General features: G+C 65.7%; 112 protein-coding genes (1 of these 112 running past the window's edge). 66 read left to right on the forward strand and 46 right to left on the reverse strand.

The genetic code is table 11. The features are described from left to right. Nucleotides 1–112: 112 nt before the first annotated feature. The 4 genes from NX773_RS00005 to NX773_RS00020 form a co-directional block, all read right to left on the reverse strand. Nucleotides 113–541, reverse strand: coding sequence for a DUF1841 family protein (locus tag NX773_RS00005; RefSeq protein ID WP_258854359.1), 429 nt, complete (start codon nt 539–541; stop codon nt 113–115). Between the two features lie 60 nt (nt 542–601). Next, complete coding sequence (locus NX773_RS00010; protein WP_258854360.1) at nt 602–829, reverse strand: hypothetical protein; 228 nt, start codon at nt 827–829, stop codon at nt 602–604. A gap of 8 nt (nt 830–837) precedes the next feature. Beyond that, entirely contained in the window at nt 838–2,358 is a 1,521-nt protein-coding gene (locus NX773_RS00015) for a retroviral-like aspartic protease family protein (RefSeq protein ID WP_258854361.1), read from the reverse strand. A 99-nt stretch (nt 2,359–2,457) separates the two neighbouring features. Further along, the gene (locus tag NX773_RS00020; RefSeq protein WP_258854362.1) at nt 2,458–3,066 is read right to left on the reverse strand and encodes an RNA pyrophosphohydrolase; all 609 of its coding nucleotides are present in this window, start codon (nt 3,064–3,066) and stop codon (nt 2,458–2,460) included. A gap of 200 nt (nt 3,067–3,266) precedes the next feature. Here NX773_RS00020 and NX773_RS00025 point away from each other — a divergent pair, with 200 nt between their 5' ends. Continuing rightward, nucleotides 3,267–5,000 (forward strand): proline--tRNA ligase, encoded by a 1,734-nt coding sequence (locus NX773_RS00025; RefSeq protein ID WP_258854363.1) that lies wholly within the window; start codon nt 3,267–3,269, stop codon nt 4,998–5,000. A 50-nt stretch (nt 5,001–5,050) separates the two neighbouring features. Next, entirely contained in the window at nt 5,051–5,638 is a 588-nt protein-coding gene (locus NX773_RS00030; RefSeq protein ID WP_258855810.1) for a lytic transglycosylase domain-containing protein, read from the forward strand. 213 nt (nt 5,639–5,851) lie between these two features. Here the strand turns inward: NX773_RS00030 and NX773_RS00035 are convergent, their stop codons facing one another. Continuing rightward, complete coding sequence (locus NX773_RS00035) at nt 5,852–6,253, reverse strand: SWIB/MDM2 domain-containing protein (protein ID WP_258823580.1); 402 nt, start codon at nt 6,251–6,253, stop codon at nt 5,852–5,854. Nucleotides 6,254–6,597: 344 nt separating this feature from the next. After that, complete coding sequence (gene ffh / locus NX773_RS00040) at nt 6,598–7,965, reverse strand: signal recognition particle protein (RefSeq protein ID WP_258823581.1); 1,368 nt, start codon at nt 7,963–7,965, stop codon at nt 6,598–6,600. 279 nt (nt 7,966–8,244) lie between these two features. On the opposite strand from ffh, the gene NX773_RS00045 reads away from it, so the two are divergent. From NX773_RS00045 to NX773_RS00055, 3 genes are read left to right on the forward strand one after another with little or no spacing between them, the layout of a single operon-like run. Next, the gene (locus NX773_RS00045; protein WP_258854364.1) at nt 8,245–9,219 is read left to right on the forward strand and encodes an ABC transporter substrate-binding protein; all 975 of its coding nucleotides are present in this window, start codon (nt 8,245–8,247) and stop codon (nt 9,217–9,219) included. A 13-nt stretch (nt 9,220–9,232) separates the two neighbouring features. Continuing rightward, on the forward strand, nt 9,233–10,069 hold the full coding sequence (locus NX773_RS00050; protein ID WP_258854365.1) for an ABC transporter permease: 837 nt from the start codon (nt 9,233–9,235) through the stop codon (nt 10,067–10,069). A gap of 1 nt (nt 10,070) precedes the next feature. Continuing rightward, a complete protein-coding gene (locus NX773_RS00055) occupies nt 10,071–10,868 on the forward strand; it encodes an ABC transporter ATP-binding protein (protein WP_258854366.1) in 798 nt (265 codons plus the stop codon). Nucleotides 10,869–10,974: 106 nt separating this feature from the next. On the opposite strand, the gene NX773_RS00060 is transcribed toward NX773_RS00055, so the two are convergent. Continuing rightward, nucleotides 10,975–11,637 carry a glutathione S-transferase family protein gene (locus NX773_RS00060; protein ID WP_258854367.1) on the reverse strand — a complete coding sequence of 221 codons (663 nt, stop codon included), beginning with the start codon at nt 11,635–11,637 and terminating at the stop codon, nt 10,975–10,977. Next, a complete protein-coding gene (locus NX773_RS00065) occupies nt 11,634–12,026 on the reverse strand; it encodes a DoxX family protein (RefSeq protein ID WP_258854368.1) in 393 nt (130 codons plus the stop codon). The genes NX773_RS00060 and NX773_RS00065 overlap by 4 nt, the downstream gene beginning before the upstream one ends. Nucleotides 12,027–12,113: 87 nt before the next feature. Here NX773_RS00065 and NX773_RS00070 point away from each other — a divergent pair, with 87 nt between their 5' ends. From NX773_RS00070 to NX773_RS00115, 10 genes are all read left to right on the forward strand, one after another. Further along, entirely contained in the window at nt 12,114–12,560 is a 447-nt protein-coding gene (locus NX773_RS00070) for a MarR family winged helix-turn-helix transcriptional regulator (protein ID WP_258854369.1), read from the forward strand. A 58-nt stretch (nt 12,561–12,618) separates the two neighbouring features. Continuing rightward, on the forward strand, nt 12,619–13,422 hold the full coding sequence (locus NX773_RS00075; RefSeq protein WP_258854370.1) for a cytochrome C assembly family protein: 804 nt from the start codon (nt 12,619–12,621) through the stop codon (nt 13,420–13,422). Further along, complete coding sequence (locus NX773_RS00080; protein ID WP_258854371.1) at nt 13,419–13,667, forward strand: PP0621 family protein; 249 nt, start codon at nt 13,419–13,421, stop codon at nt 13,665–13,667. The genes NX773_RS00075 and NX773_RS00080 overlap by 4 nt, the downstream gene beginning before the upstream one ends. A gap of 6 nt (nt 13,668–13,673) precedes the next feature. Next, nucleotides 13,674–15,377 carry a sensor histidine kinase gene (locus tag NX773_RS00085; RefSeq protein ID WP_258854372.1) on the forward strand — a complete coding sequence of 568 codons (1,704 nt, stop codon included), beginning with the start codon at nt 13,674–13,676 and terminating at the stop codon, nt 15,375–15,377. Then, nucleotides 15,374–16,774: a sigma-54-dependent transcriptional regulator gene (locus NX773_RS00090; protein ID WP_258854373.1), complete on the forward strand. Its 1,401-nt coding sequence runs from the start codon at nt 15,374–15,376 to the stop codon at nt 16,772–16,774. The genes NX773_RS00085 and NX773_RS00090 overlap by 4 nt, the downstream gene beginning before the upstream one ends. Before the next feature lie 528 nt (nt 16,775–17,302). After that, a complete protein-coding gene (locus NX773_RS00095; RefSeq protein WP_258854374.1) occupies nt 17,303–20,200 on the forward strand; it encodes a ribonucleoside-diphosphate reductase subunit alpha in 2,898 nt (965 codons plus the stop codon). A 132-nt stretch (nt 20,201–20,332) separates the two neighbouring features. Then, nucleotides 20,333–21,436, forward strand: coding sequence for a ribonucleotide-diphosphate reductase subunit beta (locus NX773_RS00100; RefSeq protein WP_258854375.1), 1,104 nt, complete (start codon nt 20,333–20,335; stop codon nt 21,434–21,436). Between the two features lie 165 nt (nt 21,437–21,601). Continuing rightward, nucleotides 21,602–22,165, forward strand: a complete 564-nt coding sequence (locus NX773_RS00105) for a PAAR domain-containing protein (protein ID WP_258854377.1) — start codon at nt 21,602–21,604, stop codon at nt 22,163–22,165. Between the two features lie 39 nt (nt 22,166–22,204). Beyond that, nucleotides 22,205–23,278: a DUF2515 family protein gene (locus NX773_RS00110; RefSeq protein WP_258854378.1), complete on the forward strand. Its 1,074-nt coding sequence runs from the start codon at nt 22,205–22,207 to the stop codon at nt 23,276–23,278. Between the two features lie 26 nt (nt 23,279–23,304). Beyond that, on the forward strand, nt 23,305–23,946 hold the full coding sequence (locus NX773_RS00115; RefSeq protein WP_258854379.1) for a hypothetical protein: 642 nt from the start codon (nt 23,305–23,307) through the stop codon (nt 23,944–23,946). A 6-nt stretch (nt 23,947–23,952) separates the two neighbouring features. Here the strand turns inward: NX773_RS00115 and NX773_RS00120 are convergent, their stop codons facing one another. The 4 genes from NX773_RS00120 to NX773_RS00135 all read right to left on the reverse strand — a co-directional run bounded on the left by NX773_RS00120 (nt 23,953) and on the right by NX773_RS00135 (nt 30,157). Next, nucleotides 23,953–25,302: an MFS transporter gene (locus tag NX773_RS00120; RefSeq protein ID WP_258854380.1), complete on the reverse strand. Its 1,350-nt coding sequence runs from the start codon at nt 25,300–25,302 to the stop codon at nt 23,953–23,955. Then, nucleotides 25,289–26,332: a glucokinase gene (locus NX773_RS00125; RefSeq protein ID WP_258854381.1), complete on the reverse strand. Its 1,044-nt coding sequence runs from the start codon at nt 26,330–26,332 to the stop codon at nt 25,289–25,291. Before NX773_RS00125 ends, NX773_RS00120 begins: the two co-directional genes overlap by 14 nt. A gap of 14 nt (nt 26,333–26,346) precedes the next feature. After that, nucleotides 26,347–27,684: a GH1 family beta-glucosidase gene (locus NX773_RS00130; protein ID WP_258854382.1), complete on the reverse strand. Its 1,338-nt coding sequence runs from the start codon at nt 27,682–27,684 to the stop codon at nt 26,347–26,349. Between the two features lie 70 nt (nt 27,685–27,754). Beyond that, on the reverse strand, nt 27,755–30,157 hold the full coding sequence (locus tag NX773_RS00135) for a TonB-dependent receptor (RefSeq protein ID WP_258854383.1): 2,403 nt from the start codon (nt 30,155–30,157) through the stop codon (nt 27,755–27,757). 363 nt (nt 30,158–30,520) lie between these two features. Here NX773_RS00135 and NX773_RS00140 point away from each other — a divergent pair, with 363 nt between their 5' ends. Further along, nucleotides 30,521–31,513 (forward strand): LacI family DNA-binding transcriptional regulator, encoded by a 993-nt coding sequence (locus tag NX773_RS00140; protein ID WP_258854384.1) that lies wholly within the window; start codon nt 30,521–30,523, stop codon nt 31,511–31,513. Nucleotides 31,514–32,269: 756 nt separating this feature from the next. Here the strand turns inward: NX773_RS00140 and NX773_RS00145 are convergent. After that, nucleotides 32,270–33,214, reverse strand: coding sequence for a hypothetical protein (locus NX773_RS00145; RefSeq protein ID WP_258854385.1), 945 nt, complete (start codon nt 33,212–33,214; stop codon nt 32,270–32,272). Nucleotides 33,215–33,495: 281 nt separating this feature from the next. On the opposite strand from NX773_RS00145, the gene NX773_RS00150 reads away from it, so the two are divergent. Beyond that, nucleotides 33,496–34,020, forward strand: coding sequence for a YggT family protein (locus tag NX773_RS00150; RefSeq protein WP_258854386.1), 525 nt, complete (start codon nt 33,496–33,498; stop codon nt 34,018–34,020). Next, a complete protein-coding gene (locus NX773_RS00155; protein ID WP_307728413.1) occupies nt 34,017–34,322 on the forward strand; it encodes a DUF167 domain-containing protein in 306 nt (101 codons plus the stop codon). The genes NX773_RS00150 and NX773_RS00155 overlap by 4 nt, the downstream gene beginning before the upstream one ends. 207 nt (nt 34,323–34,529) lie before the next feature. Here NX773_RS00155 and NX773_RS00160 read toward each other — a convergent pair whose 3' ends face one another. From NX773_RS00160 to NX773_RS00195, 8 genes are all read right to left on the reverse strand, one after another. After that, nucleotides 34,530–35,468 carry a carbohydrate kinase family protein gene (locus NX773_RS00160; RefSeq protein ID WP_258854387.1) on the reverse strand — a complete coding sequence of 313 codons (939 nt, stop codon included), beginning with the start codon at nt 35,466–35,468 and terminating at the stop codon, nt 34,530–34,532. A gap of 8 nt (nt 35,469–35,476) precedes the next feature. Beyond that, entirely contained in the window at nt 35,477–36,832 is a 1,356-nt protein-coding gene (locus NX773_RS00165) for a zinc-ribbon and DUF3426 domain-containing protein (protein WP_258854388.1), read from the reverse strand. A gap of 6 nt (nt 36,833–36,838) precedes the next feature. Beyond that, entirely contained in the window at nt 36,839–37,786 is a 948-nt protein-coding gene (gene prmA / locus NX773_RS00170; RefSeq protein WP_258854389.1) for a 50S ribosomal protein L11 methyltransferase, read from the reverse strand. Beyond that, nucleotides 37,783–39,183, reverse strand: coding sequence for an acetyl-CoA carboxylase biotin carboxylase subunit (gene accC, locus NX773_RS00175; RefSeq protein WP_258854390.1), 1,401 nt, complete (start codon nt 39,181–39,183; stop codon nt 37,783–37,785). Before accC ends, prmA begins: the two co-directional genes overlap by 4 nt. Nucleotides 39,184–39,273: 90 nt before the next feature. After that, nucleotides 39,274–39,744: an acetyl-CoA carboxylase biotin carboxyl carrier protein gene (gene accB, locus NX773_RS00180; protein WP_258823612.1), complete on the reverse strand. Its 471-nt coding sequence runs from the start codon at nt 39,742–39,744 to the stop codon at nt 39,274–39,276. A 92-nt stretch (nt 39,745–39,836) separates the two neighbouring features. Then, nucleotides 39,837–40,268, reverse strand: coding sequence for a type II 3-dehydroquinate dehydratase (aroQ, locus tag NX773_RS00185; protein ID WP_258854391.1), 432 nt, complete (start codon nt 40,266–40,268; stop codon nt 39,837–39,839). A gap of 233 nt (nt 40,269–40,501) precedes the next feature. Next, entirely contained in the window at nt 40,502–41,059 is a 558-nt protein-coding gene (locus tag NX773_RS00190) for a TlpA family protein disulfide reductase (RefSeq protein ID WP_258854392.1), read from the reverse strand. Continuing rightward, entirely contained in the window at nt 41,056–41,688 is a 633-nt protein-coding gene (locus NX773_RS00195; RefSeq protein ID WP_258854393.1) for a hypothetical protein, read from the reverse strand. The genes NX773_RS00190 and NX773_RS00195 overlap by 4 nt, the downstream gene beginning before the upstream one ends. Before the next feature lie 79 nt (nt 41,689–41,767). Here NX773_RS00195 and mpl point away from each other — a divergent pair, with 79 nt between their 5' ends. From mpl to corA, 9 genes are all read left to right on the forward strand, one after another. Beyond that, nucleotides 41,768–43,153 carry a UDP-N-acetylmuramate:L-alanyl-gamma-D-glutamyl-meso-diaminopimelate ligase gene (mpl, locus tag NX773_RS00200; protein WP_258854394.1) on the forward strand — a complete coding sequence of 462 codons (1,386 nt, stop codon included), beginning with the start codon at nt 41,768–41,770 and terminating at the stop codon, nt 43,151–43,153. After that, nucleotides 43,150–43,728, forward strand: a complete 579-nt coding sequence (locus NX773_RS00205) for a YqiA/YcfP family alpha/beta fold hydrolase (RefSeq protein WP_258854395.1) — start codon at nt 43,150–43,152, stop codon at nt 43,726–43,728. Before mpl ends, NX773_RS00205 begins: the two co-directional genes overlap by 4 nt. Next, nucleotides 43,725–44,309 carry a chorismate--pyruvate lyase family protein gene (locus tag NX773_RS00210; protein WP_258854396.1) on the forward strand — a complete coding sequence of 195 codons (585 nt, stop codon included), beginning with the start codon at nt 43,725–43,727 and terminating at the stop codon, nt 44,307–44,309. Before NX773_RS00205 ends, NX773_RS00210 begins: the two co-directional genes overlap by 4 nt. 2 nt (nt 44,310–44,311) lie before the next feature. Beyond that, nucleotides 44,312–46,372: an RNB domain-containing ribonuclease gene (locus NX773_RS00215; RefSeq protein ID WP_258854397.1), complete on the forward strand. Its 2,061-nt coding sequence runs from the start codon at nt 44,312–44,314 to the stop codon at nt 46,370–46,372. A 174-nt stretch (nt 46,373–46,546) separates the two neighbouring features. Then, nucleotides 46,547–47,407 (forward strand): TonB family protein, encoded by an 861-nt coding sequence (locus NX773_RS00220; RefSeq protein WP_258854398.1) that lies wholly within the window; start codon nt 46,547–46,549, stop codon nt 47,405–47,407. Next, nucleotides 47,404–48,225 carry a shikimate dehydrogenase gene (gene aroE / locus NX773_RS00225; protein ID WP_258854399.1) on the forward strand — a complete coding sequence of 274 codons (822 nt, stop codon included), beginning with the start codon at nt 47,404–47,406 and terminating at the stop codon, nt 48,223–48,225. Before NX773_RS00220 ends, aroE begins: the two co-directional genes overlap by 4 nt. After that, nucleotides 48,222–48,932, forward strand: coding sequence for a monofunctional biosynthetic peptidoglycan transglycosylase (gene mtgA / locus NX773_RS00230; protein ID WP_258854400.1), 711 nt, complete (start codon nt 48,222–48,224; stop codon nt 48,930–48,932). The genes aroE and mtgA overlap by 4 nt, the downstream gene beginning before the upstream one ends. A 20-nt stretch (nt 48,933–48,952) precedes the next feature. Next, nucleotides 48,953–49,345 (forward strand): DUF4124 domain-containing protein, encoded by a 393-nt coding sequence (locus NX773_RS00235; protein ID WP_258854401.1) that lies wholly within the window; start codon nt 48,953–48,955, stop codon nt 49,343–49,345. Between the two features lie 85 nt (nt 49,346–49,430). Then, on the forward strand, nt 49,431–50,396 hold the full coding sequence (corA, locus tag NX773_RS00240) for a magnesium/cobalt transporter CorA (RefSeq protein WP_258854402.1): 966 nt from the start codon (nt 49,431–49,433) through the stop codon (nt 50,394–50,396). Nucleotides 50,397–50,560: 164 nt separating this feature from the next. Here the strand turns inward: corA and NX773_RS00245 are convergent, their stop codons facing one another. The 8 genes from NX773_RS00245 to thiD all read right to left on the reverse strand — a co-directional run bounded on the left by NX773_RS00245 (nt 50,561) and on the right by thiD (nt 58,041). Next, a complete protein-coding gene (locus tag NX773_RS00245) occupies nt 50,561–51,010 on the reverse strand; it encodes a cbb3-type cytochrome c oxidase subunit I (protein WP_258854403.1) in 450 nt (149 codons plus the stop codon). A 118-nt stretch (nt 51,011–51,128) separates the two neighbouring features. Further along, nucleotides 51,129–52,451 carry a GAF domain-containing protein gene (locus tag NX773_RS00250; RefSeq protein WP_258854404.1) on the reverse strand — a complete coding sequence of 441 codons (1,323 nt, stop codon included), beginning with the start codon at nt 52,449–52,451 and terminating at the stop codon, nt 51,129–51,131. Next, entirely contained in the window at nt 52,448–52,948 is a 501-nt protein-coding gene (locus NX773_RS00255) for a pyridoxamine 5'-phosphate oxidase family protein (RefSeq protein ID WP_258854405.1), read from the reverse strand. The genes NX773_RS00250 and NX773_RS00255 overlap by 4 nt, the downstream gene beginning before the upstream one ends. Nucleotides 52,949–53,052: 104 nt before the next feature. After that, complete coding sequence (locus tag NX773_RS00260) at nt 53,053–54,327, reverse strand: NRAMP family divalent metal transporter (protein WP_258854406.1); 1,275 nt, start codon at nt 54,325–54,327, stop codon at nt 53,053–53,055. Between the two features lie 146 nt (nt 54,328–54,473). After that, the gene (locus NX773_RS00265; protein WP_258854407.1) at nt 54,474–54,947 is read right to left on the reverse strand and encodes a hypothetical protein; all 474 of its coding nucleotides are present in this window, start codon (nt 54,945–54,947) and stop codon (nt 54,474–54,476) included. A 4-nt stretch (nt 54,948–54,951) separates the two neighbouring features. Further along, nucleotides 54,952–55,668 carry a glycoside hydrolase family 19 protein gene (locus NX773_RS00270; RefSeq protein WP_258854408.1) on the reverse strand — a complete coding sequence of 239 codons (717 nt, stop codon included), beginning with the start codon at nt 55,666–55,668 and terminating at the stop codon, nt 54,952–54,954. Between the two features lie 227 nt (nt 55,669–55,895). Then, a complete protein-coding gene (hemL, locus tag NX773_RS00275) occupies nt 55,896–57,194 on the reverse strand; it encodes a glutamate-1-semialdehyde 2,1-aminomutase (RefSeq protein ID WP_258854409.1) in 1,299 nt (432 codons plus the stop codon). Next, nucleotides 57,184–58,041, reverse strand: a complete 858-nt coding sequence (gene thiD / locus NX773_RS00280) for a bifunctional hydroxymethylpyrimidine kinase/phosphomethylpyrimidine kinase (protein WP_258854410.1) — start codon at nt 58,039–58,041, stop codon at nt 57,184–57,186. Before thiD ends, hemL begins: the two co-directional genes overlap by 11 nt. Nucleotides 58,042–58,141: 100 nt before the next feature. Between thiD and NX773_RS00285 the strand changes: the two genes are divergently transcribed. After that, entirely contained in the window at nt 58,142–58,294 is a 153-nt protein-coding gene (locus NX773_RS00285) for a rubredoxin (RefSeq protein WP_258855812.1), read from the forward strand. 13 nt (nt 58,295–58,307) lie between these two features. Here NX773_RS00285 and NX773_RS00290 read toward each other — a convergent pair whose 3' ends face one another. Together NX773_RS00290 and NX773_RS00295 are read right to left on the reverse strand one after the other, a co-directional pair. Continuing rightward, complete coding sequence (locus NX773_RS00290) at nt 58,308–58,784, reverse strand: phosphate-starvation-inducible PsiE family protein (RefSeq protein ID WP_258855813.1); 477 nt, start codon at nt 58,782–58,784, stop codon at nt 58,308–58,310. A gap of 175 nt (nt 58,785–58,959) precedes the next feature. Further along, nucleotides 58,960–60,414, reverse strand: coding sequence for a cryptochrome/photolyase family protein (locus tag NX773_RS00295; RefSeq protein ID WP_258855814.1), 1,455 nt, complete (start codon nt 60,412–60,414; stop codon nt 58,960–58,962). A 178-nt stretch (nt 60,415–60,592) separates the two neighbouring features. Between NX773_RS00295 and NX773_RS00300 the strand changes: the two genes are divergently transcribed. From NX773_RS00300 to NX773_RS00325, 6 genes are all read left to right on the forward strand, one after another. Next, a complete protein-coding gene (locus NX773_RS00300; protein WP_258854411.1) occupies nt 60,593–61,255 on the forward strand; it encodes a YqgE/AlgH family protein in 663 nt (220 codons plus the stop codon). 2 nt (nt 61,256–61,257) lie between these two features. After that, entirely contained in the window at nt 61,258–61,650 is a 393-nt protein-coding gene (ruvX, locus tag NX773_RS00305) for a Holliday junction resolvase RuvX (protein WP_258854412.1), read from the forward strand. Next, nucleotides 61,637–62,155, forward strand: a complete 519-nt coding sequence (pyrR, locus tag NX773_RS00310) for a bifunctional pyr operon transcriptional regulator/uracil phosphoribosyltransferase PyrR (RefSeq protein ID WP_258854413.1) — start codon at nt 61,637–61,639, stop codon at nt 62,153–62,155. Before ruvX ends, pyrR begins: the two co-directional genes overlap by 14 nt. Continuing rightward, nucleotides 62,148–63,113, forward strand: coding sequence for an aspartate carbamoyltransferase catalytic subunit (locus NX773_RS00315; RefSeq protein WP_258854414.1), 966 nt, complete (start codon nt 62,148–62,150; stop codon nt 63,111–63,113). The genes pyrR and NX773_RS00315 overlap by 8 nt, the downstream gene beginning before the upstream one ends. After that, nucleotides 63,110–64,396: a dihydroorotase gene (locus tag NX773_RS00320; protein WP_258854415.1), complete on the forward strand. Its 1,287-nt coding sequence runs from the start codon at nt 63,110–63,112 to the stop codon at nt 64,394–64,396. The genes NX773_RS00315 and NX773_RS00320 overlap by 4 nt, the downstream gene beginning before the upstream one ends. A gap of 141 nt (nt 64,397–64,537) precedes the next feature. Further along, nucleotides 64,538–65,311, forward strand: a complete 774-nt coding sequence (locus NX773_RS00325) for a lysophospholipid acyltransferase family protein (protein ID WP_258854416.1) — start codon at nt 64,538–64,540, stop codon at nt 65,309–65,311. A 16-nt stretch (nt 65,312–65,327) separates the two neighbouring features. Here the strand turns inward: NX773_RS00325 and NX773_RS00330 are convergent, their stop codons facing one another. Then, nucleotides 65,328–66,185 carry a symmetrical bis(5'-nucleosyl)-tetraphosphatase gene (locus NX773_RS00330; RefSeq protein ID WP_258854417.1) on the reverse strand — a complete coding sequence of 286 codons (858 nt, stop codon included), beginning with the start codon at nt 66,183–66,185 and terminating at the stop codon, nt 65,328–65,330. Between the two features lie 102 nt (nt 66,186–66,287). On the opposite strand from NX773_RS00330, the gene rfbB reads away from it, so the two are divergent. From rfbB to NX773_RS00380, 10 genes are all read left to right on the forward strand, one after another. After that, entirely contained in the window at nt 66,288–67,355 is a 1,068-nt protein-coding gene (gene rfbB, locus NX773_RS00335; RefSeq protein ID WP_258854418.1) for a dTDP-glucose 4,6-dehydratase, read from the forward strand. Continuing rightward, the gene (rfbA, locus tag NX773_RS00340) at nt 67,352–68,242 is read left to right on the forward strand and encodes a glucose-1-phosphate thymidylyltransferase RfbA (RefSeq protein ID WP_258854419.1); all 891 of its coding nucleotides are present in this window, start codon (nt 67,352–67,354) and stop codon (nt 68,240–68,242) included. Before rfbB ends, rfbA begins: the two co-directional genes overlap by 4 nt. Next, nucleotides 68,242–68,790, forward strand: coding sequence for a dTDP-4-dehydrorhamnose 3,5-epimerase (gene rfbC / locus NX773_RS00345; protein WP_258854420.1), 549 nt, complete (start codon nt 68,242–68,244; stop codon nt 68,788–68,790). Before rfbA ends, rfbC begins: the two co-directional genes overlap by 1 nt. Then, nucleotides 68,787–69,662, forward strand: a complete 876-nt coding sequence (gene rfbD / locus NX773_RS00350; RefSeq protein WP_258854421.1) for a dTDP-4-dehydrorhamnose reductase — start codon at nt 68,787–68,789, stop codon at nt 69,660–69,662. Before rfbC ends, rfbD begins: the two co-directional genes overlap by 4 nt. Before the next feature lie 217 nt (nt 69,663–69,879). Then, on the forward strand, nt 69,880–70,980 hold the full coding sequence (locus NX773_RS00355) for an MraY family glycosyltransferase (protein WP_258854422.1): 1,101 nt from the start codon (nt 69,880–69,882) through the stop codon (nt 70,978–70,980). Nucleotides 70,981–71,057: 77 nt separating this feature from the next. Next, nucleotides 71,058–71,363: an H-NS histone family protein gene (locus NX773_RS00360; protein ID WP_258855815.1), complete on the forward strand. Its 306-nt coding sequence runs from the start codon at nt 71,058–71,060 to the stop codon at nt 71,361–71,363. A gap of 191 nt (nt 71,364–71,554) precedes the next feature. Then, nucleotides 71,555–72,937, forward strand: a complete 1,383-nt coding sequence (locus tag NX773_RS00365) for a phosphomannomutase/phosphoglucomutase (protein WP_258854423.1) — start codon at nt 71,555–71,557, stop codon at nt 72,935–72,937. Nucleotides 72,938–72,944: 7 nt separating this feature from the next. Next, nucleotides 72,945–73,928, forward strand: coding sequence for a lipopolysaccharide heptosyltransferase I (gene waaC / locus NX773_RS00370; protein ID WP_258854424.1), 984 nt, complete (start codon nt 72,945–72,947; stop codon nt 73,926–73,928). Beyond that, nucleotides 73,925–75,196, forward strand: coding sequence for a lipid IV(A) 3-deoxy-D-manno-octulosonic acid transferase (gene waaA, locus NX773_RS00375; RefSeq protein ID WP_258854425.1), 1,272 nt, complete (start codon nt 73,925–73,927; stop codon nt 75,194–75,196). Before waaC ends, waaA begins: the two co-directional genes overlap by 4 nt. A 47-nt stretch (nt 75,197–75,243) precedes the next feature. Continuing rightward, nucleotides 75,244–75,789, forward strand: coding sequence for a YcxB family protein (locus NX773_RS00380; protein ID WP_258854426.1), 546 nt, complete (start codon nt 75,244–75,246; stop codon nt 75,787–75,789). A gap of 161 nt (nt 75,790–75,950) precedes the next feature. Here the strand turns inward: NX773_RS00380 and NX773_RS00385 are convergent, their stop codons facing one another. The 7 genes from NX773_RS00385 to NX773_RS00415 all read right to left on the reverse strand — a co-directional run bounded on the left by NX773_RS00385 (nt 75,951) and on the right by NX773_RS00415 (nt 83,795). Beyond that, nucleotides 75,951–76,853 (reverse strand): M48 family metallopeptidase, encoded by a 903-nt coding sequence (locus tag NX773_RS00385; protein WP_258854427.1) that lies wholly within the window; start codon nt 76,851–76,853, stop codon nt 75,951–75,953. A gap of 44 nt (nt 76,854–76,897) precedes the next feature. Next, a complete protein-coding gene (locus NX773_RS00390; RefSeq protein WP_258823651.1) occupies nt 76,898–77,638 on the reverse strand; it encodes a lysophospholipid acyltransferase family protein in 741 nt (246 codons plus the stop codon). Nucleotides 77,639–77,663: 25 nt separating this feature from the next. Then, nucleotides 77,664–78,212: a D-glycero-beta-D-manno-heptose 1,7-bisphosphate 7-phosphatase gene (gene gmhB, locus NX773_RS00395; RefSeq protein WP_258823652.1), complete on the reverse strand. Its 549-nt coding sequence runs from the start codon at nt 78,210–78,212 to the stop codon at nt 77,664–77,666. Nucleotides 78,213–78,221: 9 nt separating this feature from the next. Next, nucleotides 78,222–80,309 carry a glycine--tRNA ligase subunit beta gene (glyS, locus tag NX773_RS00400; RefSeq protein ID WP_258854428.1) on the reverse strand — a complete coding sequence of 696 codons (2,088 nt, stop codon included), beginning with the start codon at nt 80,307–80,309 and terminating at the stop codon, nt 78,222–78,224. A 20-nt stretch (nt 80,310–80,329) separates the two neighbouring features. Further along, nucleotides 80,330–81,244, reverse strand: a complete 915-nt coding sequence (gene glyQ / locus NX773_RS00405; RefSeq protein WP_258854429.1) for a glycine--tRNA ligase subunit alpha — start codon at nt 81,242–81,244, stop codon at nt 80,330–80,332. A gap of 101 nt (nt 81,245–81,345) precedes the next feature. Beyond that, nucleotides 81,346–82,914, reverse strand: coding sequence for an apolipoprotein N-acyltransferase (gene lnt, locus NX773_RS00410; RefSeq protein ID WP_258854430.1), 1,569 nt, complete (start codon nt 82,912–82,914; stop codon nt 81,346–81,348). Further along, the gene (locus tag NX773_RS00415) at nt 82,914–83,795 is read right to left on the reverse strand and encodes a CorC family transporter (RefSeq protein ID WP_258855816.1); all 882 of its coding nucleotides are present in this window, start codon (nt 83,793–83,795) and stop codon (nt 82,914–82,916) included. The genes lnt and NX773_RS00415 overlap by 1 nt, the downstream gene beginning before the upstream one ends. Nucleotides 83,796–83,963: 168 nt before the next feature. Here NX773_RS00415 and NX773_RS00420 point away from each other — a divergent pair, with 168 nt between their 5' ends. Continuing rightward, entirely contained in the window at nt 83,964–84,419 is a 456-nt protein-coding gene (locus NX773_RS00420; RefSeq protein WP_258854431.1) for a (2Fe-2S)-binding protein, read from the forward strand. A gap of 11 nt (nt 84,420–84,430) precedes the next feature. Next, complete coding sequence (locus tag NX773_RS00425) at nt 84,431–86,665, forward strand: xanthine dehydrogenase family protein molybdopterin-binding subunit (RefSeq protein ID WP_258854432.1); 2,235 nt, start codon at nt 84,431–84,433, stop codon at nt 86,663–86,665. A gap of 129 nt (nt 86,666–86,794) precedes the next feature. Here NX773_RS00425 and ybeY read toward each other — a convergent pair whose 3' ends face one another. From ybeY to miaB, 3 genes are read right to left on the reverse strand one after another with little or no spacing between them, the layout of a single operon-like run. Further along, nucleotides 86,795–87,268: an rRNA maturation RNase YbeY gene (gene ybeY / locus NX773_RS00430; RefSeq protein ID WP_258854433.1), complete on the reverse strand. Its 474-nt coding sequence runs from the start codon at nt 87,266–87,268 to the stop codon at nt 86,795–86,797. Further along, complete coding sequence (locus NX773_RS00435) at nt 87,249–88,313, reverse strand: PhoH family protein (protein WP_258854435.1); 1,065 nt, start codon at nt 88,311–88,313, stop codon at nt 87,249–87,251. Before NX773_RS00435 ends, ybeY begins: the two co-directional genes overlap by 20 nt. Next, nucleotides 88,310–89,671: a tRNA (N6-isopentenyl adenosine(37)-C2)-methylthiotransferase MiaB gene (gene miaB, locus NX773_RS00440; protein ID WP_258854436.1), complete on the reverse strand. Its 1,362-nt coding sequence runs from the start codon at nt 89,669–89,671 to the stop codon at nt 88,310–88,312. The genes NX773_RS00435 and miaB overlap by 4 nt, the downstream gene beginning before the upstream one ends. A gap of 617 nt (nt 89,672–90,288) precedes the next feature. Here miaB and NX773_RS00445 point away from each other — a divergent pair. Continuing rightward, nucleotides 90,289–90,699, forward strand: a complete 411-nt coding sequence (locus NX773_RS00445; RefSeq protein WP_258854437.1) for a hypothetical protein — start codon at nt 90,289–90,291, stop codon at nt 90,697–90,699. Between the two features lie 115 nt (nt 90,700–90,814). On the opposite strand, the gene NX773_RS00450 is transcribed toward NX773_RS00445, so the two are convergent. Beyond that, on the reverse strand, nt 90,815–91,654 hold the full coding sequence (locus NX773_RS00450; protein ID WP_258854438.1) for an HDOD domain-containing protein: 840 nt from the start codon (nt 91,652–91,654) through the stop codon (nt 90,815–90,817). Beyond that, a complete protein-coding gene (locus NX773_RS00455; RefSeq protein WP_258854439.1) occupies nt 91,651–91,974 on the reverse strand; it encodes a hypothetical protein in 324 nt (107 codons plus the stop codon). The genes NX773_RS00450 and NX773_RS00455 overlap by 4 nt, the downstream gene beginning before the upstream one ends. 207 nt (nt 91,975–92,181) lie before the next feature. Between NX773_RS00455 and gstA the strand changes: the two genes are divergently transcribed. The 3 genes from gstA to NX773_RS00470 all read left to right on the forward strand — a co-directional run bounded on the left by gstA (nt 92,182) and on the right by NX773_RS00470 (nt 93,667). After that, a complete protein-coding gene (gene gstA, locus NX773_RS00460; RefSeq protein WP_258854440.1) occupies nt 92,182–92,790 on the forward strand; it encodes a glutathione transferase GstA in 609 nt (202 codons plus the stop codon). Between the two features lie 44 nt (nt 92,791–92,834). Continuing rightward, on the forward strand, nt 92,835–93,392 hold the full coding sequence (locus tag NX773_RS00465) for a DUF1697 domain-containing protein (protein ID WP_258854441.1): 558 nt from the start codon (nt 92,835–92,837) through the stop codon (nt 93,390–93,392). 89 nt (nt 93,393–93,481) lie between these two features. After that, a complete protein-coding gene (locus NX773_RS00470) occupies nt 93,482–93,667 on the forward strand; it encodes a hypothetical protein (RefSeq protein WP_258854442.1) in 186 nt (61 codons plus the stop codon). Nucleotides 93,668–93,680: 13 nt separating this feature from the next. On the opposite strand, the gene NX773_RS00475 is transcribed toward NX773_RS00470, so the two are convergent. Continuing rightward, nucleotides 93,681–93,959 (reverse strand): PEP-CTERM sorting domain-containing protein, encoded by a 279-nt coding sequence (locus tag NX773_RS00475; protein WP_258854443.1) that lies wholly within the window; start codon nt 93,957–93,959, stop codon nt 93,681–93,683. A gap of 501 nt (nt 93,960–94,460) precedes the next feature. Between NX773_RS00475 and NX773_RS00480 the strand changes: the two genes are divergently transcribed. The 5 genes from NX773_RS00480 (at nt 94,461) to NX773_RS00500 (ending at nt 101,487) form a co-directional block, all read left to right on the forward strand. Beyond that, complete coding sequence (locus NX773_RS00480; protein ID WP_258854444.1) at nt 94,461–96,428, forward strand: AAA family ATPase; 1,968 nt, start codon at nt 94,461–94,463, stop codon at nt 96,426–96,428. 273 nt (nt 96,429–96,701) lie between these two features. Continuing rightward, nucleotides 96,702–97,886: a lipid-transfer protein gene (locus NX773_RS00485; protein ID WP_258854445.1), complete on the forward strand. Its 1,185-nt coding sequence runs from the start codon at nt 96,702–96,704 to the stop codon at nt 97,884–97,886. Further along, entirely contained in the window at nt 97,883–99,031 is a 1,149-nt protein-coding gene (locus tag NX773_RS00490) for an acyl-CoA dehydrogenase family protein (RefSeq protein WP_258854446.1), read from the forward strand. The genes NX773_RS00485 and NX773_RS00490 overlap by 4 nt, the downstream gene beginning before the upstream one ends. Before the next feature lie 8 nt (nt 99,032–99,039). Then, a complete protein-coding gene (locus NX773_RS00495) occupies nt 99,040–100,182 on the forward strand; it encodes a CaiB/BaiF CoA transferase family protein (protein WP_258854447.1) in 1,143 nt (380 codons plus the stop codon). A 36-nt stretch (nt 100,183–100,218) separates the two neighbouring features. Continuing rightward, nucleotides 100,219–101,487 (forward strand): DUF445 domain-containing protein, encoded by a 1,269-nt coding sequence (locus NX773_RS00500; RefSeq protein ID WP_258854448.1) that lies wholly within the window; start codon nt 100,219–100,221, stop codon nt 101,485–101,487. On the opposite strand, the gene NX773_RS00505 is transcribed toward NX773_RS00500, so the two are convergent. After that, a complete protein-coding gene (locus NX773_RS00505) occupies nt 101,484–102,425 on the reverse strand; it encodes a beta-propeller fold lactonase family protein (RefSeq protein WP_258854449.1) in 942 nt (313 codons plus the stop codon). The genes NX773_RS00500 and NX773_RS00505 overlap by 4 nt on opposite strands. 163 nt (nt 102,426–102,588) lie before the next feature. Between NX773_RS00505 and NX773_RS00510 the strand changes: the two genes are divergently transcribed. From NX773_RS00510 to NX773_RS00560, 11 genes are all read left to right on the forward strand, one after another. Then, the gene (locus NX773_RS00510) at nt 102,589–104,370 is read left to right on the forward strand and encodes a methanol/ethanol family PQQ-dependent dehydrogenase (protein ID WP_258854450.1); all 1,782 of its coding nucleotides are present in this window, start codon (nt 102,589–102,591) and stop codon (nt 104,368–104,370) included. Continuing rightward, entirely contained in the window at nt 104,351–105,187 is an 837-nt protein-coding gene (locus NX773_RS00515; RefSeq protein WP_258854451.1) for a substrate-binding domain-containing protein, read from the forward strand. The genes NX773_RS00510 and NX773_RS00515 overlap by 20 nt, the downstream gene beginning before the upstream one ends. After that, nucleotides 105,184–105,720: a c-type cytochrome gene (locus tag NX773_RS00520; RefSeq protein WP_258854452.1), complete on the forward strand. Its 537-nt coding sequence runs from the start codon at nt 105,184–105,186 to the stop codon at nt 105,718–105,720. The genes NX773_RS00515 and NX773_RS00520 overlap by 4 nt, the downstream gene beginning before the upstream one ends. A 1-nt stretch (nt 105,721) precedes the next feature. Further along, nucleotides 105,722–106,753 carry a cytochrome c oxidase subunit II gene (gene coxB, locus NX773_RS00525; RefSeq protein ID WP_258854453.1) on the forward strand — a complete coding sequence of 344 codons (1,032 nt, stop codon included), beginning with the start codon at nt 105,722–105,724 and terminating at the stop codon, nt 106,751–106,753. Continuing rightward, nucleotides 106,750–108,669 carry a cytochrome c oxidase subunit I gene (gene ctaD / locus NX773_RS00530; protein WP_258854454.1) on the forward strand — a complete coding sequence of 640 codons (1,920 nt, stop codon included), beginning with the start codon at nt 106,750–106,752 and terminating at the stop codon, nt 108,667–108,669. Before coxB ends, ctaD begins: the two co-directional genes overlap by 4 nt. After that, complete coding sequence (locus tag NX773_RS00535) at nt 108,666–109,292, forward strand: cytochrome c oxidase subunit 3 (protein WP_258854455.1); 627 nt, start codon at nt 108,666–108,668, stop codon at nt 109,290–109,292. The genes ctaD and NX773_RS00535 overlap by 4 nt, the downstream gene beginning before the upstream one ends. A 14-nt stretch (nt 109,293–109,306) precedes the next feature. Beyond that, complete coding sequence (locus tag NX773_RS00540; protein WP_258854456.1) at nt 109,307–109,648, forward strand: hypothetical protein; 342 nt, start codon at nt 109,307–109,309, stop codon at nt 109,646–109,648. Then, entirely contained in the window at nt 109,618–110,544 is a 927-nt protein-coding gene (locus NX773_RS00545; RefSeq protein WP_258854457.1) for a cytochrome c oxidase assembly protein, read from the forward strand. The genes NX773_RS00540 and NX773_RS00545 overlap by 31 nt, the downstream gene beginning before the upstream one ends. Next, entirely contained in the window at nt 110,541–110,900 is a 360-nt protein-coding gene (locus tag NX773_RS00550; protein WP_258854458.1) for a c-type cytochrome, read from the forward strand. Before NX773_RS00545 ends, NX773_RS00550 begins: the two co-directional genes overlap by 4 nt. A 64-nt stretch (nt 110,901–110,964) precedes the next feature. After that, nucleotides 110,965–111,387, forward strand: coding sequence for a GNAT family N-acetyltransferase (locus tag NX773_RS00555; protein ID WP_258854459.1), 423 nt, complete (start codon nt 110,965–110,967; stop codon nt 111,385–111,387). A 100-nt stretch (nt 111,388–111,487) separates the two neighbouring features. Continuing rightward, a protein-coding gene (locus NX773_RS00560; RefSeq protein WP_258854460.1) for a sensor domain-containing phosphodiesterase crosses the window boundary here: on the forward strand, nt 111,488–111,863 show its beginning. 860 nt of this gene lie beyond the right edge of the window; 376 of the gene's 1,236 nt are visible here — the first part of the coding sequence; it begins with the start codon at nt 111,488–111,490; its stop codon lies beyond the right edge, outside the window.

Consider the following 111,863-nt stretch of genomic DNA (forward strand, 5'->3'; position numbering starts at 1 on the left):
GTTGACTCCAAAACCGTCGTTCCCGCGGAGGCGGGAACCCATGCTGAGCCTGCGGTCACGCGGTCTATGGGTTCCCGCCTGCGCGGGAACGACGGGTTGAGGGATCGGGGCCTTATCTGCTCGCGCGCCGGCGCACGCAATCGATGTACGCCTCCTGGTCCGGCGGCAGCCCCGAGCGCTGCGAAGTCCAGATCATCTCGCCCAGGCATTCCATGATCTCGTGGTGCGCCTCGTGCTCGCCCACGCGCGCGGCGAGCAGGTCGTGCGCTGCCTTGATGCCGCGCGGCTGGTCGATCGACACCTGCTCGCTGATCGACAAATGCATCGACAGGTGCAGGAACGGGTTCGGCTGCCCGCCCTCGACCGAATAGTCGCGCGCGACCGCCGCCTCGGCGTCCGACAGCACCTCGTGGTATTCCGGATGCTGGGCGATCCAGTCGGCGGCAATGGCGTCCATCGGCGTGAGCACCTCGCCGGCGCGGTGCTTGCGGTAGGCTTCGCAGAAGAAGCGGCGAACGTCGTGGGAAGAGGGCGTGAACATGATGCGCAAGCGGGAAAGTGGAGCGAGGCGCCATTGTAGCGCGCCCCCTCGCGCCGTGGCTTACGCGTGTTCCAGCGTGAGTTCCAGGCTGCCGTGGAACGGCACCTGCTGCCAGCGCTCGTTCAGATCGAGCACGCGCTCGTACAGCGCGCGCCGCACGTCCACGCCCGACAGGTCCGGCACGGCGCGGCCACGCGCGGCGCAGGCGCCGTGCCGGACCTCGGCGAACATGGCCTCGTCAAAGTCGTATTTGTCGGCCTTGCCGTGCTTGGTGACGACGAGCTTCATGCTGGCGGCTACGTTTTTGCCGGCGCCGCGCAGTGCGCGCGCAGGGATTGGCGCATCGATTCGGCCTGTGCGTTGTCGCCCTGCGCGGAATACAGCTCGGCCATGAAGCTGGTGGCGCTGCAGGTGCGCGCCTTGGACGAGCGGCGTTCCTTTCCTGCGGCGTCCAGCAGCGCGGCGGCGTCGATCCGGCCGAGGTAAAAGTCGGCAACCGGAACGGGCCAGTCGTCGCGATCGCCACGGGCGAAAGCGGCTTCGAGTTCGCGTTTGGCCAGGTCCGGCTGGCCCGACTGAAGACGTGCCAAATACAGCCACAGCGCACCGGTGCGCTCGGCGGGCATGGCGTCGAGCGCGCTGCGCAGCCTGCTGGCGGCTTCGCCAAAACGGCGTGCCGCCAGCAGGCGATAGCCCGCTTGCAGGTAAGCCTGCGGATGCCCGAGCGCGACAGCCTTGTCCAGCCATGCGTCGGCCTCTTTGGCGTCCTTCGGCACGCCGCTGCCGCTGCGGTAGATCGACGACAGCACCAGCTGCGCATCGGCGTTACCGCCTTCGGCTTCCTGCACCAGCCATGGCTCCACGGCCCTGGTTTGTTTGAACGGCTCGCCGCCAAGGTAGCTGATGTACAGCTTCTTCTGGCTCATCGCGAACAGCACGCGGTGCGCGCGCAAGAAGTCGTCGCCCAGGATGATGTCGACCTCCGGCGGGCCGTCCGCTTCCAGCACCGCCATCTCGGCGTTGGAGACCTTTTCCGCGCCGATGCGCAGGCTGTCGATCGTGGTGCGCCAGCGCGCCACCCGGTCCGTGCCAATGCCGACCACACTGCCCAGGCGGCCCGATTCCTGCTTGTCGATCTTCAGGCCGGCACGTTTGGCAGCGGCGGAGAACATCGACGAGGTGACAGCGCCGCTGTCGATCATCGCCTCCATCTGCTGGCCGTTCACTTCAACGTAGAAGTGCGGATTGGGGCTGCTGCCATAGTGCGACTCGAACGGGATCTCGAAGACGTTGTCGCCCCAGTAGCCAAGGAAAGTGTTCTTGCAGTTGCTCGGACGGAAGAACCTGAGCTTCTTCTCCGCCAGCGCGAACTCCAGGTCGGTTTGCAGCAGGAAGGGCGCGCCGACGATCGCGTCCTCGGCCGGGGCCGAGCCCATGTCGCCGATCACCGGCATGCGTCCCTTGCCGCTGCGCGACGGCCCGACCTTGAATTCGTTCACCCGCGCGGCGTACACGCGCGAGAAGCCGCCGATGCCGATGGCGTATTCGCCGGTGGGGCCGAGCGACAGGTCGAGCCGGTCGGTGGCGGTGCGGGTCAGCATCGAGCGGTAGGCGCCGGTATCGACCAGCATCACCGCCTTGGTGTCGTTGATCGAGCCCTCGGTCGTGACTTGCAGGCCAAGGCCCGTGTAGTTCAGTGGCAGTTCGGCCACCATTACGTACTGGCACTTGGGGGGATTGTCGTCCGCATCGGCGGGGCTGGCGCACAGCAGGACGCCCAGCAAGGCCAGGCCGCGCGAGAAAGGAGAGGTCGTCATAAGGACGATTCTACTGCGCAACCTTGCAATGATGGCAAGCCAAAAAACGAAAGGAGGCGAGGGTATGCACCCTGCCTCCTTTTTGTTGTGCTGGCGCTACTACTTCTTGTTCAGCAGTGCCAGTTCGGGGCCGGGAGCGGCGGTTTCCGCCACCACCGCCGGCTTGGCGGAAGCGGCGTTTGCGCCCGGCGCGCGCGGCTGGCGCAGGTAGCGCGCGTTGTGCCGCCTTTCGTGCTGCGGCGACAAAAAGCGCGACAGCTCCTGCAGCGCGCGCTGGTACACGTCGCGCTTGAATTCGATTACCGTGTCCAGCGGCACCCAGTAGTCATGCCAGCGCCAGGCGTCGAACTCGGGGTGGTCGGTCAGGCGCAGGTTCACTTCGTTGTCGCGCGCGACCATGCGCAGCAGGAACCAGATCTGCTTCTGGCCGCGGTAGTGGCCGCGGATCTCACGCTTGATGAAGTGGTCGGGCACCTCATAGCGCAGCCAGTCGCGCGTACGGCCGACGATCTTGACGTGTTCCGCGCGCAGGCCGATCTCTTCTTCCAGCTCGCGGTACATTGCCTGTTCCGGCGTTTCGCCGTATTTGATCCCCCCTTGCGGGAACTGCCACGAGTGCTCGCGCACGCGCTTGCCCCACCACACCTCGTTGTTGGCGTTGAGCAGGATGATGCCGACGTTGGGGCGGAACCCTTCACGATCGAGCATAGTGCACCTCGAAACTTTCTGCGGCTGAAGCTTCTTGTTTTTTACCTATAAATCCACGTCTGCCCTGGTTTTCCCCTGGGCGAGAACGGCGCGCAGCGCTTGAATCGGACCCATTTGTGCAAAGATTGGACGCATCAGCCAGCTAATCCTTTAAAATTAGGTCGATTATAACCCTCTCTTTTTAAAAAGAATTCATCGTTATGCGTGCCTCACGTTTTTTTATTTCCACGCTCAAGGAAGCGCCCTCAGATGCCGAGATCGTCAGCCACAAGCTGATGATGCGAGCCGGTATGATCAAGCGCCTCGGCTCGGGCATCTATACCTACATGCCCATGGGCCTGAAGGTGATCCGCAAGGTCGAGGCGATCGTCCGTGAAGAAATGAACCGGGCCGGCGCCATCGAACTGTCGATGCCGATCGTGCAGCCGGCCGAGCTGTGGCAGGAAACCGGCCGCTGGGACAAGATGGGGCCGGAAATGATGCGCGTCAAGGACCGCCACGGGCGCGACTACGCGATCCAGCCGACCTCGGAAGAAGTGGTCACCGACGTGGTGCGCAGCGAGCTCAAGAGCTACCGCCAGCTGCCGGTCAACTTCTACCAGGTCCAGACCAAGTTCCGCGATGAGCGCCGCCCCCGTTTCGGGCTGATGCGCGGCCGCGAGTTCGTCATGAAAGACGCCTACTCGTTTGACAAGGACGTGGAAGGCATGCAGAAGTCGTACGCCTCCATGTTCGACGCCTACACCCGCATCTTCACCCGCTTTGGCCTGAAGTTCCGCGCGGTCGCGGCCGACACCGGCGCCATCGGCGGCAACTACTCGCACGAATTCCACGTGATCGCCCAGACCGGCGAGGACGCGCTGGTGTACTGCCCGAGCTCCGACTACGCCGCCAACATGGAAGCCGCCGAAGCGCTGGCCCTGTCCAGCGAGCGCCTGGCCGCGTCGCAGCAACTGGTCAAGGCGTCCACTCCGGACACCACCAAGTGCGAGCAGGTTGCCCAGATGCTCGGCCTGCAGCTGTCGCAGACCGTCAAGAGCCTTGCGCTGACGGTGGAGAAAGAAGAGAACGGCCGCCAGGTCAAGGAAAACTGGCTGCTGCTGCTGCGCGGCGACCACGAGCTCAACGAGGTCAAGGTCAACAAGGTGCCGGGCTTATCAAGCTTCCGCTTTGCCAGCGAAGCCGAGATCCTCGATGCCTACGGCACCGTGCCGGGCTACCTGGGCCCGATCAATACCAAGCAGCCGGTCAAGGTCGTGGCTGACCGCACCGTGGCCAACATGGCTGACTTCGTGTGCGGCGCGAACGAAGCGGGCTACCACTTCACCGGCGCCAACTGGGGCCGCGACTGCCCCGAGCCGATCGTGGCCGACCTGCGCAACGTGGTCGAGGGCGACGCTTCGCCGGACGGCAAGGGCGTGCTCGCGATCGAGCGCGGCATCGAAGTGGGCCACGTGTTCCAGCTCGGCACCGCATACTCGGCCAAGATGGAAGCGGTGTACCTGGACGAAGCCGGCAAGCCGGCGCCGCTGCAGATGGGCTGCTACGGCATCGGCGTGACCCGCATCCTGGGCGCGGCCATCGAGCAGAACTTCGACGACAAGGGCATCATCTGGCCGGACGCGATCGCGCCGTTCGAGGTGGTGCTGGCGCCGATGGGCTACGACCGCAGCGAGATGGTCAAGCTTGAAGCGGACCGCCTGTTGGCCGAGCTGCTGGCAGCCGGCGTGGACGTCATCCTCGACGACCGCGGCCTGCGCCCTGGAGCGATGTTCGCGGACTGGGAGCTGATCGGCGTGCCGCACCGCGTGGTGATCGGCGAGCGCGGCCTGAAAGAGGGCAACCTCGAATACCAGGGCCGCCGCGACGAGGCAGCCACCGCCGTGCCGGCAGCCGAGATGGTCGGCTTCATCAAGGCCAAACTGGGCAAGTGAGGCCAGGCTGGGCACAAGGCCGGGCGGTAGCGGCCTGGCTTGGACGCCTGCTGCTGGTCGCGGGCCTTGGCATCGGCTCGGCTGCGCATGCGGGCAACCAGAAGGAAGAGGCGCTGGCCGACTCGGTGCGCGTGGCCCTCGCGCGCGCGATCCACGACAACCGGCCGCCCAAGCCGGTGTTTCGCGACGAGGCCGCGCGCGTGCGCTACCAGGCGTGGTACGCGGAGATGTCGGACCGGCTCAAGCGCCGCTTGCCGGACGAACTGACGCGGCGCGAGTTCCTCGAATCGGCCTGGTACGAGGCGACCCGCGCCGGCCTTGATCCGGGGCTGGTGCTGGGACTGATCCAGGTCGAGTCGGCGTACCGCAAGTACGCCATTTCGCTGGCCGGCGCGCGCGGCTACATGCAGGTGATGCCGTTCTGGACGCGCATCATCGGCGACAACAACCGGCGCGCGCTGTTCGACATGCAGACCAATCTGCGCTACGGGTGCTCGATCCTGCGCATGTACATCGACATGGAAGGCGGCAACCTGTTCCTCGCGCTGGGCCGCTACAACGGCAGCCGCGGGCGGCCGGAGTATCCGAACGCGGTGCTGTCGGCGTGGAAGAAGTGGCAGTTCAGCGCGCTGCGCTGAACGTAGGCTGGGCAGGTTTCCTGCCCACGCGTCCAGCCAGCGGCCGCATAAACGATCCGGCATTTCAAGCTCAGTTTGAACGCGTGGGCAGGAGACCTGCCCACCCTACACGGCGTCGTTCCGGGATGACGTTCAAAGGGTAACAAAACAAAAAGCCCTGGCACGCGGCCAGGGCTTTTCTGTTTCGTTGGCTTAGGACAGCCGGGCGATTGCTTATTTCAGGTGATCCGAAATGAGCTTGGTCATTTCGAACATCGACACCTGGCTCTTGCCGCCGAAGACCGGCTTGAGCTTGTCGTCGGCATTGATCATGCGGCGGTTCGCTGCGTCCTGGAGGTTCTGCTTCTTGATGTAGTCCCAGACTTTTTTGGTCACTTCAGTGCGCGGCAGCGGCGACGAGCCAACCACGGCGGACAGCTGGGCCGACGGCGTCATCGCTTTCATGAAAGCGGCGTTCGGCTTGCGGGCTGCTGCGGGTTTCTTGGCTGCTGCGGCTTTCGGTGCTGCCTTGGCGGGAGCTGCTTTTTTTGCTGCCGGCTTGGCGGCCGGTTTTGCCGCAGGCTTGGCTGCTGCTTTCTTGGCTGGCGCTGCGGCGGATTTTTTGGCTGTTGCCATCTTCGAGCCTCCTAAACGAACACATTAGAAAAATGCGCAATTGACGCACCGGCCTATATTGGTGTCGTTTTAGTGTTCGTGCAAGTCTTTTTCGAAATTTTTTCGATTAAACAAGCTTGGAGTATGGGGTTCGTCGCAAAAAGCGGGTTTTCAGAGTGAGAATGCGTGAAAAAAAGCCGTGAAGGCTGCCCGTCCACGGCTTTCTTGTAATCGCTACCTTTCGATCAGTCGTCCCCGCGCAGGCGGGGACCCATAGACCGCGTGAATGCACACTCAGCATGGATTCCCGTCTGCGCGGGAATGACGTGCTGGGGGCGCCGGCGAGGTTGCAATGGGGCCGCGGCTTAGCGCAAGCCCGGCATCATGCCTTTCATCCCGCGCATCATCTTCATCAGTCCACCGCCCTTGAGCTTCTTCATCATCGCGTTCATCTGCTCGTACTGGGACAGCATGCGGTTCACATCTTGCACCTGCACGCCGGCGCCGGCTGCAATGCGGCGCTTGCGGTTGGCTTTGATGAGCTCCGGCTTGGCGCGCTCGGCCGGGGTCATCGAGTCGATGATGCCGACCATGCGGCGCACCTGCTTTTCGGCCTGGTCCATGTTGGCGTTGCCTGCCGCCTGCTGGAACTGCGCCGGCAGCTTGTCGATCAGGCCCGCCATGCCGCCCATTTTCTTCATCTGCGCCAGCTGCGCCTTGAAGTCGTTCATGTCGAAGCGGGCGCCGGACTTGATCTTGGTGGCCAGGTCCGCCGCCGCCTTCATGTCCACGCCCTTGCGCGCTTCCTCGACCAGGGCCAGGATGTCGCCCATGCCCAGGATGCGGTTGGCCATGCGCGCCGGATCGAACGGCTCCAGCCCGTCGAGTTTTTCGGACACGCCGGCAAACTTGATCGGCTTGCCGGTCACGTGGCGCACCGACAGCGCCGCGCCGCCGCGCGAGTCGCCATCGAGCTTGGTCAGCACCACGCCGGTCAGCGGCAGCGCGTCGTTGAAGGCCTTGGCGGTGTTGATCGCGTCCTGGCCGAGCATCGCATCGACGACGAACAGGGTCTCGATCGGCTTGACCGCCGCGTGCACCTCGGCGATCTCTTTCATCATCGCTTCGTCGATACCCAGGCGGCCGGCGGTGTCGATGATCAGCACGTCGTGGTAGTGCTTGCGCGCCCAGTCCAGCGCGTTACGGGCGATGTCCACCGGCTTGTCGGTGGTGGTGGTCGGGAAGAAGTCGGCGCCGACCTGCTTGGTCACGGCTTCGAGCTGGGCGATTGCGGCAGGGCGGTACACGTCGGCCGATACCGTCAGCACCTTTTTCTTCTTCTCTTCCTTGAGGTACTTGGCCAGCTTGCCGGTGGTGGTGGTTTTACCCGCGCCCTGCAGGCCGGCCATCAGGATGATCGCGGGCGGCTGCTGCGCAAACGACAGCTGCGAGGCCTCCGGCCCGAGGTCGGCGCCCATCAGCGCGGCCAGCTCGCGCTGCACCACGCCAACCAGCGCCTGGCCCGGCGACAGCGAACCGATCACTTCCTCGCCCAGCGCTTTTTCCTTGACCTTGCCGATGAATTCGCGAACGGCCGGCAGCGCCACGTCGGCCTCGAGCAGCGCCAGGCGCACTTCGCGCAGCATCTCGGCGGTGTTCGATTCAGTCAGGCGCGCCTCGCCGCGCATGGTCTTGACGACCTTGGCAAGGCGTTGGGTAAGGTTATCCAGCATGGCTATCTACTATTTATATGGTTGAGTCGGACGTTGCCGCCAGGGCAGTCCGGACGAAACCGTCATTTTACCCGATAAGACGGGCGTTCTTACCGACGAGCGCGGCGCCGGCAGGGGCATCCCGCCGCACCCTTGCACACTGTTGTGTTGAATAGTTTGACAACATCTTGCCCACCGGTATACCTTTCCAGCGGGTATTAACAAGACGGCGCACGCCAAGCCGCCCGGCCATACCGCAGCTGACCGATTGACCTTACGACCTAACGGAGAAGAGAAGTCATGAAAGCAAAAGTGTTCGGCAAGACCCTCCTCGTTGCATCGCTGCTGGCGGCGACAGGCGCGCAAGCCCAAGAGGTGGTGCGACTCGGCAATCTCAAGTTCGCGCATTACGGCGCAGTCTCGTATATCAAGGAAATCGCGCCCAAGTGCGGCATCAAAGTGGAGGAGAAGGTCTTTGCGAAAGGGCTGGACGCCATGCAGGCCGTGATCGCGGGCGAGCTGGACGTGGCCACCACCGCCTCCGAGGCCGCCATCTCCGGCCGCGCCGCCGGCGCCCCGATTTATGTGGTGGCCGGCTTTGCCAAGGGCGGCGCGCGGCTGGTGGCGCGCCAGGGCGTGGCCGTCAAGAGCGTGGCTGACCTGAAGGGCAAGAAGGTGGGCGTCACGCGCGGCGGCATCCAGGAAGTGCTGCTGATGGCCGAGCTGCACAAGGCCGGCCTGTCGGCCGACACGGTGCCGGGCAAGGACGTGCAGCTGGTGTACCTGGCCTATGCCGACCTGAACCAGGCGCTCCTGGGCAAGAACATCGACGCCATGATGCAGTCCGAGCCGCAGTCGTCGCAGGCGATCAACAAGGGCTTCGGCGTGGAAGTGCTCAAGCCGTACGACACCCCGATCGGCGAACCGGTGCGTACCATGGTCATGACCGAGAAGTTCTATAACACCAAGCGCCCGCTGGCCGAGAAGTTCATGAAGTGCTTCGTGCAGTCGACCAAGACCTTCCTCGACAACCCGGCGCTGGCCGAGAAGTATGTGCGCGAGGTGGTGTTCAAGGGCCAGATCAGTGCCGACGACTACAAGGACGCGCTGGGCAACTCGATGTTCTCGTATGACGTGACGCCCGAGCACATCCAGGCCACCACCGACATGATGCTCAAGACCGGCGTGGGCAAGATGGCCAAGCCGCCGGTGGCCAAAGAATGGGTCAAGACCGACCTGCTGGACGACGCCAAGAAAAGCCTGAACATCAAATAAGGCGGGGGCGCCGATGGGCAAGCGAAACTGGGGTGAGATCGGCCTGGGGCTGGTGGTCCCGCTGGTGGCGATCGCGATCTGGCAGTGGGTGGTCATGCGCGGCTGGGTGGACGAGAAGATCCTGCCGGCGCCGCTCGAGGTGGCGGAAAAGTGGCTGGCCTACCTGCTGCCGCTCAAGTCCTTCGCCGACTTCCAGCAGGAGAACCCGGGCGCCAGCTGGTGGGCCTGGGCGTTCTCGGGCGAGCTGTTGATGGACTCGTTCAGCAGCATGTACCGGGTGGTGGTCGGCTTTCTGGTCGGTGCCGGGCTGGCGCTGCCGCTCGGCCTGGCCATGGGCGCAAGCCGCGCGGCCTATGCCTGGTTCAACCCGCTGGTGCAGGTGCTGCGCCCGATCCCGCCGATTGCCTACATCCCGTTGTCGATCCTGTGGTTCGGGCTGGGCAACCCGCCGGCCGTGTTCCTGATCGCGGTGGGCGCGTTCTTCCCGGTGCTGATGAACACCATCGCCGGTGTGCGCCAGGTCGATTCGATCTACCTGCGCGCGGCCCGCAACCTGGGCGCGAGCGGCGCCACGCTGTTCCTGCGCGTGATCCTGCCGGCCGCCGTGCCCTTCATCCTGACCGGGGTGCGGGTCGGCATCGGCACGGCCTTCATCGTGGTGATCGTGGCCGAGATGATCGCGGTGAACAACGGGCTGGGCTACCGCATCCTCGAAGGGCGCGAGTACTTCTGGTCGGCCAAGATCATCGCCGGCATGATCACCATTGGCCTGCTGGGCCTGGCGATCGACGTGGGCATGACGCGCCTGAACAACTATCTGCTGCGCTGGCACCGCGGCCTGGAGCACTGAGATGAGCGGATCGCACATCGTTATCGAGCACGTGGGGAAGGTGTTCACCGCCGGCGGGCGCGACGTGGTGGCGCTCAAGGACATCGACCTGGACATCCCGCGCGGCCAGTTCACCTGCCTGCTCGGGCCTTCCGGCTGCGGCAAATCGACCCTGCTCAACGCGGTGGCCGGCTTCGCGCCGCCGACCTCGGGCAGCATCACCGCCGAGGGCCAGCCGGTCACCGGGCCGGGGCCGGACCGCGGCATGGTGTTCCAGGAGTACGCGCTGTTCCCGTGGATGACCGTGGAGCAGAACATCGGCTTCGGGCTCGAGATCAAGGGCGTTCCGCGCGACGAGATCAAGCACCGCGTCAGCGAGCTGCTCAAACTCCTGTCGTTGTCGGACTTTCGCCAGCGCTTTCCCAAGGACCTGTCGGGTGGCATGCGCCAGCGCGTGGCGATCGCGCGCGTGCTGGCGCTGGACTCGCCGATCATGCTGATGGACGAGCCGTTCGGCGCGCTCGACGCGCTCACCCGGCGCAACCTGCAGGACGAGCTGCTGCGCATCTGGGCCGAACTGAAGAAGACGATCCTGTTCGTCACCCACTCGATCGAGGAAGCGATCTACCTGGCCGACCGCATCGTGGTGATGACCTACCGGCCGGGCACGATCAAGCGCGACATCCTGGTGGACCTGGCACGCCCGCGCGACCCGGCGGCGCCGGAGTTCAATGCGCTCAAGCGCGAGCTGGGCTTGCTGGTGATGGAAGAGCAGCAGCGCCACCACAGCGACGAGCTGCGCATGGCGGCGGTGGACTAGCCGCGATCCGTAGGGTGGGCGGCTGGGCCGCCCACGCATTCAACGCACCTTCGCATTGCCACTATGCGGACCGCAATTGAACGCGTGGGCGGGAAACCCGCCCACCCTACGCGATCAGCGCCGCCAGGTGCGAGCCACGCCGGCGCAAGAACTCGAGCAGCAGTTCCTGATATTCAGGCGTCACAGCCCCCGCCACCGACGGCCGCCGCGCCAGCTCGGCGCGCCACGCCTGCACCTTCGGCTTGCCGTCGAAGATGCCGAACTGGCCGATCCGGTCAAACACGTCGAAATAGCGAAACACGGGCCCGAACGCCGCGTCCACCAGCGAAAACTGCGCGCCCCCAAACCACGGTCCGTCGCCCAGCACCTGCTCGATGGTCGCGAACTTCCCTTCCAGTGCGCCCGTCGCACGGTCGAACGCCTCCGCATCCGGCGCGTTGTAGAACGTGCCGATGGCTGCCAGCACGCTCGAGCCGAACTCCACCCATGCCCGGTGCCTGGCGCGCTGCAGCGAATCTGCCGGATGCAGCCTTGGCCCGATCGTCTCGTCGAGGTAGTCGCAGATCACCGCCGACTCGAACAGCACCTCGCCACCCACCTTCAGGAGCGGCACCTTGCCCAGCGGGGAGATCGCCGTGAACCACGCCGGCCGGTTGGACAGGTCGACCCAGCTGCGCTCGAACGGCGCGCCCTTTTCGGCCAGCGTGATCGCCGCGCGCTGCACGTAGGGGCACAGCTTGTGGCTCACCAGTTCCAGTCGCGCGCTCATGGCTGCGCTCCCGCCGGCCGCAGCGCCAGCGCGCCGTCACCGCCCAGCGCGTGCGCGACCGACGCGATCATCAGGAATGCCGGGTATTCCCAGCCGCCGCCGCTGGCGGTGAATACCCAGCCGTTGGGCAGGTGCACGCTGGCCGCGCCGGCCAGCACCGGCAGCAGCGCCAGCGAGGCTGCGCGGCCATGAAAGCCAAGCAGGATCATCAGCCCGCCGACCAGTTCGGCTGCTACCACCAGATAAGCGGAGTGGGCCGGGAACCCGTGCGCCACGAAGAACTGGTCGGCGCCGGGCAGGGTGAACACCACGATCTTGAGCAGCGCGTGGGCCAGCCACATGACCCCGAGGGCGACACGCAGCAGTGTAAAAGCGTATGCGGTTTGCATCATCTCGTCCTTTCGCAAAAGTCGTTGCACCTGCAACTAAATCTGAGTGTAGTTGCTTGTCGTTGCAATTGCAACTAAAATCGTCACATGACCAAGAAAGAAGACAATCCCTCGGCCTGGCCGCTGCTGCTCACCGGGCACGCGGTCCTGACCGGCATGATCGAACGCCGCCTGGCCGATGCCGGGCTGCCGCCGCTGGCCTGGTACGACGTGCTGTGGGCGCTCGAGCGCGCGCCGCAGCACCGCCAGCGCATGCATGAATTGGCCGACTACGTGGTCCTCACGCGCAGCAACCTGACGCGCCTGGTGGACCGGCTGGAAACGGCGGGCCTGCTGCGGCGCGAGAGCGACCCCGAGGACAAGCGCGGCGCCTACGCCGTGCTGGAGCCCGCTGGCCTGGCCATGCGCAAGAAGATGTGGGCAACCTATTCGGCGGCGATCCACGAGCTGTTCGACGCCCACCTGTCCGCGGTCGAGCAAAAGGCCATCGGCAGTGCGCTGCGCAAGGTGATCTCCGCGGCGCGCGCAAGGTGAGGCAGGCCCTGCCGCCGGCTGGACTGCACGGGCCCATGTTGGTGTAGACTTGGCGTCTATGCAGACCTCTCTATTCTTTGCCGCGGCCCTGCTGTACGCGCTGTGCACCGTGCTGCCGTCGCGGCGCGGCGCGCTCGTCTCAGGCGCGACCGCGCTTGCCTGGCTCGTCCACGGCGCCGCAATGTGGCTGGACATGGCCACGCCCAGCGGCCTGCGCGTCGGCTTTGCCATCATGTTATCGGCGGCGATGTGGATCTCGGTGGCCGCCTACTGGCTCGAAAACCGCAATTTCTCGCTCGACGGCCTGCGCCGCATGGTGATGCCGTCCGCGTTTGCCGCGGCGCTGCTGCCGGTGCTGTTCCCCGGCAGTGTCATGCCGGTCCAGCACCAGTCCGCCGCCTTCGGCTGGCACATCGCGGTGGCGGTGCTGGCGTACAGCACCATGACGATCGCCGCGTTCCACGCCGTGCTGATGGCGCTGCAGGAATCGCGCCTGCACACGAGAAGCAGCAGTTCCGGCTGGCTGGGCGGCGCGCTCGACCAGCTGCCGGCGCTGCTGACGATGGAAAAGCTGCTGTTCCGGATGATCTGGATCGGCTTCATCCTGCTCAGTCTCACGGTGCTGTCGGGGATCGTGTTCTCCGAAGAGCTGTTCGGCCGCGCGCTGCGGTTCGACCACAAGAGCGTGTTCGCGATCCTGTCCTGGCTCCTGTTCGCATCGCTGCTGGCGGGCCGCCGCTGGCGCGGCTGGCGCGGCAAGACCGCGCTGCGCTTTACCCTTGCCGGTTTCGCCACGCTGGCGCTGGCTTACGTCGGCAGCCGTTTCGTGCTCGAGGTGGTGCTGCACAGGAGCCTGGCATGACGCGCTTGTTGTTCTGGCTCGCGCTTGCCATCCTGGTGGTGATGGCCATCCGTACCAAGCTGCGCCAGGCCGCACCGCCGCCGCAGGCGCCGCGTTCGCCCGAGCCGGCGCGGCCCGTGCCCGGACAGTCCGAGAGCATGGTGAACTGCGCGCATTGCGGGGTGTACTTCCCGGCGTCCGAAGCGGTGCGCGCGGGCGGCCGCGAGTACTGCTGCCCGGCCCACGCCCGCCACAGCTCCACCTGATTGCCGATGGGCCGCTGGCAGGCGCTGTCCCCGGAATCGCGCGCCACCTTCTGGCGCTCGCTGCAGACCCTGGGCGTGACCCGCGTGGTGATCGCGGTGGTGCTGCTGGCCTACCTTGGCCTGGCGCCGTCCGGCGCCATCAACGCCAACGGCGCCCTCTACGCCCAGACCTGCATTGCCTACCTTGCGGCGGCGCTGGCGTTCACCGCCGTCGGCAGCTACTGGAAGCAGCGCTTCCTGGCCCAGCTGTCGGTCCAGATCGCGGCCGACCTGGCCGCCATTTCGGTACTCTATCTTGCCGCCGGCGGCGCCAGGAGCGGCCTGGGCATCCTGTATCTGTTCCCGCTGGCCGGCGCCGCGATCCTCGCGCCGCTGGTGCTGGCGCTGTTCTCGGCATCGGTGGCGACCCTGTTCATGCTGGGCGAGTCGATCTGGCAGGTCATCACCCAGGACGGCGAATCGTGGGTGCGCCAGGCAGGCATGTACGGCGCCGGATTTTTCGCCGTCGTGTTGCTGGTGAGCCGGCTGGCGGCGCGCCTGATCCGGCAAGAGGAACTGGCGGCCCAGCGCGGCGCGGACCTGAAGATCCAGCAAGCGATCAACCAGATCGTGATTGCCGACGTCGGCGACGGCATCCTGGTGGTGGGGCGCGACGGCCGGGTCTTCGCCGGCAACCCGGCGGCGCGGCGCATGCTGGGGCTGGACGAGGCCGCGCTCGATTTCCGGCTTGGCGACGTGGCCGCGCTCGAGCCGCTGGCGCAGGCGTTCTCGGCATGGCTGAACGCGCCGGCGGGGGCAGCGCAGGACGCCGTGTTCGTCAACGTCAAGCCGTGGAACGAGGAGGGCGCCCCGGCCCCGCGCGGCCGCCTGGGCCGGGCCTCGCACCTGAAGCTGCGCTTTGCCCGCGTTGATACGGACGAGCAGGCGGCGGGGCGCAGCGTCGTGTTCCTGCAGGACGTCTCTGCGATCGAAAACCAGGCGCAGCAGCTCAAGCTGGCCTCGATGGGGCGCCTGACCGCCAGCATCGCGCACGAGGTGCGCAACCCGCTGTCGGCGATCGGCCACGCGACCGCGCTGCTGGCCGAGGACCTGTCGGGCCCGGCCGAGGTGCGCCTCTTGAAGATCATCGGCGACAACGTCACGCGCGTGAACCGCATGGTCGAGGACATCCTGCAGCTGTCGCGCAAGGCGCAGCCGAGCGGCGAGCCGGTGCCGCTGGCCGCGTTCCTGGCCGAGCTCAAGGCCGAATTCTCCGAAACGCACGGGCTCGCCAATGATATAGTGTCGATCGGCCAGAGCGGCGACGCAGCCGTGCGTTTCGACCCGCTGCACCTGCGCGAAGTGCTGCTCAACCTGCTGAACAACGCGGTGCGCTACGCCAGCGGCAAGCCGGGCTCGATCCGGCTGTCCACCGCGCTCGATCCGATCGGGCGGCGCGAGCTGCACGTGCAGGACGACGGCCCCGGCATCACGCCCGAGGTGCGCGACCACCTGTTCGAGCCGTTCTACACTACCTCGAGCAAGGGCACCGGACTGGGCCTGTACCTGGCGCGCGAGCTGTGCCTGAACAACGAGGCCATGCTCGACTACGAATACCGGTTCGAAAACAGCGCGCTCGGTCCGCGCCGCGCCACTGGCCGTTTTGTCATCACCTTCGCGCTGCCGGCAGCCCGGCGCGCAAACGCAGCCAACGGAGAGGCAGTTCAATGAGTTCACCCCGCATTCTGGTGGTTGACGACGAAGCGGACCTGCGCGAGCTGCTCGAGATCACGCTGCTCAAGATGGGGCTGGACGTGGACAGTGCGGCCACGCTGGGCGAAGCGCGCGCGCTGCTGGCCCTGCATGCCTACGCGCTGGTGCTGACCGACATGCGCCTGCCCGACGGGCTGGGGCTGGAGCTGGTGCGCGAGGTGACCGCCGCCTATAAGTGCACGCCGATCGCCGTGGTCACCGCCTACGGCAGCGCCGAGAATGCGGTGGTCGCGCTCAAGGCCGGCGCGTTCGACTACGTGACCAAGCCGGTGGTGCTGGAGGACCTGCGCATCATGGTGCGTTCCGCGCTGCGCCTGTCCGAACCCGCGCAAGAGCCGGCCGCGCAGCAGGCCTCCCAAGGCTCGCGCCTGATCGGCGAGTCGCCGGCGATGCAGTCGCTGCGCGCGCAGATCGCCCGTCTTGCGCGTTCCAACGCGCCGATTTCGATCACCGGCGAATCCGGCAGCGGCAAGGAGCTGGCCGCGCGCGAGATCCACGCGCAAAGCACGCGCGCGGCCAAACCATTTGTGGCTGTGAACTGCGGCGCGATCCCCGAGACGCTGATGGAGGCCGAGTTCTTCGGCTACCGCAAGGGCGCGTTCACCGGCGCCGCCGAAGAGCGCGAGGGCTTCTTCCAGGCTGCCAACGGCGGCACCCTGATGCTCGACGAGGTGGCCGACCTGCCGCTGCCGATGCAGGTCAAGCTGCTGCGCGCGATCCAGGAGCGCCGGGTGCGCAAGATCGGCGCCACCAGCGAAGAGGCGGTGGACGTGCGCATCATCAGCGCCACGCACCAGGATCTGGCGCGCTGCGTCGAAACGGGCACCTTCAGGCAGGACCTGTTCTACCGCCTGAACGTGATCGAACTGCGCCTGCCGCCGCTGCGCGAGCGGATCGGAGACCTGCCGCTCCTGTGCAAAGCCATCCTCGCGCGGCTCTCGGCGCCCGGCCTGAAAGTGAGCCTGGGCCCTGGCGTGCTGGAGGCGCTGGGGGAGTACGCGTTCCCGGGCAACGTGCGCGAACTGGAGAATGTGCTCGAGCGCGCGCTCGCGTTTTCGGACGACGGCGTGATTGAAGTGGGTGACCTGTCGCTCAAGGCCGCGCGCCCGGCCGCGGCGCCGCAGCCCGGGCAGGGAACGGTAGCGCCGGCGCCGCCACCCTCGCCGGCGCCCGACGACGCTCCGCTGCCGAGCAACCTGCCCGACTACCTGACCCAGGTCGAGCGCGACATCATCGTGCGCGCGCTGACCCAGACCCAGTTCAACCGCGCCCAGACGGCGGCGCTCCTGGGGATCAGCGTGCGCCAGCTGCGCTACCAGATCCAGAAGCTGGGCATCCAGGCGCCGGAAGGCTGACCCGGCCCGCGCTCCCGCTGCCCTTTTTGCGCGCCGAATGCATGCCTGAAAATGTTGTCTTTTCGCCAGCGCAGCGAACCGGCCACGGTCCGTTTGGGGAGCCATGCATACGTAGGCCCGTGCGGAATGTTAGTGCTCACTTACCGCCGATTCGGCATCATGCCCGGCTTAATAAATGTCAAGCCCGGGCACGAAAAAAAAGAGTTGAACTTACGGAATTTATTCTCTTGCGGGGCCACCGGGCAGGCACTACAATTAGTCTCAACATCAATCTCCTCACTAGATATAGTAGAACGAGCAGCAACAAGGACTAGACGCCGGAAACGTTTCTGACAGCGGGATGGGCGGCCTGGACTTGAGGCGAGCTTGCCGGAAAAATCCACAGTAGTGTCATTTTGCCAACCAGGCTTTTTGCGGTTGGCCGGGTATTTTTTTGCTTTTTTATTTGTGACGAACCGCGGCTAGCAGGGCGGTTCACCTGAACAACAAATGGCGGCAGGCCACCTGCTTGCCCTTGCTGGAGGCTCAATGCAAACACAAGACATTTCGACCAATTCCCAGAACGTCCAGGGCACCAGCGCCGCGGCGCTCGTGGCCGCAAGCGACTACCGCATCATCCGCCGTAATGGCGCCGTGGTGGCGTTCGAGCCGTCCAAGATTTCGGTCGCGATGACCAAGGCCTTCCTGGCCGTGGGTCCGGAGCAGGGCCAGGTGTCGGCGCGCGTGCGCGACCTGGTCGAGCAGCTCACCCACAACGTGGTCGCCGCCCTGGTGCGCCGCCAGCCGAACGGCGGCACCTTCCACATCGAAGACGTGCAGGACCAGGTCGAACTGTCGCTGATGCGCTCGGGCGAGCATGAAGTCGCGCGCGAGTACGTGCTGTACCGCGCCAAGCGCATCGAAGAGCGCCGCCTGGCCAAGGAAGCGGCCGGCACCGCCGCGCCCGCGGCCCCGCAAATCCACGTGATCGACGGCGGCGTGAAGAAGCCGCTGGACATGAACGCGGTCACCGGCCTGATCGGCGCGGCCTGCGCCGGCCTGGAAAAGCACGTGGACGCCGAGGCGATCCTGACCGAGACCCTGAAGAACCTGTACGACGGCGTGCCGGTCGAAGAGCTGCACAAGTCGGCCGTGCTGGCCGCGCGCGCGCTGATGGAAAAGGACCCGGCCTACAGCCAGGTCACCGCGCGCATCCTGCTGCACTCGATCCGCAAGGAGATCTTCGGCAAGGAAGTCGCGCAGGCCGAGGCTGCCGCCGAATACGTGAGCTACTTCCCGAAGTACATCGCCAAGGGCATCGACGCCGAGCTGCTGGACGAAGAGCTGGGCAAGTTCGACCTGGAGCGCCTGGCCAAGGCGCTGGTGGCCGACCGTGACCTGCAGTTTGGTTACATCGGCCTGCAGACCCTGTACGACCGCTACTTCCTGCACATTCGCGATGTGCGCATCGAGATGCCGCAGGCGTTCTACATGCGCGTGGCAATGGGCCTGGCCCTGCGCGAGGACGACCGCGAAGCGCGCGCGATCGAGTTCTACAACCTGCTGTCGACCTTCGACTTCATGAGCTCGACCCCGACCCTGTTCAACTCGGGCACCCGCCGCTCGCAGCTGTCGTCGTGCTACCTGACCACCGTGTCGGACGACCTGGAAGGCATCTACGACGCGATCAAGGAAAACGCGCTGCTGTCGAAATTTGCCGGTGGCCTGGGCAACGACTGGACCCCGGTGCGCGCGCTCGGCTCGCGCATCAAGGGCACCAACGGCAAGTCGCAAGGCGTGGTGCCGTTCCTGAAAGTGGTCAACGACACCGCCGTGGCGGTCAACCAGGGCGGCAAGCGCAAGGGCGCGGTTTGCGCCTACCTGGAGACCTGGCACATGGACATCGAGGAATTCCTCGACCTGCGCAAGAACACCGGCGACGACCGCCGCCGCACCCACGACATGAACACCGCGAACTGGATTCCGGACCTGTTCATGAAGCGCGTGATGGAAAAGGGCGAGTGGACCCTGTTCACGCCGTCGGAGTGCCCGGACCTGCACGACAAGGTCGGCAAGGCGTTCGAAGAGGCGTACACCGCCTACGAAGCCAAGGCCGCGCGCGGCGAAATCCGCGTGTTCAAGAAGATCCAGGCGATGGACCTGTGGCGCAAGATGCTCTCGATGCTGTTCGAGACCGGCCACCCGTGGATCACCTTCAAAGACCCGTGCAACATCCGCTCGCCGCAGCAGCACGTGGGCGTGGTGCACTCGTCGAACCTGTGCACCGAGATCACGCTGAACACCAGCGCCGACGAAATCGCCGTCTGCAACCTGGGCTCGGTCAACCTGCCGGCCCACATGAAGGGCGACGGGCTGGACCTGCTCAAGCTGCAAAAGACCGTGCGCACCGCCATGCGCATGCTGGACAACGTCATCGACATCAACTACTACGCCGTCGATAAGGCGCGCAATTCGAACCTGCGCCACCGCCCGGTCGGCCTGGGTATCATGGGCCACCAGGACTGCCTGCACATGATGCGCGTGCCGTTCGCATCAAGCAAGGCAGTGGAGTTCGCCGACCGTTCGATGGAAGCCGTCTGCTACTACGCCTACCTCGCCTCGACCGAGCTGGCCGAAGAGCGTGGCCGCTACCAGTCGTACGAAGGTTCGCTGTGGGACCGCGGCATCCTGCCGCAGGACTCGATCAAGCTGCTGGCCGAAGAACGCGGCGGTTACCTGGAGCAGGACACCAGCGAGACCATGAACTGGAACCTGGTGCGCGAGCGCGTGAAGAAGTACGGCATGCGCAACTCGAACTGCGTGGCGATCGCCCCGACCGCGACGATCTCGAACATCATCGGCGTGTCGGCCTGCATCGAGCCGACCTTCCAGAACCTGTATGTGAAGTCGAACTTGTCGGGCGAGTTCACCGAGATCAACGCCCACCTGGTGCGCGACCTGAAGGCGCGCGGCCTGTGGGACGAGGTGATGATCGCCGACCTGAAATACTTCGACGGCACCCTGTCCAAGATCGACCGCGTACCGGAAGACCTGCGCGACCTGTACGCCACCGCGTTCGAGATCGAACCGAAGTGGCTGGTGGAAGCCGCATCGCGCCGCCAGAAGTGGATCGACCAGGCCCAGTCGCTGAACATCTACATGGCCGGCGTGTCGGGCAAGAAGCTGGACGAGACCTACAAGCTGGCCTGGCTGCGCGGCCTGAAGACCACCTACTACCTGCGCACCATCGCGGCCACGCACATGGAGAAGTCCACCGTGCGCACCGGCGCGCTGAACGCGGTCCCGGTTTCGGGCGGCCTGCCGGCAGCGGCGCCTGCTGCTGCCGCGCCTGCGGCTCCGGCAGCGGAGCCGGCGGTGGTGGAAGGCGCGGCCTGCTACCTGCGTCCGGGCGACCCGGGCTTTGACGAGTGCGAAGCCTGCCAGTAATCGAATCACGTATCAGATGGCACGTCGTCCCCGCGAAGGCGGGGACCCATGCTGAGCCAGAACGCACGCGGCCCATGGGTTCCCGCCTTCGCGGGAACGACGTTCATAAGCTAACAAGAAAGGAACAGAATTATGTCGTTGTCCTGGGACGATGAACCGAGCACCGCACAACAACCGCAGGCTTCCGGCGACGTGGTCGTCAGCGCGGCCGATATCGCCAAGCGCGTGAACGCCGACGACAAGCGCATCATCAACGGCAAGACCGACGTCAACCAGCTGGTGCCGTTCAAGTACAAGTGGGCGTGGGACAAATACCTGGCCGGCTGCGCCAACCACTGGATGCCGCAGGAAGTGAACATGCAGCGCGACATCGAGCTGTGGAAGAACCCGAACGGCCTGACCGAAGACGAGCGCCGCATCGTCAAGCGCAACCTCGGCTTCTTCGTCACCGCCGACTCGCTGGCCGCCAACAACATCGTGCTGGGCACCTACCGCCACATCACGGCGCCCGAGTGCCGCCAGTACCTGCTGCGCCAGGCGTTCGAAGAGGCGATCCACACCCACGCCTACCAGTACATCGTCGAGTCGCTGGGCCTGGACGAGCGCGAGATCTTCAACGCCTACAACGAGATCCCGGCGATCCGCGACAAGGACCAGTTCCTGATCCCGTTCATCGAGACCCTGACCGACCCCGAGTTCAAGACCGGCACCATTGAGAACGACCAGAAGCTGCTCAAGTCGGTGATCGTGTTCGCCTGCCTGATGGAAGGCTTGTTCTTCTACGTCGGCTTCACCCAGATCCTGGCGCTGGGCCGCCAGAACAAGATGACCGGCGCGGCCGAGCAGTACCAGTACATCCTGCGCGACGAGTCGATGCACTGCAACTTCGGCATCGACCTGATCAACTCGATCAAGATGGAAAATCCGCAGCTGTGGACCGCCGAGTTCCGCGAAGAGCTCAAGCAGCTGTTCCTGAAGGCCGTGGATCTGGAGTACGCCTACGCCGAGGACACCATGCCGCGCGGCGTGCTGGGCCTGAACGCGCCGATGTTCAAGAGCTACCTGCGCTTCATCGCCAACCGCCGCGCCGTGCAGATCGGCCTGGACCCGCTGTTCCCGAACGAAGAGAACCCGTTCCCGTGGATGAGTGAGATGATCGACCTGAAGAAGGAGCGCAACTTCTTCGAGACGCGCGTGACCGAGTACCAGACCGGCGGCGCGCTGAACTGGGATTAAGTCCAAGTCCACCGGATACAAGGAGCCTCTTCGGAGGCTCTTTTGCATTGAGGGGCTTGCGGTGTTCAAGCGGCTTGCGACCGCACAAAGCCACCAGCCTCATCCCTGGTTAGATTGGTTTGATAAGTCATGGGTGACTTACCAACCGAGAACAAGGGGATACGGATGGAGCGCTATCACATCACGCTCGGCGCGAGCACCACGGCTGGCGGCAAGGTCACTTCTGCCGCATCAGACCGGACGCTCAACGGCGCCAGGGTCGCCTACGCGGGCGATTCCGTCTCCTGCCCGAAGTGCAATGCCGAGGGCGTTATCGAACCGGATGGCCCGCGCATCAGCGAGACGTTGAATGGCAGGCAGGTTGCGCTGAGTGACGACATCTGCCGCTGCAAGTGCAACCCACCGCCCCGCTTGATCGCCAACCAGACCATGTTGAAACAGATTATCGACGGGGAATGGGCCGCCGCCAAAGCGGGTGCGGCGGCTGAGACAGTGGCGAAGCTCAACACGGGCGGAACCAGCGCGGCCACCAAGTCCGATGGCGTCCCGCTCGTACTGCTCGATCCTAAGACAGAGGAACCCTACCGAAACCGGCGCTACAAGCTAAGCCTCAAGGACAAGGTCATCGAGGGTACGACTGACCAGAACGGCGTGACGAAGCCACTCACGCTTGCGCAACGTGCCGCAATCGTTCGGTGGCACGTCGAGGACGAGATCACAGGTGCGTGATGACTAGCGCCGCCAGTCTGCGTCTTTGAGGAACACCGCATGCCAACCGAATTCGTTCCTGGCAAACCTGATGCTTATTTTCCCAAGCACAAGTTCTACGGTGTCCCAATGTACGGCAGCTACCACCGCATCGAGGAATGCAGGTTGCATCACTACGTTGGGCCTGCCGCCACGATTGAGAAGGCCGTCGCCGCCTACGTCCTGACTCCTGAGCATCTCTGGGCGACTTTCCAGACCGAGGCGGAGGACCTGATCAGGGTGAACGGCGCGATGGACGGGAATTGGCAGGAGCGGAACAGGCGGATCAACGCAGCCTATGCAAAGTTATGGCTGGCCGACAATCGCTTCCAATGGGCCGGGCTGGCCGCGTTCGCGTCCAAACAGGTGGGGTGCACCATCCTGCACGCAAAGCAGACGGTCGCCAGGAGCCGCCGCGAGCGGGAGAATCTTGAGCTATCGTTTGCCGCCGCGTTTCCCGGGGCAGAGGCCGCCGCAGGTGTGCAGGCAGGGACCGAGGCGGGGGCGGCTTACGCGCATGACAGGCTCGGCTTCGGGAACGAACATCTGTTCCTCGACATCTACCCGCTGCATCGCTTTTTCATGGAGCGGGGCTGGAAAGAATTCAGCGATTACCTGCCCAAGCGACAGAACAAGAAGTACCCGGTGTACTGGAACGTGGACAGGAACGTCCTGCCGTTCGGTACGCCGTTCCAGGAAATCCGTGATGGCTTCGGGCGCATTGAAGGGGGCAATGTCGCTGACAGTGTTAACTTGTTGGCCCGGCATGAACAGGTGAACATTCTCCAGGCGATTATGTATAACGATCGCGTCATGCAGCAGCTGCTTGACGCCAACCAGTATGCCGTAGTGACCGGCATCCCGACTGGCGACGCCGAGAAAGTGGAGCTGACCCTGTCGGCTCAGTGCAAAGCCAAGGAAGGGTTCACCTTGCCCTTCTCGAAGGACAAGCACGCCAAGTTATGGGTAGCAGAGCAACGCATGCGGTTCGTACGACGGGCTGCTGATGCGTTCAACAAACTCTTGAATGGCCCCCAACGTTCCCGTGTGGAGGAATCCATTCGAACGATAGCAGCTGGCGGGGGCGTAGCGTGAGGGGACATTACCTCCGAATTGTAGTGATGGCTGGAATTGCGGTGGTCGCGGCCTATTGGCATTACCGCACTCCGGAGCCGACAATCCTTTCTTTCCGCCTTGGGCAGAGCTTCGAGGAAGTGGCGAGGAACTCAACCTATCCGGTGATGGAACGATCCAATCTGCCTGCCGACGATCCCGGCGGCGGGCAATTTGGCGAGACTTGGGTAACAGAACCGGCCGTCATCATCCGGTTCACTGACCCTGAACATGGATTCACGCTGCCGCCAACCAACTTTGCCGCACTCGGTTTCGACCACAATGTCGCCGCCACGCTCTCCACTTCACCCATGCTGGGCAAGTTGCCCTTCGATGAAGCCATCGCTGTGCTGGAAGACCTGCAGAACCAGTTCAAGGCGGGCGGCTGGGAACCGTACAAAGGCGACGACAGTGATTGGTTCGACCTGACTCCTGAAGGGAAGAAGCGATTGTATGCGCGGATGTTTGAGCCCGGATACGCGCAAGAGGCGAGCTTGCGCATTCCAAAGCGGTACGGGATGACCTTCAGGCTCAAATGCGCCGAGGGTTGCTGGACGCGCGAGCCGCCTTACAAGTTCCTCATCGACGTCGGGGTCGGCGTGGACACCCAAGGGTGGGATCCAGAGCACGAGCCTTTCCCTGAACCCTGACACTGGCTAGACCTGCTGCACTGCCTGCTCCGTGCCGGCGCTCGCCTCAAGCTGTTCGCCCTCGCCATGCGGGAACGGCGCAAACCAGCACGCCAGGAACGACGGAATGGTCGCCACCATCACCAGGGCGAAGTAGCTCACGTACCCCAGCGCCTCCTGCAGGTGGCCGCTGACCATGCCGGTGACCATGCCGCACAGCCCCATCAGCCCGGTGCCGAACGCGTAATGCGTGGTGGCGTACTTGCCCGGCGCGAGCTGCTGCATCAGGTAGATCATGAAGCCGACCGAGCCGAAGCCGAAGAAGAACTTTTCGATGATGACGCCGGCGCCGATCGCAAACAGATTCGACGGCAGGTAGATGCTCATGACGAGGAAGGTGACGTTCGGGATGTTCACCGCGCAGCACAGCAAAAAGAGCGTGCGCTTCAGCCCGCGCCGTGCCACGAACAGCCCGCCCAGCACCGAGCCAAGCAGCACCGCCGCCAGGCCATAGGTGCCGTAGATGATCCCGAGCCGTTCGTTGGACAGGCCAAGCCCGCCCTTGGCCAGCGCATCGACCATGAAGAACGGCCCGATCTTCTCCAGCAGTCCAATACTGAGCCGGAACAGGAAGGCGAATGCCACCATCCGCCACACGCCGCGCTTGCGGAAAAAGGTGATGAAGGCGTCGCTCAGGATCGCCCACGCGCCGCCCACGCTGGTGGGGGTGTTTTCCGCGCGCGCGCCTTCCGGCATGAAGCGCAGGTGCCAGAAGGCCATCAGCAGCGTGATGCCGGCCACGATGAAGAACACGACCTGCCATGCCTGCATCCAGTCCGGCCCGAAGGTCGCCGCATCGTGGCCGAATACCGCAGTGTGCAGCTTGCCGCTCAGGTAAACAAGGAAGCCCGAGGCGACGATCGGCCCGATATTCCACGACAGGCTCTGCACCCCGCAGTAAAGCGACTGCGTGCGGGTGTCGAGCGAGGTGACGTAGACGCCGTCGCTGGCGATGTCCTGGGTCGCGCCGATGAAGGACATCAGCCAGAACATGGGCATGAGCACCACCATGAAGTCCGGCAGCGACATGGCCAGCGCGGCGCCGGCAAAGCCCAGTCCCATCAGCACCTGGGTGCACAGCACGAAGAACTTCTTGGTGCGGTACATCTCGACCAGCGGCGCGAACAGCGGCTTGATCGTGTACGCCAGGATCAGCATGCTCGAATACGCGGCAGCCCGGCCGTTGTCCATGCCCATGTTCTTGAACATGATGGCCGTGACGCTGCACAGCATGGTGTACCCCAACGCCATCGTGAAGTACCCGGTGGGCACCCAGAGCAGGGGAGAGCGCGTGCTGGCGGTGCTAGATGGCGGCATGGCGCAGCTCCGTTTTGTGTTGGGCGTGGTGCGAACGTGCCGGGACACGGGAACGGGCCAGGTGCCGGTCCAGCATGGAGGCTGCGCCCGCCAGGGCCGGGTAGGGGGCGGTGATCACAAGGGTGGGAATCCTGGCGGTAAAGGCGCTGAACCGTCCCTTGCTCTCGAAGCGAGCGCGAAAGGGCGAGCGGGCGAACCAGTCGCCAAGCCGCGGAACGATGCCGCCGCCAATGTAGATGCCGCCGCGCGCGCACAGCGTCACCGCGAGGTTCGCTGCCGCAGTACCCAGCATGCCGCAGAAGCATTCGAGCACCTCCGCGCACAAGGGATCGGTGCCCGCGAGGCCACGCTCGACGATGTCGGCCGGCGCCAGCGCTGCCGGCACGGGCAGCCTGCGCCATGCGGCCAGCGCCTCGAGAATCAGCGACAGGCCGGGGCCGGACATCAGGCGTTCGGCGGACACATGGTCGAAGCGCGACCAGCAGAAATCGAGGATCGCCTGTTCGCGCTCGTCCGACGGCGAAAACGCGACGTGCCCGCCCTCGCTCTGCAGCACGGTCCAGCCGTCGGCCGAGGGAATCAGGCCCGCCATGCCAAGCCCGGTGCCGGCGCCGAGCAGGCCGATGACGCCATCGCCACACACCTGGCCCGGGCCCACGGCCATGAGGTCGGCAGCGCCCAGCCCGGGCACTGCAGCTGCCAGCGCGGCGAAGTCGTTCACTACGAGGAGCGTATCCAGCCCGAGGGCATCGCGTGTTTCGGCGATCGAGAACTGCCAGTCGTGGTTGGTCATCTTGACGAAGTCGCCCTCGACCGGATTGGCGATGGCGATGGCCGCGTGCCGCACGGGAAGGCCAGCGTGCCGGGACAGGTAGGCGCGGGCGGCATCGGCCAGGCTTGCATGGCCGGAGCACGGCAGGGTGGCGATGGCCTCGATGCTCCCATCCGCGCGTTCGATGGCAAAACGCGCGTTGGTGCCGCCGATGTCGGCCAGCAGGCGCGCACCATCGCGGCAGCGCTCAGGTTCCATGGCTGTCTCCCTTGTCATGTATTCGAAGCGACGCGCCGGCGCTGCGCCGCAATGAAGTCGCGGTACCACAGGGCGCTGGCTTTGGGCGTGCGCTCTTGGGTAGCATAATCTACATACACGATGCCGAAGCGTTTGGCGTAGCCCGAATTCCATTCGAAGTTGTCGAGCAGGCTCCATAAAAAGTAGCCATCCACTTGCACGCCGTGCGCCATCGCCGCATGCAGTGCGGCCAGGTGGCGCGCAACGTAGTCGATGCGCGCCTGGTCGTCCACCTGGCCGTGGTCAAGGCAGTCGGCGTTGGCCATGCCGTTTTCGGTGATGTAGATGGGCGGCAGGTCGTATTCGGCTTTGAGCTTGAGCAGCAGTTCGGTCAGGCCCTGGGGATAAATCTCCCAGCCCATGTCGGTGACGCCGAGTGGACTGTCGGGCTGGCGCGGCGGCTCTTCGGCGCTGCAGTAGGCGCGGGTGTAATAGTTCACGCCCAAAAAATCGAGCGGCTGGCGGATGGTCTTGAAGTCGCCCTCGTGGACCCTTGGTGCGTCAGCACCATGCGCGCGCAGGGCCAGCTCGGGATAGCGGCCCTTGAAGATCGGGTCCATGAACCACTGTACCGAGCGGGCGTATTCCAGGTTTGCCAGGTCGCGGTCGGCCTGCGAGTCGGTGGCAGGGTCGGCGGTCCACTGGTTCAGGACGATCCCCAGGCGGGCGGGCGCGCCCACCGCGCGCATGGCCTGCATGGCCAGTCCGTGCGACAGCAGCAGATGGTGCGATACCTGGATCGCCGACTTGCGGTCGGCCACGCCGGGCGCGAATTGGGCGTTGCCGTGTCCAAGGTTGGCGGTGCACCACGGCTCGTTGTGGGTGGCGATGGTTTTCACCCGCGCGCCGAAGCGGCGCGCCACCTCCCATGCATAGTCGGCGAACCGGTGCGCGGTGTCGCGCGAGAGCCAGCCGCCTTCGTCCTGCAGCGCCTGCGGCAGGTCCCAGTGATATAGCGTCAGGTGCGGGGCGATGCCATGCTCCTCGAGCGCGTCGAGCAGGCGCGCATAGAAGTCGAATCCCCGCTCGTTCCACGCGCCCTTGCCCTCGGGCTGCACGCGCGCCCAGGCCATCGAGAACCGGTAGGCGTCCACGCCCAGCGACGCCATTAGCGCAACGTCATCCCGATAGCGGTGATAGTGGTCGCAGGCGATGTCGCCGTTGCTGGCGTCCTTGATGTTGGCGGGGTTGCGGCAGAAGGTGTCCCAGATCGACGGGCCTTTGCCGTCGAGCGTGGCCGCGCCCTCGATCTGGAAGGCGCTGGTGGCGACCCCCCAGGTGAAATCGGGCGGGAATTGGATTGAGTCGGTCATGGTGCAGGTGTTGGATGATGTCAAAGGTTGGCGCGGTCCCCGGCGCCGGCCGGGGACCTTGGCCGGCGGCTCAGAACTCCAGGCCGGCGTTGATGCCGACGGTACGCGGCGGCAGGTACTGCGCGACCCAGGCGCCGAAGCCGTTCATGGCGCTGGTCTTGACGTTGACGTCGCCCACGTTGCGCACGAAGGCATCGACCCACCACTTGTCGTGCGCGTAGCGCAGGCCGATGTCGCTGCGGGTGTAGGCCTTCTGGCGGTCGCCTTCGCCCAGGTTGAACACCGACAGCCACGATGCCGTTTCGTAGTGGGTGCTCAGGCGCGGCGTCAGCGTGGCGCCGTCGGCCAGGCGGAACATGTGCTGGTATTGCACCTGCGCCGAGAACCTGGGCGTGTGCGGCATCTCGTTCCCCGTCACGTCCAGGCAGGTGCTAATGCCGGGCACGGCGCACTTGGGCAGGGCGTAGTCGTTCGAGCCGCCGATCAGGTGGCCGAGCTTGGCGTGCGGCGTGTAGGCCAGCGCCATCTGCAGCCGGTCGTCGCGGCCGAAGCGGGCGGTGATTTCCGATTCCAGGCCGTAGATCTTTGCGCCCTCGGCGTTGTTGGTGGCCAGGCCCCGGGTGCCGTCAGGGTTGGTCACCGGCGCGCTGAACTGGAAGTCCTTGAACTTCTCGTAGAACAGGGCGTTGTTGATCTGCAGGGCCCCGCCCAGCAGCGAGCTCTTGGTGCCGATCTCGTAGTTGGTCAGGGTTTCGGCGCCGTAGGTCTTGCCGCCATCTTGCAGGCCGCCCGACTTGTAGCCGGTCGAAACGCTGGCGTAGACCATGTTGTTGCGGTCGATGTCATAGGCCAGCCGGGCCAGGCCGGTGACCTTGCTGCCGGTGTAGACACCGTCGTTGGACGGCACGCCCGGGCTGTAGCCCTGGCCGGGCAGGCGCGGGTCGATCGACGGCGACACAGGTACTTGCGGCACGCTGGCGTCGTAGTTCCAGGTGTAGCCGTTGCCGCCTTCGTTGGTGCGGCGGTCGTGGGTGTAGCGCGCGCCGCCGGTCAGGTGCAGGGCCTCGCCAATGTTCCAGGTGGCCTGGCCGAACGCGGCCGAGGACTTCACCGTCTCTTTCGGCTGGATGAACGAGCCCTGCCACGCAACCGTCCCCTGCTGGGTGCCGTTGAAGACCGGGATATCGAAGCGGATGCTGTTTTCTTCTGCCGCGTAGTACAGGCCAAGCTGCCAGTCCAGCGTGCGCTTGCCGGTCGATTGCAGCTCCAGTTCGTGACTGTAGTTGGTGTAGTGCGACGAGACGGTGTTGTTGGCCTGGTAGGTGGCGCCGGTGGCAAAGCTGGTCGGTACGCTCACGCCGCCGTCCTGGTCGAAGGTGGAGGAACCGTCGAACTTCGAATAGCCTGCAATGTACGACAGCGCCATCGCGTCGTTGACGGTGTACTCGACCCGGCTGCGCAGCGAATCGGTGTTCCGATGCAGGGAAGGGGCGGTGTCGATCAGGGCCGACCAGCGGTCCTGCCCCGGGCGCGGCGTCTGCATCAGGTTCATCGGCAGGGTGCCGCGGTCGGCAAAGCGCTCGTAGGCCACGTTCCACTTCCACGACCGCGACGGCTGCCACAGCAGGGACAGGCGCACGGCGCTCTGGTCCTGCGCGTAGTATTTCGGTCCGCCCACGACGAACTGGTTGGGGTTGATCGGCTGGAAGGCCGAGGCGCTGCCGCCGCTGGCCAGCCAGGCCGCACGCTGGCTCTCCTGCGAGGGGACCGGCAGCTTCTGATAGTCCACGTAGCCGTCGTGCTGTTCGTGCACGAACGCGATGCGCATGGCTGCCGTGTCGCCGAGCGGCACATTGACGGCGCCGCGCGCGCCAAGCCGGCCGTAGTCGCCGGCGCCGGCTTCCACCGTGCCGCTGGTCTGGCCCAGCACGGGCTTGGCGGTCTGCATGTTGACCGCGCCGACCGTCGAGTTGCGGCCCCACAGCGTGCCTTGCGGGCCGCGCAGCACCTCGATGGCGTCAAGGTCGAACAGCAGGCTGGTGGCGCCTTCGGGGCGCGGCGAGTAGATGCCATCGACGAAGGTGGCTACCTCCGGGTCGGCGTATTCGGTCTTGGCGCTGTCGTTGCCCACGCCGCGCATGGTCATCGTGATGACGCCGTGGTCGCCCTGTCCGGTGGCCTGGAAGCCCGGCACCAGGTTGACCACGTCGAGCAGGGTCTGCACGTGGTTGTCTTCGAGGCTGGCCGCGTTCAGGGCGGTGACCGCGACCGGGGTCTTCTGCAGCGAGGTCGAACGCTTGGTGGCGGTGATGATCACTTCGGCCATCTTGGCGCCGTCCGCCGCCGGGGCTTCCGGCGCGCTGTCGGACGGGGTCGTCTGCGCATGCGATGCGTTCATGCCGGTGAGCAGGACCAGGATCGCAAGCTGGATAGGCGAGCTGGCACGCACACCCCGAAGGGCGGATCTTTTCATACTGTCTCCTAACTATTGTGGTTATGTAGGGTGCAGGGTTTCCCTGTCTTAGTGTCCGGTGCTGCCGATTTCATGATGTTTATGAAATCGATTTCATAGTATTGTTGATCGAAAGGAAAGTCAAACGAAATTTTGAACGGTGGTTTGACGGGCCACAGGCGTCAGTCAATTCGCCTGGTGCAGAGGGAGTTTTGTTGCGTGATGGGCTAGCTTGGACCGGCCCGGTGCGTGCTCCGTGCTTGCAGGTGACGTGAAAGCGTTTCTGAAATCGGTTTCTCACTGTTATACTCGGGCGGCCGCGGCAAGTGCCGCCCACGTCAATCCAGCGCACGCCCAATGATGAAAGACTCCAGCAGCACGCCAATGGTCACGGTTCATGAGGTAGCACGCGTCGCCGGCGTGTCGGCGGCCACGGTTTCCCGCTTCCTGAACGGCACGGCCAAGGTGTCCGAGGAAAAGCGCAGGGTCATCGAAAGCGTGATCGAGCGCCTCAATTACAAGCCCAACGTGCTGGCCCAAAACCTCAAGAGCGGCAGCACGCGCACCATCGGCGTGCTTACCCAGTCACTGATGTCGGGGTACTTTGCCGACGCCATGGCCGGTATCGACGATGCCTTGCAGGGCGCCGGGTACGCGCCCCTGATCGTGTCCGGCCACTGGCGCGCGCAGGAGGAGGCCGAGCGTATGGAGTTGCTGATCGCGCGGCGGGTCGATGGCGTGGTCATCCTGTCAGGCAGGCTCAAGGATAGCCAGATCCTCAAGTTGTCGAACCGGGTGCCCATTGTGGCATTCGGCCGCCAGCTGGAGGGCAAGCACGCTTATGGCTTCAGCCTGGATAACTACAAGGCGGCGTGCGACGCGGTCGAGTACCTGATCATGCAGGGGCACCGCAACATCGCCTTTATCGCCGGCCCACCGGACCACGAGGATGCGCAGGCGCGGCTGAAAGGCTATCGCGACACGCTGGCCAAACACAAAATCCCGCGCAACCCCAGGTTGATCGAGGCGGGCGATTTTCTCGAGACCGGTGGCTTGCTGGCGGTCGAGCGCTTGCTGGAATCGGGCGAACGCTTCACGGCTATTTTTGCCGGCAACGACCTGACCGCCTACGGCGCGCGGCTGGCGCTGTACCGGCGCGGCATCCGCGTGCCGGAAGACATTTCGATTGTCGGCTTCGACGACCTGCACAGTTCGATGTGCACCACGCCGCCGCTCACCACCGTGCGCCAGCCTTTGTTTGAAGTCGGCCGCTGCCTCGGCCAGGCGATCCTCGCGATGATCCGGCACGAAAAGCCGGACATTGATCTTCCCCAGCTGAGCCTCGAGGTGCGCGAGTCGGTGCGCCGGATTGGCTAGCGAATCCAGTTGCGCATCGATGCGGCCCCGATGTTTTCGCGCGCGTGCGCTGTAAAGTAGTCGCGTGTTTGCGACATTGAGCATGCAAATCTGCGCGCATTGCCGCAGCTCGCACCGATGGTTTTTCATCTGCCGCCGGCGGTGAGATATTGGCGGCTTTATTGATGAGCCGATTTTGCAAACACCCAGTGTTTATCGATACTGCTTCGTTGCTGGCCGCACGCGCATCTGTCCATTTGGTGGGTGGTATCCGGTGCCTTCAAGACCGCTGCCGGATTCAAAACCCGGCGCACGCGCGATGATCCGATTGCAAAAGTGACTGAAAATTATGTGCGCCAGTTGCGCACTGACAAGGTTTTCGTGTACTTTACGTGATTGAATTTGTCAAAAGGTGAACACGCAAAAAATTTTGCGCGGGATCTGGACAAAAAACCGATCAAAAAATGGGACGCTGACCTCATCAGTATGCACGTAAGCTTAATGAAAAGAACAAGCCGCACTGCCTGATCAGTTCAGGCATGGCGGCTTTTTCTTTTCGTGCCCGTCTGCGGGCTGCGATGTGGACAGCGTAACTTGAAGTACCAGTGTCGCCGGTCGAAAGGCTGGCGGCGACGGCTGAAGTGCTGCAATCGTGAGGAGTTGCAGCAGTTCAGCTGGTGCCGAATTCATTAGCATAAACAACGTGTAGCGTTTGTGCCGATGAATAATTCGCCTGGCCGGGAGGCCGGACGGGTTTAAACCTTGTAGCGTATTTTCTCATCGCAGATGAAGGAGAACAAAAATGGCAACAGCCGCTAAGAAACCCGCAGCAAAGAAGCCGGCCGCAAAAGCCGCCGCTAAACCGGCAGCCAAGGCCGCCGCCGAGAAGCCGGTCAAGAAAGCCGCAGCCGCCAAACCGGCAGCCAAGGCCGCCGCCAAGCCGGCAGCAAAAGCAGCCGCTAAACCGGCAGCGAAGAAAGCAACCGCCACCAAAGCCGCCGCCAAGCCGGCAGCCAAGAAGGCAGCAGCCAAGCCGGTCGCCAAAAAAGCAACCGCCACCAAAGCCGCTGCAAAACCGGCAGCAAAGAAAGCAGCAGCCAAGCCGGTAGCCAAGAAGGCAGCCGCAACCAAAGCCGCCGCAAAACCGGCAGCAAAGAAAGCAGCAGCCAAGCCGGTAGCCAAGAAAGCCGCCGCAAAACCGGCAGCCAAGAAAGCCGCCGCAAGCAAGGCCGCAGCAAAACCGGTAGCCAAGAAAGCCGCCGCCAAGCCGGCAGCAAAGAAAGCAGCCGCAAAACCGGCAGCAAAGAAAGCAGCCGCAAAACCGGCAGCTAAAAAAGCAGCCGCCACCAAAGCCGCGGCCAAGCCGGCAGCCAAGAAAGCTGCTGCCAAGCCGGTAGCAAAGAAAGCCGCCGCCAAGCCGGTAGCAAAGAAAGCCGCCGCCAAGCCGGCAGCTAAACCGGCCGCCAAGAAAGCCGCTGCGAAGCCTGCAGCAAAAAAAGCCGCGGCCAAGCCGGCCGCTAAAAAGGCTGCAGCGAAACCGGCCGCCAAGCCGGCCGCCAAGAAAGTCGCTGCCAAGCCGGCAGCAAAGGCAGCAGCTACCAAGCCGGTAGCGAAGAAAGCGGCCGCCAAACCGGCAGCAGCAAAACCGGCAGCCGCCAAGCCGGCAGTCGCCGCCAAACCGGCAGCCGCCAAGAAGCCGGCAGCGAAAAAGCCGGCCGCCAAGAAGGCAGCTCCGGCAGCCAAACCGGCAGCACCGGCCGCTGAAGCCAAGCCGGCAGCACCGGCAGCACCGGCAGCAGCAGCTCCGGCGCCGACCGCCGCTCCGGCCAAGACCGTGCTGGCTCCGGCCGCAGCATGGCCGTTCCCGACCAGCAGCCGCCCGTAATAGCCAGCTCTGCCTGGATCAGGCACAATACCGCTGTGTGATCAGTTCACACGGCGGTTTTTTTTGTGCGTATAGTTCACCGACCATCGTTCGCACAACACGTTTTCAAGGAGTGGCCGTGCTCAGTATTCTTCAGTTGATCGTCGATGCGGCAGCCAGTGTGCTCGGTGGGGTGCTGCTGCTGCGTTTCTGGATGCAGGTCACACGCGTGCGCCCGCCGGCCCCGGTTGCGCAGTTCACGTTCACGCTGTCGGACTGGCTGGTGCGCCCCTTGCGCCGCGTCGTGCCAGGCATGGGCGGCTATGACTGGGCCAGCCTGATCGGCGCGTTCCTGGTGGTGCTGCTGGCGACCTCGGTCCTGCTGCTCCAGGGCGCGAGCGGCGAGGTGGTCTTCCTGATGGCCGTGTTCCGGTTCCTCAACTGGATCATCTACGGCTTCATGGCGCTGCTCATCATCGATGCGGTGTTCAGCTGGGTGAACCCGAACGCCCCGCTGGCGCCCTTCATCAGCGCGTTGAACTACCCCTTGCTGCGCCCAATCCGCCGCGTGGTGCCGCTGATCGGCGGTATCGACCTGTCGGTACTCGTCGCGCTGCTCTTGCTGCAGGTGGTACAGATTGTGTTGGGGCGCCTGTTCTTTTGACGATCGAATCGAAGTGGTGCTCCGCCATCGCGGGCGGGGTGCGCATCGCGGTGCAGATCACCCCGAATGCGAAAAAGACCGAGGTGATCGGCGTGCTGGACGACGCGCTCAAGCTCAAGCTGGCGGCGCAGCCGATCGAAGGGAAGGCCAACGAGGCGCTCATCAAATTCCTCGCCGGCGCGCTGAAGGTGCCCAAGAGCGCGATCGAGATCACGCACGGGCAGACCAACAAGCGCAAGCTGGTGCAGGTTGCGAAGTCGCTGACGCCGGCCGATGTGGCCAAGGCGCTGCTGCCGGCTTGAGCCGATAACCCGAGCACGTCGTTCCGGCGAAGGCGGGGACCCATGCTGAGCTCGCAGGGCCGCGGCTGGACAAGCCTACCGCTTGTTCAAACGGTCTATGGGTCCCCGCCTTCGCGGGGACGACGGGTCGAGGTGGGGAGTGTTTGCACGAGGCGCGGAGCGGGGCGCTCAGCATGGGTCCCGGCTTGCGCCGGGACGACGGCACATTCAGAAGCGGTAACCGAAGGCCTGCTCGAACTTCGTGGCGATTTCTTCCGCGCTGAAGCTGTGGTTCTGACCACCCTGGTGCGCGATCTTGATCGAGCCGAGCAGGCTCGCCAGGCGCCCGGTCGTGGGCCAGTCGAAGCCGTTGGTGATCCCGTACAAGAGGCCCGCGCGGTAGGCGTCGCCGCAGCCGGTCGGGTCCACCACCTTCTCCGCCGTCACCGGGGGAATGTCGTGGCGCTCGCCGCCGGCATGGATCTCCGAACCCTTGTCGCCGCGCGTGATGATCAACGCGTCCAGCCGCTTGGCGATGTCGCCCAGCGTCAGGCCGGTGCGGTCCATCACCATCTCGAATTCGTAGTCGTTCGCCGCCAGGTAGGTAGCCTGGTCGATGAAGGTGATCAGCTCGTCGCCGGAGAACATCGGCAGCTGCTGGCCCGGGTCGAACATGAACGGCACCCCCAGCGCCGCGCAGTCGCGCGCGTGCTTGAGCATGCCCTCGCGCCCGTCCGGGGCGATGATCGCCACCGCCAGCGGTCCGCAGTCGGCCACGTTGTTCTCGTGCGCGAACTGCATGGCGCCCGGGTGGAAGGCGTTGATCTGGTTGTTGTCCAGGTCCGCGGTGACGAAGCACTGCGCGGTGTAGGCGTGGCCGATGGTGCGGATCGCGCGCGTGGAGATGCCCAGCTTGTCGAAGCGCTGCAGGTACTCGCCGCCGTCCTGGCCGATGGTCGCCATGATAAGCGGGTCGCCGCCCAGCAGCTTGAGGTTATAGGCGATGTTGGCGGAGCAGCCGCCGTACTCGGTGCGCAGCGTGGGCACCAGGAACGATACGTTCACGCGGTGCAGCTGGTCGGCCAGCAGCGTTTCGCCGAAGCGGCCGTGGTACTGCATGATCTTGTCGAATGCGAGCGATCCGCAGATCAGCGAAGTCTTGGTCATGTGAAGCCTTATGGGTAGAAAACGGCGATGTGGTAGCCGGAGGGCTTGAGCTGGTCAAGCTTGAAGTAGAGCTTGACCGGCTGCTCCGCGTGCGGGCCGAAGCCGGCCGCCGCCGCAACGTCGTGTGGCAGGTATTCCGCGGGCGCGAACACGCGGCGCACCAGCGGTTTGTCGTTGGCGTCGGTGAGCGCCAGTTCAATGGCGGGCCACGCCTGTGCGCTGCCGCCCTGGTTGCGCAGCAGGGTGGTGAGCACGTAGGTGTCGGGGCCCAGCGTTTGCAGCTCGCCTGTTTCGATGGCCAGGTTGTCGATATGCGCGGGCAGCTCCACGCGGCAGCGCAGCGCCGCGCACACGGCGGCCAGCGCCGGCTTCATCGCCGGCACGCGCGCGGCGAGGTCGTCGCGCAAGACCGTCATCGCCTGCGCCACCAGCAGCAGCGCAAGCAGCACCGAGCCGACCGCCATCAAAATGCGGCGCCGCTTGCCGGTTTGTTCCTGCTGGCGGCCGCGCTTGACGAAATCGGGTTCGTCGATCTCGGGCACGCGCAGCTTGGGCGGCGGGATCTTGGTCGGACTGAGCTTGGAGCGCCGGTTGCCCAGGCGCGCACGCGCAGGCTTGGCGGCGGGAGCGGGCGGCGGGAGGTGGGTGTCGGCGGTCGACTCGCGCATCGGCAGCGGAGCGTGCTCGGTGCCGCCGAAATGATGCGCCATCTCGGCGTGGGCTTGCAGCGTGGGTTCGTCGCGGTAATCGGGCAGGGCGGCAGCCACCAGTTCTTCTTCGACCGGCAGGTCGAACGTGGGCTCGACGCGGCCCGCGGCTTGCGGCGCGTCCGCTTCGAGTGCCGGTTCCAGCGCGCTCCCGGCCGCGAGTGCCGGCTCGGCGCGAATCGGTGCTTCTTCGTCTGCACCGTCCTGGACGGTGGCGCTTTCCGGTGCGGGCCCGGTGGCGTCGTCCGTGGCGTCGGCAACCGGGGTTTCGGTTTCGAAGAATTCGGCGTCGCCCGACGCGAAGCCCTCGGCTTCCTCGGTGCTCTCCACCACTTCGTCGTGCGGCTCGTGCAGTACGGCCTGCGGCTGCGGCGGCGGCTCGTTCTCGGGTTCGGGCAGGATGCCCAGCGGGTCGAGGGTCTTGTCCAGTTCGATGGTGTAGACCGGCACCTCCTGCTCGTTGGCAGGGACTTCGGCAGGTGCTTCGGCAGGCGCCGGCTCGACCGCCGGTTTGGCATCCAGATCGACCAGGCTGGCGTTGCCGTCGAAAATTTCGTGGCAGGCGCCACAGCGCACTATGCCCCCACGCAGTTTCAACTGGTCCTGGGCGACCCGGAAAGTAGTCTTACAGTGGGGGCATCGAGTGGCAAGCGCCATGGGCCTTTACTCCGCGCGGGGCGTGCGCGGCGGCGGTGCTGTGTCGCTGCCGAGCTGCCCATGAAGGGCGACCCAGCCGTCCTGCGAGGCCCAGACGCCCAGCTTGATGAAAGGAGCGTACGCCGCGGCCACTTCCTCGGCCTGGCGTTCCAGCACGCCCGAGAGAACCAGCGATCCGCCTGGCGCCACGCGCCCGGACAGCATCGGCGCCATCAGCTTCAATGGGCTCGACAGGATGTTGGCCACGACGGTGTCGTAGCGTTGCTGCGCATGGCTCGAGGCAGCGAATTGGTCTGGCAGGAAGTAGTCGATCGCGCAGCCGTTGCGCTCGGCGTTCGCGTGCGCCGACTCGATCGCCTGCGGGTCGATGTCCACGCCGTTCACTTCGCCCGCGCCCAGCTTCTTGGCGACCATCGCCAGGATGCCGGAGCCGCAACCGTAATCAAGCACGGTCTTGCCCGGCGCCGGATGCGCTTCCAGCCATTCCATGCACAGGCGGGTGGTGGGGTGGCTGCCGGTGCCGAACGCCAGGCCCGGGTCGAGTTCGAGCACGAGGGCGTTGGGGTCCGGAGCGTCGTGCCAGCTTGGCACCACCCAGATGTTCTTGCCGATGTGGATAGGCTCGAACTGCGATTGCGTCAGGCGCACCCAGTCGGCGTCATCCACTGCGCGGGTGGTGAAGGCGGGCGCCTTGGCCAGGTTGATGGCGTCGGCCGCCTCGGCCACGATCGCGCCCTGGTCGGCGTCCACGTCGGTCAGGGCCACCACGCGCGAGCGGTCCCACGCGGCCTCGGACGGGGTCATGCCCGGCTCGCCGAACAGCGGCTTTTCCTGCGCCGTGCCTTCGTCCGCGTCCTCCACCGAGACCGACAGCGCGCCAGCCTCCATCAAGGCATCGGACAACGCCTCGGCATGTTCACGGTCGATCTCGATGACTACTTCGGTCCAGCTCATGCTTCTGCCTTGGTCTCCGATTTGGCGCCGAGGGCGCCTTCCTTCTCCAGGTCCGGCTTGTGGGCCAGCTTGTGCTCGAGGTAGTGGATGTTGGTGCCGCCTTCGATGAAGCGCGCGTCCACCATCAGCTCGCGGTGCAGCGGGATATTCGTCATGATACCCTCAACCACCATTTCCGAAAGCGCAATCTGCATGCGGCGGATCGCCTGGTCCCGGGTGGCGCCATAGGCGATCACCTTGCCGACCATCGAATCGTAGTGCGGCGGCACGTAGTAACCGTTGTAGGCGTGCGAATCGACGCGGATGCCAGGGCCGCCCGGCGCGTGCCAGTTGGTGATGCGGCCCGGCGACGGGATGAACTTGAACGGATCTTCGGCGTTGATGCGGCACTCGATCGCGTGGCCCGACAGCATGATGTCGCGCTGCTTGAAGCGCAGCTTCTCGCCGCAGGCGATGCGGATCTGCTCCTGCACGATGTCGATGCCGGTGATCATTTCGGTGACCGGGTGCTCGACCTGCACGCGGGTGTTCATCTCGATGAAGTAGAACTCGCCGTTCTCGTACAGGAATTCGAAGGTGCCGGCGCCGCGATAGCCGATCTTGCGGCAGGCTTCGGCGCAGCGGTCGCCGATCTTCTCGATCAGCTTGCGGTTGATGCCCGGCGCGGGCGCTTCCTCGATCACCTTCTGGTGGCGGCGCTGCATCGAGCAGTCGCGCTCGCCCAGCCAGACGGCGTTCCGGTGTTCGTCAGCCAGCACCTGGATTTCCACGTGGCGCGGATTCTCCAGGAACTTTTCCATGTAGACCTCGGGGTTGCCGAATGCCGTGCCGGCCTCGGCCTTGGTCATCGCCACCGCGTTCAACAGTGCCGCCTCGGTGTGCACCACGCGCATGCCGCGCCCGCCGCCGCCGCCGGCGGCCTTGATGATGACCGGATAGCCGATCTTGCGCGCGGTCTGGATGATTTCCTTCGGGTCGTCCGTCAGGGCGCCATCCGAGCCGGGCACGCAGGGCACGCCGGCCTTGATCATCGCCTGCTTGGCCGAGACCTTGTCGCCCATCATGCGGATCGAGTCGGAACGCGGGCCGATGAACACGAAGCCCGATTTCTCGACGCGCTCGGCAAAGTCGGCGTTCTCCGACAGGAAGCCATAACCCGGGTGGATCGCCTCGGCGTCGGTCACTTCGGCCGCGCTGATGATCGCCGGCATGTTCAGATAGCTCAGTGCCGACTGCGCCGGGCCGATGCAAACCGACTCGTCCGCCAACTTCACGTATTTGGCGTCCTTGTCCGCCTCGGAGTGCACGACGACGGTCTTGATGCCCAATTCGCGGCACGCGCGCTGGATACGCAGCGCGATTTCACCACGATTGGCGATGAGGATTTTTTCAAACATGGTTCAGGTAGTTCTGTGAAGGCCGGCCTTGCGCGGCCGGGTACGACAGTCGAAAGGGCCCTGGGCGGGCCCGCGCCGCTTGCGGGCGGATTAGCCGATCACGAACAGCGGCTGGCCGAATTCGACCGGCTGGCCATTCTCCACCAGGATCTTGGTGACGGTGCCGGAAATGTCGGCGTCGATTTCGTTCAGCAGCTTCATCGCTTCGATGATGCACAGGGTGTCGCCTTCCTTCACGGTGGCGCCGACCTCGACGAAGGCCGGGGCGCCCGGGGCGGACGAACGGTAGAAGGTGCCGACCATCGGCGACTTGACCACGTGGCCGGTTTCGGCGGCCGGGGCTGCGGCTGCGGGTGCGGCGGCAGGGGCGGCCACCTGCGGCGCAGCTGCCGGGGCGCTGTATTGCTGCACGCCGGCCGGCGGCATCATCAGGACCTGGTTCTGCGGGATCCCGGAGGATTTGACGATGCGAACTTTGCTTTCGCCCTCGGTCACTTCGAGTTCAGCGATGTCGGACTCTGCGACGAGATCGATCAAAGTCTTGAGTTTTCGTAGATCCATGTGAAACCCCTTGGAATTATTGGTGTTGTTGAGTATGCCCTACGGCGGCGCCGCGAAGCACACAGAATGCGTGAAGTTGACGTAGATTAACGCTATTTAAGCGCGAAGTCGATGGCAAACCTATATCCATCGGCGCCCAGCCCGCAGATCGTGCCGCGCGCGATGGCAGACAGGTACGAATGGTGGCGGAACTCCTCTCTCTGGTAAATATTAGAGAGATGGACTTCCACGAACGGGATGGCGACCCCGGCCAGCGCATCACGCAAGGCCACGCTGGTGTGGGTCAGTCCGCCCGGGTTGATGATGATCGCATCGACCCCTTCGAGGCGCGCGGCATGGATGCGGTCAATCAGCGCCCCTTCATGGTTACTCTGGAAGCAAGCGAGCGTTGCGCCGGCCGCGGCTGCCTGGGCTTGTGCGGCTTGCTCGATGTCGGCGAGCGTCGTGGTGCCGTACACCGCAGGCTCTCGTGTCCCCAGCAGATTCAGGTTGGGGCCGTTGAGCAGCAGGAGCTTTTTCGCCATGTTGAAGGTCTGGTTGCCCGAAAGTCAGGCATTTTGACGCCAACATCTCCTATTGGCAAGCGATATTGTAATGCTTTGTATAGGCAGATAAATAAGTGAACGACCGTTCGTGCGGATAAATTGCCAGCCCTAAAACCGTCGTCCCGGCGAAAGCCGGGACCCATGCGCCGCGTGACCGGTGGCGCAGCATGGGTCCCGGCCTTCGCCGGGACGACGGTAGAAATTGCATGTGTTTACAGCTTGGCCAGGTCGGCGCGCAGCTGGTCGAACTTGAGCGAGCCCAGGTAGGTTTTCTTGACCTGCCCGTCGGCCCCGATCAGCACCGTGTAGGGCAGCCCGCCCGCCTCGTTGCCGAACTCGCGGGCCAGGTCGGTGCCGCCCATGCCTGCCACGTACAGCGGATAAGAGATCTTCAAACGCGCGGCAAAAGCCGCGATATTGGCCGGGCTATCGATGCCGATCCCGATCACGTTCACCTGCTTTGCCTTCATTTCCTTGGCCAGCGCGTCCAGTTCGGGCATCTCGCGCACGCAGGGGGCGCACCACGGTGCCCAAAAATTCACCAGCAAGGGCTTGCCTTGCCATTGCGACAATGCCTGCGGCTTGCCGCCGGCGTCGTTGAGCGATTGCGCGAACAGGTTGGTGACCGCCGTGTGCGGCCGGCCGTCGGTCGCGGCGTAGGCCGTGGTGATCGGCCCGGCCACGTCTTTCTGGTTGAGCCCCACGAGCGCGCCCATGGCGCCGAAGGCGAGGGCGAGCACCGCGTACCCGAGTACATTCTTCTTGTTCATTCGTCTTGTTCCAGTGTTTCGTCAGTCGTCATCAGGGCGCGCAGGCCGGCCGCGTCCACGCGCTGCAGGCGTCCGTCCGAGCGCGGCTTGAGCGCGCCGCGCAGGTCATTCATTTCGTATAACTCCGCGTGCACGGCCTCGTTATGCCACAGGAAGCTCACTGTTTCAACCGGGTCATGGCGGGCGCCCTTAAAGTGGGGCATTTCCGAGATCTCTATATTGACGTTTCTATTTAATAGGAAGATCTCGACTTCCTTGGCGCTGTCGGCGAACAATTGCAGGCGGATGTCGTCATACTCGCCGGCAGTGCCGCTCAGCACCGCGCCGGTGAGGTAGGGCCGGAACTCGGCCAGCTCGTCCATCACCTCCAATGCGGCGCGGCGCAAGCGCTTGAGGCGCGCGGCCTGCTGCGGCCCCTGGAACAGCGCCTGGTAGCGGCGCACCTCGTCCTCGATCTGGATATTGTCTGGAAGCAGGTTCGAGTGCGGCTGGTCCACCCCCAGCACCTTGCGCGCGGCTTTGCGGCGGGCGGTGGCGTAATCGGCGCCGTCCTCGGCGATCATGCGGGCGGCGGTGGCCGCGATCTGCGAACGCAGCGCCTGCGGGTCGTTGGTTTGGCTCGGATTCATGGGTTCGATGATACTCCCGAACGGAAAATGGCACCGCGTCAGGTAAAATCGCGATTTCGCCATTTCCTCTCCTCTACCCATGCATATTCACATCCTCGGTATTTGCGGCACCTTCATGGGCGGCCTTGCGGTCCTGGCCAAGGAGGCGGGCCATCGCGTCACCGGCTGCGACGCCAACGTCTATCCGCCGATGAGCGTGCAGCTCGAATCCCAGGGCATCGAGCTGATCCAGGGCTACAGCCCGGACCAGGTGTCGCTCAACCCCGACTTGTACGTGATCGGCAATGTGATGACCCGTGGTAATCCGCTGATCGAGGAGATCCTGAACCGCAGCCTGCCCTACGTGTCGGGCCCGCAATGGATTGGCGACCATATTCTGCGCAACAAGTGGGTGCTGGCCGTGGCCGGCACGCACGGCAAGACCACCACCACCTCGATGCTGGCCTGGATCCTGGAAGACGCCGGCTACGCGCCCGGCTTCCTGATCGGCGGCGTGCCGATGAACTTCGGCATCTCGGCGCGCCTGCGCGGCGACAAGGAGTCGGACTTCTTCGTCATCGAGGCGGACGAATACGACACCGCGTTTTTCGACAAGCGCAGCAAGTTCGTGCACTACCACGCCAAGACGGCGGTGCTGAACAATCTGGAATACGACCACGCCGACATCTTCCCCGACATCGGCGCCATCGAAACCCAGTTCCACCACCTGGTGCGCACCGTGCCGGGCGTGGGCCGCATCATCGCCAACGGCGACGAGGCCTCGCTCGCGCGCGTGCTCAAGCGCGGCTGCTGGAGCGAGAAGGAGACCTTCGGCACGTCCGAAGGGGTGAACTGGACGCTGGTTGAGCACCCCGGCGGCGCCAGCTTCGACGTCGTGTTCAACGGCGAAAAGCAGGGCACCGTCCAGTGGGACCTGACCGGCAAGCACAACCGCTACAACGCGCTGGCCGCGATCGCCGCCGCCCGCAGCGTGGGCGTGCCGCCCGCCCAGGCGGCCGAATCGCTGTCGCGCTTCCAGAACGTCAAGCGGCGCATGGAAGTGCGCGGCGTCGTGAATGGCGTGACCGTGTACGACGACTTTGCCCACCACCCGACGGCCATTGCCACCACCGTGGGTGGCCTGCGCCAGAAGATCGGCGCGGCCGGCGTAGGCAGTACTGGCCGCATCCTGGCGGTGCTGGAGCCGCGTTCGAATACCATGAAGCTGGGCGCCATGAAGGACGCGCTGCCCGGCAGCCTGAAGGACGCGGACCTCGTGTTCGGCTTTGGCAGCCAGCAGGCACTGGGCTGGTCGCTGGGCGACGCCCTCAAGCCGATGGGCGCGATCGCGCACACCTTTGACCAGCTCGATTACATGGTGCAGGCGATCGTGGCAGCGGCCCAGCCGGGCGACCACATCCTGGTGATGAGCAATGGCGGCTTTGGCGGCATCCATCAGAAGCTGCTCGAGGCGCTGGCCAAATGATTCTGTACCTGCACGGATTCCGATCCTCGCCGCGCTCGTTCAAGGCGCGGGTGGTGTTCGAGCAGATGAAGGCGGCGGGCAGGGCAGATGAGCTGGTCTGCCCGCAACTGCCGGCTTCGCCCAGCGCGGCGATGGAGCTGGTGCTCAAGCTGGTCGAGCGCTATCCGGCGGACGAACTGGCCATCATTGGCTCGTCGCTGGGCGGGTTCTATGCGACCTGGCTGGCCGAACGCCTCGGCTGCCGCGCCGTGCTGCTCAACCCGGCAGTCGATCCGCTCAAGGACCTGGAGCAGCACGTCGGCGTGACCACGGCCTGGCATTCGGACGAGCCGTTCGAATTCAAGCAGGAATATATTGGCGAGCTGGCCGCCTTGCGCGTGGCGCACATCACGCGCCCCGAACGCTATTTCCTGCTCGCCGCCACCGGCGACGAGGTGCTGGACTACCGCGACATGGTGCGCCACTATGCCGGCGCGCGCCAACACGTGATCGAAAGCAGCAACCACGCGATCCCGGAATTTCCCCAGTATGTGGACGAGGTGCTCGCGTTCTGCGGCAAGAAAGCGCTGCAGTGAGGACCGGATCGCTGCGCCAGGCCCGCTGGCTGCCGCACGCGAACGGCGTGCAGGCATCCCCGCGCATGCGCGACTGGCTGGTCACGCCCGGTTCGCTCACCGCGCGGCTGGTCGCATCGAGCGGCCACTTCCGCGTGCAGCGCCTGCGCCAGGCGGGCGCCATCTGCCTGCCCGACGAAGCGTTTGCGATCGGCATGCGCCGCCCCGGCCGGGTGTTGGAACGCGAGGTGCTGCTGCGCTGTGACGGCGAACCCGTGGTGTTCGCGCACACGGTCGTGACCGCATCGAGCACCGCCACCGACTGGCCGCTGTTTTCCGCGCTGGGCGAACGTTCGCTCGGCACGACACTGTTTTACGATCCGCTGGTCAAACGAGGCCAGCTTGAATTCGCGCGCATCCGCGCTGGCCACCCGCTGCTGGTGCGCGCCAACGCCGCGCTGGGCGGCACATTGCGCGACCAGGTTTACTACGCGCGGCGCTGTGTCTACCGCCGCCATCAAGGTCTGCTGCTGGTCACGGAGGTATTCTTGCCCCCTGTGCTGAACCTGGCAGCGGCCGAACCCAACACCAAACGACGATAACGATGAACCTATTTTTCGAAGAATCGGGAGACTTCAAGGTCGGCGCCGTGCTGCAGCAGCAGGGCGAGGCCTACCAGGTCGAAATGCCAAGCGGTAAGCGCACCAAGGTCAAGGCCAAGGACGTGCTGCTGCAGTTCGACAAGCCGTCGCCGGCCGAACTGCTGGACCAGGCCAAGGCGATCGCCGCCGACGTCGACCTCGAATTCCTCTGGGAAGTGGCTGGACAGGAAGAATTCGGCTTTGCCGAGCTGGGCGCCGAATACTTCGGCCACGCGCCGCTGCCGCCCGAGGCGGCCGGGCTGGTGCTGGCGCTGCACGGCGCGCCGATCTATTTCTACAAGAAGGGCCGCGGCCGCTACAAGGCGGCGCCGGAACAGTCGCTGCGCGCGGCCCTGGCCGGCATCGAGCGCAAGAAGCAGCAGGCCATCGTGCAGGCTGCCTATGTCGAGGAACTGAAGGCCGGCAAGCTGCCCGAGTCGATGAAGCCGCAGGTCCACCAACTGCTGTTCAAGCCGGACAAGAACACGATCGAATACAAGGCGCTGGAAACGGCCGCCGAGGAACTGCAGACCACGCCGGCACGCCTGATGCTGGCCACCGGCGGCATCGACTCGCCCAAGAACCTGCACATGTCGCGCTTCCTGTTCGAGAACTTCCCGCGCGGCGCCGGCTTCCCGCAGGTGGCCGTGCCGGCCGCCCCCGCCGACCTGCCGCTGGCCGAGGTGGAGGCATTCTCGATCGACGACGTGACCACCACCGAAATCGACGATGCGCTCTCGGTGCGCCATCTGGACGACGGCAACGTGGTGGTGGGCATCCACATCGCCGCGCCGGGCCTGGGCATCAAGCCGGACGACGCCATCGACAAGATCGCGCGCGCCCGCATGTCCACCGTGTACATGCCCGGTGACAAGATCACGATGCTGCCGGACGAGGTCGTGGAAGCGTTCACGCTGGCCGAAGGCAACAACTGCCCGGCGCTGTCGCTGTACGCCACGCTCAACCCGGCCGACTGGTCGGTGATCTCGACCACGACGCGCGCCGAACGCGTGCCGATCAAGAGCAACCTGCGCCACAACGACCTGGACGACGTGGTCAACGAACAGACGCTCGAGTCGGGCGAGGGCGACTACCCGCACAAGGCCGAGCTGGCGCTGCTGTGGAAATGGGCGCTGCAGCTGGAAGCGGGGCGCATGAAAAAGCGCGAGGCGTTTGGCCTGAAGCCCGAGCAGGCCAACCGCGTGGACTTCAACTTCTACGTCGAGGATGACGTGGTCACCATCTTGCGCCGCAAGCGTGGCGCGCCGCTGGACAAGATCGTGGCCGAGCTGATGATCTTCGCCAACAGCACCTGGGGCAAGCTGCTGCACGACTCGGGCGTGCCGGGCATCTACCGTTCGCAGGGCGCCGGCAGCGGCGCGGGCTGGAACGCCAAGATGCAGGTGCGCATGGTCACCCACGCCGCCCCGCACCAGGGGCTGGGCGTGGACCAGTACGCATGGAGCACCTCGCCGCTGCGCCGCTACACTGACCTGGTCAACCAGTGGCAGATCCTGGCCTGTGCCGAGCACGGCGTGACCGCGCCGCTGGTGGCGCCATTCAAGCCGCGCGACGCGACGCTGTTCTCGATCGTGTCGGCGTTCGACGCCGCCTATGCCGCCTACAACGACTTCCAGCAGAACATGGAGCGCTACTGGTGCCTGCGCTGGCTGGCGCAGGAAAACGCCAAGGTGGTGGACGCGGTGGTGCTCAAGGAGGAAGTGCTGCGCCTGGTCGAGATTCCGCTCATCATCCGCCTGCCGGGCATGCCGCAGACGGCGCGCGGCGCGCAGGTGCGGCTGGACATCATTCGCTGGGACGAAGTGGACCTGTCGCTGGAAGCGCGCCTGCTCGAAGTGGCGGGCGTGGCCGACGAGGCCGACATCGCGTTCGACGAGGAAGAGGATACCGGGCAGGCTGCAGCCGCGGAGGCGGCCGAGGCCGAGGGCGTGGTGGCGATGATCGAGTCGCCAGCCGTGCCGGCCGAGCCGGCGCCTGAACCGGCGTCCGAACCGTCGAAGTAGCCCACACCGTATCCAACGTCGTCCCCGCCTTCGCGGGGACGACGGGGGCGGCCAACAATCGTCGCCCCAAGCCCACCACACCGCCCCCGCCGCACGGTAGAATCCAACAATTCCCAGCATCAACAGCCACCCGGCGCCCCCCCGTTGAATCTTACGCAACACAACCGCCCCTTGATGATCGCCATCACCGTTTCGGTGCTGGCGCACGCGCTGCTGCTGGCGGTGCGCTTTGCCGCGCCCGACGCGTTCCGGCTGGCGCCGGCCGATCCGGGGCTGGAGGTCATCCTGGTCAACGCCAAGCACGCCAATGCGCCAGCGAAACCGGACGCGCTGGCCCAGGCCAACCTGGACGGCGGCGGCATGGCCGAGCAGGGCCGCAGCAAGTCGCCGCTGCCGGACCTGCGCCGGGTCGAGAACGGCGACAGCCTGAAGGCGGTGCAGCGCCGCATCGCCGAACTGGAAGAAGTGCAGCGCAATGTGCTGGCGCGCGCGCAAAAGTCCACCTACAGCGCCACGCCGGTCACCGAGAAGGACACGCCGGACCCGAACCGCGTCGGCGCGGACATGATCGAAACCAGCAAGGCCATCTCGCGCGCCACCGCCGAAATCGCGGACCGCATCGAGGACCAGAACCGGCGCCCGAAAAAGACCTTCATCGGCCCGTCCACCCGTGAGGTGGGCTACGCGATCTATTACAAGCAGATGCAAAAGCGGGTCGAGGAAGTCGGCACGCTGAACTTTCCGCAGCAGAACGGACGCAAACTGTACGGCGACCTGGTGATGACGATTCCCGTGTTCCAGGACGGCACGCTGTACACGAAGGAGGGCGGCCCGCGCGTCGAAAAAAGCTCGGGCAACCCGGCGCTGGACAAGGCGGCGCTGGCGATCGTGCGCCGCGCCGCGCCGTTCGGCAAATTCCCGCGCAACATGCGCAGCACCGGGCGCAACGACGTGTGGGTGGTCGTCACCCGGTTCCGGTTCACCCATCAGCAAAAGCTGGAAGCAGATGCAGCAACGAAGGAAGCAGGAGCATGACCGATAAGTACTGCGTGATCGGCAACCCGATCGCGCAAAGCCGTTCCCCCGAAATCCATGCCGTGTTCGCGGCGCAGACTGGCCAGGATATGTCGTACGAGCGCTGCCTGGCGCCCATCGATGGCTTTGCCGATACCATCCGGCGCCTCGTGGCCGAGGGCTACAAGGGCTCCAACGTCACCGCCCCGTTCAAGCTGGACGCGTTCCGCATTGCCACCAGGCTGTCGGACCGCGCGCGCGCCGCCGGGGCCGTCAACACGCTGGCCTACCGCGACGGCGAGATTTTCGGCGACAACACCGACGGCGCGGGCGTGGTGGCCGACATCGTGCGCAACGCCGGCGTGCCGCTGGCCGGCAAGCGCCTGCTGGTGCTGGGCGCCGGCGGCGCCGCGCGCGGCGCCATGCTGCCGATCCTGGCCGAACACCCGCGCACGCTGGTGGTGGCCAACCGCACCCGCGCCACCGCGGACGAACTCGTTGCGCAGTTCGCCAGCCTGGCCGACGGCTGCAGCCTGTCGGCCTGCAATTTCGAGGACATCGCCGCACCGTTCGACGTGGTCATCAACGCCACCTCGGCCAGCCTGGGCGGCACGATCCCGCCGATCCCTGCCGTTACTTTTTGCCAAGATACCCTGGCTTTCGATATGATGTACGCGAAAAACCCGACCGTATTCATGGAATTCGCGGCAGCGCACGGCGCCACCACCCGCGACGGCCTTGGCATGCTGGTCGAGCAGGCGGCCGAAGCGTTCTTCGTCTGGCGCGGCGTTCGTCCTGAAACACAACAACTCCTGAAAGATATGCGCAGCAAACTATGACAAAAGCACGGGGCAAGCCGGGACGGCGCTGGGTGAAGTGGATCTTCCTGGGCCCGCTCCTGGCCGTGCTGCTGTTGCAGTTATATTTCTTCGCACAGATCTGCTGGTGGACCCAGTTCAATCCCTCGTCCACCAGCATGCAGCGCGCGCAACTGGCCGAGCTGCGCAAGATGAATCCCAATGCCAGGCTGGAAAAGCAGTGGGTGCCGTACAACCGCATCTCCAACAACCTCAAGCGCGCGGTGATCGCGTCCGAAGACGCCAACTTCACCGAGCATGACGGCGTGGACTGGGACGCGCTCGAAAAGGCCTACGAGAAGAACAACAAGCGCCACAAGGTCGTGGGCGGCGGCTCCACCATCACCCAGCAACTGGCCAAGAACCTGTTCCTGTCGGGCTGGCGCAGCTATGTGCGCAAAGGACAGGAGCTGGTCATCGCCTACATGCTCGAGGCGGTGATGAGCAAGGAGCGCATCCTCGAAATCTACCTGAACTCGGTCGAGTTCGGCCAGGGCGTGTTCGGCGCCGAGGCGGCGGCGCGCCACTACTTCCACACCACGGCGGCCAACCTGAACCCGGCCCAGGCCGCGCGGCTGGCGGTGATGCTGCCCAACCCGCGCTACTACGACAAGCACCGCGACACCAACTACCTGGCGCGGCGCACCGGCATCATCCAGCGCCGGATGAATTTCGCCGACCTGCCATAACCATCGACCAGGAGAACAGCATGCCCGACCGTCAGCGCGGCCTTAGTTTGGTAGCAGTTGTCATCGTGTCGGGCCTGTTGGCACTGGCGGCGATGGCGGCGCTGTTCTCGATGCGCTACGAGCGCAACCTGTTCGCCGAGGCGTGGGCCAAGGTGGCCGGCAGTGCGCCGGCGCAGGTGCTGGATGCGGCGCGCGGGGCCACCGCGCAGCCGGTGGCGCTGCGCAAGTGCGTGATCGACGGCAAGACGGTGGTGTCCAACACCGATTGCAAGGACGATAACAAGAGCAGCCGGACCATCGAGATCCACGACAGCCACGGCATCGAGGCGCCCAAGCCGCCTGTCGGGCCCGAGAAGGGCGAGCCGACCTCTACCCCGGCGATCGACAGAATGATCGAAAAACAGCTCCGTTGACGGCGAAAATGTTGTTTCGGGGTGGCCGGCCTCAAGGCTTACGTATACACTTGCGCTGTTTCGCAACCGGCCGAGAAAAGCGCGCATGATCAATGTATTTGTCCTCCAAAATGGCCGACTGAACCAGGTTCCGATCGCTTCGCGCGAGGACCTCGAGAACGTCGCGCCGGTGTGGGTCGACCTGACCGACCCGACCGACGACGAACGTGCCTGGGTCAAGACCATTTACGGCGTGATCCTGCCGGGCGAGGACGAAGTCTCGGACATCGAGGCGTCGGCGCGCTACTACGAGGCCGAGAACGGCGACCTGCACCTGCGCACCGACTTCTTGCTCGAGGAGGACGACGGCCCGTCGCGCGTGGTCACGGTGGCTTTCATCCTGGCGCGCAAGATGCTGTTCTCGGTGCATACCGACGACCTGCCGGTGTTTCGCCTGGTGCGCCTGCGCGCGCGCTCGCGCCCGGGGTCGATCGAGGACTACATGGACGTGCTGCTCGACCTGTACGCGACCGACGCCGAGTACTCGGCCGACGCGCTCGAAGGCATCTACGAAAGCCTGGAGCAGGTGAGCCAGCGCGTGCTGCAGAAGGAATTCACCGACCAGGACGCGGCCGCCGCGCTGAACGCGATCGCGCAGGAGGAAGACCTGAACGGCCGGATCCGCCGCAACATGATGGACACCCGCCGCGCGGTCAGCTTCCTGATGCGCGGGCGGCTGCTGAATTCGGATCAGTTCGAGGAAGCGCGCCAGATCCTGCGCGACATCGAGTCACTGGACGGCCACACGTCCTTCCTGTTCGACAAGATCAACTTCCTGATGGACGCCACCGTCGGCTTCATCAACATCAACCAGAACAAGATCATCAAGATCTTCTCGGTGGCGTCGGTCGCGTTCCTGCCGCCGACCCTGATCGCCAGCGTGTACGGCATGAACTTCAAGAACCTGCCGGAACTGGAGTGGGCCTACGGTTACCCGTGGGCCTGGGCGCTGATGATCGCCAGTGCGATCGCGCCGTTCTGGTACTTCAGGAAGCGCGGCTGGCTCAAGTAAGCGTCCACCCTACGACAGCTAGCGGCAAACGCCGAACCGCGCGGGCTCGGGAGCCCAGCCTACGAAAATCAGCTGGGTAGGGTGGGCAGGTTTCCTGCCCACGCGTTCAAACGGCGCATGCGTGGACTGACCGCGTGGGCGGGAAACCCGCCCACCCTACAAAATCACGAGCGGCCGAGGTTCAGGAACAGGTTGGCCGCGAACGCCGCCACGCCGGCCGCTGCCAGAATCTCCGACAGCGCCAGCACCGGCTCGACCGCGTGGTTGCCCAGCAGGACCATGCTGAGCGCAACCACCATCACCGGCATCGAGATGTTGGCCAGCCAGAAGTGAACCTTGGCCAGGCGGCTGCCGCCTGCGGCCGGGAACACGGTGTACACCAGCCCGGCCAGCGCCATCGTGGCCCAGCCCAGCAGGTTGACGTGGGCGTGCACCGGCATCAGCGTGAAGTTGCGGCTGGCGCCCATGGCAATGCCCATGACGACGCCAAGCACCAGGTACAGGATCGCCAGTTTCAGCCAGATGACGCCGGCGAGCGAGAACTGGGCGGCTGCCGGTTGGGTGGTGGTGTGCGGCATCGGGATCGCCGATGCGGTGTGCGCGCTGGTTTGCATGGTTTGCTCCTTGAAAGCGTGATCGGGTTGGGAAAGGCACGCATTCTAGGGACGCACGTTCCCCGAAATCTCACCGATTGTTCGCTTAAGGTTTTTTTAGGGTTTGCTGAGCGAAGTTTTAAGAAGCCAGCTTCAGCGGCCGCGTCGAGCACAACCGAAACCGCCCGCGTCCGGTCTTTTCTATATGTATGCCGGTATTGCGCTCGGCCAGGCGCCGCGCCAGCAGCAGCAGGCGCGCTTCCAGGTTGTCCGACAGGTCGGGCAGGCGGATGCGCGGGTCGAGCCGCAGCTCGCGGTTGGAAAACTCGGTGCGTCCCAGTTCCAGCGCGTCGCGCACCAGCACCGCGAAGATCGACCCGGCCACGCCCTTGATCAGGTAGTCGTCGCCAAGGAAGATGCTGTCGTTCTCCGGGTAGTGGCGCACCAGCAGCGGCTCGCCGCCGCCGGGGCAATCCCCGTTGTGGCCGGCGCGCGGCGCATCGTCCGCCGCGTCGGTCGCTTGCAGCGTGTGGATCGCCATCGCCAGCTGGTTGGCCAGCGCCACCAGCGCGTCCTCGTCGTCGTAGGTGAAGCGCAGGTCCTGCGGGCTTTCCACGTACAGCACGCCGATCAGGCGCTGATTCGCGAGCATCGGCACCGCCAGCTGGCTGCGCGACTCGGGCAGGCCCGGCAGCGGGATCGCGGTTTCCAGCGCGTGCATGCCGCCACCCAGCGCGTTGTCGCGGATTGCGCGGTTGTAGGCGTATTCGGCGCTCATGTGGCCGATGCGGATCGGCGTGCGCTCGCGCGCGGCCACGCCGATCACGCCGTCGCCCAGCGGGATCTCCGAGCCCACGCCCGACTCCTCGTAGCCGCGGCTGGCCACGGTGTACAGGCGCTGCCCGGCCTGGTCGTACAGCAGCGCCATCGAGTGCCCGATGCCGAACTCGCGCTCGAGGCAGTCCAGGGTGTCCACCAGCAGCGATTCCAGGTCGGTGTCCAGGCCGATGCGCTCGCTGGTGCGGCGCAGCGCCGCGAGCAGGTTGCGATGCGGCGGCTGCGGCAGCACCTGACCCGGCACCTGCTCGAGCGCGTGCACGCGGAACACGTCGGCGCCCAGCAGTTTGAACACCCCGCTCATGCCCACGTGCGAGGCGACACCCGCGATCTTGGCCTTCATGCTCTCGAACAGCGGGCCGCAGGTTTCGGTGCGCAGGAATTCGAGCGTGAGGCGGTACTGCGCGGCGGTCACCGCGTCGATCACGACCAGCATGGCGTGCGGGTTGGCCAGCAGGTTGGCGCGCGTCTTGTTGAAGAACTGCCAGGACAGCGCGATGTGGTCGCTGTCCACGAACTGCACCTGCGACAGGTAGGCCACGTTGGGCGTGCCGTCCAGGCTCACCGTGGTCATGGTGGCCGGGATGACGCCTTCGAAGCAGGCACGGATCGCGTCGACCTTCATCGGGCCACCTGCAGTGCCTGGCCGGCGTTGGGGCCGGGTGTTTGCGAGTACGCCTCCAGCGGCGTGAAGCGCAAGGCGACGATGTCTCCGTCCGGGCAGGCCAGCACGGTGCGGATCAGCGCCTGCGAATAGCCGAGCGCGCCCAGGTGGGCCACGAAGCCGTCGCGAAAGCGTCCGGCAAGCGCCACGTCGTCCGTGCTGGCCGGTTCCTGGCGCGCGTCGCGGCCCTTGAGCTGCAGCGCGCGGTGGGTGGCCGGCCAGGTGAACACGGCGGCGATGCGGCCGGTTTCGGCCACATGCGCCAGCAGCGGCGCTCCCTGCACCCTGGACAGCAGGACCGTCACCTCGGTGAGGTCGTCCGATACCTTGCACCCGAGCGCGCGCACCACGCTGGGGCGCTTGTCCGCCCCGCACGAGCCGACCGTAAACGAGATCCCCGGCTGCTGCATGAAGGCGGCCAGTTCGGCATCGAGGATCGGGGACGGGGCAGGGGCCATGGTCTGGTAATGACAATTGTTGAGTGAATGATACTACTCAAGTTGCAATTGCGTGCGCGGGAACTGATCCGGTGAGATCGCAGCGCAGCCCGCGCCGCCTCGGCTCACATCGTCATGAACATCGCCACCACGGCCACCAGCATGACCGCCACGCCGAACCAGCCGATGACGGTGTGGCGCGTGGACAGGGTGAACTGGCCCATGATCTTGTTGTTATGGGCCAGCATCATCATCACCGTCATGATCGGCACCGCGATCACGCCGTTGATCTGGGCCGACAGCACCAGCGCCTTGATCGGGTCCACCGGCGCGAAATCGAGCAGGATGCCGCCGATCGTGGCCAGCGCGATGATGGCGTAGAACTCGCGCGCCTCGACCACCTTCAGGTCGAGCCCATTACGCCAGCGGAAGCTCTCGGTGACCGCGTAGGCCGCCGAACCGGCCAGCACCGGCACCGCCAACAGGCCCGTGCCGATGATCCCGAGCGCGAACAGCAGGAACGCGAACTCGCCCGCAACCGGCCGCAGCGCCTCCGCGGCCTGGGCCGAGGTCTGGATGTTGGTGATGCCGTGCGCACCGAGGGTCACGGCGGTGGTCAGCATGATGAAGTAGGCAACCAGGTTGGAAAAACCCATGCCGAACAGCGTGTCGGTCTTGATGCGGTTCAGCTGGGCGCCGGCGTCCTTGGCGCCGATGCGCAGTGCGCGCGCGGCGCGGTCGGCGCGGAGCTCCTCGACTTCCTGCGACGCCTGCCAGAAGAACAGGTAGGGGCTGATGGTGGTGCCGAACACCGCCACGATCAGTCCCACCGAATCCTTGTTGAACGTGAAGTGCGGCCAGACCGTGCGCGCCAGCACCTCGGTCCACGGCATGTTCACGGCAAAGGCGGTGGCGACGTAGGCGAGCAGGCCGAGCGTGAGCCACTTCAGGTAGCGCACGTAGGTGCCGTAGGGGAGGAACACCTGCAGTCCCAGGCAGACCAGGCCGAAGCCGAGCGCGTACAGGTGCGCGCTGCCCACCCCGGTCACGAGCCGCATCGCTTCGCCCATGGCGGCGATGTCGGCGGCGATGTTGATCACGTTGGCGATCAGGAGCAGCAGCACGATCACGTACAGCAGCCAGGGCGAGTATGCGCGGCGGATGTTGGCCGCCAGGCCGCGCCCGGTGACGCGGCCGATACGTGCCGAGACCAGCTGGATGCCGACCATGAACGGGTAGGTCAGCACCAGGGTCCAGAGCGTATTGAAGCCGAATTGCGCGCCGGCCTGCGAGTAGGTCGCGATGCCGGATGGGTCGTCGTCGGCGGCGCCGGTGATCAGCCCGGGGCCGAGTGCTTTGAGTGTCGCGTTGTCGGTGAGGCGGCGGAACGAGTACTTCATGGATGGCCTGCGCAAGTACGACCGGGCGCGGCCAGACGACGGTCAGCGCGCCAGGGATGGATCGAATGGATGGGGACTGTTCATGGTCGGGGCGAAGTGTAGCATGGCCGATCAGGGGCTGCCTACCGGGCCGTGCGCCTGCGCGTTCAAGGTGCCGTGTCGGCGGCCCGCGGCAGCCAGCCCAGCTCCTCGCGAAAGCCGGCGCCGCCGTCCTCGCAGACCAGGTGCCACATCGTCTTCCCGCCGCGCCTCACGATCACGCCATCTTCGACGTACGGCGTGCGCTCGGCATCGTCGGCACGGGCGGACTTGCTGTACACCTCGTAGCGGTACCCGCCCCGGTCGAAGACCACGCGCGTGACGCCGCCGCCGAACAGGGGCGTGGTGGCCAGCCCGAACCGACCCGCTCCGGCCGCGCGCGTGCCTGCGCGCGGGAAGGACATCTCGACACCATCGCGGCCACCGAACCGGTACGCGAGCTGGCCGCGCACGCCCTGCGGGCGGCACAGTGACACGGTCTTTGCGCCCACCTGGCACGAGAACACCACCGCCTCGTCCGGCGTGCACAACTGCGCGTTGGCCTGCGGCGCCAGGTTTACCGCCAGCAGGAGCGCAAGCACTGGTCTATTCCATCGCATTGCAGATCCTTTCATAGCGTGCCCTCCGGTCGTCCAGGCCATTGAGGCCGCCATTGACCTTTTGCGTGACCGCCGCTACGTCGCCACCGTCGGCCACCGCGTTGATGTCGTTCGCCTGCCAGAAGTAGAACGCCGACTCGATGCCGTAGCCGAGATCGGAGCCGAGCAAATCCGGGGTGGCCACGAAGTCGCGCGGGTCTTGCGGCTGGCGCTGGTTGTGGCAGGCGGTGAAGGCATGGTAGTTGTCCTTGCCGGTCAGCTGGATCAGGCCGCGCCCGCGGTAGCGGTAACCGTCGCCCGAGCTTTCGTCGCCGTTCCCGAGCCGCAGGGCGTACACGTAGCTGAGCAGGTTTTGCGGATTGTGGGCGTAGGCCGCTTCGTCGGTCCACAGTTTGGGGCGCAACTGGGCCGGTTTGCCGTCCGGGCCGAGCGCGCAGTTGTCGCTGGCCGCATCGTACCTGGCGGCGCCGCCCTTGCAGCCGAATACCTGGCGCATGCGCGGGCCCGAATAGCTGCCGTTTTCGACCGCGTTGCGAAACGCGCTTTCATGGCCGATCTGGGACAGGAAGTGGGCGATGCGATTGCGCGTGTTGACCTCGTAGGCCAGCGCATACGCGTTGAGCGCGTCGAGCATGGCGGCGTAGTAGTCCGCGCTGTTGGTGCTGTCGGCCGCCTGCAGCAGCCCGACGGTGATGGCTGCCATCGTCGTTTCCCCGCACTCGCTTCATATGCTGGGATGATGGCACCGTATTGATGAGCTTGCACGGCCTTTTGCCGCGAACGGACAGGTAACGTATTAAATCCGCAACCTGAGCTTCGTCGTCCCCGGGCCAGGCGCCCCCCTTGGCGGGGACCCATGGGCCGCGTGCGTATTCGCTCAGCGTGGGTCCCGGCTTGCGCCGGGACGACGGGTTCGAGGTGAGCGGTGCGTCAGGCGAGGCGGGCGAACACGCGGCGCGCGGCTTCGACGGTCTCGCCGATCACCGCATCGTCGTGCGTGGCCGAGACGAAGCCCGCTTCGAACATGGCCGGGGCAAAATACACGCCTTCTTCCAGCATGCCGTGGAAGAAGCTGTTGAAGCGCGCCTTGTCACCGGCCATCATCTGGCCATAGCTGGACGGGATGTGCGCCGAGAAGTACATGCCGAACATGCCGCCCACCGAGTCGGCACAGAACGCCACGCCCGCCTCTTGCGCCGCCTTGGTCAGCCCGATCACCAGCTTGTCGGCCTGCGCCGTCAGCTTCTCGTAGAAGCCCGGCTCCTGCACCAGCTTCAGGGTGGTCATGCCGGCGGCCACGGCCACCGGGTTGCCCGACAGCGTGCCGGCCTGGTACACCGGGCCGATCGGCGCCATGTTGTGCATCAGGTCGGCCCGGCCGCCAAAGGCCGCCACCGGCATGCCGCCGCCGATCACCTTGCCCAGGCAGGTCAGGTCGGGCGTGATGCCGTACAGCGCCTGCGCGCCGCCCAGCCCCACGCGAAAGCCCGACATCACCTCGTCGAAAATCAGGATCGCGCCGTACTCGGTGCACAGTTCGCGCATGCGGCGCAGGAACTCGGGGGTGCCGCGGATCAGGTTCATGTTGCCGGCCACCGCCTCCACGATCACGCAGGCGATGGTGTCGCCCATCGACTCGAACGCGTCCTCGAGCTGGGCCACGTTGTTGTAGTCGAGGACCACGGTGTGCTTGACGAAGTCTTCCGGCACGCCGGCCGAGGTCGGGTTGCCGAAGGTGAGCAGGCCGCTGCCGGCCTTGACCAGCAGCGAGTCGGCGTGACCGTGATAGCAGCCTTCGAACTTGACGATCTTGTCGCGCCCGGTGGCGCCACGCGCCAGGCGCAGCGCGCTCATGGTCGCTTCGGTGCCGGACGAGACCAGGCGCACCTGCTCGATCGACGGCACCAGCCGGCAGATCTCTTCGGCGATCTCGATCTCCGCTTCGGTCGGCGCGCCGAACGACAGGCCGCTGGCGGCCGCGTCCTGCACCGCCTTGATCACCTGCGGGTGCGCGTGGCCGAGGATGGCCGGACCCCACGAGCCGACGTAGTCGATGTAGCGCTTGCCGTCGGCGTCCCAGATGTACGGGCCTTCCGCCCTGGTGATGAAGCGCGGGGTGCCGCCGACCGAGCGGAAGGCGCGCACCGGGGAGTTCACGCCACCGGGCGTGCTCTGCTGGGCGCGGGCGAACAGGATGTCGTTCTTCGAAGTCTGGTGTTCAGTTGTCATGGTCCGGTTGATGTGTCGAGGGTGTCATGCCCGCGCCAGCCTGCTCGGCGCGGAAGAATTTGTTGGGCACGAGTTTACCCATGCCGAAGCGCTGGGCATGGGCCAGCGCGCCTGTGGTGTATTCCTGCGCCAGCCGCGCGGCCGGCCCGGCCTCGTGGCCGCGCGCCATCAGCGCGGCCAGCGCGGCCGACAGCGTGGAGCCGGCGCCGATGAACGGGCCCGGCAAGGCCTGCCATTCGAGCTCGGCGAGCAGGCCGTCGCGGTCGAACAGCTTGTTGCAGGGGGCGCCGGCGGCAGTGCTGGCGCTGGTGACCAGCACGTATTCGCAGCCGCTGGCGATGATCTCGGCCACGTTCTCGCCCAGCGCGGCGGCCTCGCCGCCCTCGCGCCAGGTCTCGGCCATGCGCGCAAGCTCCACCTGCGATACCATCAGCAGCGACGCTTGCGGCACCAGGATCTGGCGGATCGCCGAGACCATGTCTTCGTCGAGCAGCCCGGAGTCGGGCAGGCTTGACAGGAACGGGTCGAGGATCAGCGGGACATCGGTGTAGTCGGAGACGATTTCGGCAATGGCCGAGGCCTGCTCCGCGCTGCTCAAGGCGCCAACCTTGAACGCGGCGACCGGCATGTCCTCCAGCAGCACCCTGGCCTGGTCCATGACCCAGTCGGGATCGACTTCCTGCACGTCTTCGACGCGAGCCGAATCGGCGATCAGGATGCTGGTTGCGACCGTCAGCGCATGGCAGCCGTGGGCCGCGCACGCCGCCAGGTCGGCCTGTATGCCGAGCGCGCCGACCGGATCGGACACGCCGAAGGTGAGCACGAGTGGGGTGGTTTGGTTTTGCACGGCGGGTAGATTAAGATACCTGGTTCACCGCATTTTACTAGATAGAAGGATCGACAACGTGAGTAGTAACGAAACAACCGCGCAGGCCTACCAGACCTGGATGTGCATGATTTGCGGCTGGGTCTACGACGAACAGGCCGGTGCGCCCGAGGAGGGCATTGCACCCGGCACGCGCTGGGCCGACGTGCCGATGAACTGGACCTGTCCCGAGTGCGGCGCACGCAAGGACGACTTCGAAATGACCGCGATCTGACGCGGCCTTGACCTCATTCCCGGGCCTGCCCGGGGGGGCGCCTGCCGGCCCGGCCGCCGCTTCCGGCCTCCATGCCGCGCCGCGCCGCGGAATCATCGCGTTCCCGTACCAGCCAATAGACCAGTCCCAGCGCCAGCAGGGCGCCAGCCATGGCGGCCACCTTGGCCGGGCTGGCCTGCTCCTCCAGCACCACGAACTTGCGCGCCAGCGCGATGAGCGCGATCAGGATCACGGTCTTGACCTGGATGATGCTCTCGTTGCGCAGCGCCACCTTGACGATCGAGTGCTTGAATTCGAGCGCGATCAGCACGGTCATGATCATGCCGAACACGAGCTGGAAGGTCTCCGGCTCGAGCACATCGAGCGTTTCCGTCGCCAGCATATGCGTCACCACGCGCACCAGCTCGACCAGGGCGACGATGATCACGACCGCGATCAGCCCGCTCAGCACGAGCGCCACCAGCTGCTCGAAGCGCTCGTAGAGCGTCATCACCTGCCACAGCCGCCTGGCCTCCACGCCCAGTTTCGTACGTGCGCGCTCCGGCGGTTCTTCGTGCAGCCGTTCTCCGATCGGTCTCTCTCGCATGGGCGCAACCTTTCCGCGGTATGCGCCAAGTGTAGTGCGAATTGGCGCCATGGATGGGCGGCAAACGTGCGCGCGGGCCTTACGCTTCGCCAGCCCCTGCCTTGATCGCCTCGAAGCGCGCCAGCGTGCGCTTGCGCGCGCTGTCGTGCTCGACGATGGGCCACGGATAATCGCGTCCCATCTGCACCCCCTTGGCCAGCAGCAGCATCGGCTCGGCCAGGGACGGCGCATGGATCTCGCGCGCGTCGAGCGCGGCCAGTTGCGGCAGGTAGCGCCGGATGAAGTTGCCGTCCGGGTCGAACTTGCGCGACTGGGTGAGCGGATTGAAGATGCGGAACCACGGCTGGGCATCGCAGCCGGTCGAAGCGGCCCACTGCCAGCCGCCGTTGTTCGACGCCAGGTCGTAATCGTTCAGCTTGAGCGCGAAGTAGCGCTCGCCGCGCCGCCAGTCGATGCCCAGGTCCTTGGTCAGGAAGCTGGCGGCGAGCATGCGCAGCCGGTTGTGCATGAACCCGGTCTGGTTGAGTTGGGCCATCGCCGCGTCCACCAGCGGGTAGCCGGTGCGCCCTTCGCACCAGGCGGCAAAGGCATCGTCGGCAGCAGGCCCCTGTTCCCAGGCGACGGCGTCGAACGCGCTCTTGAACGACTGCGTCACCACGCGCGGGTGGTGGTACAGGATCATCGCGTAGAACTCGCGCCAGATGAGCTCCGACAGCCATACTTCGGCGCCGGCGGCCCCGTGCGCGCCCATCTGCCGGGCGGTGCGCGCCAGGTGGCGGATCGAGGTGGTGCCAAAGCGCAGGTGCACCGACAAGCGCGAGGTCGCGTCATCGGCGGGGAAGTCGCGCGCCGTGCCGTAGCTGGCGATGCGGTCGAGGAAGCGCTCGAACAGCTGCGTGGCCCCGCTCATGCCCGCCGGCCCGACCGGCGTCGCCGGTTCGACAAACCCGATGTCGGCCAGGCTGGGCAGGGCACTTGCGGCGGACGGGGGCGCAAGGCGCGCGGCCAGCGGCTCGATCTCCCACGGCGCGAGCGCGTCCGGATTGGCGGCCAGCTGGCGCAGCCAGGCGTTCTTGTAGGGTGTGAAGACCGAGAACGGCTGCCCGCCCAGGGTCAGCACTTCGCTGCGTTCGAACACCACCTGGTCCTTGGAGGTCGCAAGCAGGCGCCCGTCCGCCGCCAGCGTGCGCGCGACCCGGTCGTCGCGGGCGATGGCGTGAGGCTCGTAGTCGTGGTTGGCGAATACGGTCTGGACCCCCAGCTCGGCGGCCAGGCGCGGGATCTCCTCCTCGGCGCGCCCGTGGCGCACGATCAGGGTGCCGCCAAGCCGGCGCAGGTCGGCATCCAGTTCGCGCAGGCTGGCGTGGATGAAGTGCACGCGCCGGTCGTCGCGCGGCAGGCCGGCGAGGATGTCGGTGTCGAACACGAAGGCGCAATACACGCTGCTTGAACCGGCCAGCGCACGGTGCAGGGCGGCATGGTCGAAGCTGCGCAGGTCGCGCCGGAACCAGACGAGGGACTTGCTTTTAGGCATCATTTGATGTGCGGGGTCAATGCGACCCGGCATTTTACTGGCTACGATGGGCCTTAGCTGCGCGCGGCACGGCATTTGCGGGGCCGGCGGCCCGATTCAGTGTAAACTATCGAAAAATCCAACGTTGTAGGATGGATAAGCGGTAGCCTGTCAGAGTGAGCCCATAGGAAGTCAGCGTATGAAGAAAAGCAAGGTCGGCACAACTCTACCCATGCCCGGGATGCCGCAGGAGCGGATCGACACGCTTGGCAAGGCGGCCTCGGCTACCGCGGCGTCGGGCCTGAACCTGGCCAACCATTTTCTCATTGCCATGCCCGCGATGCAGGACCCGATTTTCGGCGGCACCGTGGTCTATGTGTGCGAGCACAACGACAAGGGCGTGCTCGGGGTGGTGATCAACAAGCCGACCGACATGACCATGGACGTGCTGTTCGACCGTATCGACCTGAAGCTGTCCGAGGGCCTCAAGAGCACGGTCAGCAGCGCGCCGATCATGTTCGGCGGCCCGGTCCAGGACGACCGCGGCTTCGTGCTGCATTCGCCGGGCGGGCGTTACTCGTCCTCGCTGGCCGTGACCGACGAGGTGGCATTCACCACCTCGATCGACGTGCTCGAGGCGGTGGCCAACGGCGATGGCCCGCAGCGCATGCTGGTGTCGATCGGCTACGCCGGCTGGAGCCCCGGCCAGCTCGAGGAAGAAATCGCCAAGAACGGCTGGCTGACGGTGAACGCCGACGCCCGCGTGCTGTTCGACCTGCCGATCGAGGAGCGCTACAACGCCGCCATCAAACTCCTGGGAATCGACCCGCTGATGCTCGCACCTGAGGCCGGCCATGCGTAATAATGGTTGACATCGTCCTGGGCTTCGACTTTGGCATCAAGCGCATCGGCATCGCGATGGGGAACACCCTGACGGGCCAGGCGCAACCGCTTTCCGTCATCAAGGCCGTCGATAACGCCACCCGTTTCAAGGCCATCGGCGAACTGATCGAGCAATGGCGCCCGGCGCGCCTGGTGGTCGGCGAACCGCGTCATCCGGACGGCGCCGAGCACGACATGACGCTGCGCGCGCGCCGCTTTGCCAACCAACTCAATGGCCGCTTCAGCCTGCCCGTCACGCTCGTGGACGAGCGCTATTCGTCGGCAGTCATCCCCGCCAAGCGCGGCGAGATCATCGACGCCAAGGCGGCCGCAATCATTTTGCAACAATACTTTGACGACCATGTCCAAAACTAGTGACGACTTCGACGCCGAAGCGCTGTACCGCACCCTGCTCGGGCAGGTGCGGGACGGCCTTGCCGGCGTCGGCGATGCCGCCATCGTCGGCATCCATTCCGGTGGCGCGTGGCTGGCCGAACGGCTCGCGCGCGACCTCGACCTGAACGGACGGCTGGGCTTTATCGACGTCTCGTTCTACCGGGACGACTACGCGAAGAAGGGTCTGCACCCCGACGTGAAGCCGACCCACATCCCGTTCAACGTGGACGGCGCCACCATCGTGCTGGTGGACGACGTGCTGTTCACCGGGCGCACCACGCGCGCGGCGATCAATGTGCTGTTCGACTACGGCCGCCCGCAGCGCATCGTGCTGGCGGCGCTGGTGGACCGCGGCGGGCGCGAGCTGCCGGTGGCGGCCGATTTCGCCGGCGCGCGCGTTACGCTCAAGCCGGGCCAGTCGCTGGCGCTGCTGAAGAACGCCGACGGCCAACTCTCGCTCACGATCGAAGAAGACAATGTTTAATCCCCAGCTGAATAAAAACGGCGAGCTGCAGCACCTTTTGACCATCGAAGGGCTGCCCAAGCCGATCATCAACCACATCCTCGACACGGCGTCGAGCTTCGTCTCCATCTCGGACCGCGAAGTGAAGAAGGTGCCGCTCATGCGCGGCAAGAGCGTGTTCAACCTGTTCTTCGAGAACTCCACGCGCACCCGCACCACCTTCGAGATCGCCTCCAAGCGCCTGTCGGCCGACGTGATCAACCTGAACATCGCGGCCTCTTCCACCACCAAGGGCGAGTCGCTGCTCGACACCATCGACAACCTGTCGGCCATGCACGCGGACATGTTCGTGGTGCGCCACGCGCAGTCGGGCGCGCCGTTCCTGATCGCCAAGCACCTGAACGACCACGGCCAGAAGGATATCCACGTCGTCAACGCCGGCGACGGGCGCCACGCGCACCCGACCCAGGGCCTGCTCGACATGTACACGATCCGCCACTACAAGAAGGACTTCACCAACCTGACGGTGGCCATCGTCGGCGATATCTTGCACAGCCGCGTGGCGCGCTCGGACATCCACGCGCTCACCACCCTGGGCGTGCCCGAGATCCGCGCGATCGGCCCGGCCACGCTGCTGCCGGGCGGGCTGGAACAGATGGGCGTGCGCTGCTACTCGAACATGGACGAGGGCCTGAAGGGCGTGGACGTGATCATCATGCTGCGCCTGCAGAACGAGCGCATGTCCGGCGCGCTGCTGCCGTCGGCCCAGGAATACTTCAAGAGCTACGGCCTGACGCCCGAGCGCCTGGCGCTGGCCAAGCCGGACGCGATCGTGATGCACCCCGGCCCGATGAACCGCGGCGTCGAGATCGATTCGGCGGTGGCGGACGGCGCGCAGGCGGTGATCCTGCCGCAGGTGACGTTCGGCATTGCGGTGCGCATGGCGGTGATGAGTATTTTGGCGGGAACCCACGGATGAAACTACATATCAAGAACGGGCGCCTGGTCGACCCGGCGAACAACATCGACAAAGTAACCGACCTGTTCATCGCGGACGGGAAGGTGGCGGCAGTGGGCAGCGCGCCCGCGGGTTTTGCCGCCGACAGCACCATCGACGCGACCGGCCTGGTGGTGGCCCCTGGCCTGGTGGACCTGTCCGCGCGCCTGCGCGAGCCAGGCTACGAGTACAAGGCCACGCTGGAATCGGAGATGCAGGCGGCGATGCAGGGCGGCGTGACCACGCTGGTGTGCCCGCCCGACACCGACCCTGTGCTCGACGAGCCGGGCCTGGTGGAAATGCTCAAGCACCGCGCGCGCAACCTGAACCAGGCGCACGTGCACCCGCTGGGCGCGCTCACCGTGGGCCTGAAGGGCCTGGCGCTGACCGAAATGGCGGAGCTGACCGAGGCCGGCTGCATCGGCTTCTCGCAGGCCGAGGTGCCGGTGCAGGACACCACGGTGCTGCTGCGCGCGCTGCAGTACGCGAAGACCTTCGGCTACACCGTGTGGCTGCGCCCGCAGGACGCGCACATCGGCCGCGGCGGCGTCGCCCACAGCGGGCCGCTGGCCTCGCGCCTGGGCCTGTCGGGCGTGCCGGTGATGGCCGAGACCATCGCGCTGCACACGATCTTCGAGCTGGTGCGCGCCACCGGCGCGCGCGTGCACCTGTGCCGCCTGTCGTCCGCCGCCGGGCTGGAGCTGGTGCGCGCGGCCAAGAAGGAAGGGCTGCCGGTCACCTGCGACGTGGGCGTCCACCACCTGCACATGACCGACGCCGACATCGGCTTCTTCGATTCCAACGCGCGCATCGATCCGCCGCTGCGCAGCCAGCGCGACCGCGATGCGATCCGCGCCGCGGTGCTGGACGGGACCGTGGATGCGGTCTGCTCGGACCACACCCCGGTGGACGACGACGAGAAGCTGCTGCCGTTCGGCGAGGCGTCGCCCGGCGCGACCGGGTTGGAACTGCTGCTGTCGTTGATGCTCAAGTGGGCTGAAGACGAACGAGGCGCGGGCAAGGACAGCTTGTCGCGTGCGATCGCCAGGGTCACCAGCCAGGCCGCGCGCGTGGCCGGGCTGCAGGCGGGGAACCTGTCGGTCGGATCGAGCGCCGACGTCGTCGTGTTCGACCCCGAGGCCCGCTGGACCGTCAAGGCATCGGCACTGGCCAGCCAGGGCAAGCACACGCCGTTCCTGGGCTACGAGCTGTCGGGGCAGGTGAAGGCGACCATCGTCGCCGGCCAGGTCGCGTACCAGCGCTAACGCCTGTCATGCGGCCGGGGTTCCCGCGCGGGCGGGAACCCTTCCGGCGCGCCCCCTCCCGCGACACATGCATATGCCTGTACAATCGGCCCCGAGCAGCGCGCGGCATGGGACCCGCGCGGGCATTATCACCGTCGACACTTGAACATCCAGCTTGCCTGGCGCCTGGCGCGCGCCTCCCTCCATCTCGCAGCGGGCCTTGCCACCTGCGCCTTCGTATTCCCGTGGGCGGGGCAAAGGCTGCGCGAACGCCTGACCCGGCGCTGGTCGCTCCAGCTGCTGGCGCTGTGCCGCGTCTCGGTGGAGCAGGGCCATGGCGCCCCGGCGCTGGCGCACGCGCTGATCGTCGCCAACCACGTCTCGTGGCTGGACATCTTCGTCATCAACTCGCTGCACCCGTGCCGCTTCGTGGCCAAGGCCGAGATCCGCGGCTGGCCGCTGCTTGGCTGGCTGGCCGGGCGCGCCGGCACCGTGTTCATCGCGCGCGGCGACCGGCGCGGCCTGCGCGACATCTTCAAGGGCCTGGTGGGCATGCTGCGGCAGGGCCAGCGCGTCGCCTTCTTCCCGGAAGGGACCACCTCGCGCCAGGGCGTGATCCTGCCGTTCCACGCCAACCTGCTGGAGGCGGCGATCGACGCCAGCGTCGCGGTGCAGCCGTATGCGCTCGAGTACGTGGACGAGCGCGGCACGCACCACACGTCGGTTGACTACGTTGGCGAGACCACCTTCGTGAACAGCTTCTTCTCGATCCTGTCGGGGCCGCCCGTGCGCGCGCGGCTCACTTGCCTGGCGCCGCTCAGTTCGGTCGGCGAGCACCGCCGCGACCTGGCGCAAGCCGCGCGCACGGCGATCTCGCGCTCGCTGGGCGCGCGCATGGCCGAGGCAGCGTCCGACGCCCCGCCGCTGCGCGCCTGAGCCGGCGGCCGGCACATCAAGCGCCGGCTTTCTTTTTCCCGCCGTGCTCCTGGTATTCGGGGCAGTCCACCTGCAGCAGCGCGCGATTGTCCAGGCACACGGCGGAGAGCTTGCCGCCCCAGACGCAGCCGCTGTCCACGCCGATCACGTTCGGCCGCATCACCAGCCCCAGCGCCGACCAGTGTCCGAACACCACGGTCACGTCCGCCGTCTTGCGGCCGGGGACCTCGAACCACGGCACCAGGTTGGACCCGGGCGGCCCGATATCGCTCTCCTTGTGCTTGAAGTCCATCGTGCCGTCCGGTTGGCACAGGCGCACGCGCGTGAGCGCGTTGACGATGCAGCGCAGGCGCGGCAGGCCGGTGAGCGCGTCGTCCCAGCGGTTCGGCTCGTTGCCGTACATCTGCGCAAGGAACCCGGTCCAGCGCTCGCTGCGCAGCACGGCCTGCACTTCGCCGGCCAGCGCCATGGTCTGCTGCGCGCTCCACTGCGGCGCCACGCCGGCGTGCACCAGCAGGTGGCCGTCCACGAACATGGCCAGCGGGCGCTGGCGCAGCCACGCAACCAGCTCGTCGCGATCGGGCGCGGCCAGGATCTCGTCCAGCGTGTCCGATTTGCTGACCGCTTGCGCGCCGACCGCCACGGCCAGCAGGTGCAGGTCGTGGTTGCCGAGCACGGCCTCGACCTGCCCGCCGCTGCGCTCGGCCAGGGCTTTCGTGCGGCGCAGGGCGCCCAGCGAATCGGGCCCGCGATTGATCAGGTCGCCCACGAACAGGATGCGTGCGTCACCCCGGGCATCCTGTTCGATATGATCGAGCAGGACCTGGGCTTCGTGCGCGCAACCCTGCAGGTCGCCGATGACATAAGTTTTCATGCTGTGGATCGTTTTGGAGCGGGCTTTCGGCCCGGATTTCTCATGGCGCGGCGGCTTTCACATAAAATGCTGCCTGGCCTTTACCTTTTGGCAGGATACTAAATGATTTTGGTGACTGGCGGTGCCGGGTTCATCGGCTCCAATTTCGTGCTGGACTGGCTGGCCCGGTCCGACGAGCCGGTCGTCAACTGCGACAAGCTGACGTACGCCGGCAACCTGGACAACCTGTCGGCATTGGCGGACGATGCGCGCCACCGCTTTGTGCGCGCCGACATTCTCGACCGCGGACAGGTCGCGGCCCTGCTGCGCGCCCATCGCCCGCGCGCCATCGTCCATTTTGCCGCCGAAAGCCATGTCGATCGATCGGTCGTGGCGCCTGGCGATTTCGTGGCCACCAACGTAACCGGCACGTTCAGCCTGCTGGCCGAAGCGCACGCGTATTGGAGCAAATTGAGCGGCGCCGAACGCGAAGCTTTCCGATTCCTGCATATTTCGACCGACGAAGTGTACGGCTCGCTGCAGCCGGGCGCGCCGCCATTCACCGAAGAGTCGCCGTATGCGCCGAACAGCCCGTATGCCGCCACCAAGGCGGCGTCCGACCATCTGGTGCGGGCCTGGCACCAGACTTACGGCCTGCCGGCGATCATCACCAATTGCTCGAATAATTACGGTCCGCGCCAGTTTCCTGAAAAGCTGATTCCCCTGATGATCGCCAATGCGCTGGCCGGCGCGGCGTTGCCGGTCTATGGCGACGGTTTGCAGTTGCGCGACTGGCTGTATGTCGGGGACCATTGCGCCGCCTTGCGCCGGGTGCTCGAAGCCGGCAGGCCCGGCGAAACGTATGCGATTGGTGGCAACTGCGAAATGACGAATATCGCGGTGGTGCTCGCCATTTGCGACGTGTTGGCCGAATTGGCGCCCAAAGCCGGCGGCTACCGCGCCCAGGTCGCGCACGTTGCCGATCGCCCGGGGCATGACCGCCGCTATGCGATTGACAGCGCAAAGATGCGGCGCAAACTGGGCTGGAGCGCCGCGGAGAACTTTGAAAGCGGCCTTCGCAAGACCGTGCAGTGGTACCTCGGGAACCAGGATTGGGTCGCCAACGTGCAATCGGGAGCATACCAGGCATGGATCGAACAGAATTACGCCAGCCGGGAGGACCAGCCATGATGCCAAAGGCGCGGCGCGGCATCGTGCTGGCGGGCGGATCGGGCACGCGCCTGTATCCGATGACCCTGAGCTTGTCCAAACAGCTCATGCCGGTGTACGACAAGCCGATGATTTACTATCCGCTGTCAACGCTGATGCTCGCCGGTATCCGCGATATTCTCGTCATATCGACCCCGCACGATATGCCGCGCTTTCAGGAACTGCTGGGCGACGGCAGCCAGTGGGGCATCTGTTTGCGCTATGCCGCGCAGGCCGCGCCGGAAGGAATTGCGCAAGCGTTCGTGATTGGCCGCGATTTTCTGGGCGATGCGCCGTCTGCGCTGATTTTGGGCGATAACCTCTATTACGGGCATGGCCTGGATCGCCAGCTGGAAGCTGCCAGCGCGCGCCCCGACGGCGCAACCGTGTTCGCCTACCACGTGCACGATCCCGAGCGTTATGGCGTGGTTGAATTCGGCCCGGGGCGGCGCGCGCTCTCGATCGAGGAAAAGCCCAGCCAACCCAAGTCCAGTTACGCGGTCACCGGTCTGTATTTCTATGACGCCAGCGTGGTCGACATCGCGTCGTCGATTCGTCCCTCGGCCAGAGGCGAACTCGAAATCACGGACGTGAACCGGGCCTACCTTGACCAGGGCCGGCTGCAGGTGGAGGTGATGGGGCGGGGCATGGCCTGGCTCGACACCGGCACCCATGAATCGTTGCTCGACGCCGCCCAGTTCATCGCCACGATCGAAAAGCGCCAGGGCCTCAAGGTGGGCGTGCCGGAAGAAATTGCTTATCGCAAGGGGTATATCGATGGCACGGCGCTCGAGAAACTGGCCGCACCGCTGCAAAGCAGCGGATACGGGAAATACCTTTTGCAAATCCTGAATGGCACGGTGCTCTGATGAAAATAACTCCAAGTGACATCGCGGACGTGCTGATCATCGAACCGCAGGTCTTTCGCGACGAGCGCGGCTTTTTTTACGAAAGCTTCAATGAGCGGCGCTTCGAGGAACTGACCGGGCTGCAGCCGCGGTTTGTGCAGGACAACCATTCTCAGTCCGTGCGCAATGTCGTACGCGGCCTGCACTACCAGGTCGGGCAGGCCGCGCAGGGCAAGCTTATCCGTGTGGTGGCGGGTACGATTTTCGACGTCGTCGTCGATTTGCGCCGCGGCTCGCCGTCATTCGGGCGCGCGGCCTGCATCGAACTGTCCGCCGACAACCAGCGACAGCTCTGGATTCCGCCCGGGTTTGCCCACGGCTTTCTGGTCACGAGCGAGCGCGCCGATTGCATCTACAAGACCACCGGCTACTGGTCGCCCGCCGATGAGCGCACGCTGCTCTGGAACGATCCCGCGCTGGCCATTGACTGGCCCTTGCGCGGCGCGCCGATCGTCTCGGCCAAGGACCAGGCCGGCACCCCGTTGGCACAGGCCGAGGTGTTTTCGTGAACATCCTGCTGACGGGCGCCAGCGGCCAGGTCGGCTACGAGCTGCGGCGCAGCCTGCAGGGCCTTGGCAATGTGGTCGCCCCGACCCGGTCCGGGCTCGACCTGTCCGACCTGGCGCAGTTGCGCTCGGTGGTGCGCGAGCTCAAGCCCGGCCTGATCGTCAACGCGGCGGCCTGTACCGCGGTCGAGCGGGCTGAGTCCGAGCCGGCGCTGGCGCTGCGCGTGAACGCCGAGGCGCCGGGCGTACTGGCGGACGAGGCGCGCCTGGTCGGCGCCGCCATCGTCCACTATTCGACCGATTACGTGTTCGACGGCCGCCAGCAGGCGCCCTATCGCGAAGAGGATACGCCGGCCCCGCTGAACGCTTATGGCCGCAGCAAGCTCGCGGGCGAGCAGGCGGTGGCCGCATCCGGCGCCGCGCACCTGATTTTGCGGACGAGCTGGGTGTACGGCCTGCGCGGCCACAACTTTTTATGCACCATGCTTGAACGGGCCCGGCAAGGCCACGCGTTGCGCGTCGTCGCGGACCAGTTTTCGGCGCCCACCTGGAGCCGGACCCTCGCCGAAATCACTGCCCAACTGCTGGTGCGCGCGCAGGCGCCTGGATGGTGGCAGGCGCATTCCGGCATTTATCACTTGAGCTGCGACGGGCAAACCAGTTGGCATGGCTTTGCGCAAGCCATCATGGCCGAGGCCGGAATCGGCTGCGAGGTCCAGGCAATCGGCAGCGCCGAATATCCGTCGCCAGTCCGGCGCCCGGGCAATAGCACCTTGTGCTGCGATAAATTAAAGGCCCTCGGCCTGGTATTTCCGTCATGGCATGAGGCGTTGCATTTGTGCATGCAAGACCGAGCTATTGTTGAATATGATTAACTACAAAATTTAGAACAATAATTGGCCTAAAAAGGACGATTTCGCTCAATTGCTAAAGCGGGTGCGGCGCTAAACTGTTTTGTTCAAAAACTTCCTGGCTGAGCAATTAGGTAGAATGGCGCATTCGCGCAAGTAGATGCGCTTGCTGATGCCGTCGCGCCCCTGGCGCGACATCCTGGGAACACGCCGGCGCCGTTGCGCACTTCATGAATTACACATGTTCTCATTTCTCGTGAGTTTCGTGGCTTCGGCCCTGCTGACCTTGCTCGTGGTAAAACACACCAGATTGCACGGCCCGGCCCTGGATAATGATTTCGGCGGCGTGCAAAAGGTCCATACGCATACCGTCGCACGTATCGGCGGGCTGCCGATTTTTCTTGCGGTCGCGATCAGTGCGGCCATTTCCGTGTCGCGCGTGCCGGCGCTGTCGCAATGGATGTTTGCGCTGTTGTCCTGCTCGCTGATCGCTTTTGTGGGCGGCATTGCCGAGGACTATACCGGGACGGTGCGCCCCTCGCGGCGCCTGCTGCTGACAATGGCCGCGTCCCTGCTCGGTTACCTGCTGCTCGACGCCAGAATCGGGCGGATCGACCTGCCGTTCGGCTCGTTTGTCCTGCACAGCGCCTGGATCATGCTGCCGCTCACGGTGCTGGCGGTGGCCGGCATCGCCAACGCAATCAACATTATCGACGGCTTTAACGGCCTGGCCAGCGTGGTCACCATCTTCATGCTGGTATCGCTGGCTTACGTGGCGATGCAGGTGGGCGACATGTTCGTCGTGGTGGCCGCGCTGATGGTGGCTGGCGCCACCGCCGGTTTCCTGATCTGGAATTACCCGGTCGGGCTGATTTTCCTCGGCGACGGCGGCGCCTATTTCATCGGCTTCATGCTGGGCGAACTGGCGTTGTTGCTGGTGATGCGCAATCCGCAGGTATCGACCTGGTATGCGGCGCTGCTCCTGATTTATCCCGCATTCGAGACGGTCTTTTCCGCCTATCGCCGCATGTTCGTGCGCGGTAAATCGCCGGCCATGCCCGATGGCATACACCTGCACAGCCTGATTTTCCGGCGGATTGTGCAATGGACGGTCGGGCCGCGGGAGGCTCGGGCGCTGATGAAACGCAACGCCCGCACGTCGCCTTACCTATGGCTGTTTTCGCTGATGGCGGTTATCCCGGCCACGGTGTTCTGGCGAAATACGACAATGCTGATAATCTTCTGTTTGTTGTTTATTATCAGCTACGTGTGGCTGTATGCGCGTATCGTTCGGTTTAAATCCCCGCGCTGGCTGATTTGGCACAAGAAGGACTGGCAATAAATTGCCAATGTAGTATATTGCGACATTTGGTGAGATTTAACTTCAACTGTTTCAACCCCAACTACAGAGGAACGACGATGGATCTGTCTAATATGTCCCTTGGTGATCTGCGCAACTTGCAGGAGCAAATCAAGCAAGAAATGAAAAAGCGTGAACAGCAGGAAGTGCAAAAAGCGCGCGAGCAGATCCTGGCCATCGCGCAAAGCGTCGGCGTGCCCCTCAAGGACCTGATTACCACTGGCCGTGGCAAATCCGGTTCGGTCGCCGTGCGCTACCGCCATCCGGACAATGCAAACCAACAGTGGACCGGCCGCGGGCGCCAGCCGAAATGGGTCAAGGAATGGGTGGAAGGCGGCAAGTCGCTCGACAAGCTGCGCGTCTGATTCCCTTGCCGGCGCTGCGGCGCCGCGCGTTCCCTGCTGCGGCAAGCGTGGCGGACCTATCCCAAGGGTCCGCTTGCCGCTACAATACCGTCTGGTTTTATCATCCCTCCAACATTGGCGTTTAGCACGCCCGGCGTGGGTGCCGGCTTATTTGTCGGTGCAGCGCGCTCGCATCACGGTATTGGAACAACATGGTCGCTCTCTCGAAAACGATTTTCAAGGCTTACGACATCCGGGGCGTAGTCGGCAGCACGCTGGACGCCGGGATCGCGCACAAGATCGGCCAGGCCTTCGGCCGCGCCGCGCTGGCCAAGGGAGAGCGCAAGGTCGCCATTGGCCGTGACGGCCGCCTGTCCGGCCCCGAGCTGGCCGCCGCGCTGTCGGACGGACTGCGCGCCGCCGGCGTGGACGTGATCGACCTGGGCATGGTGGCAACCCCGATGCTGTACTTCGCGACCAACGTGCTGGACACGCGCTCGGGCATCATGGTCACGGGCAGCCACAACCCGCCGGACTACAACGGCTTCAAGATGGTGCTGGCGGGCGAGGCGATCCACGGCGAGGCCATCACCGGCCTGTACGACAGCATCGCGGCCCACGACGGCAGCGCCGCGGCGCAGCCGGGCGGCTACAGCACGCACGACATCCGCGAGGCCTACATCGAGCGCATCGTCGGCGACGTCAAGCTGGCGCGCCCGATCAAGGTCGCGGTCGATTGCGGCAATGGCGTGGCCGGCGCGTTTGCCCCGGCGCTGTTCCGGGCCATGGGCGCCGAGGTGGTGGAACTGTTCTGCGAGGTCGACGGCACCTTCCCGAACCACCACCCCGATCCCGCCCATCCCGAGAACCTGCAGGATTTGATCCGCGAACTGGCCAGCGGCGACGCCGAGATCGGCATGGCCTTCGACGGCGACGGCGACCGCCTGGGCCTGGTCACCAAGGATGGCCAGATCATCTACCCGGACCGCCAGATGATGCTGTTCGCGGCCGAGGTCCTGGCGCGCAACCCGGGCGCGCAGATCCTGTACGACGTCAAGTGCACGCGCCACCTGGGCCCGTGGATCGAACAGAACGGCGGCCAGCCGCTGATGTGGAAGACCGGCCACTCGCTGGTCAAGGCCAAGCTGCGCGAAACCGGCGCTCCGCTGGGCGGCGAGATGAGCGGCCACATCTTCTTCAAGGACCGCTGGTACGGCTTCGACGACGGCCTGTACGCCGGCGCGCGCATGCTCGAACTGCTCACCCGCGAACGCGATCCCTCGGCCGTGCTCAATGCGCTGCCGATCGCCACCAGCACGCCCGAGCTGCACCTGCACCTGCAGGAGGGCGAGAACTTTACCCTCATCGAAACCCTGCGCGCGGACGCGACCTTCCCAAGCTCGGAGCGCATCGTCACCATCGACGGCATGCGCGTCGAATATCGGGATGGCTTTGGCCTGGCGCGCTCGTCCAACACCACGCCCGTGGTGGTGCTGCGCTTCGAGGCCGAGTCGCCCGAGGCGCTCGCGCGCATCCAGGCCGAGTTCCGCAACGTGATCCTGGCAGCCAAACCGGACGCGCAACTGCCGTTCTGACGCAAGCATGAATATTCTTCTGGTGCGCGTGTCGTCCCTGGGCGACGTGCTGCACAACCTGCCGGTCGTGGCGGACATCCGGCGCCACTATCCCGATGCACAGATCGACTGGGTGGTCGAGGAAGGCTATGTCAGCCTGGTGCGCCTGAACCCGCACGTGCGGCGTGTGATCCCGTTTGCGCTGCGGCGCTGGCGCCGCGGCCTGTTCAAGCCCGAGGTGCGCGCCGAGATGCGCGCGTTCTTCCGCACGCTGCGCGAGGAGCCGTATGACCTCGTGCTCGACACCCAGGGCCTGATCAAGACCGGCATCATCATGGGCGCCGCGCGCGTCAAGCCGGGCGGGCGCAAGGTGGGGCTGGCCAACGGCACCGAAGGCTCGGGCTACGAGCCGGTCTCGCGCATCTTCCACACCGACAGCGTCAAGGTCGCGCGGCGCGCGCACGCGGTCGCGCGCGGTCGCGAGGTGGCGGCCAATGCGCTGGGCTATGCGATCGACACGGCGCCGGACTTCGGCCTGCCGGCGCCGTCGAACCTGGCGGCGCGCCCGGCATGGATGCCGCGCGAGGACTACGCCGTGTTCTTCCACGGGACCGCGCGCGCCGCCAAGAAGTGGGCCGCGCCGAACTGGATCGCGCTCGGGCGCGCGCTGGCGCCCATGCCCGTGCTGCTGCCCTGGGGCTCGGAAGGCGAGAAGAGCGAGGCCGAGCAGCTCGCCGCGAGCCTGCCGAATGCGCGCGTGCTGCCGAAGCTGTCGATGATGGACGCGGTCGAGCTGGCGCGCGATTGCGCGCTGGCCGTTGGCGTGGACACGGGCCTGACCCACATCGCGGCGGCCTTCGTGCGGCCCACGGTGGAGATCTACTGCGATTCGCCGCGCTGGAAGACCGAGGGCAACTGGTCGCCGCGTATCGTCAATCTGGGCGACACCGGAACCCCACCGTCGGCCGACGACGTGGTGGCCGCCGCGCGCACCCTGCTCGCAAGCGCATGAAACGCTCCACCTACTCGGCGCTGTGGTGGCTGGCGCTGCCGGCGGTGCTGGGGCGGCTGTGGTGGCGCGGGCGCAAGGAGCCCGGCTACCGCCGGCACTGGGGCGAGCGGCTGGGCGTGTATGGCCAGCCGCTGCCGGAACGGCTGACGATCTGGGTGCACGCGGTGTCGGTCGGCGAAACCCGCGCCGCCGAGCCGCTGGTGGAAGCGCTGCTTGCGCAGTGGCCGGGCTGCCGCATCCTGCTCACCCACATGACGCCGACCGGGCGCGCCACCGGACAGGCGCTGTTCGCGCGCCACGGCGAGCGCCTGGTGCAGTCGTACCTGCCCTACGATACCGCCGCCATGGTGCGCCGCTTCCTGCGCCACTTTGCCCCGCGCGTGTGCATCCTGATGGAGACCGAAGTCTGGCCCAACCTGATTGCCGGTTGTGCCAAAGCCGGCGTGCCCGTGGCACTGGTCAACGCGCGGCTGTCCGAGCGCTCGCTGCGGCGCGGCCAGCGCATGGGCGAACTGATGCGCGAGGCTGCGCGCGCGATCACCTTCGTGGCCGCACAGACCGACGCCGATGCCGCGCGTATCCGCGCGCTGGGCGCGCTGGACGTGGAGGTCACCGGCAGCATCAAGTTCGACGTGACACCGCCGCCGCAGCTGCTGGAAAAAGGCGCGTGGCTGCGCGCGCGCATCGGCAAGCGGCCGGTGCTGCTGTGCGCCAGCACGCGCGAGGGCGAGGAGGCGCTGATCCTCGACGCGTGGGGCGGCATGCGCGAGCGGCCGGCGGGCATGCTGCTGGCGATCGTGCCAAGGCATCCGCAGCGCTTCGACGAAGTGGCGCGCATGGCCGAGACGCGCGGCCTGTCGCTGCAGCGCCGCTCGGCGCTGACCGGGAGCGACGTGGTCGACGCGGACGTTCTGCTGGGCGACTCGATGGGCGAGATGTTCGCCTACTACGCGGCCTGCGACTGCGCCTTCATCGGCGGCAGCCTGTTGCCGCTGGGCGGCCAGAACCTGATCGAGGCGGCGGCCGTCGGCAAGCCGGTGCTGGTGGGTGAGCACACGTTCAACTTCCTGCAGGCGACCGACGAAGCGGTGGCCATGGGCGCGGCGCTGCGCGTGCGCGACGGCGCCGACCTGCTGGCGCAGGGCGCGGCCCTGCTGGCCGATCCGGCGCGGCGCGCACAGATGGGCGAACGCGCGTTTGCTTTCGCCAACCGGCATCGTGGCGCGACCGTGCGCACGGTTGAATTCTTGCGACGACTTATCGATTAGGTTTTGCTACCATGCGCATCTGAGTTCGGTAAAAGAAGGGGATGCGCATGTTGTGGTCAGATCGCCCAGGGTCGGCGGGAAGCGCCGATGCGGCTGGAGCGCTGGTCCAGCACGACGACGAGGCAGCGCCGTTTGCCGCTTCCGAGCCGTCGTCGCGGCAGGCGGCGGCATCTCCAAACATTCCTTTATGCGAACTGCATTTCGCGGTGCGCTACCGCTTGTGGGAATATGCCGCCTTCATGTGGCAGCACGGGCGCTTTCTCATTCGCCGCAGGCGGGTCGGCTTCCCGGCCGGCTGGTACCTGCTGGTCAAGAGCACTGCGGTCGCGGTGCTGCACTTCATCCTGCTTGGCCGTTCGCGCCGCACTTACGAATTCACCATCGACGAGCACGGGATCGTGCGCAACACCGGCACCGGCGTCACGCTGATCGACTGGAACGACGTGATCACGGTGCGCAGCTACCCGCGTGGCCTCATGTTCGTGCTTAGCCGCGGCACGCTGCCCATTCCGTTTCGCTGCCTGGATGCCAGCCAACTGGCGGCGCTGCGGCGCCTTGCGGACGAGCGCAAGGCGCTTCCGGCTGATTCCTGAAGACGCGAGCGCAAGGCGTAGCGTAAGCGCTCGGCAGGGTACTGCCCAGCCTCTCCCTGCCCACGCGTTCAGGCGCGCGTTTGACACTCCGGCGGGCGAGTTATAGTTGAACGCGTGGGCAGCAAGCTGCCCACCCTACGTGCGCTGGTCGAGCTGGCCGTTCAATCCTCGAACAGCACCGGCATCTCGTGCGAGCGCTTGCGCAGCGCCAGGCGGGCGCCGTCGTAGTCCGGGTACACCGCGCCCACCACCTCCCAGAAGCGCGCGCTGTGGTTCATCTCGCGCAGGTGCGCCAGCTCGTGCACCACTACGTAGTCGATCAGCGCGAGCGGGTAGTGAATCAGCCGCCAGTTCAGGCGAATGTTGCCGCCGATCGTGCACGAGCCCCAGCGCGTGCCGGCCGATGACAGCGCGAACGCCTTGTACGACAGCTCCATGCGCACCGCATACATGTCCAGCCGCTCGGCGAACACGCGGCGCGCCTCGTCCTGGTACCACAGGCGCACGCGCTCCTTGAGCTGCCATTCCGACAAGCCGGGCACCACACCCACCGACAGCTCGCGCGTGTCCTCGTCAAAGCGGCAGTGGCTGCGCGCCGCCGGCTGCAGGCGCAGCGTGAGCTCGCCGCCCATGTAGGGCAGCTGGGCGCCGTCCTGCCACACCAGCGGCGGCTTTTGCAGGCGCTGCACGCGGCGCTCGCCGCGTTCGTGCAGCTTGGACAGGATCCAGCGCTGCTTGGCCCGGATCGCGTTGTCCACCTCGGCCAGCGTCACGCGCTTGGGCGCGGTCACGCGCAGGCCGTCGTCGTCGATCATGAAGCCGATCGAGCGGCGCGCCGAGCGGCGCAGAGCGAATTCCACCGCGTGCGCGCCAAGCACGATGCGGCGCAGTGGAGGGTCGTTGGGGCCGCGCGGCGGCACCGGGAAGGTCACGCGCGGCGGTGCCGGCGGCGCCTTGAACAGCGGCTGCACCGGCGCGGCCGGTTTGGAGGAGGGTTCGAGTGAAGCGAAAAAATCTTGTGCAAACAGTTCCAGTTGGTGCCCGTCGATCTTGGAAGAGGTCATGGTGTGCTGCGGAGAGGATGCTCTGATCAGGGCGCCAACTTCGCTCAGCCACCTTTGTAGACGTGGGGCGAAATGACGCGCATTTCCGATTCTATCCAATTTTCGACCTCATGCATCAGGCTGTCAGGAGTGTGGTTTTCCGGCGATATCGGTTTGCCAATCGATACCGTCACCAACCCTGGCCGCTTGATGAAAGATCCGCGCGGCCAGCATTCACCTGCATTATGCGCGATCGGCACAACCGGGGTCTGCGTTTCCACAGCCAAGCGTGCGCCACCGCTCTTGTACTTGCCTTTTTTGCCAACCGGGATGCGCGTCCCTTCGGGGAACATGATGATCGACTGGCCGTCGGCCAGCCGCCTGCGGCTATGGCGGACCACCTGGGCAAACGCGTTCTTGCCCTGCTTGCGGTCGATCGGGATCATGCGCAGCAGCGCCATGCCCCAGCCGAAAAACGGGATATACAGTATCTCTTTTTTGAACACGTACACCAGCGGGCGCCGCATGTTGGGCAGCATGAAGATCGTCTCCCACGCCGACTGGTGCTTGGACAGCAGGATTGCCGGGCGCGCCGGCAGGTTCTCGTAGCCCTTGACCTGGTAGCGGATGCCGCAGATCGCGCGCGCGGCCCAGATGATGAACACGTTCCAGCGCGAGGTGACCCAGAAGCGCTTGTTGTAAGGGAGCGGCGCGGCCAGGAAGCACACGCACGACCACACCACGGTGGCCACCAGCATCACGAGCGTGAAGAGCAGGGACCGCAGGAACAGGACTGGATGTCTCAAGGAGGGTCTTTCTATAAAATCGGTGTCAGGCGGCGGCCGGCGCCTTGAGCAGGGCGTTGACCACCGCGGCCAGGTCCGGGAACACCTGCGTGCCCGGCGGCAGGCCGCCGGTGGCGTAGGTCTTCTCGCCCTTGCCGGTTAAAACGAGGTAGGGCACGCAGCCGCTGATGAAGCCCGCCTGCAGGTCGCGCAGCGAGTCGCCCACCGTCGGCACTCCCTTGAGGCTGACCTTGAAGCGCTTGGCGATCTCCTCGAACATGCCGGCCTTGGGCTTGCGGCAGTCGCAGTTGTCGATTGCCGCGTGCGGGCAGAAGAAGATCGCGTCGATGTCCGCGCCCACCACCTGCGCGGCCTCGTGCATCTTCTGGTGGATCGCATTGAGCGTGGTGATGTCGAACAGCTCGCGCGCGATGCCCGACTGGTTGGACGCGATGATGACGCGGTAGCCCGCCTGGTTGAGCCGCGCGATCGCCTCGAGCGAGCCGGGGATCGGGATCCATTCGCTGGGCGACTTGATGAACTCCGGCGAATCATGGTTGATGACGCCGTCCCGGTCGAGGATGATCAGCTTCATGGCGCTTCCTTACGCGGCCAGCTTGGAGATGTCGGCCACGCGGTTCATCATGCCGTGCAGCTGCGACAGCAGGGCCAGGCGGTTGTTGCGCAGGGCCAGGTCGTCGGCCATCACCATCACGTCGTTGAAGAACGCGTCCACATCGTCGCGCAGCTGGGCCAGCGTCTTGAGCGTGCCGGTAAAGTCGCCGGTTGCTGCTGCCGCGTCCACCTCCGGGCGCACGCGCTCGATCGCGGCGGCCAGCTTTTTCTCGGCATCTTCCTGCAGCAGGCCGGCCTGCACGGCGCCGCTGGGCGCCTCGGTCTTTTTCAGGATGTTGGTGATGCGCTTGTTGGCCGCGGCCAGCGATGCGCTTTCCGGCAGCGCGGCGAAGGCCTGCACCGCTTCCAGGCGCTGCACCACGTCGTCCACGCGGTCCGGGTCCTGGGCCAGCACCGCTTCCACCTCGTTCGGCGTGAAGCCGCGCTCGCGCAGCATGCCGCGCAGGCGGTCCAGCATGAATTCCTTCACTTCCACGCCCGGGTCCTTGAAGCCGGGCTGGTATTCGAACACGGCGGCGGCGTCTTGCAGCAGCTCGGAGATCGCCAGCGGCAGGCGCTTTTCCACCAGCATGCGCACCACGCCCAGCGCATGGCGGCGCAGCGCGAACGGGTCCTTTTCGCCGGTCGGGGCAAGCCCGATCGACCAGATGCCCACCAGCGTCTCGAGCTTGTCGGCCAGCGCGACGGCGGTGCCGGTGTTGGTCGAGGGCAGGGCGTCGCCGGCAAAGCGCGGCTGGTAGTGTTCGGATGCGGCCAGCGCCACTTCTTCCGGCTCGCCGTCGTGGCGCGCGTAGTAGGTGCCCATGATGCCTTGCAGCTCGGGGAACTCGCCCACCATGTCGGTCAACAGGTCGGCCTTGGCCAGCTGCGCGCCGCGCTCGGCCAGCAGCACGTCGTAGCCGAGGCGCTTGGCGATCATGCCAGCCAGGCGCGTGACGCGGCCGGTGCGCGCGGCCTGCGTGCCCAGCTTGTTGTGGTACACCACGTTTTCCAGCAGCGGCAGGCGCGATTCCAGCGTCTTCTTCTTGTCCTGCTCGAAGAAGAACTTGGCGTCGGACAGGCGCGGGCGTACCACGCGCTCGTTGCCGCCGATGATGGCGCTGGCGTCGTCGGTCTGCAGGTTCGAGACGATCAAAAAGCGCGAGCGCAGCTTGCCATTGGCGTCGGTCAGCGCGAAGTACTTCTGGTTGGTCTGCATGGTCAGGATCAGGCACTCCTGCGGCACCGACAGGAAGGCATCCTCGAAGCGGCATTCGTACACCACCGGCCATTCGACCAGCGCGGCCACTTCGTCCAGCAGCGATTCCGGCATCAGCACCTTGTCGTCGCCGGCTTTTTCCAGCAGCTGGGTGCGGATCGATTCCTTGCGCGCGGCGGTGGAGGCGATCACGCGGCCTTCGCGCTCGAGCACCGGCGCATACTGTTCGGCGCTGGCGATCGAGATCGTGCCGCCGTGCGACAGGAAGCGGTGACCCAGGGTGTCGCGACCTGCGGCCAGGCCCAGCAGCGACAGCGGCAGCACGTCCTGGCCGAACAGGGCCAGCAGCGTATGCACCGGGCGCACGAACTGCACGGTCTCGCCATCCGGGCGCTGGTAGCTCATCACCTTGGGGATCGGCAGCTTGGTCACGGTCTCCTGCAGCACTTCCTGCAGCGCGCCGGCCAGCTCGACGCCCGGCGCGGTGTAGGTGTAGAAGAAGCTTTCGGCCTTGCCATCCTGCGCGCGTTCGAGGTCGCCGATGGACAGGTCGGGGAAGCCCAGCGCGGCCAGCTTCTTGGCCAGCGGCGGCGTCGGATTGCCTTCCTTGTCCAGGGCCACTGCGACCGGCAGCACCTTTTCGCGGATCGTCTTGTCCGGCGACTTGGCGCGCACGTTGGTGATCGAAACGGCCAGGCGGCGCGGGGTGGTGTACGGCGTGGGCACGCTGTCGTTTTCCAGGAAGCCGCGTGCCTTCAGGCCGCTCTCGATGCCGGCGGCAAAAGCCGCACCCAGTTTGACGAGCGCCTTCGGAGGCAGTTCTTCGGTCTGCAGTTCGACGAGTAGTGTTTGATTCATGATTCTGTTCTTATCCGTTCTCAGGCCGCGTTCTTCGCCGCAGCCGGCAGCATCGGGAAGCCGAGCTTCTCGCGCGAGTCGTAATAGGCCTGCGCGACCATGCGCGACAAGGTGCGCACCCGGCCGATGTAGGCCGCGCGCTCGGTCACCGAGATCGCGCCGCGCGCGTCCAGCAGGTTGAAGCTGTGCGATGCGCGCATGATCTGCTCGTAGGCCGGCAGAGTCAGCTGCAGCTCGATCAGGCGCTTGGCCTCGGACTCGTGGTTGGCAAAGGCCTGGAACAGCAGCTCGGTGTTCGAGTGTTCGAAGTTGTAGGTGGACTGCTCCACCTCGTTCTGGTGATAGACGTCGCCATAGGTCAGGCGCTTGGTCTCGCCGTTCTCTTCCCACTCGGTCCACACCAGGTCGTACACGTTTTCCACGCCCTGCAGGTACATGGCCAGGCGCTCGATGCCGTAGGTGATCTCGCCCAGCACCGGCTTGCAGTCAAGGCCGCCGACCTGCTGGAAGTAGGTGAACTGGGTCACCTCCATGCCGTTGAGCCAGACCTCCCAGCCCAGGCCCCAGGCGCCCAGGGTCGGGCTTTCCCAGTCGTCCTCGACGAAGCGCACGTCGTTCTTCTTCAGGTCCAGGCCCAGCGCCTCGAGCGAGCCGAGGTACAGGTCGAGGATGTTTTCCGGCGCCGGCTTGAGCACCACCTGGTACTGGTAGTAGTGCTGCAGGCGGTTCGGGTTCTCGCCGTAGCGGCCGTCCTTGGGGCGGCGCGACGGCTGCACGTAGGCGGCACGCCACGGCTCCGGGCCGATCGCGCGCAGAAAAGTAGCGGTGTGGAAGGTGCCGGCACCGACTTCCATGTCGTAGGGCTGGAGCAGGGCGCAACCCTGCTTGTCCCAGTAGGTCTGCAGAGTCAGGATGATTTGTTGGAATGTGAGCATCTTGTAAGGCTTCGCGCGCATCGGCCCGCGACAAGGTGGGTTTGCTAAATGACCAATTTTAGCGGTTTTTGATGGCCCGCTGGAGCCTGATTTGGGGCAACTTACTGAACTTTAGCCTTTTTCTGTTGGTAACGTCGCCCGCTGAGCCAAGCGCCCAGCAGCGCAAGGCCGGACAAGGCGAGGAACAGCAGGTTGCCAAAGCGGATGTACGGCGTGGTCCCTGCCATGCCCTGCACGCTGGCGGCCAGCACGCCCTGCTTGTAGTAGGGGATGAGCTGGCGAACCTCGCCCTTGCCGTCGATGACGGCAGTGGCGCCGTTGTTCGTGGCGCGCAGCATCGGGCGGCCGGTTTCGAGCGAACGCATGCGCGAGATCTGCAGGTGCTGCGGGATCGCCACCGACTCGCCATACCAGGCCAGGTTGGATACGTTCAGCAGCAGGGTGGCTGGCTGCCGCGCGTCGCGCAGCTGTTTGGCGATCTCTTCGCCGAACACGTCCTCGTAGCACACGTTGGGCAGCACGAATTGGTCCTTGACCGCGAACGGCGCCTGCACCGCAGCGCCGCGCGTAAAGTCGCCCAGCGGGATCTGCATCAGGTCGGTGAACCAGCGAAAACCGGTCGGGATGAATTCGCCGAACGGCACCAGGTGGTGCTTGTCGTAGCGGTAGCTTTGCCCCTGCGGGCCGATGCCGGCCACGCTGTTGGCGTAGTTGACCGGGCCGTCGGACAGCGGAATGCCGAACATCAGCCAGCTATTGGTGCGGCTTGCGAACGCCTTGAGCTCGTCGAGGTAGCCCGGCGGCAGCTGGTGCGGGAACACCGGGATCGCGGTTTCGGGCGCGGCCACCAGGTCGGCCGGCGCGGCAGTGATCAGGTCGCGGTAACGGGTGAGGATGCCGAGCAGGTGCTCGTTGCTGAATTTCTCGTCCTGCGCGATGTCGCCCTGCACCAGCCGCACGCTGATCGGTTTGCCGGCCGGTTCGGTCCAGTCGACCTGGCGCAGGCCCCAGCCGGCGAGCATCAGCGCGGCGAACAGCGCCACGCCGTGCCAGCGCTTGCGCTGGGTGAGCATGACGATGCAGCCGGCGCACACCGCGGCCAGCACGCCGATGCCGTACACGCCGACGATGGGCGCGAAGCCGGAGAGCGGCGCGGTGTTATGCGCGTAGCCGGCGGCGGCCCACGGAAAGCCCGTGAACACCCAGCCGCGCATCCATTCCGACACGCCCCACATCACCGGCAGCACCGCCATCAGGAACCACGTTACCTGCAGCGTGAAGCGCTTGCGCAGCCACGCGGCAGCGCCGGCGGCGAACGCGCCGAACAGGCCCATGTACAGGCCGAGCAGGGCAATGGCGATCGCCGACAGGATCGCCGGCAGGCCGCCGAAGCGGTTCAGCGCGATGTACAGCCAGTGCATGCCGCCGACCGACCAGCCAAAGCCGAACGCCCAGCCCAGCAGCGTGGCGCGGCGCACCGAGTTGCCCACGCCGACCTGGTAGAACAGGTAAGCGAGCGAGAGGAACTGCAGCGGCCACCAGCCCAGCGGCGCGAACGACAGCAGGCTGGATGCGCCCGCGAGCGCCGCCATCACCAGCGCCTTGGGGCTGGGTCGGGTGCCGCGCGCGGCCGGGTTGGGGGAAGTGGCGTTCTGGCGTCGGAAGCGCATCAGTCGTGTTCGTGTTCGACGATGACGGGCAGCTTCTCGACCAGCAGTACGTGGATCTGGCGCGCGTCGGCGCGCAGCACTTCAAAGCGCAGGTTGTCCAGGTCGAACACCTCGCCCTTGTGCGGCATGCGGCCCAGGTGGCTGGCCACCAGGCCGCCGATGGTATCGACGTCGTCGGCCGGCAGGCTGGCTCCGATCTCTTCGTTGAACTGCTCGATCTCGGTCAGCGCCTTCACGCGCCAGCGCGGGCCGTGCTGGCCTTCCTTGATCGACAGGATGTTGTCCTCTTCCTCGTCGAAGTCGTATTCGTCCTCGATGTCGCCGACGATCTGCTCGAGCACGTCCTCGATGGTGATCAGGCCGGCCACGCCGCTGTACTCGTCCACCACGATGGCCATGTGGTTGTGGTTGGCGCGAAAATCGCGCAGCAGCACGTTCAGGCGCTTCGATTCCGGGATGAAGATCGCCGGGCGCAGCATGTCGCGCACGTCGAACGACTCTTCGGCGTAGTAGCGCAGCAGGTCCTTGGCCAGCAGGATGCCGACCACCTTGTCGCGCTCGCCCTCGATGGCGGGAAAGCGCGAGTGCGCCGTTTCCAGCACCGTGGGCATCCATTCGTCGATCGGCTTGCTAATGTCGATCACGTCCATTTGCGAGCGCGGCACCATGATGTCGCGCACCGACAGGTCGGATACCTGGAACACGCCTTCGATCATCGACAGCGCGTCGGCGTCGATCAGGTTGCGCTCGTGGGCGTCGTGCAGCACATCGAGCAGCTCGGCGCGGTTTTCGGGCTCGGGGGAGATGAGGGCGGTCAGCCGTTCGAACAGCGACCGGTGGTGTTTGGCGTCCGAACGGACGTCCGCAGGGTGCTCGGGCATAGTTGGCATGAGAGCCGTTGTTGCGATGGGCGATAGCATACACTAAAAGCGGTTTTGCCTGTTTTTTGGGCAGTTCGCCACGTGCGCGTCGAGCCAGCCGTACTTTGGTGTGCGCCGCCGCTGCCGGCCTTGGCCTATAGTTGGCGGCCTGCCATCGAAGGAGCCACCATGCCCGCCCTGAACATCAACGGCACCACCACCAACCTGGACGTCCCGGACGACATGCCCCTGCTGTGGGCACTGCGCGACGTCGCAGGCCTCACCGGCACCAAGTTCGGCTGCGGCGTTGCCCTGTGCGGTGCCTGCACGGTGCACCTGGACGGCCAGCCGGTGCGCTCGTGCGTGACGCCGGTGTCGGCGGCGGCCGGCAAGCAGGTCACCACCATCGAGGCGATCGGCAACGACCCGGTGGGGCAAAAGGTGCAGGCGGCGTGGAACAAGATCGACGTGGTCCAGTGCGGCTATTGCCAGTCCGGCCAGGTCATGTCGGCCACCGCCCTGCTCAAGTCGAACCCGCACCCGAGCGACGCCGACATCGACGGCGCCATGGCCGGCAACATCTGCCGCTGCGGCACCTACCTGCGCATCCGCCATGCGATCAAGATCGCGGCCGGCGCCAAGTGAGGGGGGGCGGCATGGACACGAAGACACCGCAATCCCAGGCGCGCCGTCGCTTCATGCAGTTGTCCGCAGCCGCGGGCGGGGGCATGCTGTTCGGCTTTTCGCTGTTCGGCTGCCAGAAGAAGGAGGGCGAGAGCCGCAACGAGCCGCCGTCCGAGCGCGCGGTGGGCGCGGCCACCACCGCCAGCACCAACCAGGCACCGGGCCTGGCACGCGACGCCTTCATCCGCATCGACCGCGACGGGCTGGTTACCTTCATCGTGGCCAAGGTCGAGATGGGGCAGGGCACCTTCACGGCCATGCCGATGCTGCTGGCCGAGGAGCTGGGCGTGGACCCGTCCAAGGTCAGGCTGGAGCAGGCGCCGGCCAACAATGCGCTGTATGCCGATCCGCTGCTGGGCGGGCAGGTGACCGGCGGCTCGACCTCGGTGCGCGGCGCCTGGAAGCCGTTGCGCGAAGCCGGCGCCACGGTGCGCTCGGTGCTGGTGGCCGCGGCGGCCAAACAGTGGAACACCGACCCGGGCGCCTGCAAGGTGATCGACGGGCGCATCCTGCATCCGGACGGCAAGCAGTCGCTCGGCTTTGGCGATGTGGCTGACGCGGCGGCCCAGCTGCCGCTGCCGCAGAAGGTGGACCTCAAGCCGGCCAGCGGCTTTACCCTGATCGGCAAGCCGCATCACCGGCTCGATTCGACCATCAAGGCCAATGGCCAGGCGCAGTTCGGCATCGACGCGCGCCTGCCGAACATGGGCATCGCGACGGTGGCCATGGCGCCGGTCCCGGGCGGCAAGCTGGCCGGGGTGGACGAGCAGAAGGCGCTCGCGGTCAAGGGCGTACGCCAGGTGCTCAAGCTCGACAATGCGGTGGCGGTGGTGGGCGACCACTTCTGGGCCGCCAAGCAGGGACTGGCCGCGTGCGCGCCGCGCTGGGACGATGGCCCGAACGCGAACGTGAGCACCGCCTCCATCGTGGCCGACATGACGAAGGCGTCGGAGCAGGCCGGCGCGGTGGCCACCAACAAGGGCGAAGCCTTGAAGCGCCTGGGTGACAAGAATGGCCGGCGCATCGACGTCGTCTACGAGGTGCCGTTCCTTGCGCATGCAACCATGGAGCCGATGAACTGTACGGTGGACCTCAAGCCCGACGGCTGCGACGTGTACTGCGGCACCCAGGTGCCAGCCTTTGCCCAGGCCGCGGCGGCCAAGCTGACCGGGCTGCCGCTGGAAAAGGTGCGTGTGCATAACCACTACCTCGGCGGCGGCTTCGGGCGGCGGCTGGAAGTGGACTACGTGGCGCAGGCGGTGGCGCTGGCCAGGCTGGCCAAAGGGCCGATCAAGGTCGTGTGGACGCGCGAGGAGGACGTCCAGCACGACATGTTCCGGCCGTACTACCTGGACCGCATGTCGGCCAGGCTCGACGACAAGGGGATGCCGGTGGCATGGTTCCATCGCATCACCGGCTCGTCGATCATGTCGCGCTTTGCGCCGCAGGGTGTGAAGAACGGCGTGGACCCGGACGCGGTGGAGGCGGCGGCCGAGATCCAGTATGCGATTCCCGACATCCGGGTCGAGTACGTGCGCCACGAGCCGCCGGTGGCCACCGCGTTCTGGCGCGGCGTGGGGCCGACCCACAACGTGTGGGCGGTCGAGACCTTCATCGACGAGCTGGCGTTCGCGGGCAAGCACGATCCGGTCGAGTTCCGGCGCGCGCTGCTCAAGGATTCGAAGCGCAAGCTCGGCGTGCTGAACGTGGCCGCGCAACAGGCCGGCTGGGGCAAGCCGGTCGCGAAGATCGCCGGGCGGCGCGTGGGGCGCGGGGTGTCATGCCAGTTCGCGTTCGGAACCTACCTGGCGCAGGTGGCCGAGGTGTCGGTCGGACCGCAGGGCGACGTGAAGGTGCACCGGGTGGTGTGCGCGGTCGATTGCGGCCACACCGTCAATCCGGACCAGGTGGTGGCGCAGATGGAAGGCGGGATCATCTTCGGGCTCACGGCCGCGCTGTGGGGCGAGATCACGCTGGACAAGGGCCGGGTGCAGCAGTCGAACTTCAACGACTACCGCGTCATGCGCATCAACGAAGCGCCGGTCATCGAGGTCCACATCGTCAACAGCACGGACGATCCGGGCGGGATCGGCGAGCCGGGCACCTCGGGCGCGGGGCCGGCGCTGACCAATGCGATTTTTGCCGCGACCGGCAAGCGGATTCGCAGGCTGCCGGTGGGGGACCAGCTGAAGATGAACAAAGCCTGAGCTCGTAGGGTGGGCAGGTCCTCCTGCCCACGCGTTCAATTGGTGGTGTTGCAGACGCACCGTTGAACGCAGTCGTGCCTTGAACGCGTGGGCAGCAAGCTGCCCACCCTACGGTCACGGCAATGGCCGTCAGTCGTTCTCGGGATACGGATCCGGATACCCCAGCGCTTCCAGGATGTCGCGCTCGAGCTGTTCCATCTCTTCGGCTTCCTCGTCGTGCTCGTGGTCGAAGCCCTGTGCGTGCAGCACGCCGTGCACCACCAGGTGCGCCGCGTGCTCCTCGACCGTCTTGCCCTGTTCCTCGGCTTCGCGGATCAGCACGTCGGTGCACAGGATGATGTCGGCTTCGCTCGGTTCGTCGTCGTCGAGCTCGGCCCCTTCGTTGTAGGCGAAGGTCAGCACGTTGGTGGCGTAGTCCTTGCCGCGGTAGTCGCGGTTCAGCGCCAGTCCTTCCTCGGCATCGACAAAACGGATGGTCAGCTCGGCCGGGCCGAGCAGGGTGGCCTGCACCCACTTCTTCAGCATGGCGCGGGTGATCGTGGGCTCCAGGCGCGCGTCCGGGTACTGGACGTTCAGGCTCAGTTTATGATTTTTTTCTTGCATGTTTTACCGCCACCGGTTTGGGCAAGGCCGCGATCTCGTCAACCGAGCTGGCCTTGGCATAAGCATCCACGATACGCGCAACCAGCGGATGGCGCACCACGTCCGCGCTCGAGAACTGCGTGAACGCGATGCCGCGCACGTCCTTGAGCACGTGCGTGGCATCGACCAGGCCGCTCTTCATCGTCTTGTGCAGGTCCACCTGGGTCACGTCGCCGGTCACCACGGCCTTGCTGCCGAAGCCGATCCGGGTCAGGAACATCTTCATCTGCTCGACCGTCGTGTTCTGCGCCTCGTCCAGGATCACGAACGCGTGGTTGAGCGTGCGCCCGCGCATGTAGGCCAGCGGCGCGATTTCGATCACCTGCTTCTCGAACAGCTTCTGGGTGCGGTCGAAGCCCAGCAGGTCGTACAGCGCGTCGTACAGCGGGCGCAGGTACGGGTCCACTTTCTGGGTCAGGTCGCCCGGCAAAAAGCCGAGCCGCTCGCCCGCTTCCACCGCCGGGCGCGTGAGCACGATGCGCTTGACCGCGTCGCGCTCGAGCGCGTCCACCGCGCACGCCACCGCGAGATAGGTCTTGCCGGTGCCGGCCGGGCCAATGCCGAAGCTGATGTCGTGTTCAAGAATCGCGCGCAGGTACTGGATCTGGTGCGGCGTGCGCCCGCGCAGGTCGCTGCGGCGGGTCTTGAGCGTGGGCGTGACGTGCTCGGGGGCCGGCTCCTCGCCTTCCTCGTCTTCTTCCTCGGGCTCGGCCGCAGGCAGGCCTGGCTTCAGGCCCGAGCGCTGCTCGACCAGCGCGAGCTGCACTTCCTCGATCGGCACCACCTTGTTGGCCACCGCGTAGAAGCGCTCGAGCAGTTCGACCGCGCGCCCCGCGTTGGCGCCGCTGACGATGAATTTTTCGCCGCGCCGGAAGATGGTCACGTCCAGCGCCGCCGAGATCTGGCGCAGGTTCTCGTCGAGCGGCCCGCACAGGTGGGCCAAGCGCGTGTTATCGAGCGGCTCGGGAATGAAATACGACGGCTGTGTTGGGGTCGGTGTTTTCAACTGGCTTTGGCAATCGTGTCAATGTTGGGGACGAGCTCGCCGCGCAGCGTGTAGCCCATGCTCTCGGTGATGCGCACGTCCACGAGCTGGCCGATGAGCGATTCGCCCGCCTCGCCCGGCGCGAACACGACCACCCGGTTGTTTTCCGAGCGCCCGGTCAGTTCGCCATTGCCGGCCTTGGCCACGCCTTCAACGACAAGGCGCTGCACGGTGCCGACCATGGCGGCACTGGTCTTGCGGGTGTTCTCGTCGATCACGGCCTGCAGGCGCTGCAGGCGCGCGAGCTTGACCTCGTGCGGGGTGTCGTCTTCCAGGTTGGCGGCCGGGGTGCCCGGGCGCTTGCTGAAGATGAAGGAGAAGCTGTTGTCAAAGCCCACGTCCTGCACCAGCTTCATCATCGCCTCGAAGTCGGCATCGGTCTCGCCGGGGAAGCCGACGATGAAGTCCGACGAGATCGAGATGTTCGGGCGCACCGCCTTCATGCGGCGGATGATCGACTTGTATTCGAGCGCCGTGTAGCCGCGCTTCATCGCCTGCAGGATGCGGTCGGAACCGTGCTGCACCGGCAGGTACAGGTGGTTGACAAGCTGCGGGATTTTCGCATACGCGTCGATCAGGCGCTGGGTGAATTCCTTGGGGTGGCTGGTCACGAAGCGCAGGCGCTCGATACCGGGAATGGCCGCCACGTATTCGAGCAGCAGCGCAAAGTCGGCCACCTGCCCATCCTCCATCGCGCCACGGTAGGCGTTCACGTTCTGGCCGAGCAGGGTGAGCTCCTTGACGCCCTGCGCGGCCAGGCCCGCCACTTCGGTCAGCACGTCCTCGAAGCGGCGCGACACTTCCTCGCCGCGGGTGTAGGGCACCACGCAATAGCTGCAGTACTTGCTGCAGCCTTCCATGATCGACACGTAGGCCACCACGCCGTCGACCCGGGCGGGCGGCAGGTGGTCGAACTTTTCGATCTCGGGAAAGCTGATGTCCACCTGCGCCGAACCGGTGGCGCGGCGCGTGGCGATCAGCTGCGGCAGGCGGTGCAGCGTTTGCGGGCCGAACACCACGTCCACGTACGGCGCGCGCTTGACGATCGCCGCACCTTCCTGCGATGCCACACAACCGCCCACGCCGATCACCAGGTCGGGCTTGTCGCGTTTCAGTTCGCGGATGCGGCCCAGGTCAGAGAACACCTTTTCCTGCGCCTTTTCGCGCACCGAGCAGGTGTTGAACAGGATGACGTCGGCGTCCTCCGGCTTGTCGGTGCGCACCAGGCCATCGGCGGCGCCCAGGACGTCTGCCATCTTGTCCGAGTCGTACTCGTTCATTTGGCAGCCGAAGGTCTTGATGAATACTTTTTTCTGCATGGAGTGCTGGCGTGGAAGGGGTGCTAGTGCTTTGGCAAGGGGACGGACAGTTTACCGTAAATCGGAAACACGGGCCAAAACGCAGCCGTGTGGAGGTCCGATTTTTAATGCCCCAAGGAATCAACCATTTCCGCCTGCGGCAGAAATTGACAAAGTGGTTAGATTGTTAAATCTTGATTTTCGGGCCGGCGCTGCTACGCTGCACCATTCCCGTCGTCTTGTGCGACATCTTTCCTGTTGTAAATCAACGGCTTCTGAAAGAATTCTTATGCGCAAAATCAGATCAAGAAAACTCTTGCGTGCGCCACAAATTGTCTCAATATGTTGAAATGCTTTTGTGACAAGCTTTCCAAACGATAGCTTGATTTCGAACAATATCTTTTGTGCTCAGGTCGGCTGTACTGTAGGCGTATGAGTCTGATAATTGGTCGAAAGACAAGGCACGTCGTGGGGGAGCGGGAAGCGCTGGCGCATGCTATCCGGCACGTTCTTAAGGTGGCCATCAGATTTGTTCTGTTTAATCGGCCAAGAACGTTTTCCGGGAACTTATGTTGACGAAAGATAGTCTTTAACAAAGTTCGTAACGGAACTATTTAACCACACTGACGAGGTAAATCATGGCACATCATGCTTTGGCATCACAGGAAAGTTATAACCCGAACCACCTGCTCGACATCCTGCTCGGCAAAATGCAGCTGAAGAACGACGCAGCGCTGTCGCGCATGCTCGAGGTGGCGCCGCCTGTCATCAGCAAGATCCGCCATCACCGCCTGCCGGTGGGGGCATCGCTGCTGATCCGCATGCACGAGGTAACCGGCATGAGCATCCGCGACCTGCGCGACCTGATGGGCGATCGCCGCACCAAGTATCGCCTGTCCGATGCCCAGGGCCGCCCGAAGCCTGAAGAAAAGGCTGCCCAGCAGGCCGCTGCCGCTGCGGCCCAGCAACAGCAACAGCAACCGCAGCAGCAGAAATCCGAGGCGACGTCGTCGGACCAATCCTCGTCGTCCGGCAACTATGCGCACTAATGCCCCAGGCGTGACAGGCGCAACTGTCACGCCTGCGGCACAGCCCGGCAGCCGCACGGCGCCGTGAACGGCGTCGCGCGCTGCTTGTGCGCCCAGCCCCATGCCACCGATGGCGTCACGCCGTCAGGATGGTGGCAATTTCCTCGAACTGCAGCTCCGTTTCACGGAAGACCTGCAGCCATTCCCCTTGATCCAGCCCGAGCGCGTTCCACGCGTCCAGTGACAGGGGAGGCACCACTTCGTTCTGTTCGCCGGCCAGGTCCAGCGCGTGCGCCACGGCGTCCGCCACGTGGATCAGCGCGGCCAGCGCGCCGGCCCCCGGGCTGTCGGGCGTATGGTGGGCTGCCAGCGCCTGGCGGATCGCGTCCGGGAAATGCCATTGGCGGGCCAGCGCGGCACCGGCCAGCACATGGTCCACGCCCAGCACCGCGCGTTCGGCGTCCAGCACGGTGCCGTCGTGCGTGCTGCGCCAGGCGATTACCTCGGCGTAGCGCTGCGGGTGCAGTGTCACCAGCACCAGGCGTCCGATGTCGTGCAGCAGACCGGCGGTGAAAGCGAGGTCCTGATTCACGCGCAGGTGGCGCGCCAGCACGCGCGCGCAGGCGGCCACCGCGATGCCATGGCGCCAGAACAGCTTGTCGTCGAAGCCCGCACAGCGCCGCGCGGTAAAGCAGGTGGTCATCGCGGCTGCAATGATCAGGTTGCGCGTGGTCTGGAACCCGAGGAAGGTGATGGCTTGCTGGATCGTGTTGACCGGTGCCGCGGGACTGTACAGCGACGAGTTGGCAAGCCGCAGCGTCTTGGCGGTCAGCGCCTGGTCGGTGGCCACCTTCTTGGCCAGCACCGCGACGTCGGCATCAGCGCGGTCGATGCTGGTCAAGAGCTCCGTCACGACCGCCGGCGGTGTCGGCAGGTCCTTCAGTGCGTTGTCGAAATCGTGGTCGTCCTGGTTCATGGCGCTGCCTCCGATCCAAGCCGGTATTGCTCGACATAGCGCCGCAGCCGCGCGCGCGCCGTGCTGTCGTGCTCGCCGGCAGGGTGGCGGAACAGGCGCTCGAGCCGCTCCCTGACCAGTGCCGGGTCGGGCGCCTCGAGCTTGTCCATCACCACCGGCAACATGGCCACGCCGTGTCGTTCCAGCGCAGCAAGGTTCCCTTCGCTGAGCACGGCCCCCTTCGGCAGCAGGACCTGGCCCACGCGGTCGAGCAGCACGTCCGACAGCACCTGGCCTGGCCGTGCATCGGCCAGCGTGATCAGCTTGTATCCAGCGCCCATGTTTATCCCCGCAGTTACTTCACGGCAATCTTATCACTCGCTTTGCCCGAGTGGGGGCCAGAATGGCGATGTGGGAAAAAGTCCAGAGAGGCGAATTGAGCGGCCCCAAGCGCGCCGCGGCGCGTTGTTGTATTCTCGCCATTTCTTCGGCTCCGGCATGGAGCCCCTTGCACGCGCGCTGCGCGTTTTCACTTGAAGGATGAACTGATGAAACTGTATTTCAGCCCTGGCGCCTGCTCCCTGTCCCCCCGCATCGTCCTCAACGAGGCCGGCATTCCGTTCACGGCCGAGCAAGTTGACGTGCGCAAGAAGGTGACCGCGAGCGGTGCAGATTTCCGCACGATCAACCCGAAGGGCTACGTGCCCGCGCTGCAGCTGGATGACGGCAAGGTGCTCACAGAGGGCGCGGCCATCGTGCAGTACATCGCCGACCTGGCGCCGGCGTCGAACCTGGCCCCGGCCGCCGGCAGCTTCGCGCGTTACCAGCTGATGGAGTGGCTGAACTACATCGCCGCCGAGGTCCACAAAGGGTTCTCCCCGCTGTTCATGCCGGGCACCAGCGACGACGCCAAGGCTGCGGCGCGCACCGCAGTGGGCAACCGCCTGAACTATATCGAGCAGCAGATGGCCGGCCATGACTACCTGATGGGCTCGCAGTTCACGGTGGCCGACGCCTACCTGTTTACCGTGCTGGGCTGGTGCGGCTATGTCGGTATGTCGCTGGACGACTGGCCGGCGCTGAAATCCTACATGGCGCGCGTGGGCGGCCGCCCGGCCGTGCAGCAGGCGCTGCGCGATGAAGGCCTGGTCAAGTAAGCCGATGCTCGCCCCACGAGACAGGCTGGAGTACCATTAACCGCATGGCAGGCAAACGCTACATCGCGCTGCTGCGCGGCATTAATGTTGGCAGGGCAAAGCGGGTCCCGATGGCGGACCTGTGCAAGCTCGTCGCCAGCCTGGGCTTCGGCGACGTCCGCAGCGTGCTCAACAGCGGCAACGTGGTCTTCAGCGGCGCGCCGGCGACGCCTGCCGCCGCCGCTGCCGCGATCGAGGAGCAGCTGGTGCTGCGCCTGGGCGTGGCCTCGCGCGTGACCGTGCTGGCCAGCGACGAGCTGGCCCAGCTCATCGACGAGAACCCGCTGGTCGGCGTGGCCACCGACCCGTCGCGGCTGCTGGCCTTTGTGCTGGCCGACCCCGGCCTGCGCTCGCTGCTGGAACCGCTGTGCGGGCAGGCGTGGGCGCCCGGCGCGCTTGCGCTGGGCCGGCGCGCGGCCTATGTCTGGTGTCCTGACGGGGTGCTGGACAGTGCGGCGGCGGCTGCCGTTGGCAAGCTGCTGGGCGACAAGACCACCTCGCGCAACTGGGCCACCCTGTCCAAACTGCACGCCCTGTGCCGCGAGACTGGCACCCGGTTGTAGCGTGAGCGAAACACCCATGCGCCGCGCATAGTGCGTGCGCGCAAGAAGCCCCTTAGAATCCCCGGACATCAAGATGCCGGGAAGGAAAAATGGACAAGGACCTGCTGAAGGGCTTGGCGATTGTTGCGGGAATCGTTGTCGCGGTCGCGCTGGCGTTCGTGTTCGGATCGCGCTCGGGGCCGCAAAAGGCGGAATGCATTGCCCGCGCGCTCAAGAACGGCGTGGCCTACGCCAACATCGACAAGACCTGCCGCCTGAGCAGCCACGCCAATTGAGGCGAACGGCTGCTTATTTGAATTTTTCGCTGCTGTCGCGGCGCGCGCGGTAGCCGATCAGCACCAGGCCGAGCAGCATCATCGCGAATACCTCTGGCTCGGGCAGCTCGGACATGCGGGGGGCGGGCAGCACCGTGGGCGCCGCGGGCGCCAGCGCCAGGTCGGGCACGCGCTGCATGCGCACCGCCTGGGCCTGCGCGGCAGGCTCTTGCGGGAAAAGATCGACGACGGTGGCGTGGGCGCTGCCCACCACACCGCACGCAAGCGCTGCTGCAAGTGCGAATCTGTTCACGGTCGTTCCCCCTTCTGGTGCCAGGCCTTGCCTGCTGAGCGAATGGATCACGCGGATGCGGCACTACCGGACCCACGCCAGAGCATAACAAAAAGCCAGCGCACGTCGCGCCCGATTGAACCAGCCGGCACGCCGCGCCACACGCGTGGATCTACGCAACACATTGTTGGCCAACGATGCCGCGCAGGCCTGCATAAAGATCATTTCCGCACGCTTTTTTTGGCGACGCGATAACGAAATTTGACAGCTCGCCAACGAAAAGTTTGTCGGTTTCGCCACGTCAAAATATTTTCGGAAAAGCCGTATACACCTCGCTTTTCTTTACGGGTATAGTCTCCATATCCCCATTGCCTTCGGGCATCACAAGAATGTCAGACGACTCAGTTTGACGCCACCCAGCGGCCCCGCGCCGCCGCCTTTCCAGCTTATCCAAGGCCTACGGAAGGCAACGCTGTTTTGCAATGTCGCATCACGCGCACCCACATTTGTAGAGTACCGATAATGCCCAACTTTGCCCGACTCCAAATTGCCTTCAAGAACGTGTACGTCCGCATCCTGACGGCCGTGCTGCTTGGCATCGGCGTTGGCTTGTTCATCTACAAGTCCAACGTGCCGCAGGATCCGAGCCCGGTAATCCACTCCCAGAATATTGCCGAGATTACCCAGCTGGCCTCGCAAAAAGACCGCCTCGACTACCTGCTGGTGGCCCGGCCGCTGTCGGACGCGCCGCGCTACGTCTTCAAATTCAAGGGTTCGTCCGAGCTGCACGTGGTGAAGGTGCCGAGCACCTCGCACCTGTCGCTCGAGCGTGAAGTGCTGCTCAAGAACGCGATTCCCTATTCGATCGCCAAGGACGACTACCTGGCCTCGCACAAGGCGGTGCTGGAAGAGGAGGGCGGCTTTGCCTCGGCCGCGTTCGACTTCGTCAAGGCGCACGGCCTGAACATCGCAATCGTGCTGCTGATCCTGTACAGCCTGAAGTTCGGCATCCCGGGCATGGGCACCAGCGCCTCGATGATCACCCCTGACAAGCTCAAGGGCAGCCTGGACGACCTGATCGGCATGGACGACATCAAGCAGGAAGTGCTGCACCTGGAAGACATGATCCGCAACCGCGAGCTCTACCAGCAGCACAACATCGACAAGCCGTTCAACGTGATGCTGACCGGCCCCGCGGGCACCGGCAAGACCAAGCTGGTCGGCTACCTGGCCAAGCGCCTGGACATTCCGATGATCTCGGCGTCGGGTTCGGCGCTGGAATCGGGCTACGTGGGGGGCGGCTCGAAAGCGCTCAACGCACTGTACCGCAAGGCCGCCGCCAAGGGCCGCTGCATCATCTTCCTGGATGAAGCGCAGAGCCTGTTCATGCCGCGCGGCCGCAGCGAGAAAAAGTGGGAAGACGATACCGCCAACACCCTGCTTGGCCTCCTGGACGGTGTGAAGAGCGACAAAGGCCAGGGCGTGATCTGGGTGGTGGCCTCGAACTTCGACGACGCCTCGACCGACATGGACGAAGCGATGCTGCGCCGCTTCTCGGTGAAGATCAATTTCCGCCTGCCGAACAAGGCCGAGCGCCGCGAATTGCTCAAGAGCTTCTTGTCGCGCAAGAAGGAAGGACTGGTGGACTGGGACGACCTCGACCTGGACCAGGTGGCGGAAATCACCACCAACTTGTCGCCGGCGCTGCTGGAATCGGTGGTCGAGCGCGCCAGCATGATTTCGATCCAGGAGAAGAAGATCATCAACACCGACCTGATGTTCCGCGCCTTCGAGCGGGCCACCATTGGCCTGACCGACCGCGCCACCACGGCTGAAAAGCACAAGCAGCGCGAGCGCGTGGCGCTGCACGAGCTGGGCCACTTCTTCATGCAGATCGACCCGTATCTGCGCGCCGGGCTGCCGCTGGCCCAAGTGAAGGAGAAGTCGCACCTCATCAAGATCAGCACCGAGGCGGTGTCGAAGATCGGCGCGCTGGGCTACGTGCTGCAGTCGAACGACGACATGAGCCTGCGCACGCTGGAAGAGCTCGAGCGCGACGTGGTCGGCCTGTACGGCGGCGTGGCGGCCGAGGAGCTGTTCTACGGCGCGCGCGGCATCTCGGTGGGCAGCCAGAACGACATCGAGAAAGTGACCAAGATGCTCAACCTGATGGTGAGCCGCCTGTCGATGTACTCGCGCTCGAAGATCGACTACAGCCAGCTGCAGCAGGACGGCGCCGCCGAGCGCACGCTGCGCCAGGTGGAGCAGAAGTCGGACGAGCTGTACAACTACACGCTGGCCTCGATGCGCGACTACAAGGCAGTGATCGAGTCGCTCAAGGACACCCTGCTCGACCAGTATGTGCTGTCCAAGGACGCCGTGTTCGCGCTGCTGGAGCAGCGCAGCGCCATGCTGCCGGCCGGCCCGGTGGTGTCGCGCCCGGCCAGCCTGAAGCTGTGCGAGGAAGAGGCCGAGGAAGCGGTCGCGTAAGCACGCTCCCTCGAAGGCCGAGGCCCGCCCGCAGCGCAAGTTGCCGGCGGGCTTTTCATTGGTTACCTCATTGAAAAGCAAGGAACACTCACTGCAGAGAACCGTCGTTAGCACGTCAAGCGGCATGGTCGGACAAATTAATGCTTGGGGGCCACCCCCCGGACGAGCCAGCGCAAGAAAGTTCCAACTAGACGCCGTCCTCTAATCCGCGGTCAGTTGACCGACCTATAATGGTCCGATTGGTCAAGAGACCTGATCCGGGAGGAGGAGACAATGAGCCGCAGAGCTTTCGTAACCGGCGTGGGCATGATCCCGTTCGCCAAACCGGGCGCCAGCGCCCCGTACCACGAGATGGGGGCACAGGCCGCCCGCGCCGCGCTGCACGATGCCGGCCTGTCCTACGACGACATCGAGCAGGCTTACGTCGGCTACGTCTACGGCGACTCCACCTGTGGCCAGAAGGCCCTGTATCCGGTCGGCATGACCGGCATCCCCATCGTCAACGTCAACAACAACTGCTCCACCGGCTCGACCGCGCTGTTCCTCGCGCGCCAGGCGGTGGCCAGCGGCGCGGTCGACTGCGTGCTGGTGCTCGGCTTCGAGCAGATGAGCCCGGGCGCGCTGGCCTCGGTGTTTACCGACCGCCCCACGCCCTTCGACGACTTCGACGCGGTCACGGACCGCCTGGTCGGCAAGCCCGAGATCCCGCTGGCGCTGCGCTACTTTGGCGGCGCCGGCTTGGCGCACATGGAAAAATACGGCACCCCGCTGGAAGCGTTCGCGATGATCCGCGCCAAGGCCAGCCGCCACGCCGTCAACAACCCGCTGGCGCTGTTCCGCAAGGAGGTGAGCACGCAGGACGTGCTGGACGCACCGATGATCTGGCCCGGCGTGATGACGCGCCTGATGGCCTGCCCGCCCACCTGCGGCGCTGCCGCGGCCGTGCTGGTGTCCGAGGAATTTGCCGCCAAACGCGGCCTGAAGAAGAACGTATTCATCGCCGCGCAGGCCATGACCACCGACCGCCCTGGCACCTTCGAATCCAACGACATGATGCGCCTGGTCGGCTACGACATGAGCCGCGAGGCCGCCGCCAAGGTGTACGAGCAGGCCGGCATCGGCGCGGACGACGTCGACGTGGTCGAGCTGCACGACTGCTTCGCGCACAACGAGCTGATCACCTACGAGGCGCTTGGCCTGTGCCCGGAAGGCGGCGCCGACAAGTTCATCCGCGACGGCGACAACACCTATGGCGGCAAGGTCGTCACCAACCCGTCGGGTGGCCTGCTGTCCAAGGGCCACCCGCTGGGCGCGACCGGCCTGGCCCAGTGCTTTGAACTGACGCACCAGCTGCGCGGCAGCGCCGGCGCGCGCCAGGTCGAGGACGCGCGCCAGGCCCTGCAGCACAACCTGGGCCTGGGCGGGGCCTGCGTCGTCACGCTGTACCAGCGCGCATGAAAGCGATCATCGATTCGCCGTGGATGACGGCGGAACTGGAAGGCTTTCGCGACGCCGTGCGCCGCTTTGTCGCACACGAGATCGCGCCGCACCAGGAGCGCTGGCGCAAACAGCAGCACGTGGACCGCGAACTGTGGAACAAGGCCGGCGACATGGGCCTGCTGCTGGCCGACATCCCCGAGGAGTACGGAGGCTCGGGCGGCAGCTTTGCGCACATGGCTGTGGTGTTCGAGGAGCTGGCCTACGCGGGCGACATGAACTTCGGCCTGCACGTGCATGCCATCGTCGCGCACTACCTGCTCAACCAGGGCACGGAAGAACAGAAGCGCAAGTACCTGCCCAAGCTGGCCAGCGGCGAAATGGTTGCGGCCATCGCGATGTCCGAACCGGGCGCCGGCTCCGACCTCAAAGGCATCCGTACCACGGCGATCAAGGGCGAGGGCGGCTACCGCGTGAACGGTTCCAAGACCTTCATCTCGAACGGCTACCTGGCCGACCTGGTGCTGGTCGTGGCCAAGACCGATCCGGCCGCCGGCGCCAAGGGAATCTCGCTGATGCTGCTGGAAACCCGCGACAATCCGGGATTTCGCGTCGGCCGTATCCTCGAGAAGGTCGGGCAGAAAGGCCAGGACACCTGCGAGCTGTTCTTCGATGACGCCCACGTCCCGGCGCAGAACGTGCTGGGCGGGGAAGAGGGCAAGGGCTTTGCCCAGCTGATGACCGAACTGCCGTACGAGCGCACGCTGGTGGCGATTGTCGGGGTGGCCTCGATCGAGCGCGCACTGGAGCTGACGGTGGCGCACGCGCGCGAGCGCAAGGCGTTCGGCCAGGCGCTGATCGAGATGCAGAACACGCGCTTTGCGCTGGCCGAAATCAAGACCGAAGCTACTGTCGCGCGAGTCTTCCTCGACCGCTGCATCGAGGACATGATGGCAGGGCGCATGGACACGGTGCGCGCCTCCATGGCCAAGTACTGGATCACCGACCTGCAGTGCAAGGTGGTGGACCAGTGCGTGCAGCTCTTTGGCGGCTATGGCTACATGCTCGAATATCCGATCGCGCAGATGTACGTGGACGCGCGCGTGCAGCGCATTTACGGCGGGGCGAACGAGATCATGAAAGAGATCATCGCCCGCTCGCTATAGGAGGCAGCATGGCCGGACCGCTTGCAGGAGTGCGTGTGATCGAGATGGTGGGCCTTGGCCCGTGCCCGTTCGCCGCGATGATGTTGGCCGACATGGGCGCGGACGTGATCCGCATCGACCGCAAGGGCGCGCACGTGAAGGACGTGTTCCCCATGCTCGGCACCAAATACGACGTGATGGCGCGCGGCCGCCGTTCGCTGGCGCTGGACCTGAAGCGCCCCGAGGCCAAGGACGCGCTGCTGCAGCTGGTGGACAAGGCCGACGTGCTGCTGGAAGGTTACCGCCCCGGCGTGATGGAGCGCCTTGGCCTGGGGCCGGACGTGTGCCAGGCGCGCAACCCCAAGCTGGTGTACGGACGCATCACCGGTTGGGGGCAGGACGGCCCGCTCGCGCACGCCGCCGGCCACGACATCAACTACATCGCCCTGTCCGGCATGCTGCACGCGATGGGCAGGGCGGGCACGCCACCCGCGCCGCCGCTCAACCTGGTGGGCGACTTTGGCGGTGGCGGCATGCTGCTCGCGTTCGGCGTGGTCTGCGCGGTGCTGGAAGCGCGCCAGTCGGGCAAGGGGCAGGTGGTGGACGCGGCCATGGTCGACGGCGCGGCGCTGCTGGGCGCGATGATGTACGGCCTGCGTGCCTGCGGCATGTGGGGCAGCGCGCGAGAGGCCAACGTGCTCGATGGCGGCGCGCCGTTCTACGACACCTATGCCTGCGCCGACGGCAAATTCGTCGCCGTGGGCGCGATCGAGCCGCAGTTCTACGAACAGCTGCTGGCGCTGGCGCGCGCCGAGGACCCGGCCTTTGCCAACCAGTGGAGCCAGCGCGACTGGCCGCGCCTGAAGGACAAGTTTGCCGCGCTGTTCAAGACCCGCACCCGCGACGAGTGGTGCAAGCTGCTGGAAGGCTCGGACGCGTGCTTTGCGCCCGTGCTGGACATGGCCGAAGCGCCGGAGCACGCACACAACCGTGCCCGCGGCACCTTCGTGCAGGTGGACGGCGTGACGCAGCCCGCGCCGGCGCCGCGCTTTTCGCGCACGCCGGCCGGCCCCGCCCAGTCACTGCCTGCGGAGGACGGCGCCGCCATCCTCAAGGCCTGGGACTTGCCGGCCGAGTCAATCGAAACGCTGAGGGCGGCCAAACTCATATAGCATGGCTTGCGAGCACCTGAGCTAGAATCGTCTCGCATGACCAAGGAACGTGAACTTCGCCAATCGAAGAACCTTGCGCTGCTGTTTTTCTGCGGCGCGGCGGCGCTGTTCGCGGTTTCGCTGGCGCTGCCGGTGGCGTGGTGGTCCGAACTGCTCAAGGCGTTCGCGGAAGCCGCGATGGTCGGCGCGCTGGCCGACTGGTTCGCGGTGGTGGCGCTGTTCAGGCGCGTGCCGATTCCGTTCGTGTCGCGCCACACCGAGATCATCCCCGCCAACAAGGACAAGATCGCCGACAACCTGGCCGCCTTCGTGCGCGACAAGTTCCTCGACACCGAATCGATCGTCGGCCTGATCCACAAGCACGACCCCGCGCAGAAGGTGGCCGACTGGCTGGTCCAGCCCGAGAACACCGAGCGCGTGGGAACCTACGTCACCAGGGCGGCGGCGTGGGCGCTCGACTTCACCGAAGACGCGGCGGTGCAGAACTTCCTGGCCAAGGCCGTGCACACGATGGTGGGGCAGGTGGACCTGTCGCGCTCTGCCGGCACCGTGCTCGAAAGCCTCACGCGCGAAGGCCGCCACCAGCAGCTGCTCGATGAAGCGATCGAGCAGCTGGCTAAGCTGCTGCAGAACGAGGAGACGCAGGGCTACATCGCGCAGGGCATCGTGGACTGGCTGCGCGAGGAGTACGCGTTCATCGAGCGCATGCTGCCATCCGAGATGATCGGCCGCAAGGGCGCCGACATCGCGGTGCGGCTGGCGGCCGGCATCCTCAAGCGCGTGAGCGAGGACCGCGACCATCCGCTGCGCCAGCGCTTCGACAGCTTTGCGCGCGAGTTCATCGAACGCCTCAAGACCGACGCGGCCTTTTTGGAAAAGGGCGAGGAGATCAAGCGCTACCTGCTGGAAGACGAAACGCTTAACGCCTACCTCAAATCGTTGTGGCACGACTTGAAAGCGTGGCTCAAGCGCGATCTCGCCAGCGAAGACTCGCAGCTCGCGCGCCGTGTGGCCGCCACCGGCGCCTGGGTCGGGCAGATGCTGGTCGACGACCCGAACCTGCGCCGCTCGCTCAACGACAGCCTGGAGGCGGCCTCGCGCGGCGCGGCGCCCGAATTCGCGGCCTTCCTGACGCGCCACATCGCGGACACGGTGAAGAACTGGGACAGCCGCGAGATGTCGGAGCAGGTCGAGCTCAACATCGGCAAGGACCTGCAGTACATCCGCATCAACGGCACCGTGGTGGGCGGGTTGATTGGCGTGCTGCTGTACCTGCTGTCGCACGCGCGCCAGCTGCTGGCCTAGCGGATCGCCACGCCCCAGGGCAGTTCGTCCACCTTCACGTCCGCCACGCGCTTGTTGGTGGCGGTGTCGATCACCGAGACCGTACCGGAACGGCCGTTGGCCACGTAGAGCTTCCTGCCGTCGGGCGTGATCGCCATGTTCCACGGCCGTTCGCCCACCGGGATCGACGCGACGAAGCGGCGGCTGGCCGTATCGAACACATCGACGCGCGCGCCGCGGCCGCTGGAGACATACACCTTCGCGCCGTCGGGCGACACCGTCACCCCATTGGAGAACGGGCCGGCCTTGAACGGCGTGGCGCTGCGGGTGGCGATGTCGATCGCGTACAGCGTGCCGTCCAGCTCGCAGGCCACGTAAGCCGTCTTCCCGTCCGGCGCAAAGCCGATGCCGCGCGGGCGCTGGCCTACCGCCACCGAGGCCGCCACCTTCTTCTGCGCCACGTCCACGATGTCCACCTGCGCGCCATCCTCCGCACCCACCAGCACCCAGCGCCCGTCCGGGCTGAAGGCTGTGTGTTCCGGGTTCTTGCCTGGCACCTGGACGGTCCACTTGCGGTGCTCGCCGCCCGTTTCGACCAGCACCACACCGTTGGTCGTTTCGCTGGCCGCGGCCAGCAGGCTGCCGTCGCGGGACAGGTCAATGCCCTCGGGCGATTCGCCCAGGCCGATGCGCTCGCGCACCGTGCCGCCCACCAGCTCCACCACCAGCAGCGCATTGGCGCTCCGGTCGCTCACGTACAAGGTGGCGCCATCCGGGCTGACCGCGATCCCGCGCGGTTTGCCGCCAGTGCCGATGGTGCGCGCCACCTTGTCGGTGCCGGTGTCGATCACGCTGACGGTGCCCGATTTCTCGTTCGGCACATAGGCCAGCGGTGCCGCCAGCGCCGCGCCGGTTGCGGCGCACAGGAGCGCAGCGGCAATTGCACTTCGCATGTTCATGTCGTTTCTCCCTCATGGATGAGCCGACCACAGCATAGCCAATCCGCCAATTTTGCCTCGCGCAATTGATGAGGCGCCGCACCCGTCTCAGCCGTGCGTCAGCATTTGTAGGAATGCGATATACGTAGCATATTGATAACAAAATCGGACGGGAGGCCACGCAATGAAGTCGAACCCCTGCCGCAGGTTCATTGCGCTGCTGTTGGCGTCGGCGCTGGCGGCCATCGGGCTGGCCGCGCAGGCGGTCCCGCCGGCGGATGACGGCCAGTGGCCAATGGCGGCCAAGGATTACGCCAACACACGCTACAGCGCGCTCGAGCAGATCACCCCGGGCAACGTCAAGAATCTCAAGGTCGCGTTCACGTTTTCGATGGGGGTAGAGGCCGGGCAGGAGGCCGCCCCGGTGGTCGTCAACGACACCATGTACCTGGTCGCGCCGTATCCCAACTACCTGTATGCGCTGGACCTGACCAAGCCGGGCGCGCCAATGAAATGGAAGTTCGAGCCCAAGCCTGACGCCACCGCCCAGGGGGTGGCCTGCTGCGACGTGGTCAACCGTGGCGTGGCCTACGCCGACGGCAAGATCTTCATGAACACGCTGGACGGCCAGACCATCGCGGTGGATGCCGCCAGCGGCAAGGAAGTCTGGCGCACCCAATTGGGCAACATCAAGAAGGGCGAAACGATCACCATGGCCCCGCTGGCGGTCAAGGGCAAGGTATTGGTCGGCAACAGCGGCGGCGAGCTGGGCGTGCGCGGCTGGCTGGTCGCCCTCGATGCCGGCAGCGGCAAGGAAGTGTGGCGTGCCTGGAGCACCGGGCCCGACAAGGACGTGCTGATCGGCGCCGATTTCAAACCGTATTACGAATCCGAGCGCGGCAAGGACCTGGGCGTGAAGACCTGGCCGCCCGAGGCGTGGAAGATCGGCGGCGGCAACGTCTGGGGCTGGGTGTCGTATGACCCCGAAACCGACCTGGTCTACTACGGCACCGCCAATCCCGGGCCGTGGAACCCGGAGCAGCGCCCCGGCGACAACAAGTGGACTGCCGGCATTTTCGCACGCAAGGCGGACGACGGCGCGGCGCGCTGGTTCTACCAGTTCAGCCCGCACGACCTGCACGACTACGACGGCGTCAACGAGAATGTGCTGCTCGACATCCCGTACAAGGGCGCGCAGCGCAAGATCCTGGTGCACCCGGACCGCAACGGCTACGTGTACGTGATCGACCGCGCCACCGGCCAGGTGCTCGCGGCAGACCCCTTCGTGCACATCACCACCACCGAGGGCGTCGATCTCAAGAGCGGCAAGCTCAAATACAACCCGCAGAAGCAGCCGAGCGTGGGCAAGGTGGTGCGCGACATTTGCCCGGCCTCGGTCGGCGGCAAGGACTGGCAGCCGTCCGCGTGGTCGCCGCGCACCGGGCTGCTCTACATCCCGCACCAGAACATCTGCCAGGACACCGACACCTACGACGTCTCGTACATCGCCGGCACACCCTACGTGGGCGTGGACAACAAAATGACCGCTGGCCCGGGCGGCAATCGCGGCTTGTTCACGGCCTGGGACGTGGCGGCAGGGCGCAAGCGCTGGTCGATTCCCGAGCGCTTCCCGGTCTGGAGCGGGGCGCTGGCCACCGGCGGCGACGTGGTCTTCTACGGCACCATGGACGGCTGGTTCAAGGCGGTGGACGCAAAGAGCGGCTCCCCGCTGTGGCAGTTCAAGGTGGGCTCGGGCATCGTCGGCCAGCCGGTCTCGTACCGTGGACCGGACGGCAAGCAATACATCGCGGTGCTGTCGGGCGTGGGCGGCTGGGCCGGCTCGATCGTGTCGGGCGGGCTGGACGCGCGCGACGGCACCGCGGCCAACGGCTTCGTCAACGTGACCAAAGACCTGCCCCAGTACACCGGCAAGGGAGGCATGCTGTATGTCTTCGCGCTTCCCTGACTTGCTGCGCGCGGCGTTCGCGCTGCTGCTGGCCGGCTGTGGCGTCGCATGCGCCGCCGAACAGCCCGAACTGCGCGTATGCGCCGACCCGGACAACCCGCCGTACTCGCTGCGCGACCAATCCGGTTTCGAGAACCGCATCGCGCAGCTGGTGGCCGACGACATGAAGGCCAAGCTCTCCTACTTCTGGCTGGAGCAGGGCCGCGGCTTCGTGCGCAAGACCATGGGCGCGGGCCAGTGCGACCTGTTCATCGGCGTGCCGGCCGGGTTCGAGCGCGTGCTTACCACTCGGCCCTACTATCGCTCGACCTATGTCGCCGTCTTTCGCAACGGGACCGCGCCGTTCGAAGGCTTCGATGCACAGGCGCTGCGCGGCCGGCGCATTGGCGTGCAGCTGATCGGTGACGACCTGGCCACCAGCCCGCCCGGCTACGCGCTGGCCAGGGCCGGCCTCATCGACAACGTGCGCGGCTACGCGTTGTACGGCGACGGCCCGGCGGCGCGACGCATGGTGGATGCGGTGGCATCGGGCCAGATCGACCTTGCGCTCGTGTGGGGGCCGCAGGCCGGCTACTTTGCGCACCGCGCGGGACTGGCGCTCACGCCGGCGAGCGCGCCGCCCGGGCTGCCGGTGCCGTTCGAGTTTTCGATTGCAATGGGCGTGCGCAAGGGCGACAAGGCGCTGCGCGACCGGCTCGACGAGATCCTGCAGCGCCGCCGCGCCGACGTTCAGGCCATCCTGGCCAGCTATTTCGTACCGACGGTGGCCATGCCCCAACGCGTGGCCGCCGCCCAGACAGGGGGAGCGAAACCATGAGGCAGCCTGCCATCAATCGTTTGCTGTTGTGCGCGCTCGCGTTGTCGCTGCTGATGGCAGGCTGCTACCGCGAGCAGCGCCCGACCAAGGCGCCGCCGGCGGCATCCTCGACCCAGGGCCACTCGTACGCGGCAAGCGTGGAGGCGCCGGTCAAGAACCGCTACGAGGAAAACGCCTTCGCCGTCTCGCAGGGCAAACAGTGGTTCCGCGCCTACAACTGCGCCGGCTGCCACGGGCAGGGCGGCGGCGGCATGGGCCCGCCGCTCATGGATGACAAGTGGCGCTACGGCTCGGACCCGGAGAGCATCTTCAATTCGATCTCGCAGGGACGCCCGAACGGCATGCCCTCGTTTGGCGCGCACGTGCCGGAAGACCAGATCTGGCAGCTGGTGGCCTATGTGCGTTCGATGAGCGGCCAGCTGCGCGAGGACGTGGCCGGAACGCGCAGCGACAATCTGTCCGCCAGCAAGCCCGAGTCGCGTCGCAAGAGGGAGACGCCGACCCATGAGCAAACCCCCGCGGTGGAGCACTGACATGGCAGCCATGACCAGACGAGCCACCGCGCTCTGGCTGGCGGTCGCGGCGAGCGCGTCGGCGGCGCCCCCTGCGCCGCAGGATACGCTGCACGCGGCTGGCCCGCAGGCTGCCCACATCGGCAACCTGTGGAACTTCACGCTCGGCCTGTGCACGCTCGTGTTCGTGCTGGTGCTCGGCGCATGCCTGGTGGCCCTGTGGCGCGCACCCAAGGTGGCCCAGCGGGAGGCGCCGGACATGACTTCGCTTGCGCAGCCGGAGCGGCGCGTGCACCGCGTGGTCGGCTGGGGCGTCGGCGTGTCGATCGTCGGGCTGCTGGCGCTGCTGGCCGCGGACGTGTTCACCACGCGCGCGCTGGCCCGGCTGCCGCTGCGCGACGCCGTCAACATCGAGCTGGTCGGACACCAGTGGTGGTGGGAAGCGCGCTACCAGTACGACGACCCGTCGAAGAACTTCGTTACCGCGAACGAGCTGCACATCCCGGTCGGGCGCCCGGTCGTGATCACCCTGCGCAGCAACGACGTGATCCACTCGCTGTGGGTGCCCAACCTGCACGGTAAGCGCGACCTGATCCCGGGGCGCACCGCGGTCCTGCGCTTCCAGGCCGATAAACCCGGCACCTACCGCAGCCAGTGCGCCGAATTCTGCGGCCTCGAGCACGCGATGATGGCGCTGCTGGTGGTGGCCGAACCGTCGCCGGTGTACGAGGCGTGGGCGATGCACCAGAACGCGCCCGCCACGGCACCCGCCGACGCGCTCGCCCAGCGCGGCCAGCAGGTCTTCCAGGGCAAGACCTGCGTGATGTGCCACACCGTGAGCGGCACCGAAGCGCAGGGCAAATTCGGCCCCGACCTGACCCACCTTGCCAGCCGCAGCACCATTGCCGCCGGCATGTTCCCCAACAACCGCGGCCACCTGGGCGGCTGGATCGCGGACCCGCAATCGCTCAAGCCGGGCGTGAACATGCCGTCCAACGCGCTGGAGCCGGATGACCTGCAAGCCTTGCTGGCTTACCTGGAGACGCTGAAATGAATACCGTATCCGCGCCCCTGCCGCGCTTGCCGGCACATGAAGCGGCCGAGCTGCAGCAGACCTGGAGCGATCCGCCTGGCCTCATCGGCTGGCTATCCGCCGTCAACCACAAGACGGTCAGCATGCGCTTCATGGTCACCACGTTTGCGTTTTTTGTCGCCGGTGGCATCCTGGCCGCGCTGATGCGTTTGCAGCTGGCCCGCCCCGACAGCAAGCTGATAGGACCGGACTTCTACAACCAGCTGTTCACGATGCACGGCAGCACCATGATGTTCCTGTTCGCGGTGCCGGTGATGCAGGCGGTCGCGATCTACCTGGTGCCGCTGATGATCGGCGCGCGCAGCGTCGCCTTCCCGCGCATGAACGCGTTCGCGTACTGGATCTTCACCTTCGGCGGGCTGATGCTCTACATCGGCTTCTTCCTCGACATTGGCCCGGACGCCGGCTGGTTCGCCTACGTGCCGCTGTCCGGCCCCCAGTTCTCGCCCGGCAAACGGGTGGACTTCTGGGCGCAGATGATCACCTTCACCGAGCTGGCTGCGCTGATGGAAGCGATCGTCATCATCACCACGGTGCTCAAGATGCGCGCGCCCGGCATGACCCTGAACCGCATGCCGCTGTTCGTGTGGACCATGCTGGTGACCTCGTTCATGGTGCTGTTTGCGATGCCGGCCGTGATGTTGTCGAGCACCGCGCTGATCCTGGACCGCCTGGTCGGCACCCACTTCTTCAACCCGGGCGAGGGCGGCGACGCGCTCTTGTGGCAGCACATGTTCTGGTTCTTCGGCCACCCCGAGGTGTACCTGATCTTCATTCCGCCGCTCGGCTTCATCTCCAGCATCATCCCCACCTTTGCGCGGCGCCCGGTGGTCGGCTACCCGGCCATGGTGCTGGCGCTGATCGCCACCGCCTTCCTTGCGTTCGGCCTGTGGGTACACCACATGTTTGCCACCAACCTGCCGGAGCTGGGCAAGACCTTCTTCACCGCGGCCAGCCTGATGATCGCGATTCCCACGAGCGTGCAGATCTTCTGCTGGATCGCCACGCTCTGGACCGGCCGCATCCACTTTAAAACGCCGCTTCTGTTCGTGCTCGCCTTTTTTGCGATCCTGCTGCTGGGCGGGCTCACCGGCCTGATGCTCGCTTCGGTGGCGCTCGACACCCAGCTGCACGACACCTTCTTCGTCGTCGCCCACCTGCACTACGTGCTGCTGGGCGGCGCGGTGTTTCCGCTGTTCGGCGCTTTTTACTACTGGTTCCCCAAGTTCACCGGCCGCATGCTCGACGAGCGCCTGGGCCGCTGGAACTTCTGGCTGTTCTTCATCGGCTTTAACGTCACCTTCTTCCCGATGCACATCCTCGGCCTGCAAGGCATGCCGCGCCGGATCTACACCTATCCCCAGGAGATGGGCTGGGGCGACATGAACCTGCTGGCATCGATCGGCGCGCTCACGATTGCGATCAGCGTCCTGCTCTTCATCATCAACGTGCTCAAAAGCCGGCGCCACGGCGAACTGGCGGGCGACGACCCGTGGGGCGCGGGCACGCTGGAATGGGCCACGGCTTCGCCTCCGCCGGCCGGCAACTTCGAGCTCATGCCGGTGGTGCACGGGCGCGACCCGCTGTGGGAGCCGCAGGGCATGCCGTCGCACGTAACGGGGCTGACCAACAAGCACCGCGAAGTGCTGATCACCTCCGTCAACGACGCCGAGCTCGATCACCGCATGTGGCTGCCGTCGTCCTCGATCTGGCCTTTCCTGTCGGCGGTGGCGGTGACGATCCTGTTCATCGGCTCGATTTTTACGCCGTGGGCCGTGGTGTGGGCCTCGATCCCGGTCGCCATCGGCACCACGTTCTGGTTCTGGCCCAGGCGCCGCACGTCCGAACTGCGCGCGGCCTCGGAGATACGCCCATGACCCCGCCGATCGAACGCACCTCGACCCGCAGCGGCGACGCCCTCGATGTGCGTCATCTGCCGACCTTCGCCTTCAGCCACCGCAGCCCCATGTGGTGGGGCACCATGGGCCTGATGGCGATCGAAGGCACGGTGTTCGCGCTGGCGGTCATGACCTACTTCTACCTGCGCAGTCACGCCAGCCGGTGGCCGATGAGCCAGTTCCCGCCCGACCTGATATGGGGCACGGTCAACACCTGCATCATGCTGGGCAGCGTGATCCCGAACTGGCTCGTCAAGCGTGCCGCCGAAAAGCTCGACCTGCAGCAGGTACGCATCTGGATGGTCGTTTGCATGCTCTTTGCCACCGCCTTCCTGGTGCTGCGCGTGTTCGAGTTCAGGGCCCTGAACACCAGCTGGGACAGCGACGCCTACGGGTCGGCCGTATGGATGCTGATGGGGCTGCACACCACCCACCTGGTCACCGATTTCTACGACTCGCTGGTGCTCACGGTGCTGATGTTCACCGGGCCGCTGGAAGGCAAGCGCTTCGTGGACGTGAGCGAGAACGCGGCCTACTGGTACTTCGTGGTGGCGAGCTGGATCCCGATCTATGCTGTTGTTTATTGGGGGGCGCGGCTGTGAGCCGCGCAGGGAACATGGCAAACTGGCCCGCCCTGTTGGTCGCCCCGTCGCTGGCGCTCGCGAACCTGTCGATCACCTATGCGCTCACCACGCCCGAGTGCTCGCACCAGTCCGACGTGGCCATGCACATCGTCTCGGCGGCGATCCTCGCGATCTGCGTGCTGCTGACCTTCCAGGCGTGGCGCAACTGGTTGGTGCAGGGCGGCGGCTCGCTCACTCCGCCAAGGCAGGACGACGCGGCGGCGCGCGGCCGCTTCATGTCGGCTGTCGCCGGCATGGTCGGCACGCTGTCCAGCCTTGTCGTGATCGCACAGTGGTTTCCGCAATGGGTATTGTCGCCATGCGCCATTGGCTGACCCTTCCGCTCCCGTGGCTCGCAGCCGCCAGCGCGTTCGCCCACGACGTCGAAGAAGAGCACGCCACCGGCGAGACGCTCGGCTGGGGCGCCGAATGGTGGGTGCTTGCGCTGCTGGCGTTGTCGCTGATGCTCCACGTCGTCGGCGCACGCAGGCTGTGGCTGCGCATGAGCCGCTCACGCCACCGTTTTGCGCGTCAGGCCGCCTGCTTCGCCTGCGGCTGGCTGGTGTTGGCGCTGGCCTTGGCCTCGCCCATCGACGGCGCCGGCAGCCTGGCCTTTTCGGCGCACATGGTGCAGCACGAACTGTTGATGATCGTCGCAGCGCCTTTGATGGTGCTCGGGCGGCCGCTTGGCGTATGGGTGTGGGCGCTGCCGTCATCGCTGCGTACCGGTGTGCGACCGGTCACGCACGCGCGGGCGGTTGTGTTGTTCTGGGACGTGATCACGCGTCCGGTCAACGCCTGGATCCTGCACTTTGCCGCATTGTGGATGTGGCACGTGCCAGGCTTCTTCCAGGCCGCACTCAGGAACAACGGCATCCACGCGCTGCAGCACGCCAGCTTCCTGTTCTCCGCGCTGCTGTTCTGGTGGGCCGTGCTCGGCAAGCAGGTCGGCAGCGGCGCTCGCGGCCACGCGATGATTTCGCTGTTCTCGACCATGATGCACACCGGCGCGCTGGGCGCGTTGTTCACGTTTTCCGAATCGGTGTGGTACCCGGCCTACGGCGACAGCGCCTGGCACGCGTTCGGGCTGAGCGCGGTGGAAGACCAGCAGCTCGGTGGGCTGATCATGTGGATTCCGGGCGGGCTTGCCTACGTGGCCGCAGGGCTGGCCTTGATGGCGGGCTGGCTGGCCGTACGGCGGCCGACAATGTTGATGGGAGCTGATCGATGAAACCTGCGTATCTGCTGATCGTGCTTGCGGCATCGCTCGCGGCGTGCGGCAAGCCGCCTTCCGTTGAACCGCTCACCGGCGGCAATCCGCGCGCCGGCCAGCAGCTCATCGAAAGCTTCGGCTGCGCCAGCTGCCACCAGATCAAGGGCATCGCGCATGCCGACAGCAAGGTCGGCCCCTCGCTCAAGGAGATCAAGGACAGCAGTTATGTCGCCGGCGTGCTGCCCAACAGCGCAGACAACCTGATGAAGTGGATCGAGCATCCGCGCGCGATCAACCCGAAGACCGCCATGCCGGAGCTCGGCGTCACCCCGGCCCAGGCCCGCGACATCGCAGCCTATCTCTACAGCCAATAGCCCATAAGCAAGGTTCTTCGCCTTATGTTCAAATTGGCCGACTATTTGGAAGAGGGGATTGCCCATGGAGAAGAGCTACAGCACGCACGGCGTTGACTGGACGGCCGTCGCGGCCTTGTTTGCCGAGGTCGGCTGGGGTGAGCGCCAGCCGGAGCAGATCCGTGGCGCGTTCGAGAAGAGCAGCCATGTGATCTTCGTGTACGAAGGCGCGGACCTGGTAGCGTTCGGCCGCACGATGGACGACGGCCGCTATTACGCGATGCTGGTCGATGTGGTGGTCAAGCCGTCCTGCCAGGGCAGGGGGCTGGGGCGCGAGATTGTGGACCACCTGCGCGAGCAGCTCGCCGGCTACAAGTTCGTGACCCTGACCGCGGCGGTGGGCAAGGACAACTTCTACCTCAAGCTCGGCTGGTCAAGGCAGAAGTCGGCGATGATCTGGCCCATGTCCGAACAGCAACGTGCCGCGCACGCCCTGATGGACGATTGACTGATGGCTTGCAGGCGCGTTTTGGGCAATCGCGTCGTGCTTGTTCGATCATGGGTCATATAATCGGCGGAATGGCTTATCCGGCCATAGGAACTTAGCGATGTCACCGTCCGTTCTGCTATCCCAACTGGTAAACGCCGCCGACAACTTGCCGCCGGGTAATGAATCCTTGCAGGCGTTGCTCGCGGCCATCCGTGAGCATCTGGGCATGGACGTCGCCTTCTTCGCGCGGTTCGAGCAGGGCCGGCGGGTGTTTCGCATGGCCGATGCGGCCGGCGACACGCCGGTCAAACCGGGCGCCTCCGATCCGCTGGAGGAAACCTACTGCCAGCGCATCGTGGACGGCCGGCTGCCAGAGCTGCTGCGCGATGCGGCGGCCAACCCTGAATCGGGCGCGCTGCCGATCACCGGGCAGCTCGGCATTGGGGCCTACATTGGGGTGCCGGTCACGCTGTCCAGCGGCGAAGTGTACGGTA

The sequence above is a fragment of the Massilia solisilvae genome (assembly GCF_024753215.1).
Classification (GTDB): domain Bacteria; phylum Pseudomonadota; class Gammaproteobacteria; order Burkholderiales; family Burkholderiaceae_D; genus Telluria; species Telluria solisilvae.

Coding starts and splice junctions, on each gene's coding strand:
- NX773_RS00005 (WP_258854359.1), bottom strand. CDS start 541: ATGTTCACGCCCTCTTCCCACGACGTTCGCCGCTTCTTCTGCGAAGCC.
- NX773_RS00010 (WP_258854360.1), bottom strand. CDS start 829: ATGAAGCTCGTCGTCACCAAGCACGGCAAGGCCGACAAATACGACTTT.
- NX773_RS00015 (WP_258854361.1), bottom strand. CDS start 2,358: ATGACGACCTCTCCTTTCTCGCGCGGCCTGGCCTTGCTGGGCGTCCTG.
- NX773_RS00020 (WP_258854362.1), bottom strand. CDS start 3,066: ATGCTCGATCGTGAAGGGTTCCGCCCCAACGTCGGCATCATCCTGCTC.
- NX773_RS00025 (WP_258854363.1), top strand. CDS start 3,267: ATGCGTGCCTCACGTTTTTTTATTTCCACGCTCAAGGAAGCGCCCTCA.
- NX773_RS00035 (WP_258823580.1), bottom strand. CDS start 6,253: ATGGCAACAGCCAAAAAATCCGCCGCAGCGCCAGCCAAGAAAGCAGCA.
- ffh (WP_258823581.1), bottom strand. CDS start 7,965: ATGCTGGATAACCTTACCCAACGCCTTGCCAAGGTCGTCAAGACCATG.
- NX773_RS00045 (WP_258854364.1), top strand. CDS start 8,245: ATGAAAGCAAAAGTGTTCGGCAAGACCCTCCTCGTTGCATCGCTGCTG.
- NX773_RS00050 (WP_258854365.1), top strand. CDS start 9,233: ATGGGCAAGCGAAACTGGGGTGAGATCGGCCTGGGGCTGGTGGTCCCG.
- NX773_RS00055 (WP_258854366.1), top strand. CDS start 10,071: ATGAGCGGATCGCACATCGTTATCGAGCACGTGGGGAAGGTGTTCACC.
- NX773_RS00060 (WP_258854367.1), bottom strand. CDS start 11,637: ATGAGCGCGCGACTGGAACTGGTGAGCCACAAGCTGTGCCCCTACGTG.
- NX773_RS00065 (WP_258854368.1), bottom strand. CDS start 12,026: ATGCAAACCGCATACGCTTTTACACTGCTGCGTGTCGCCCTCGGGGTC.
- NX773_RS00070 (WP_258854369.1), top strand. CDS start 12,114: ATGACCAAGAAAGAAGACAATCCCTCGGCCTGGCCGCTGCTGCTCACC.
- NX773_RS00075 (WP_258854370.1), top strand. CDS start 12,619: ATGCAGACCTCTCTATTCTTTGCCGCGGCCCTGCTGTACGCGCTGTGC.
- NX773_RS00080 (WP_258854371.1), top strand. CDS start 13,419: ATGACGCGCTTGTTGTTCTGGCTCGCGCTTGCCATCCTGGTGGTGATG.
- NX773_RS00085 (WP_258854372.1), top strand. CDS start 13,674: ATGGGCCGCTGGCAGGCGCTGTCCCCGGAATCGCGCGCCACCTTCTGG.
- NX773_RS00090 (WP_258854373.1), top strand. CDS start 15,374: ATGAGTTCACCCCGCATTCTGGTGGTTGACGACGAAGCGGACCTGCGC.
- NX773_RS00095 (WP_258854374.1), top strand. CDS start 17,303: ATGCAAACACAAGACATTTCGACCAATTCCCAGAACGTCCAGGGCACC.
- NX773_RS00100 (WP_258854375.1), top strand. CDS start 20,333: ATGTCGTTGTCCTGGGACGATGAACCGAGCACCGCACAACAACCGCAG.
- NX773_RS00105 (WP_258854377.1), top strand. CDS start 21,602: ATGGAGCGCTATCACATCACGCTCGGCGCGAGCACCACGGCTGGCGGC.
- NX773_RS00110 (WP_258854378.1), top strand. CDS start 22,205: ATGCCAACCGAATTCGTTCCTGGCAAACCTGATGCTTATTTTCCCAAG.
- NX773_RS00115 (WP_258854379.1), top strand. CDS start 23,305: ATGGCTGGAATTGCGGTGGTCGCGGCCTATTGGCATTACCGCACTCCG.
- NX773_RS00120 (WP_258854380.1), bottom strand. CDS start 25,302: ATGCCGCCATCTAGCACCGCCAGCACGCGCTCTCCCCTGCTCTGGGTG.
- NX773_RS00125 (WP_258854381.1), bottom strand. CDS start 26,332: ATGGAACCTGAGCGCTGCCGCGATGGTGCGCGCCTGCTGGCCGACATC.
- NX773_RS00130 (WP_258854382.1), bottom strand. CDS start 27,684: ATGACCGACTCAATCCAATTCCCGCCCGATTTCACCTGGGGGGTCGCC.
- NX773_RS00135 (WP_258854383.1), bottom strand. CDS start 30,157: ATGAAAAGATCCGCCCTTCGGGGTGTGCGTGCCAGCTCGCCTATCCAG.
- NX773_RS00140 (WP_258854384.1), top strand. CDS start 30,521: ATGGTCACGGTTCATGAGGTAGCACGCGTCGCCGGCGTGTCGGCGGCC.
- NX773_RS00160 (WP_258854387.1), bottom strand. CDS start 35,468: ATGACCAAGACTTCGCTGATCTGCGGATCGCTCGCATTCGACAAGATC.
- NX773_RS00165 (WP_258854388.1), bottom strand. CDS start 36,832: ATGGCGCTTGCCACTCGATGCCCCCACTGTAAGACTACTTTCCGGGTC.
- prmA (WP_258854389.1), bottom strand. CDS start 37,786: ATGAGCTGGACCGAAGTAGTCATCGAGATCGACCGTGAACATGCCGAG.
- accC (WP_258854390.1), bottom strand. CDS start 39,183: ATGTTTGAAAAAATCCTCATCGCCAATCGTGGTGAAATCGCGCTGCGT.
- accB (WP_258823612.1), bottom strand. CDS start 39,744: ATGGATCTACGAAAACTCAAGACTTTGATCGATCTCGTCGCAGAGTCC.
- aroQ (WP_258854391.1), bottom strand. CDS start 40,268: ATGGCGAAAAAGCTCCTGCTGCTCAACGGCCCCAACCTGAATCTGCTG.
- NX773_RS00190 (WP_258854392.1), bottom strand. CDS start 41,059: ATGAACAAGAAGAATGTACTCGGGTACGCGGTGCTCGCCCTCGCCTTC.
- NX773_RS00195 (WP_258854393.1), bottom strand. CDS start 41,688: ATGAATCCGAGCCAAACCAACGACCCGCAGGCGCTGCGTTCGCAGATC.
- mpl (WP_258854394.1), top strand. CDS start 41,768: ATGCATATTCACATCCTCGGTATTTGCGGCACCTTCATGGGCGGCCTT.
- NX773_RS00205 (WP_258854395.1), top strand. CDS start 43,150: ATGATTCTGTACCTGCACGGATTCCGATCCTCGCCGCGCTCGTTCAAG.
- NX773_RS00215 (WP_258854397.1), top strand. CDS start 44,312: ATGAACCTATTTTTCGAAGAATCGGGAGACTTCAAGGTCGGCGCCGTG.
- NX773_RS00220 (WP_258854398.1), top strand. CDS start 46,547: ATGATCGCCATCACCGTTTCGGTGCTGGCGCACGCGCTGCTGCTGGCG.
- aroE (WP_258854399.1), top strand. CDS start 47,404: ATGACCGATAAGTACTGCGTGATCGGCAACCCGATCGCGCAAAGCCGT.
- mtgA (WP_258854400.1), top strand. CDS start 48,222: ATGACAAAAGCACGGGGCAAGCCGGGACGGCGCTGGGTGAAGTGGATC.
- NX773_RS00235 (WP_258854401.1), top strand. CDS start 48,953: ATGCCCGACCGTCAGCGCGGCCTTAGTTTGGTAGCAGTTGTCATCGTG.
- corA (WP_258854402.1), top strand. CDS start 49,431: ATGATCAATGTATTTGTCCTCCAAAATGGCCGACTGAACCAGGTTCCG.
- NX773_RS00245 (WP_258854403.1), bottom strand. CDS start 51,010: ATGCAAACCAGCGCGCACACCGCATCGGCGATCCCGATGCCGCACACC.
- NX773_RS00250 (WP_258854404.1), bottom strand. CDS start 52,451: ATGAAGGTCGACGCGATCCGTGCCTGCTTCGAAGGCGTCATCCCGGCC.
- NX773_RS00255 (WP_258854405.1), bottom strand. CDS start 52,948: ATGGCCCCTGCCCCGTCCCCGATCCTCGATGCCGAACTGGCCGCCTTC.
- NX773_RS00260 (WP_258854406.1), bottom strand. CDS start 54,327: ATGAAGTACTCGTTCCGCCGCCTCACCGACAACGCGACACTCAAAGCA.
- NX773_RS00270 (WP_258854408.1), bottom strand. CDS start 55,668: ATGGCAGCCATCACCGTCGGGCTGCTGCAGGCGGCCGACAGCACCAAC.
- hemL (WP_258854409.1), bottom strand. CDS start 57,194: ATGACAACTGAACACCAGACTTCGAAGAACGACATCCTGTTCGCCCGC.
- NX773_RS00285 (WP_258855812.1), top strand. CDS start 58,142: ATGTGCATGATTTGCGGCTGGGTCTACGACGAACAGGCCGGTGCGCCC.
- NX773_RS00290 (WP_258855813.1), bottom strand. CDS start 58,784: ATGACGCTCTACGAGCGCTTCGAGCAGCTGGTGGCGCTCGTGCTGAGC.
- NX773_RS00295 (WP_258855814.1), bottom strand. CDS start 60,414: ATGCCTAAAAGCAAGTCCCTCGTCTGGTTCCGGCGCGACCTGCGCAGC.
- NX773_RS00300 (WP_258854411.1), top strand. CDS start 60,593: ATGAAGAAAAGCAAGGTCGGCACAACTCTACCCATGCCCGGGATGCCG.
- ruvX (WP_258854412.1), top strand. CDS start 61,258: ATGGTTGACATCGTCCTGGGCTTCGACTTTGGCATCAAGCGCATCGGC.
- pyrR (WP_258854413.1), top strand. CDS start 61,637: ATGTCCAAAACTAGTGACGACTTCGACGCCGAAGCGCTGTACCGCACC.
- NX773_RS00315 (WP_258854414.1), top strand. CDS start 62,148: ATGTTTAATCCCCAGCTGAATAAAAACGGCGAGCTGCAGCACCTTTTG.
- NX773_RS00320 (WP_258854415.1), top strand. CDS start 63,110: ATGAAACTACATATCAAGAACGGGCGCCTGGTCGACCCGGCGAACAAC.
- NX773_RS00330 (WP_258854417.1), bottom strand. CDS start 66,185: ATGAAAACTTATGTCATCGGCGACCTGCAGGGTTGCGCGCACGAAGCC.
- rfbB (WP_258854418.1), top strand. CDS start 66,288: ATGATTTTGGTGACTGGCGGTGCCGGGTTCATCGGCTCCAATTTCGTG.
- rfbA (WP_258854419.1), top strand. CDS start 67,352: ATGATGCCAAAGGCGCGGCGCGGCATCGTGCTGGCGGGCGGATCGGGC.
- rfbC (WP_258854420.1), top strand. CDS start 68,242: ATGAAAATAACTCCAAGTGACATCGCGGACGTGCTGATCATCGAACCG.
- NX773_RS00355 (WP_258854422.1), top strand. CDS start 69,880: ATGTTCTCATTTCTCGTGAGTTTCGTGGCTTCGGCCCTGCTGACCTTG.
- NX773_RS00360 (WP_258855815.1), top strand. CDS start 71,058: ATGGATCTGTCTAATATGTCCCTTGGTGATCTGCGCAACTTGCAGGAG.
- NX773_RS00365 (WP_258854423.1), top strand. CDS start 71,555: ATGGTCGCTCTCTCGAAAACGATTTTCAAGGCTTACGACATCCGGGGC.
- waaC (WP_258854424.1), top strand. CDS start 72,945: ATGAATATTCTTCTGGTGCGCGTGTCGTCCCTGGGCGACGTGCTGCAC.
- waaA (WP_258854425.1), top strand. CDS start 73,925: ATGAAACGCTCCACCTACTCGGCGCTGTGGTGGCTGGCGCTGCCGGCG.
- NX773_RS00380 (WP_258854426.1), top strand. CDS start 75,244: ATGTTGTGGTCAGATCGCCCAGGGTCGGCGGGAAGCGCCGATGCGGCT.
- NX773_RS00385 (WP_258854427.1), bottom strand. CDS start 76,853: ATGACCTCTTCCAAGATCGACGGGCACCAACTGGAACTGTTTGCACAA.
- gmhB (WP_258823652.1), bottom strand. CDS start 78,212: ATGAAGCTGATCATCCTCGACCGGGACGGCGTCATCAACCATGATTCG.
- glyS (WP_258854428.1), bottom strand. CDS start 80,309: ATGAATCAAACACTACTCGTCGAACTGCAGACCGAAGAACTGCCTCCG.
- glyQ (WP_258854429.1), bottom strand. CDS start 81,244: ATGCTCACATTCCAACAAATCATCCTGACTCTGCAGACCTACTGGGAC.
- lnt (WP_258854430.1), bottom strand. CDS start 82,914: ATGCGCTTCCGACGCCAGAACGCCACTTCCCCCAACCCGGCCGCGCGC.
- NX773_RS00415 (WP_258855816.1), bottom strand. CDS start 83,795: ATGCCCGAGCACCCTGCGGACGTCCGTTCGGACGCCAAACACCACCGG.
- NX773_RS00420 (WP_258854431.1), top strand. CDS start 83,964: ATGCCCGCCCTGAACATCAACGGCACCACCACCAACCTGGACGTCCCG.
- NX773_RS00425 (WP_258854432.1), top strand. CDS start 84,431: ATGGACACGAAGACACCGCAATCCCAGGCGCGCCGTCGCTTCATGCAG.
- ybeY (WP_258854433.1), bottom strand. CDS start 87,268: ATGCAAGAAAAAAATCATAAACTGAGCCTGAACGTCCAGTACCCGGAC.
- miaB (WP_258854436.1), bottom strand. CDS start 89,671: ATGCAGAAAAAAGTATTCATCAAGACCTTCGGCTGCCAAATGAACGAG.
- NX773_RS00445 (WP_258854437.1), top strand. CDS start 90,289: ATGGCACATCATGCTTTGGCATCACAGGAAAGTTATAACCCGAACCAC.
- NX773_RS00450 (WP_258854438.1), bottom strand. CDS start 91,654: ATGAACCAGGACGACCACGATTTCGACAACGCACTGAAGGACCTGCCG.
- NX773_RS00455 (WP_258854439.1), bottom strand. CDS start 91,974: ATGGGCGCTGGATACAAGCTGATCACGCTGGCCGATGCACGGCCAGGC.
- gstA (WP_258854440.1), top strand. CDS start 92,182: ATGAAACTGTATTTCAGCCCTGGCGCCTGCTCCCTGTCCCCCCGCATC.
- NX773_RS00465 (WP_258854441.1), top strand. CDS start 92,835: ATGGCAGGCAAACGCTACATCGCGCTGCTGCGCGGCATTAATGTTGGC.
- NX773_RS00470 (WP_258854442.1), top strand. CDS start 93,482: ATGGACAAGGACCTGCTGAAGGGCTTGGCGATTGTTGCGGGAATCGTT.
- NX773_RS00480 (WP_258854444.1), top strand. CDS start 94,461: ATGCCCAACTTTGCCCGACTCCAAATTGCCTTCAAGAACGTGTACGTC.
- NX773_RS00485 (WP_258854445.1), top strand. CDS start 96,702: ATGAGCCGCAGAGCTTTCGTAACCGGCGTGGGCATGATCCCGTTCGCC.
- NX773_RS00490 (WP_258854446.1), top strand. CDS start 97,883: ATGAAAGCGATCATCGATTCGCCGTGGATGACGGCGGAACTGGAAGGC.
- NX773_RS00495 (WP_258854447.1), top strand. CDS start 99,040: ATGGCCGGACCGCTTGCAGGAGTGCGTGTGATCGAGATGGTGGGCCTT.
- NX773_RS00500 (WP_258854448.1), top strand. CDS start 100,219: ATGACCAAGGAACGTGAACTTCGCCAATCGAAGAACCTTGCGCTGCTG.
- NX773_RS00505 (WP_258854449.1), bottom strand. CDS start 102,425: ATGAACATGCGAAGTGCAATTGCCGCTGCGCTCCTGTGCGCCGCAACC.
- NX773_RS00510 (WP_258854450.1), top strand. CDS start 102,589: ATGAAGTCGAACCCCTGCCGCAGGTTCATTGCGCTGCTGTTGGCGTCG.
- NX773_RS00515 (WP_258854451.1), top strand. CDS start 104,351: ATGTCTTCGCGCTTCCCTGACTTGCTGCGCGCGGCGTTCGCGCTGCTG.
- NX773_RS00520 (WP_258854452.1), top strand. CDS start 105,184: ATGAGGCAGCCTGCCATCAATCGTTTGCTGTTGTGCGCGCTCGCGTTG.
- coxB (WP_258854453.1), top strand. CDS start 105,722: ATGGCAGCCATGACCAGACGAGCCACCGCGCTCTGGCTGGCGGTCGCG.
- ctaD (WP_258854454.1), top strand. CDS start 106,750: ATGAATACCGTATCCGCGCCCCTGCCGCGCTTGCCGGCACATGAAGCG.
- NX773_RS00535 (WP_258854455.1), top strand. CDS start 108,666: ATGACCCCGCCGATCGAACGCACCTCGACCCGCAGCGGCGACGCCCTC.
- NX773_RS00540 (WP_258854456.1), top strand. CDS start 109,307: ATGGCAAACTGGCCCGCCCTGTTGGTCGCCCCGTCGCTGGCGCTCGCG.
- NX773_RS00545 (WP_258854457.1), top strand. CDS start 109,618: ATGGGTATTGTCGCCATGCGCCATTGGCTGACCCTTCCGCTCCCGTGG.
- NX773_RS00550 (WP_258854458.1), top strand. CDS start 110,541: ATGAAACCTGCGTATCTGCTGATCGTGCTTGCGGCATCGCTCGCGGCG.
- NX773_RS00555 (WP_258854459.1), top strand. CDS start 110,965: ATGGAGAAGAGCTACAGCACGCACGGCGTTGACTGGACGGCCGTCGCG.